Annotated in this window: 111 protein-coding genes and 5 pseudogenes (1 of these 116 cut by a window edge); 52 read left to right on the forward strand and 64 right to left on the reverse strand. The window is 71.4% G+C overall.

Going from position 1 to position 109,984, the window contains the following annotated elements:
* Positions 1-126 precede the first annotated feature (126 nt).
* Entirely contained in the window at positions 127-1,431 is a 1,305-nt protein-coding gene (locus ACGFYY_RS28315; protein WP_393713594.1) for an RICIN domain-containing protein, read from the reverse strand.
* A 642-nt stretch (positions 1,432-2,073) separates the two neighbouring features.
* On the opposite strand from ACGFYY_RS28315, the gene ACGFYY_RS28320 reads away from it, so the two are divergent.
* From ACGFYY_RS28320 to ACGFYY_RS28330, 3 genes are all read left to right on the forward strand, one after another.
* On the forward strand, positions 2,074-2,793 hold the full coding sequence (locus tag ACGFYY_RS28320) for a family 16 glycosylhydrolase (protein WP_393713596.1): 720 nt from the start codon (positions 2,074-2,076) through the stop codon (positions 2,791-2,793).
* Positions 2,794-2,805: 12 nt separating this feature from the next.
* Entirely contained in the window at positions 2,806-3,240 is a 435-nt protein-coding gene (locus ACGFYY_RS28325; RefSeq protein WP_393713598.1) for a hypothetical protein, read from the forward strand.
* 1,426 nt (positions 3,241-4,666) lie between these two features.
* Positions 4,667-6,349, forward strand: coding sequence for an FAD-dependent oxidoreductase (locus tag ACGFYY_RS28330; RefSeq protein WP_393713600.1), 1,683 nt, complete (start codon positions 4,667-4,669; stop codon positions 6,347-6,349).
* Here the strand turns inward: ACGFYY_RS28330 and ACGFYY_RS28335 are convergent.
* Complete coding sequence (locus ACGFYY_RS28335) at positions 6,330-7,415, reverse strand: polyprenyl synthetase family protein (protein WP_393713602.1); 1,086 nt, start codon at positions 7,413-7,415, stop codon at positions 6,330-6,332. The two genes, ACGFYY_RS28330 and ACGFYY_RS28335, sit on opposite strands and share 20 nt — an antisense overlap.
* A gap of 685 nt (positions 7,416-8,100) precedes the next feature.
* On the opposite strand from ACGFYY_RS28335, the gene ACGFYY_RS28340 reads away from it, so the two are divergent.
* From ACGFYY_RS28340 to ACGFYY_RS28355, 4 genes are all read left to right on the forward strand, one after another.
* Positions 8,101-8,670 carry an EF-hand domain-containing protein gene (locus tag ACGFYY_RS28340; protein WP_393713604.1) on the forward strand — a complete coding sequence of 190 codons (570 nt, stop codon included), beginning with the start codon at positions 8,101-8,103 and terminating at the stop codon, positions 8,668-8,670.
* A gap of 365 nt (positions 8,671-9,035) precedes the next feature.
* Positions 9,036-9,452 carry a DUF5995 family protein gene (locus ACGFYY_RS28345; RefSeq protein ID WP_393713821.1) on the forward strand — a complete coding sequence of 139 codons (417 nt, stop codon included), beginning with the start codon at positions 9,036-9,038 and terminating at the stop codon, positions 9,450-9,452.
* 875 nt (positions 9,453-10,327) lie between these two features.
* On the forward strand, positions 10,328-11,170 hold the full coding sequence (locus ACGFYY_RS28350) for a hypothetical protein (protein WP_393713606.1): 843 nt from the start codon (positions 10,328-10,330) through the stop codon (positions 11,168-11,170).
* 401 nt (positions 11,171-11,571) lie between these two features.
* On the forward strand, positions 11,572-11,994 hold the full coding sequence (locus ACGFYY_RS28355) for a hypothetical protein (protein WP_393713608.1): 423 nt from the start codon (positions 11,572-11,574) through the stop codon (positions 11,992-11,994).
* A 73-nt stretch (positions 11,995-12,067) separates the two neighbouring features.
* Here ACGFYY_RS28355 and ACGFYY_RS28360 read toward each other — a convergent pair whose 3' ends face one another.
* From ACGFYY_RS28360 to ACGFYY_RS28370, 3 genes are read right to left on the reverse strand one after another with little or no spacing between them, the layout of a single operon-like run.
* Positions 12,068-12,478, reverse strand: coding sequence for an STAS domain-containing protein (locus tag ACGFYY_RS28360; RefSeq protein WP_393713610.1), 411 nt, complete (start codon positions 12,476-12,478; stop codon positions 12,068-12,070).
* Positions 12,475-13,566 (reverse strand): B12-binding domain-containing protein, encoded by a 1,092-nt coding sequence (locus ACGFYY_RS28365; protein WP_393713612.1) that lies wholly within the window; start codon positions 13,564-13,566, stop codon positions 12,475-12,477. Before ACGFYY_RS28365 ends, ACGFYY_RS28360 begins: the two co-directional genes overlap by 4 nt.
* Positions 13,563-15,212, reverse strand: coding sequence for a PP2C family protein-serine/threonine phosphatase (locus ACGFYY_RS28370; RefSeq protein ID WP_365274546.1), 1,650 nt, complete (start codon positions 15,210-15,212; stop codon positions 13,563-13,565). The genes ACGFYY_RS28365 and ACGFYY_RS28370 overlap by 4 nt, the downstream gene beginning before the upstream one ends.
* 236 nt (positions 15,213-15,448) lie before the next feature.
* On the opposite strand from ACGFYY_RS28370, the gene ACGFYY_RS28375 reads away from it, so the two are divergent.
* Together ACGFYY_RS28375 and ACGFYY_RS28380 are read left to right on the forward strand one after the other, a co-directional pair.
* Complete coding sequence (locus tag ACGFYY_RS28375) at positions 15,449-15,796, forward strand: STAS domain-containing protein (protein WP_365274549.1); 348 nt, start codon at positions 15,449-15,451, stop codon at positions 15,794-15,796.
* The gene (locus tag ACGFYY_RS28380) at positions 15,793-16,221 is read left to right on the forward strand and encodes an ATP-binding protein (RefSeq protein WP_393713615.1); all 429 of its coding nucleotides are present in this window, start codon (positions 15,793-15,795) and stop codon (positions 16,219-16,221) included. The genes ACGFYY_RS28375 and ACGFYY_RS28380 overlap by 4 nt, the downstream gene beginning before the upstream one ends.
* A gap of 12 nt (positions 16,222-16,233) precedes the next feature.
* On the opposite strand, the gene ACGFYY_RS28385 is transcribed toward ACGFYY_RS28380, so the two are convergent.
* The 7 genes from ACGFYY_RS28385 to ACGFYY_RS28415 all read right to left on the reverse strand — a co-directional run bounded on the left by ACGFYY_RS28385 (position 16,234) and on the right by ACGFYY_RS28415 (position 23,603).
* A complete protein-coding gene (locus ACGFYY_RS28385; RefSeq protein ID WP_393713617.1) occupies positions 16,234-17,559 on the reverse strand; it encodes a phosphatidylserine/phosphatidylglycerophosphate/cardiolipin synthase family protein in 1,326 nt (441 codons plus the stop codon).
* 153 nt (positions 17,560-17,712) lie between these two features.
* The gene (locus ACGFYY_RS28390; protein WP_393713619.1) at positions 17,713-18,081 is read right to left on the reverse strand and encodes an STAS domain-containing protein; all 369 of its coding nucleotides are present in this window, start codon (positions 18,079-18,081) and stop codon (positions 17,713-17,715) included.
* 58 nt (positions 18,082-18,139) lie between these two features.
* Entirely contained in the window at positions 18,140-18,598 is a 459-nt protein-coding gene (locus ACGFYY_RS28395) for a response regulator (RefSeq protein ID WP_393713621.1), read from the reverse strand.
* Entirely contained in the window at positions 18,598-20,178 is a 1,581-nt protein-coding gene (locus ACGFYY_RS28400; RefSeq protein ID WP_393713823.1) for an ATP-binding protein, read from the reverse strand. Before ACGFYY_RS28400 ends, ACGFYY_RS28395 begins: the two co-directional genes overlap by 1 nt.
* Positions 20,179-20,282: 104 nt before the next feature.
* The gene (locus ACGFYY_RS28405; RefSeq protein ID WP_393713623.1) at positions 20,283-21,578 is read right to left on the reverse strand and encodes a SpoIIE family protein phosphatase; all 1,296 of its coding nucleotides are present in this window, start codon (positions 21,576-21,578) and stop codon (positions 20,283-20,285) included.
* Between the two features lie 168 nt (positions 21,579-21,746).
* Positions 21,747-22,376: a MarR family winged helix-turn-helix transcriptional regulator gene (locus ACGFYY_RS28410; RefSeq protein ID WP_393713625.1), complete on the reverse strand. Its 630-nt coding sequence runs from the start codon at positions 22,374-22,376 to the stop codon at positions 21,747-21,749.
* A gap of 45 nt (positions 22,377-22,421) precedes the next feature.
* Positions 22,422-23,603, reverse strand: a complete 1,182-nt coding sequence (locus tag ACGFYY_RS28415; protein WP_393713627.1) for a PP2C family protein-serine/threonine phosphatase — start codon at positions 23,601-23,603, stop codon at positions 22,422-22,424.
* A 101-nt stretch (positions 23,604-23,704) separates the two neighbouring features.
* Between ACGFYY_RS28415 and ACGFYY_RS28420 the strand changes: the two genes are divergently transcribed.
* A complete protein-coding gene (locus ACGFYY_RS28420; protein ID WP_393713629.1) occupies positions 23,705-24,205 on the forward strand; it encodes a MarR family winged helix-turn-helix transcriptional regulator in 501 nt (166 codons plus the stop codon).
* A gap of 132 nt (positions 24,206-24,337) precedes the next feature.
* Positions 24,338-26,779 (forward strand): bifunctional serine/threonine-protein kinase/ABC transporter substrate-binding protein, encoded by a 2,442-nt coding sequence (locus ACGFYY_RS28425; RefSeq protein WP_393713631.1) that lies wholly within the window; start codon positions 24,338-24,340, stop codon positions 26,777-26,779.
* Between the two features lie 30 nt (positions 26,780-26,809).
* On the opposite strand, the gene ACGFYY_RS28430 is transcribed toward ACGFYY_RS28425, so the two are convergent.
* Positions 26,810-27,235, reverse strand: a complete 426-nt coding sequence (locus ACGFYY_RS28430; protein ID WP_393713633.1) for a peptidase inhibitor family I36 protein — start codon at positions 27,233-27,235, stop codon at positions 26,810-26,812.
* A 407-nt stretch (positions 27,236-27,642) separates the two neighbouring features.
* Between ACGFYY_RS28430 and ACGFYY_RS28435 the strand changes: the two genes are divergently transcribed.
* Positions 27,643-28,341 carry a hypothetical protein gene (locus ACGFYY_RS28435; RefSeq protein WP_393713635.1) on the forward strand — a complete coding sequence of 233 codons (699 nt, stop codon included), beginning with the start codon at positions 27,643-27,645 and terminating at the stop codon, positions 28,339-28,341.
* Between the two features lie 48 nt (positions 28,342-28,389).
* Positions 28,390-28,860 (forward strand): VOC family protein, encoded by a 471-nt coding sequence (locus ACGFYY_RS28440; protein WP_393713637.1) that lies wholly within the window; start codon positions 28,390-28,392, stop codon positions 28,858-28,860.
* A gap of 152 nt (positions 28,861-29,012) precedes the next feature.
* On the opposite strand, the gene ACGFYY_RS28445 is transcribed toward ACGFYY_RS28440, so the two are convergent.
* The 3 genes from ACGFYY_RS28445 to ACGFYY_RS28455 form a co-directional block, all read right to left on the reverse strand.
* Positions 29,013-29,210 (reverse strand): CsbD family protein, encoded by a 198-nt coding sequence (locus tag ACGFYY_RS28445; protein ID WP_365274591.1) that lies wholly within the window; start codon positions 29,208-29,210, stop codon positions 29,013-29,015.
* A gap of 261 nt (positions 29,211-29,471) precedes the next feature.
* The gene (locus ACGFYY_RS28450) at positions 29,472-29,933 is read right to left on the reverse strand and encodes a DUF5709 domain-containing protein (RefSeq protein ID WP_393713639.1); all 462 of its coding nucleotides are present in this window, start codon (positions 29,931-29,933) and stop codon (positions 29,472-29,474) included.
* A 169-nt stretch (positions 29,934-30,102) separates the two neighbouring features.
* On the reverse strand, positions 30,103-30,417 hold the full coding sequence (locus ACGFYY_RS28455) for a hypothetical protein (protein ID WP_393713641.1): 315 nt from the start codon (positions 30,415-30,417) through the stop codon (positions 30,103-30,105).
* Positions 30,418-30,604: 187 nt separating this feature from the next.
* Between ACGFYY_RS28455 and ACGFYY_RS28460 the strand changes: the two genes are divergently transcribed.
* Both ACGFYY_RS28460 and ACGFYY_RS28465 read left to right on the forward strand, forming a co-directional pair.
* Positions 30,605-30,802, forward strand: coding sequence for a hypothetical protein (locus ACGFYY_RS28460; RefSeq protein WP_393713834.1), 198 nt, complete (start codon positions 30,605-30,607; stop codon positions 30,800-30,802).
* A 132-nt stretch (positions 30,803-30,934) separates the two neighbouring features.
* Positions 30,935-31,291, forward strand: coding sequence for an STAS domain-containing protein (locus tag ACGFYY_RS28465; RefSeq protein WP_365274602.1), 357 nt, complete (start codon positions 30,935-30,937; stop codon positions 31,289-31,291).
* Positions 31,292-31,497: 206 nt separating this feature from the next.
* On the opposite strand, the pseudogene ACGFYY_RS28470 reads toward ACGFYY_RS28465, so the two are convergent.
* Both ACGFYY_RS28470 and ACGFYY_RS28475 read right to left on the reverse strand, forming a co-directional pair.
* Positions 31,498-31,572 (reverse strand): annotated as a pseudogene (locus ACGFYY_RS28470) (CDGSH iron-sulfur domain-containing protein); the annotation flags it as partial.
* Positions 31,564-32,195 (reverse strand): annotated as a pseudogene (locus ACGFYY_RS28475) (methyltransferase); the annotation flags it as partial. The pseudogenes ACGFYY_RS28470 and ACGFYY_RS28475, both read right to left, overlap by 9 nt.
* 436 nt (positions 32,196-32,631) lie before the next feature.
* Between ACGFYY_RS28475 and rph the strand changes: the two are divergent.
* Together rph and ACGFYY_RS28485 are read left to right on the forward strand one after the other, a co-directional pair.
* Complete coding sequence (rph, locus tag ACGFYY_RS28480; RefSeq protein ID WP_393713824.1) at positions 32,632-35,229, forward strand: rifamycin-inactivating phosphotransferase; 2,598 nt, start codon at positions 32,632-32,634, stop codon at positions 35,227-35,229.
* Between the two features lie 192 nt (positions 35,230-35,421).
* A complete protein-coding gene (locus ACGFYY_RS28485; protein WP_393713643.1) occupies positions 35,422-36,480 on the forward strand; it encodes a hypothetical protein in 1,059 nt (352 codons plus the stop codon).
* On the opposite strand, the gene ACGFYY_RS28490 is transcribed toward ACGFYY_RS28485, so the two are convergent.
* Both ACGFYY_RS28490 and ACGFYY_RS28495 read right to left on the reverse strand, forming a co-directional pair.
* On the reverse strand, positions 36,467-37,186 hold the full coding sequence (locus ACGFYY_RS28490) for a rhomboid-like protein (protein ID WP_393713645.1): 720 nt from the start codon (positions 37,184-37,186) through the stop codon (positions 36,467-36,469). The genes ACGFYY_RS28485 and ACGFYY_RS28490 overlap by 14 nt on opposite strands.
* A gap of 68 nt (positions 37,187-37,254) precedes the next feature.
* Positions 37,255-37,779 (reverse strand): MarR family winged helix-turn-helix transcriptional regulator, encoded by a 525-nt coding sequence (locus ACGFYY_RS28495; protein ID WP_393713647.1) that lies wholly within the window; start codon positions 37,777-37,779, stop codon positions 37,255-37,257.
* A gap of 19 nt (positions 37,780-37,798) precedes the next feature.
* On the opposite strand from ACGFYY_RS28495, the gene ACGFYY_RS28500 reads away from it, so the two are divergent.
* Positions 37,799-38,779, forward strand: coding sequence for a DMT family transporter (locus tag ACGFYY_RS28500; RefSeq protein ID WP_393713649.1), 981 nt, complete (start codon positions 37,799-37,801; stop codon positions 38,777-38,779).
* A gap of 2 nt (positions 38,780-38,781) precedes the next feature.
* On the forward strand, positions 38,782-39,987 hold the full coding sequence (locus ACGFYY_RS28505; protein WP_393713651.1) for an FAD-dependent oxidoreductase: 1,206 nt from the start codon (positions 38,782-38,784) through the stop codon (positions 39,985-39,987).
* Positions 39,988-40,022: 35 nt separating this feature from the next.
* On the opposite strand, the gene ACGFYY_RS28510 is transcribed toward ACGFYY_RS28505, so the two are convergent.
* The 3 genes from ACGFYY_RS28510 to ACGFYY_RS28520 form a co-directional block, all read right to left on the reverse strand.
* Positions 40,023-40,952, reverse strand: a complete 930-nt coding sequence (locus ACGFYY_RS28510) for a polysaccharide deacetylase family protein (RefSeq protein WP_393713653.1) — start codon at positions 40,950-40,952, stop codon at positions 40,023-40,025.
* 253 nt (positions 40,953-41,205) lie between these two features.
* A complete protein-coding gene (locus ACGFYY_RS28515; protein ID WP_393713655.1) occupies positions 41,206-42,192 on the reverse strand; it encodes an MsnO8 family LLM class oxidoreductase in 987 nt (328 codons plus the stop codon).
* A 111-nt stretch (positions 42,193-42,303) separates the two neighbouring features.
* Entirely contained in the window at positions 42,304-43,503 is a 1,200-nt protein-coding gene (locus ACGFYY_RS28520; protein WP_393713657.1) for a serine hydrolase domain-containing protein, read from the reverse strand.
* Between the two features lie 646 nt (positions 43,504-44,149).
* On the opposite strand from ACGFYY_RS28520, the gene ACGFYY_RS28525 reads away from it, so the two are divergent.
* The 3 genes from ACGFYY_RS28525 to ACGFYY_RS28535 all read left to right on the forward strand — a co-directional run bounded on the left by ACGFYY_RS28525 (position 44,150) and on the right by ACGFYY_RS28535 (position 46,153).
* On the forward strand, positions 44,150-44,578 hold the full coding sequence (locus ACGFYY_RS28525; RefSeq protein ID WP_393713659.1) for a hypothetical protein: 429 nt from the start codon (positions 44,150-44,152) through the stop codon (positions 44,576-44,578).
* A 106-nt stretch (positions 44,579-44,684) separates the two neighbouring features.
* Positions 44,685-45,386, forward strand: a complete 702-nt coding sequence (locus tag ACGFYY_RS28530; RefSeq protein WP_393713661.1) for a 2-phosphosulfolactate phosphatase — start codon at positions 44,685-44,687, stop codon at positions 45,384-45,386.
* A gap of 188 nt (positions 45,387-45,574) precedes the next feature.
* On the forward strand, positions 45,575-46,153 hold the full coding sequence (locus ACGFYY_RS28535; protein WP_393713663.1) for a YceI family protein: 579 nt from the start codon (positions 45,575-45,577) through the stop codon (positions 46,151-46,153).
* 46 nt (positions 46,154-46,199) lie between these two features.
* Here ACGFYY_RS28535 and ACGFYY_RS28540 read toward each other — a convergent pair whose 3' ends face one another.
* From ACGFYY_RS28540 to ACGFYY_RS28575, 8 genes are all read right to left on the reverse strand, one after another.
* A complete protein-coding gene (locus tag ACGFYY_RS28540; protein WP_393713826.1) occupies positions 46,200-47,459 on the reverse strand; it encodes an anhydro-N-acetylmuramic acid kinase in 1,260 nt (419 codons plus the stop codon).
* Between the two features lie 5 nt (positions 47,460-47,464).
* Complete coding sequence (locus ACGFYY_RS28545; protein WP_393713665.1) at positions 47,465-48,772, reverse strand: MFS transporter; 1,308 nt, start codon at positions 48,770-48,772, stop codon at positions 47,465-47,467.
* A gap of 77 nt (positions 48,773-48,849) precedes the next feature.
* On the reverse strand, positions 48,850-49,782 hold the full coding sequence (locus ACGFYY_RS28550) for an ABC transporter permease (protein WP_393713667.1): 933 nt from the start codon (positions 49,780-49,782) through the stop codon (positions 48,850-48,852).
* The gene (locus ACGFYY_RS28555; protein WP_393713669.1) at positions 49,779-50,666 is read right to left on the reverse strand and encodes an ABC transporter ATP-binding protein; all 888 of its coding nucleotides are present in this window, start codon (positions 50,664-50,666) and stop codon (positions 49,779-49,781) included. Before ACGFYY_RS28555 ends, ACGFYY_RS28550 begins: the two co-directional genes overlap by 4 nt.
* Positions 50,663-51,052, reverse strand: a complete 390-nt coding sequence (locus ACGFYY_RS28560; RefSeq protein ID WP_393713671.1) for a GntR family transcriptional regulator — start codon at positions 51,050-51,052, stop codon at positions 50,663-50,665. The genes ACGFYY_RS28555 and ACGFYY_RS28560 overlap by 4 nt, the downstream gene beginning before the upstream one ends.
* An 88-nt stretch (positions 51,053-51,140) precedes the next feature.
* The gene (locus tag ACGFYY_RS28565) at positions 51,141-51,863 is read right to left on the reverse strand and encodes a cytochrome b/b6 domain-containing protein (protein WP_393713673.1); all 723 of its coding nucleotides are present in this window, start codon (positions 51,861-51,863) and stop codon (positions 51,141-51,143) included.
* Positions 51,805-52,470: a molybdopterin-dependent oxidoreductase gene (locus tag ACGFYY_RS28570; RefSeq protein ID WP_393713828.1), complete on the reverse strand. Its 666-nt coding sequence runs from the start codon at positions 52,468-52,470 to the stop codon at positions 51,805-51,807. The genes ACGFYY_RS28565 and ACGFYY_RS28570 overlap by 59 nt, the downstream gene beginning before the upstream one ends.
* A 182-nt stretch (positions 52,471-52,652) precedes the next feature.
* The gene (locus tag ACGFYY_RS28575) at positions 52,653-53,123 is read right to left on the reverse strand and encodes a Dps family protein (protein WP_393713675.1); all 471 of its coding nucleotides are present in this window, start codon (positions 53,121-53,123) and stop codon (positions 52,653-52,655) included.
* Positions 53,124-53,356: 233 nt separating this feature from the next.
* On the opposite strand from ACGFYY_RS28575, the gene ACGFYY_RS28580 reads away from it, so the two are divergent.
* Entirely contained in the window at positions 53,357-53,563 is a 207-nt protein-coding gene (locus ACGFYY_RS28580; RefSeq protein WP_393713677.1) for a hypothetical protein, read from the forward strand.
* A gap of 36 nt (positions 53,564-53,599) precedes the next feature.
* Here the strand turns inward: ACGFYY_RS28580 and ACGFYY_RS28585 are convergent, their stop codons facing one another.
* From ACGFYY_RS28585 to ACGFYY_RS28600, 4 genes are all read right to left on the reverse strand, one after another.
* Complete coding sequence (locus tag ACGFYY_RS28585; RefSeq protein ID WP_393713679.1) at positions 53,600-53,896, reverse strand: hypothetical protein; 297 nt, start codon at positions 53,894-53,896, stop codon at positions 53,600-53,602.
* Between the two features lie 125 nt (positions 53,897-54,021).
* Positions 54,022-54,684, reverse strand: a complete 663-nt coding sequence (locus ACGFYY_RS28590) for a methionine ABC transporter permease (protein ID WP_365268615.1) — start codon at positions 54,682-54,684, stop codon at positions 54,022-54,024.
* Positions 54,681-55,697, reverse strand: coding sequence for a methionine ABC transporter ATP-binding protein (locus ACGFYY_RS28595; RefSeq protein WP_393713681.1), 1,017 nt, complete (start codon positions 55,695-55,697; stop codon positions 54,681-54,683). Before ACGFYY_RS28595 ends, ACGFYY_RS28590 begins: the two co-directional genes overlap by 4 nt.
* On the reverse strand, positions 55,694-56,572 hold the full coding sequence (locus ACGFYY_RS28600) for a MetQ/NlpA family ABC transporter substrate-binding protein (protein WP_393713683.1): 879 nt from the start codon (positions 56,570-56,572) through the stop codon (positions 55,694-55,696). Before ACGFYY_RS28600 ends, ACGFYY_RS28595 begins: the two co-directional genes overlap by 4 nt.
* Before the next feature lie 354 nt (positions 56,573-56,926).
* Between ACGFYY_RS28600 and ACGFYY_RS28605 the strand changes: the two genes are divergently transcribed.
* On the forward strand, positions 56,927-57,313 hold the full coding sequence (locus ACGFYY_RS28605) for a hypothetical protein (protein ID WP_393713685.1): 387 nt from the start codon (positions 56,927-56,929) through the stop codon (positions 57,311-57,313).
* A gap of 153 nt (positions 57,314-57,466) precedes the next feature.
* On the opposite strand, the gene gdhA is transcribed toward ACGFYY_RS28605, so the two are convergent.
* Positions 57,467-58,822 carry an NADP-specific glutamate dehydrogenase gene (gdhA, locus tag ACGFYY_RS28610; RefSeq protein WP_365268627.1) on the reverse strand — a complete coding sequence of 452 codons (1,356 nt, stop codon included), beginning with the start codon at positions 58,820-58,822 and terminating at the stop codon, positions 57,467-57,469.
* A 359-nt stretch (positions 58,823-59,181) separates the two neighbouring features.
* Between gdhA and ACGFYY_RS28615 the strand changes: the two genes are divergently transcribed.
* From ACGFYY_RS28615 to ACGFYY_RS28625, 3 genes are all read left to right on the forward strand, one after another.
* Positions 59,182-60,408, forward strand: coding sequence for a cytochrome P450 (locus tag ACGFYY_RS28615; RefSeq protein WP_393713688.1), 1,227 nt, complete (start codon positions 59,182-59,184; stop codon positions 60,406-60,408).
* Between the two features lie 166 nt (positions 60,409-60,574).
* Entirely contained in the window at positions 60,575-60,826 is a 252-nt protein-coding gene (locus ACGFYY_RS28620) for an EF-hand domain-containing protein (protein WP_109783277.1), read from the forward strand.
* 154 nt (positions 60,827-60,980) lie between these two features.
* Positions 60,981-62,870, forward strand: coding sequence for a serine/threonine-protein kinase (locus ACGFYY_RS28625; RefSeq protein WP_393713690.1), 1,890 nt, complete (start codon positions 60,981-60,983; stop codon positions 62,868-62,870).
* A 19-nt stretch (positions 62,871-62,889) separates the two neighbouring features.
* On the opposite strand, the pseudogene ACGFYY_RS28630 reads toward ACGFYY_RS28625, so the two are convergent.
* Together ACGFYY_RS28630 and ACGFYY_RS28635 are read right to left on the reverse strand one after the other, a co-directional pair.
* Positions 62,890-63,576: pseudogene (locus ACGFYY_RS28630) on the reverse strand (helix-turn-helix domain-containing protein); the annotation flags it as partial.
* A 3-nt stretch (positions 63,577-63,579) separates the two neighbouring features.
* The gene (locus tag ACGFYY_RS28635) at positions 63,580-64,269 is read right to left on the reverse strand and encodes a phosphotransferase (RefSeq protein ID WP_393713692.1); all 690 of its coding nucleotides are present in this window, start codon (positions 64,267-64,269) and stop codon (positions 63,580-63,582) included.
* Positions 64,270-64,469: 200 nt separating this feature from the next.
* On the opposite strand from ACGFYY_RS28635, the gene ACGFYY_RS28640 reads away from it, so the two are divergent.
* Entirely contained in the window at positions 64,470-65,369 is a 900-nt protein-coding gene (locus ACGFYY_RS28640; protein WP_393713694.1) for an immunity 49 family protein, read from the forward strand.
* Between the two features lie 61 nt (positions 65,370-65,430).
* Here the strand turns inward: ACGFYY_RS28640 and ACGFYY_RS28645 are convergent, their stop codons facing one another.
* Positions 65,431-66,072: a GNAT family N-acetyltransferase gene (locus ACGFYY_RS28645; RefSeq protein WP_365268639.1), complete on the reverse strand. Its 642-nt coding sequence runs from the start codon at positions 66,070-66,072 to the stop codon at positions 65,431-65,433.
* Between the two features lie 487 nt (positions 66,073-66,559).
* On the opposite strand from ACGFYY_RS28645, the gene ACGFYY_RS28650 reads away from it, so the two are divergent.
* A complete protein-coding gene (locus tag ACGFYY_RS28650; RefSeq protein WP_393713696.1) occupies positions 66,560-67,225 on the forward strand; it encodes a deoxynucleoside kinase in 666 nt (221 codons plus the stop codon).
* Positions 67,226-67,377: 152 nt separating this feature from the next.
* Positions 67,378-68,082, forward strand: a complete 705-nt coding sequence (locus ACGFYY_RS28655) for a class I SAM-dependent methyltransferase (RefSeq protein ID WP_393713698.1) — start codon at positions 67,378-67,380, stop codon at positions 68,080-68,082.
* On the opposite strand, the gene ACGFYY_RS28660 is transcribed toward ACGFYY_RS28655, so the two are convergent.
* Positions 68,029-68,805, reverse strand: coding sequence for a helix-turn-helix domain-containing protein (locus tag ACGFYY_RS28660; RefSeq protein WP_393713700.1), 777 nt, complete (start codon positions 68,803-68,805; stop codon positions 68,029-68,031). The two genes, ACGFYY_RS28655 and ACGFYY_RS28660, sit on opposite strands and share 54 nt — an antisense overlap.
* A gap of 168 nt (positions 68,806-68,973) precedes the next feature.
* Between ACGFYY_RS28660 and ACGFYY_RS28665 the strand changes: the two genes are divergently transcribed.
* Entirely contained in the window at positions 68,974-69,342 is a 369-nt protein-coding gene (locus ACGFYY_RS28665) for a hypothetical protein (protein ID WP_393713702.1), read from the forward strand.
* A 50-nt stretch (positions 69,343-69,392) separates the two neighbouring features.
* Here the strand turns inward: ACGFYY_RS28665 and ACGFYY_RS28670 are convergent, their stop codons facing one another.
* Positions 69,393-71,111: a HEAT repeat domain-containing protein gene (locus ACGFYY_RS28670; RefSeq protein ID WP_393713704.1), complete on the reverse strand. Its 1,719-nt coding sequence runs from the start codon at positions 71,109-71,111 to the stop codon at positions 69,393-69,395.
* Between the two features lie 121 nt (positions 71,112-71,232).
* Entirely contained in the window at positions 71,233-71,490 is a 258-nt protein-coding gene (locus ACGFYY_RS28675; protein WP_393713706.1) for a hypothetical protein, read from the reverse strand.
* A gap of 224 nt (positions 71,491-71,714) precedes the next feature.
* On the opposite strand from ACGFYY_RS28675, the gene ACGFYY_RS28680 reads away from it, so the two are divergent.
* On the forward strand, positions 71,715-72,047 hold the full coding sequence (locus ACGFYY_RS28680; RefSeq protein WP_393713708.1) for a hypothetical protein: 333 nt from the start codon (positions 71,715-71,717) through the stop codon (positions 72,045-72,047).
* Between the two features lie 207 nt (positions 72,048-72,254).
* The gene (locus ACGFYY_RS28685) at positions 72,255-73,028 is read left to right on the forward strand and encodes a hypothetical protein (RefSeq protein WP_393713710.1); all 774 of its coding nucleotides are present in this window, start codon (positions 72,255-72,257) and stop codon (positions 73,026-73,028) included.
* 136 nt (positions 73,029-73,164) lie between these two features.
* On the opposite strand, the gene ACGFYY_RS28690 is transcribed toward ACGFYY_RS28685, so the two are convergent.
* From ACGFYY_RS28690 to ACGFYY_RS28725, 8 genes are all read right to left on the reverse strand, one after another.
* Positions 73,165-74,124, reverse strand: coding sequence for a nucleoside hydrolase (locus tag ACGFYY_RS28690; protein WP_393713712.1), 960 nt, complete (start codon positions 74,122-74,124; stop codon positions 73,165-73,167).
* 587 nt (positions 74,125-74,711) lie between these two features.
* Positions 74,712-75,032 carry a hypothetical protein gene (locus ACGFYY_RS28695; protein WP_393713714.1) on the reverse strand — a complete coding sequence of 107 codons (321 nt, stop codon included), beginning with the start codon at positions 75,030-75,032 and terminating at the stop codon, positions 74,712-74,714.
* A gap of 170 nt (positions 75,033-75,202) precedes the next feature.
* Positions 75,203-75,763 (reverse strand): hypothetical protein, encoded by a 561-nt coding sequence (locus ACGFYY_RS28700; RefSeq protein ID WP_393713716.1) that lies wholly within the window; start codon positions 75,761-75,763, stop codon positions 75,203-75,205.
* Between the two features lie 156 nt (positions 75,764-75,919).
* On the reverse strand, positions 75,920-76,225 hold the full coding sequence (locus tag ACGFYY_RS28705; RefSeq protein ID WP_393713718.1) for a cupin domain-containing protein: 306 nt from the start codon (positions 76,223-76,225) through the stop codon (positions 75,920-75,922).
* Positions 76,226-76,344: 119 nt separating this feature from the next.
* The gene (locus tag ACGFYY_RS28710) at positions 76,345-76,971 is read right to left on the reverse strand and encodes a hypothetical protein (protein WP_393713720.1); all 627 of its coding nucleotides are present in this window, start codon (positions 76,969-76,971) and stop codon (positions 76,345-76,347) included.
* Between the two features lie 301 nt (positions 76,972-77,272).
* The gene (locus tag ACGFYY_RS28715; RefSeq protein WP_393713722.1) at positions 77,273-77,578 is read right to left on the reverse strand and encodes a hypothetical protein; all 306 of its coding nucleotides are present in this window, start codon (positions 77,576-77,578) and stop codon (positions 77,273-77,275) included.
* Positions 77,571-77,861, reverse strand: a complete 291-nt coding sequence (locus ACGFYY_RS28720; RefSeq protein WP_393713724.1) for a hypothetical protein — start codon at positions 77,859-77,861, stop codon at positions 77,571-77,573. The genes ACGFYY_RS28715 and ACGFYY_RS28720 overlap by 8 nt, the downstream gene beginning before the upstream one ends.
* A 155-nt stretch (positions 77,862-78,016) precedes the next feature.
* Complete coding sequence (locus ACGFYY_RS28725) at positions 78,017-79,003, reverse strand: alpha/beta hydrolase family protein (protein ID WP_393713726.1); 987 nt, start codon at positions 79,001-79,003, stop codon at positions 78,017-78,019.
* Positions 79,004-79,186: 183 nt separating this feature from the next.
* Between ACGFYY_RS28725 and ACGFYY_RS28730 the strand changes: the two genes are divergently transcribed.
* Both ACGFYY_RS28730 and ACGFYY_RS28735 read left to right on the forward strand, forming a co-directional pair.
* A complete protein-coding gene (locus tag ACGFYY_RS28730) occupies positions 79,187-79,783 on the forward strand; it encodes a TetR/AcrR family transcriptional regulator (RefSeq protein ID WP_393713728.1) in 597 nt (198 codons plus the stop codon).
* A 229-nt stretch (positions 79,784-80,012) separates the two neighbouring features.
* Positions 80,013-81,146 (forward strand): DUF418 domain-containing protein, encoded by a 1,134-nt coding sequence (locus ACGFYY_RS28735; RefSeq protein WP_393713730.1) that lies wholly within the window; start codon positions 80,013-80,015, stop codon positions 81,144-81,146.
* A gap of 81 nt (positions 81,147-81,227) precedes the next feature.
* Here the strand turns inward: ACGFYY_RS28735 and ACGFYY_RS28740 are convergent, their stop codons facing one another.
* The gene (locus ACGFYY_RS28740; protein ID WP_393713731.1) at positions 81,228-81,794 is read right to left on the reverse strand and encodes a DUF4291 domain-containing protein; all 567 of its coding nucleotides are present in this window, start codon (positions 81,792-81,794) and stop codon (positions 81,228-81,230) included.
* 369 nt (positions 81,795-82,163) lie between these two features.
* On the opposite strand from ACGFYY_RS28740, the gene ACGFYY_RS28745 reads away from it, so the two are divergent.
* Entirely contained in the window at positions 82,164-82,442 is a 279-nt protein-coding gene (locus ACGFYY_RS28745; RefSeq protein ID WP_393713733.1) for a hypothetical protein, read from the forward strand.
* Positions 82,443-82,466: 24 nt separating this feature from the next.
* Here ACGFYY_RS28745 and ACGFYY_RS28750 read toward each other — a convergent pair whose 3' ends face one another.
* Entirely contained in the window at positions 82,467-83,027 is a 561-nt protein-coding gene (locus ACGFYY_RS28750) for a GNAT family N-acetyltransferase (RefSeq protein WP_393713735.1), read from the reverse strand.
* Between the two features lie 190 nt (positions 83,028-83,217).
* Here ACGFYY_RS28750 and ACGFYY_RS28755 point away from each other — a divergent pair, with 190 nt between their 5' ends.
* The gene (locus tag ACGFYY_RS28755) at positions 83,218-84,099 is read left to right on the forward strand and encodes a GNAT family N-acetyltransferase (RefSeq protein ID WP_393713737.1); all 882 of its coding nucleotides are present in this window, start codon (positions 83,218-83,220) and stop codon (positions 84,097-84,099) included.
* Positions 84,100-84,232: 133 nt separating this feature from the next.
* On the opposite strand, the gene ACGFYY_RS28760 is transcribed toward ACGFYY_RS28755, so the two are convergent.
* Positions 84,233-84,892 carry a hypothetical protein gene (locus tag ACGFYY_RS28760; protein WP_393713739.1) on the reverse strand — a complete coding sequence of 220 codons (660 nt, stop codon included), beginning with the start codon at positions 84,890-84,892 and terminating at the stop codon, positions 84,233-84,235.
* Between the two features lie 136 nt (positions 84,893-85,028).
* Between ACGFYY_RS28760 and ACGFYY_RS28765 the strand changes: the two genes are divergently transcribed.
* The 5 genes from ACGFYY_RS28765 to ACGFYY_RS28785 all read left to right on the forward strand — a co-directional run bounded on the left by ACGFYY_RS28765 (position 85,029) and on the right by ACGFYY_RS28785 (position 89,911).
* Positions 85,029-86,018 (forward strand): hypothetical protein, encoded by a 990-nt coding sequence (locus tag ACGFYY_RS28765; protein ID WP_393713741.1) that lies wholly within the window; start codon positions 85,029-85,031, stop codon positions 86,016-86,018.
* A gap of 524 nt (positions 86,019-86,542) precedes the next feature.
* Entirely contained in the window at positions 86,543-87,205 is a 663-nt protein-coding gene (locus ACGFYY_RS28770; RefSeq protein WP_393713743.1) for a DedA family protein, read from the forward strand.
* A 9-nt stretch (positions 87,206-87,214) separates the two neighbouring features.
* Entirely contained in the window at positions 87,215-88,423 is a 1,209-nt protein-coding gene (locus ACGFYY_RS28775; RefSeq protein WP_393713745.1) for a sensor histidine kinase, read from the forward strand.
* Positions 88,414-89,058, forward strand: coding sequence for a response regulator transcription factor (locus ACGFYY_RS28780; RefSeq protein ID WP_365268720.1), 645 nt, complete (start codon positions 88,414-88,416; stop codon positions 89,056-89,058). The genes ACGFYY_RS28775 and ACGFYY_RS28780 overlap by 10 nt, the downstream gene beginning before the upstream one ends.
* A gap of 202 nt (positions 89,059-89,260) precedes the next feature.
* Positions 89,261-89,911: a hypothetical protein gene (locus tag ACGFYY_RS28785; RefSeq protein WP_393713748.1), complete on the forward strand. Its 651-nt coding sequence runs from the start codon at positions 89,261-89,263 to the stop codon at positions 89,909-89,911.
* A 93-nt stretch (positions 89,912-90,004) separates the two neighbouring features.
* Here the strand turns inward: ACGFYY_RS28785 and ACGFYY_RS28790 are convergent, their stop codons facing one another.
* The 3 genes from ACGFYY_RS28790 to ACGFYY_RS28800 form a co-directional block, all read right to left on the reverse strand.
* Positions 90,005-90,586: a suppressor of fused domain protein gene (locus ACGFYY_RS28790; protein ID WP_393713750.1), complete on the reverse strand. Its 582-nt coding sequence runs from the start codon at positions 90,584-90,586 to the stop codon at positions 90,005-90,007.
* Positions 90,553-90,984, reverse strand: a complete 432-nt coding sequence (locus tag ACGFYY_RS28795; RefSeq protein WP_393713752.1) for a hypothetical protein — start codon at positions 90,982-90,984, stop codon at positions 90,553-90,555. Before ACGFYY_RS28795 ends, ACGFYY_RS28790 begins: the two co-directional genes overlap by 34 nt.
* 229 nt (positions 90,985-91,213) lie before the next feature.
* Complete coding sequence (locus ACGFYY_RS28800) at positions 91,214-91,627, reverse strand: hypothetical protein (protein WP_393713754.1); 414 nt, start codon at positions 91,625-91,627, stop codon at positions 91,214-91,216.
* A gap of 771 nt (positions 91,628-92,398) precedes the next feature.
* Here ACGFYY_RS28800 and ACGFYY_RS28805 point away from each other — a divergent pair.
* The 4 genes and pseudogenes from ACGFYY_RS28805 to ACGFYY_RS28820 all read left to right on the forward strand — a co-directional run bounded on the left by ACGFYY_RS28805 (position 92,399) and on the right by ACGFYY_RS28820 (position 96,701).
* Positions 92,399-92,851, forward strand: coding sequence for an ATP-binding protein (locus tag ACGFYY_RS28805; protein WP_393713830.1), 453 nt, complete (start codon positions 92,399-92,401; stop codon positions 92,849-92,851).
* A 109-nt stretch (positions 92,852-92,960) separates the two neighbouring features.
* Positions 92,961-94,118: a hypothetical protein gene (locus ACGFYY_RS28810; protein WP_393713756.1), complete on the forward strand. Its 1,158-nt coding sequence runs from the start codon at positions 92,961-92,963 to the stop codon at positions 94,116-94,118.
* A gap of 54 nt (positions 94,119-94,172) precedes the next feature.
* On the forward strand, positions 94,173-95,474 hold the full coding sequence (locus ACGFYY_RS28815; RefSeq protein ID WP_393713758.1) for a phosphotransferase family protein: 1,302 nt from the start codon (positions 94,173-94,175) through the stop codon (positions 95,472-95,474).
* Positions 95,475-95,721: 247 nt separating this feature from the next.
* Positions 95,722-96,701: pseudogene (locus ACGFYY_RS28820) on the forward strand (IS5 family transposase).
* Positions 96,702-96,720: 19 nt separating this feature from the next.
* Here the strand turns inward: ACGFYY_RS28820 and ACGFYY_RS28825 are convergent.
* The 4 genes from ACGFYY_RS28825 to ACGFYY_RS28840 form a co-directional block, all read right to left on the reverse strand.
* The gene (locus ACGFYY_RS28825; protein WP_393713760.1) at positions 96,721-97,281 is read right to left on the reverse strand and encodes a hypothetical protein; all 561 of its coding nucleotides are present in this window, start codon (positions 97,279-97,281) and stop codon (positions 96,721-96,723) included.
* Positions 97,282-97,399: 118 nt separating this feature from the next.
* A complete protein-coding gene (locus tag ACGFYY_RS28830) occupies positions 97,400-97,750 on the reverse strand; it encodes a hypothetical protein (protein WP_393713762.1) in 351 nt (116 codons plus the stop codon).
* Positions 97,751-97,783: 33 nt separating this feature from the next.
* Positions 97,784-98,140, reverse strand: a complete 357-nt coding sequence (locus tag ACGFYY_RS28835) for a hypothetical protein (protein ID WP_393713764.1) — start codon at positions 98,138-98,140, stop codon at positions 97,784-97,786.
* A 133-nt stretch (positions 98,141-98,273) separates the two neighbouring features.
* Entirely contained in the window at positions 98,274-98,747 is a 474-nt protein-coding gene (locus ACGFYY_RS28840; RefSeq protein ID WP_393713766.1) for a lamin tail domain-containing protein, read from the reverse strand.
* Positions 98,748-99,294: 547 nt separating this feature from the next.
* Here ACGFYY_RS28840 and ACGFYY_RS28845 point away from each other — a divergent pair.
* The 3 genes from ACGFYY_RS28845 (at position 99,295) to ACGFYY_RS28855 (ending at position 102,226) form a co-directional block, all read left to right on the forward strand.
* Complete coding sequence (locus ACGFYY_RS28845) at positions 99,295-100,554, forward strand: DUF2716 domain-containing protein (protein WP_393713768.1); 1,260 nt, start codon at positions 99,295-99,297, stop codon at positions 100,552-100,554.
* 158 nt (positions 100,555-100,712) lie between these two features.
* Positions 100,713-101,063, forward strand: coding sequence for a hypothetical protein (locus ACGFYY_RS28850; protein WP_393713770.1), 351 nt, complete (start codon positions 100,713-100,715; stop codon positions 101,061-101,063).
* 557 nt (positions 101,064-101,620) lie between these two features.
* Positions 101,621-102,226, forward strand: coding sequence for a hypothetical protein (locus tag ACGFYY_RS28855; RefSeq protein ID WP_365268755.1), 606 nt, complete (start codon positions 101,621-101,623; stop codon positions 102,224-102,226).
* A 21-nt stretch (positions 102,227-102,247) separates the two neighbouring features.
* On the opposite strand, the gene ACGFYY_RS28860 is transcribed toward ACGFYY_RS28855, so the two are convergent.
* Positions 102,248-102,871 (reverse strand): ABC transporter permease, encoded by a 624-nt coding sequence (locus tag ACGFYY_RS28860; RefSeq protein WP_393713772.1) that lies wholly within the window; start codon positions 102,869-102,871, stop codon positions 102,248-102,250.
* 1,621 nt (positions 102,872-104,492) lie between these two features.
* A pseudogene (locus ACGFYY_RS28865) lies at positions 104,493-104,753 on the reverse strand (hypothetical protein); the annotation flags it as partial.
* A 740-nt stretch (positions 104,754-105,493) separates the two neighbouring features.
* On the opposite strand from ACGFYY_RS28865, the gene ACGFYY_RS28870 reads away from it, so the two are divergent.
* Entirely contained in the window at positions 105,494-106,744 is a 1,251-nt protein-coding gene (locus ACGFYY_RS28870; protein WP_393713774.1) for an esterase/lipase family protein, read from the forward strand.
* 145 nt (positions 106,745-106,889) lie between these two features.
* Here the strand turns inward: ACGFYY_RS28870 and ACGFYY_RS28875 are convergent, their stop codons facing one another.
* Positions 106,890-107,480: a hypothetical protein gene (locus tag ACGFYY_RS28875; RefSeq protein ID WP_393713776.1), complete on the reverse strand. Its 591-nt coding sequence runs from the start codon at positions 107,478-107,480 to the stop codon at positions 106,890-106,892.
* Positions 107,477-107,776, reverse strand: a complete 300-nt coding sequence (locus ACGFYY_RS28880) for a hypothetical protein (protein ID WP_393713778.1) — start codon at positions 107,774-107,776, stop codon at positions 107,477-107,479. The genes ACGFYY_RS28875 and ACGFYY_RS28880 overlap by 4 nt, the downstream gene beginning before the upstream one ends.
* 555 nt (positions 107,777-108,331) lie before the next feature.
* On the opposite strand from ACGFYY_RS28880, the gene ACGFYY_RS28885 reads away from it, so the two are divergent.
* On the forward strand, positions 108,332-109,795 hold the full coding sequence (locus ACGFYY_RS28885) for a xanthine dehydrogenase small subunit (RefSeq protein WP_393713780.1): 1,464 nt from the start codon (positions 108,332-108,334) through the stop codon (positions 109,793-109,795).
* Positions 109,792-109,984: the beginning of a xanthine dehydrogenase molybdopterin binding subunit gene (xdhB, locus tag ACGFYY_RS28890; protein ID WP_393713782.1), read on the forward strand. Its footprint extends 2,216 nt past the window's final position; 193 of the gene's 2,409 nt are visible here — the first part of the coding sequence; its start codon is at positions 109,792-109,794; its stop codon lies off the right edge, out of view. Before ACGFYY_RS28885 ends, xdhB begins: the two co-directional genes overlap by 4 nt.

The raw sequence follows: 109,984 nt of genomic DNA on the forward strand, positions 1-109,984 counted from the left end.
AGGTAGCGGCCCGTCAGCAGGCCCTGCGCGAGCGGCGAATAGGCGACCAGGCCCGTGCCGATGGCGGCGGCCGCCTCCAGCAGGCCGCCCTCGGGTCCGCGGTCGAGGATCGAGTAGCGGGACGCGTCACGGTGAGGGCCGGGCCGATGCCATACGGAAGACAGCGGCGGTTCCACCGGTCGCCGTTTGAATGGGCAGACCGGCTTTGGAGGCGTTGCCGGGTACCTGCACCCGCTGTCCGGTGCTGCGATTGAGTAGTTGGTACTCGTACGGCGCGGAGTCCGAGGACCTCATCGCCCATTGCTGACGCGGAGCCCTGGCGCAGGCTTCGAGCCGTACGGTGGTCTGGGTGGCCTGCAGGCTCTTGGCCGGCGCGGCCAGGCACTTCCCACTGGCGGCATGCTGAAGTGTCAGGAACCCTTCGTCGTCGATGGCACGCCTCCAAACCGATGCGCTGTCATCGCATTTCTGATGGACGGCCGTCTGGTCTGTGCTCATGCCCAGGCACTCGCCCGTGCGCGTGCCGATCAAGTGGATGTCTACTGCGGGTGCCGGGTTGTCGGTGATCAGGTAGGGGCTGTTGGCCACGTTCTCGTTCGGGCGCTGTGCGAGGGCACTGCCGGGTTTGGGGCGGGGGGAGAAATAGGTGAACTCGTCCTTGGTGCAGTCGAGGACGGCGATGGCCAGGATGTCGTCGCAGCGCGGGGTCGTGTCCTGGGTGCGGCACATGGGATCGCGGCCTTGATCCAGCCGTTTGTCACAGTGACTGACCCCGAACAGGTGGGTCATCTCGTGTGACATGGCCAACTCGCCGGCGCAGGGCCAGTTGACCGCGGCGGTCCCCGTGTGCAGGTCTGCCCTGGAGGCCGGCTTGGGTTCCGAGGCGACACCGCAGAGTCTGACGTCCGTGTCGAAGAAGTACAGGATTCGGGTCCTGTCGAAGCGATCTCGTTCCGGTCCCTCCAGCTCTGCACCCTTCTGCGCGATGACGGCGTCGGCGGCCTTGTGGCTCTCCGCGAAGTTGGGCGCCGATGCCGGCAGGCCGGGCAGGCTCAGCGTCATGACCTCGGCCTGGCAGGAGGCGTCCTGTAGGAAACGAGGGCGTCGGCTGTCCTTCTGACCGAAGCGCCGCGCGCTCGCTTCGAATATCTGGTCGATGTTCCACAGGACCTGTCGGATGTGCCGTACGGCTTCCGGCCGGGCCGGCCTCTCGGCCTTGTGGACGTAGACGGCCTGGTACCACCCCTTGTCCGGGCTGTCCTGGCTGTCGCAGGCGACGGGCAGGACGAGCGGCTGTTCCTGTGCCGCGCGGGTACTGGTCTCCTCGGCCGCCCATCCGGGCAAGCCGGCAGCGGACCAGCTCACCGCGGCAGCGGCGGCAAGCGCCAGAGCGATGAGTCGTTTCTTACGTGCGTGAGGACGGTGCGTCATGGCCTGCGCTCCTTGATTCTGGAGCGGCGAGACAGCAGCACACCGGGCCGTCGTGGAGGTCAAGTCGCATACTCTACGCGGCGGACGGCGGCGAGAAGTCAATCCTGTAGGGCAAGAATTATCATTTTGTGAGCAGGTTTGAGGCGAGGGTGGTCTAAACCTGTTTTCCTGGTCGGCATTCACCGAACGCGGAACCGAGTCGGGTAGCGCCAGGCCGTTGTGGAGATCGACCCAGGCCGGCAATCACTCGTTCCTCCCTCACCGCCAAGGGTCGCCACCGGCCATCAGTGCCGACCGGCAGCCCGAGTCGGCGAACGCTCACCCGGACCGCCGGCCCGACCCACCGCGCCTGACCCGTGCGGTGGCGCAGGCATCTGCACCGCTGCGACCTCATTCAGATGGACAACCTTGGCGGCGCGCATGCAGCGAGGACATCTCCCCTCCCGGAAATACCGGCCACCACCCTGACCGGCCGGCCTCGACAACAACAAGCCGCCCTTGAGGCGGAACCGGACGACCCCCGTTTCCCGTCGGGGTTGACAAGCCGTTCTTCGAACGACCGCACCAAGAGGGGAGCTGTCACGCCGCGGACGACAACCGCGCCTGACGCTTCCCCACTCCCCAGAACCATGGAGACCGCTCATGAGTTCTCATGCACGCAAGCGGCGAGTCAAACGACTCGTCGCACCGCTGGCAGCGCTCGCCGTACTGCCGACCCTCCACGCCACGGCCCAGGCCGGGCAGAAGCCCCCCAACCCGCCGACCGGCGATCAGACAACGTTGTCACCGCCTTCCGCCGTAAGCGCATCGACCCCGACGACGGCTCGGCCGCGAGGCGTCACAGATCCGGGCAAGCTGGTCTTCAGTGACGAGTTCGACGGCAAGCTGCTCAACGAAGCCAAGTGGAACGCCAGGGATCAGGAACGCACCCAAACCAAACGCAAAGACGGCCTTCGCTGGTGGTACAAGCCGGAAAACGTCTCCGTCGCTGACGGAAAGCTGGCCCTGGGCATCAGCTGGCTGGGAGACAACGAATACGCCGGTGCCCGCGTCGACAGCTGGAGGAAGTTCGAGTTCACCTACGGAACCGTGGAGTTCCGCATGCACATACCCCCGACGGAGGGGCACCTGGCCGCCGCTTGGATGCAGAGCGGGGCCAAGGAATCCCGGACCGGGACCGGCGCCGATGGCACCGAGATCGACCTCATCGAAACGCCCTACCAGACGGACCGGTTCGCCACCTCCATCCACTACGACGGCTACGGCGCCGACCACAAGACGGCCTCCACCCGAACCACCAGAACCGGCCTGCGCGTCGGGTACCAAACCCTTGCCCTTCCCCTTGGCGCGCCAACCCACTGACAGGACCACTTCATGGTGCACAGCCCTTCCCGCGTACCCATCGTCGTCACGGCCGCGCTCCTCACGGCGGCAGCTCTCACCGCGGCGCTCGTTCACGGCGCCACTGCGCGACACGAAACCCGCGATGTCCACTACGCAACCTACGCAGACGCGGTCCGTGCAGGTGAACAGACCCGCGGCTGGCTACCTGCCTGGGTACCGCAGGATGCCACCGACTTGCGTCTGTTCTACCGCGTCGACTCCGGTTTCACAGCCGTGGGCTTCACGCTCGCCGTCGACGCGATTCCACCAGGGTGCGTCCGCACCACCGAGCCGGCCGCAGGCCCTCAGCACAGGTTGCCCCAGTGGTGGCAGACAGGCCGAAGCGACGCCGACTGGTACAGCTGCCTCGGAATGTTCCTGTCCGTCAGAGACCAGGTGGCCCAGTCCTGGCAGGAAGGAGCCTGACGAAGCCCACTGGTGTGCCAGTTCAGGCGGCCCAGGTGCACTTCCCCAGGCCTCGACATCCGACTCGGCCACTCGGCGGCTGCCGCCGGCGGAGCGACCCCTGCGAGCGAGCAGCGGAGCGCAGTTCAACTCGCCTCCAGAGAGCCGGTTCTGAATGCGCGTCGAATGTGCCGGACCGCGTTCGATACACCGGACGGCGATCTCACCAATCGCCCATGGCTCACCCCGGAAGAACCACACTCCAGGTGAAAGGAGGCGAGAAGAGATCCCTTTCGAAATCAATCAGCCCGGGAGTCCATCCCCGGAAACTTCGGCGGCCCGCCTTTGCCACCAATGGTTCGACTGGAGGTGATTTCGTGTTCTCAGCTCGGCGATCGGGGCACCGTGAAGCGCGTGGACGGTCGGTTCGCACCGTTCGCTGGCGGCGGAGACGCGATCTTCTCCTCGGCAACGGCTGGTCCCTCCAGCAAGGCGGTGAAGCGATCGGCAGGATCACTCAGCAAGGAAGAGCCGACCAGGACTTCGCGCTGGTGATGTACGACGATCCCAGGACACAAGCCCCGAGCGTGGTGAACCTGGACCGCTACCAGACGCAGCAGATCACCGGTGCCGCCGAAGCGGTGGTCGGCATGGCCGTCAAGCGCATGGGCGCAACACGGCAGTGCGGCCGGCCGGGCGGCGCCTGCTCGGGACCAGACCGGCCGGGCACTGCCCGTCAGCCGGGCGGGGCGCTGGAGAGTGGGGCGTGGGTCAAGGGCCACACCGGCGGGGGCCGCGGAGCTCAGGCGCGATTCCGGACCCGGTGATGGTGGTTCGCCGTGCCGACCCGAATGGAGGTGTGGGTGCCGGAAGGGGCCGACGCGGCCCGGGGGGGGGGGGGGGGGGGGGGGGGGGGGGGGGGGCGGGGGGGGGCGGCGGCGGGGGGGCCCGCGCCCCCCCCCCCCCGCGGCGGCGGCCGCCGCCCCGCCCCCCCCCCCCCCCCCCCCCCCCCCCCCCCCCCCCCCCCGCCACTGCCCCGGCCGGGGCCCGGAGCCCTGCCGCGGCCGGGGCCCGGCCCGCCGACCACGCCCACACCCTCCGCGCCGGCCTGCAGTGCGAGGTCTGGACGTCGGCGACGGCGTCCACGTCGCCGCCCTCATCCACACTCGCCCTGCCCCGACTCGGCGCTCGGTCGCGTCCAGGGAGGCAGCAGCCTCCGCACCAGCACCTCGTCCTCCTCGTGCCCCGCCCAGGCAGACCCGGCACGTCTGGCCGATCGGACGTGTGTGATCTTGTAGCTGGTGTGGCAACGCGGCGTGCCGCGATGTTTTGAGGGGCCGGAGGGAGCGGCGGGATGCGGGTGCTGGACGGGGAGGGACACTGTGTCTGGGGCCCCGGGGCGGGTGGAGGGGCCACGCCGGGAGTCGTCCGGACGGGTGGGCGTCGGGTGCTGGTCATCGGCGGCGGTCCGGCGGGCCTGACCGCGGCCATGGAGCTGGCCGAGCGGGGTTTCGCGGTGACGGTGGTCGAGGCCCGAGCCCTGGAAGGGAAGGCCCGCAGCATCCCCGTCCTCGGCACCGGTCAGGACGGGCGGTCGGACCTTCCCGGTGAGCACGGCTTCCGCTTCTTCCCGGGGTTCTACCGGAACGTCACCGAGACGATGGCCCGGATTCCGGCCCCCGCCAGGGGGGCGTGCCGCACCGGCAGCGTGGCGGACCGCCTGGTGGCGACGACGGAAGTCCTGTTCGCCCGGGACCAGGGGCGCGACGGGGTCGTCGTCGACATCGCGGGCGGCCCGGCACACCGGGACCCGGAGGCCGCCCTGCGGGCCGTGGGCGGGCTGCTCGCCCGGACCCCGGGGCTTTCCGCCGCCGAGAGCGTGTACTTCGCGGGCCGATTGCTCGTCTTCGCGACGTCCGGCCGGGCCCGGCACGACGGGGAGTGGGAGAACACCTCGTGGTGGGACTTCACCGCGGGCGCCGGGGCCTCCGAGGAGTACCGGCGGATGTGCGTGATCGGCCCGACGCGGACCCTGGTGGCGGCGAAGGCGGAACGCGCGGGAGTGCCGTCGATCGGCCGTACGCAAGTCGAGTTCTGGTCGGGGCTGCTCGGCGCGAGTGGGTACGCGGAGGCGGACCGGGTCCTGGACGCGCCCACGACCGAGGCCTGGATCGGGCCGTGGGCGAGCCACCTCGTCCGGCTCGGGGTCCGTTTCCTGATCGGCCACCTTGTCATCAGGTTGCGGACGGCGGGCGGCAGGGTCCGGGCCGCCGTGCGGCTCCCCTCCGGGGCGGTGCACGAGATCGAATCCGACTGGTTCGTCTGCGCGGTCCCTGCCGAGGCCGCCGTGCGGACCCTCGGCCCCGAAGTGTGCGACCTCGACGAGAGCCTGACGGACATCGACCGGCTGGAAACGGACTGGATGACGGGCATCCAGTTCTTCCTGCGCGAGCCGACGCCGCTCGCGCACGGCCACGTCGTCCATGTCGACTCCCCGTGGGCGCTCACCTCCATCGCCCAGGCGCAGTTCTGGTCGCGGACCGACCTGCCCCGCCGCTACGGTGACGGAACGGTGCGGGACTGCCTGTCGGTGGACGTGTCGGCCTGGGACGTGCCCGGTCCCCTGACGGGGCGGCCGGCACGTGCCTGCACGCGCGCCGAGTTCATCGAGGAGGTGTGGCACCAGCTGGACTCGTCCCTGCGGCGTGGCGGGCACAGGCTGCTCTCGCGCGACCTGGTCCACTCGTGCTACACCGATCCGGCGATCCGGTGGCCAACCGAACCCGGCGGCCTCGCCCACAACCGGGAGCCGCTCCTGATCAGCACACCCGGCTCGCGGCAGTGGCGACCCCGGCCGGCCGGCCAGGTCCCCAATCTGTTCCAGGCCGGCGACCACGTGGACGTGGACCTCAACCTGGCGACGATGGAAGCCGCCGACCAGAGTGCCAAGGCGGCTGTCAACGCCCTCCTGGAGGCCACCGGTTCACGAGCCGGCAGGTGCCTGGTCCGCGGTTGGGCCCCCGCGTCCGAACTGGACCGGCTCCGGGTCCTGGACGACGAGTTGTACGCGGCGGGGCTGCCGAACGTCTTCGACCGGCCCGCGCCCTGGATCAGCGGGCCCGCGCGGTGACGAACCCGGCGAGGGCCCGCAGCTCCGCCCGCCCCCGGGTTTCCCGCTCGGACGGGGGTGGGCCGAGCCCGTCGAGGGCGGCCAGCGCGGCACGACCGTGCTCGTCCGCCGCCGCCCGGGAGCGATCGCGGGCACCACTGCGGTCCATCAGGTGCCGGGCAGCGCGCGTCCGCTGCGGCGTCCACGGCCCGGGGCGAGCGAACAGCGCGTGCAAAGAGGCGGACACCGCTTCATCGGCCCCCTCGCGACCGCCGGCCAGCGCCACCACGACCGGATGGGACTTCTTGCGGGCCGCCAGATCGGATCCGGCTGGTTTGCCCGTGACGGCGGGATCCCCCCAGACGCCGAGGAGGTCGTCGACGATCTGGAAGGAAACGCCGAGGTGCTCGCCGAACAGGGCGAGGCGGTCGGCCTCGGCAGGCGCGGCCCCCACCGCGCAGGCACACGAGAACAGCGAACCGGTCTTGTCGGCGTGCACTCGGAGCGTCGCCGAGACCTCGGGGCGCGGTTCCCTCTCCAGGGCCAGGTCCAGGGCCTGCCCCTGGGAAAGGCGCACCACGGCGTGACCCAACAGGCCCGCCACGCGAGCCGGGGCCCGCAACGCCTCGGCGCTCCGGGGTCGGACACCGCGGGACGGTACGGTGTCGAAGACCAGGGCCAGAGCGCGAGGGGTGAAGGCGCGCACGGCCCTCTCCACGGCCTCGGCCCCGAACACCCGCCATGCCGCCGGCCGACCCCGCCTCATCGCGTCGCCGTCCATCACGTCGTCATGGAGCAGGGAGAGTACGTGGAGGAGTTCCACCGCGCAGGCGGCGGCGGTCACGAGACGATCGCCGTCCGTCCGGCCGGTGGCCCTGGCGGAGGCGATGGCGAGGGCGGCCCGGATCGACTTGCCCCGGCCAGGAGCGTCACGCGGCGCCGGCCGGCCGTCGTGGTCCCATAGCCCCCACTGGTAGCCGACCACCCGCGCCGCCTCCCCGCCGACCCGAACCAGGAGGTCCTCCACCACTCGATCCGTACGCCGCGCGGCCTCCTGCAACAGTCCGCCCACCACAATCCCCGTCAAACACCCACCGCCAACGTCGCCTTCGTCCGGACGTACCACGGTGGGAGCCTACGGGCCATCGCTGGGGCGTGAGTCGACGAGCAGCGAAGTCGCGCCGCCGTGCGGTCCCCGCGTGGGGGCAACTGTTCACGATCGGGAGGCGGTGGCCCTGAGGAGGCCGTCATCGCTCCTTCGGTCGCTTCGTCCCTGGCCAGCCGTCGGCTCGGACGACCCGGCCCGTGGGGCGTCCATACAACGGGGCGGTCGGTCAGGTCCGGATAGCCGGAACGTGTATGCGCGGGGCGGCACTGTGTGCCTGGGCCGTCGCCCTCCTGGCCGCGCCATCACCGGGCCGCCCACCGGCCGACGCACCCCCTGCGCCCGGTCGGCGCCGCACAAGGGCCCTCGCCCGAGCACGATCCGCAGAACCCGTGCGTCGTACTGCGCGTACGCCTCCAGACCTCTTCCTTCCGCTTTCGTGGCGAACCCGGCGGGGCGCCAGACCACAGCCGAGCGGCCGCGACGGTTCGGTGCGCGTGCAGCCCGTCCACCGAACGGCATCGGCTCCGTGCCCCTCTCGTGGCAGCCGGCCGCTCCTCGGGCCGGGTGACCGGAAATGGCGGTGTCCGCCCTCTCAGGTCCCTCGTTGTGCCGGTGACGGTTCTCGACCGGGATCCGTACGCTCCCACCCCTCCGGAGGAAGCACATGTCCCACGACCTGCTGCTCGCGAAGATCGCCTACGGTTTCGACCAACTCGACGCCGACGGGGACGGCCGGCTCACCGAGGAGGACCACCTCCTCATGGGGCGTGCGTCGGCACGGGCCCTGGGTCACGCGGAGGATTCGCCCGAGGAAGAACGGCTCATCGCCGCGTACGTCGCGATCTGGCGGGACCTGCACCTGCCCGCGCTCCCTGCAGGGACGTCGGCCATCAGCCGCGCCGACTTCATCACCTCCACCGCGGCCCTGGCCGATGATCCGGCCGCGGCCCGGGCCACGGTCGGAGCTCTCGCCGAGGCGTTCCTGGCCCTCGCGGACACCGACGGCGACGGGCGCGTCGACCCCGACGAGTTCTTCACCTTCCAGCGCGGACACTTCCCCGGCCTCGACCGCGCGGCGTCCGACCTGGCCTTCGGCCACCTCGACCGGGACGGCGACGGTGTGCTATCCGCCGAAGAGTTCATCACGGCGACGATCGAGTACTGGAGCAGCCGCGACCCCGGGGCGCCCGGAAACTGGTGGGCGGGCAACCCCGCCCTGACCGAACCGGTCTGACGTGCGGATCAAGGTCGAGGACATCGACTGTCAGCCTCGTACGGCGCCGGGGGCACCGGCTGCACTCGAACTGCTCAGCAGTCGGCTGCGCGCCGTCGATGACCACCGTGCAGTCTTCATCGACGTCTACGCGATCATCACCCGCAGGTCGTCCACGCCATGCGCGCCGAGGACCGCACAGGTTTCCTGGACCCGCAGTGGCTCTCCGAACTGACCGGCCTGTTCACCGAAGAAGCACTGATCGCCACCCGTAGCTCACTTCTCGCCGAACCGGTGACCAGCTCCTCCTGGCGCCTCGCCACCCATCACGCGGCGAACAGGCTGACCGGCCATGGCAGAGCGCGATCCTGGCCATCAACGCACACATCAACTACGACCTGGGCCTGGTCGTTCACAACTACCTGGAGGCACACCGCGAGCGGATCGACGCCGCCCAGCTGCGCCGGTACCACTACGACTACCTCCGAGTGAACCGGATCCTGAAGCATTCGATGCTGGAGTGTGCGGACGTCCTGATCGACCGCTACCGATGCCCGGCCACCATCACCGCCCGATACCTGCCGCTGGGCCGCCGGATCGGCACGCAGGCAGTCATGCTCATGCCGGTGTCCTGGCGCCACCAGGTCTGGCGGGACGTCCTCACGCTGTGGAACGCCCCCGATGAGCGCACCCGTGTCCACACCCTGCGGCGCATGGACAGGCGGGCCGAACGGATCGCGCAGACCTTCGCCACGGGCCCCTCGCTCGTCCAGTCCCTCCGCAGGGTCGGGACAACCCTCTGACGCGTCATCGACTGACACCCCCGGAGAGGTCACCGGCACGACCACTGCCAGCCGATGATCAATTTCCCGACACGCCTTTGGTTCACCTGCGAGGCATACGACCTGGCCGTCATTGAAGGGGATCCCGAAACCCCCTTCAGCATCGGCGGTCGTATGCACGTCATGCTGGGCACGCCGACACCATGGGCACCTGCACGCTGCCCGACAATGCCTCAGCCCCCGCAGCAGCAGCCCATGACATGGCGCTCTCATGGCGGCCCGCACTCCGGCGGGTTCCAGGACCTCTGGACGTGGCCGACCCATTCCTCGCCGAGGCTGCGCGGCTGCAGCGTCCGGTCAGTGATCCAGTGCAAACCGTCATGAACAGGGCTCCGACTCCAGCGGCGGGGGGTGACACAACCATGACGCAATCCATGACTCCGCGTGACGGCCGCCAGTCGCGGGAAGCGTCACCTCCGATGCACGGGTACACGGGGTTCCGGGGTCCACGACCAGCACTCGCCGTTCCGGTGCTGGTTCGGTGCTGACTGCCCGCACTCATGAGAACGGAAAGCACAGGTCATAGCGCAGATCAGGTGAGTGGTCGTACCACTCGACGGTGGTCCCGACGAGACTGGCGGCGACGACGCGCTTGATGGAGCCGGGACTGGGGGACGGTGCGGCGGAGGCGACCATGGGTACCACTTCCGGACGGGGGCAGGGACGTTCCGTGTCGCCACACCATAGGAACACCCAGGTCAGCCGTGTATGTGGCGAGCCACCACAGTTGGCCGGGCCGATATGCCCGCAACGACCACACCGCCCCGGGCCGCCCCGCACCAGGCCACGCTGCCCGCCCCCTTACCCGTTCCGCCGCCGGTGCCTATATTCGTCCCATGGCCACTCGTGACCCGGACCCGCCGGCGGGAGTTGTGTCGCGGACAGCAGCTGGTGCGCGGCTGGTGTTCGTACCAAGTCGCCTGCGCGAGTTGGGTGTCGCGGTGGGCTCGAGCGTCCTGGTCCCCTTGTGGATCGCGGCCCCCCTCCTCCTGGCGTTCCTGGTCGTGGCCCTGCTCACGGAGTCCGCGGTCGCCTGGGCCCTCTTATGGATCGTCCTCGGGCTGACGGTCCTGGCCGTGGTCGGGCTCATGGTGGGCTTGATGTGGGTGGTGCCGACCACGATGGTCCGGTGGATCGAGTTCCGCCCGTACGAGAACGCGACGCACCTCGTGATCGCGCGTTTCCTGCGGTCGTCGACCGTCGCCGCGGCCGATCTGGAGCGCATCGTCGTCGTCGAGCGGTTCAGACTGGGGCAACGCAAATCGATCAAAGTCCTGCTTCACACGGGACGCGGAGGGGAGATCGCCTGCGAGCCGGCGTTCCGCGCACCGGTGTGCCTGGCCGGCACAGAGGACCTGCTCGCCTGGCTGACCGGCCGACTCGGCTCGGCACGGACGGCGGTCGAGTACAAGAAGGAGATCGACCAGAACTTCTCCTGCCCGGAGGAGTGGTGGACACCGTCGGCGCTTGCCGCCCTGTGGCAGGTGCCCGTCAGCGCGGTGGACGAGCTGGCCGACCGCCACGGCATCCGCACCCACCGGTACACGCCACGGGGTGCCGCGAGGGACACGGTGACGGTCTACCACCCGGGACGGGCGCACGAAGTCGCCGAGCAGCTCCGCGGGGAGCGCGCCGTCCGCCCGGAGGCCGGCGGCACGGACGCCGCTCCCGGCGCGTGAGCAGGCGTAGTGCTCACGTGATGTCGGTAAGTGGCCAGAGGTTCGGCCCCGCGCGCCGGACCGCCGCCCGTAGGTGAACCATGGCCAGGGCGGCGCTCATGTAGGTCTTGGCCGCGGTGTGGTGGACGTGGTCCTTTCCGTTCCTTCCGTTCCTTCCGCCCAGGCCGGCTCCCGGACCGATCTCGGCCAATCCGTGTCCGTCCGTCGGTGTGCCCCGCAGGGGACAGCGACCGGGGCCACGGCCCTTTGCCCCCGTGGTCGGCGTGGAGCGCCCACCACTTCTACGGAGCGACCGAAACGAGACGCCTCCCCTTTCGCCGCGGAACAGAACCGGCATGTGGACCGATATGTTCTCGCCCGCCACGTCTCCACGGACCGACGAACAAGGAATGAGAGCACGGATGAAGACGACGATCCAGTCGGCGCTGGGCACCACACTGCTGCTCCTGGTCGCCATGACGGCCACCACCGGCTCTGCCGCAGCCCAAGCGGCGGAGGCCGGCGCACCGGCCGCGGAGCGGACTCCGGTGACAGGGCGGTGGACCGAGTCCGTCGACAGGAACCGTCCGGGAATCACCTTCTACACCGAGAAGCTGACCTTCACCGCGGACGGCCGTTTCGAGCAGATCAGCAACGTGATCTGCAACCTGGACGACTGCCCCGCGTTCAAGATCGGCGTCAACACGGGCACCTACCGTACGACGGGGCGGACCATCCACCTCGACGGCAACCTCTCGGACCTCCACGGCACCGTCCGGAGCAGCAACACCCTCGTCCTCGACCAGCACGTTCTCCACCGCACGGCCGCCGACACCGTGGAATAGCCGCAACCCGGCCGCCGGGCGGCGGACCTCGACGGCGGTCGCGCACACCGCCGGCCCCCACGAACGGGCGGCGTCAGGCGCTGGGGTCCGGGGACGCGGAGTGGGTGCGCGTGGGGTCCTCGCCGGGGGCGGTCCGGGGGGTGCGGGATCCGGGGTGGGCCGTGAAGTGGGCGAGCGTGCCGGTCTGTTCCAGCAGCCTTTCCAGCTGCGGGGGGCGCCCGTCGAGGTGCAGGACCGCGCCGGCCTCGTCGGTGCGGCGGCGGACCATCAGCAGGGCCGACAGGCCGCTCGGGTCGACGGTGGTCAGGCCGGCGCAGTCCAACCGCACCGTGCGCGGCCGACGGTGTCCGGTCAGGGCGCGGCCGACGGTCTCGACGAAGAGGTCGGCGTGCCGGTGGTCGAGATCGCCCCGCAGTTCCACGAGGAGGGTGTCGTCGGCGTGCCGGGACGACAGGCGGAGCGGGGCGGCGGGAGAGTTCGTCATTCGGCGGTCCGAGCGGTGTTCTGGCGGGCGAGGCGGGCGGCGCCGGCGCTGAGCACGGCGCCGGCTCTGGGAAAGTCCCCGAGCCGGCGGCGCAGCAGCGTCAGGGCGGGCAGCAGGGAGGCGGCCGGGACGCGGCGGGCGTTCAGGACGTCCGCGGTCCAGAGCAGGAAACCGCAGAACAGTTCCTCGTCGCCGGTGTACAGGGCGGCGGCGAGGAACTCCACGATATGGGAGAGGTCTTCGGCGGTGCGTTCACGCTGTACGTCCGTGTAGTCGCGCAGGGCCGGGTAGGCGTCCTCCAGCTCGGCGAGGACCTCGCGGACCAGGCGGGGCCGGCTACGGGCGACGAGGGTGTACTCCTGGTCCTTCAGGTGCGGGAGGTCGTCGATCATCTGGTGGCCGGGTCGGGGCTGCGGCAGGGGCCCACGGGCCAGGTCGTCCGCGGCGGTGCGGGCGTCGGGCGCCCACGCGTCCGCGCCCAGCAGACGCGCGTAGCGGCCGCCGGGGCCGAACGCGGCCCCGCCGACGATGACGGGGGTTCCGACGGCCTGGCAGGCGGTGATCGTGGCGTGGGCGGTGGGCAGGCGGGTGGGGAGGGAGCCGGAGAGGGCCACCGCGTCGGGCCCGGTGCGGTGCAGGTGGGTCAGCAGGTGCGGGGTGGGCACCTGGGCGCCGAGGTAGTCGACGCGCCACCCGCGCATCCGCAGCACCTCGGCGAGCAGCCGCGCGGGCAGGGCGTGCCATTCGCCGTCCACGCAGGCCACCGTGATGCGGCCCCCGTGGGACTCCGCCCGTGCCGCGGGGTGCAGGGCCAGCGCCGCCACGGCCCGGTCGTTGATGGCGGTCGCGGCGTGTTCCTGGGCGACGGTGATGCGGTTCGCCGCCCATTCCTCGCCCACCCGCCCCTGTACGGGACCGATCACGTCCAGCAGCAGCGCCTCGGGGTCCAGGCCGTCGTCGAGCGCTTCGAGGACGGCCCGGACCGCGGCGGGTTCGTCGAGGGCCATGACGGCGTCCCATACCCGCTCGGCCAGGGCCTCCGCGCGGGTGGTGGGGGTGGTGGGGGCCGTGGCGTGCTGTGGAGTCATGCGGTGAACCTGCCCCGGGTGTGCCCGTCCACCGCGCTGAGGTGGTTGGTCCGCGGTGCGGAGATCACCACGATCGCCATGTCGTCGTGCCGACCGCCGCCCACCCACTGGGCGGCGATCATCTGTACGTGTTCCACCACGGCCTCGGCCGGTATGGCGGCGCACTCCGACAGGGCCCGGTGCAACCGGTCCTCGCCGAACATCACGTCGCCCAGCGGTCCGCCGCGCGCCTCGCTGATCCCGTCGGTGTAGAGGACGCAGGCGTCGCCGGGTGCCAGGGTCATGGACACCGTCTCGGTGGAGATGTCCGGCAGCACGCCCACCAGGGTGCCCTTCGTGGGGGCCGGCTCGATCCGTCCGTCGGAGCGCAGGACGAGGGGGGCGGGGTGGCCGGCGCTGGTCAGCCGCAGCCGTACGTTGTTGCCGTCGCGTGCCGCGGAGGCCAGCACCATCGTCGCGAACCGGGTGCTCTCGGAGTTCAGCAGTGCGGAGTTCAGCAGGCTGAGCATCCGCTGGTGGTCGTCCGCCATGGGCAGCAGCGCGTGCAGGGTGTTGCGGATCTTCCCGGTCATGACGGCGGCCTCGAGCCCTTTGCCGCAGACGTCGCCGAACACCACCAGCGACGCATCGCCCTCGGCGGTGGCGGGGTGGACGTCGTAGAAGTCGCCGCCGACCCGTTCGTGGTCCTTCGCCGGGCGGTAGCCGCCCGCGTACTCCACTCCGGCGACCTGGTGCAGGACGGGCGGCAGCAGCTCCCGCATCAGGGTGTCGGTGATCGAGGCCTGGTCGGCGTAGAGGCGGGCCGCCGACATGGCCGCACCCGCGCGGGCGGCGAACAGCCGGGCGAAGACCTCCTCGTTCTCGGTGAACGCGGGGGCGCCGGTGCCGCGCAGGAGCACCAAGGCGCCGGCGGGCACCCCGTGGCCGGGCAGCGGTGTCACGACGATCGACCCCACACCGTCCAGCTCGTCCGGAACCAGCCAGGCCGGCGCGGCGCCGGGGTCGATCCACCGGGACGGGACGGGCGGGAACCCCTGGAGTGCCTCCGCCAGCCCCGGTACCGCGCCGGGGTCGACGCCCAGGAACGCCACCGCCGGTGCGCCGCCGCGGACGCAGGTCACCACCGGCAGCTCGGAGCCGCGTGCGGGGGCGATCACCAAGGCCGCGTCCGCGAGGTGCTCCGCGGCCAGCTGCGCCGTGACGTCCATGCAGCGGTCGAGGTTCAGCGAGGACAGCAGCAGGTTGGACGAGCGGACCAGGAACGCCGTGCGCTCCCGCTCCGTCCGCAGCGCCTCGCGGGCGAGTTGGTGGCCGGTGTCGTCGACCAGCCACCACACGACCGTGCCGTCGTCGCGGGCCGTGGAGTGTGCCGCGAAGGACCCCTCACCCACCGGTCCCCGCACGGCCCGGTCCGCCCCGTCGGCCGAGCCCCGCGCCGTGGGCACGGTGTCGGCCACCTGCCGTGCGTGGGCCGATGCCAACCACCCGGGCACCGCGTCGGCCAGGTTCGCACCCGGTCGGGCCTGGGGGAAGACCAGGAGGGCCGCCTCGTTGACGAACACCAGCCGTGCCTGGGGATCGGCCGCGAGCACGGGGTAGGGGGCCTCGCTCCACCGGAGGTCCGCTGCCGGTGAACCGGATGTCATCTGCGGGGAAGGAACCACACATCGAAGGCCCGCTGTGCGAACCCCTCACCTCTTCGTCAAGACGGAAAAAACATCATTGCCCTGCGGCAACCATCCTCCATGCACCGCGTCCGCCGCAACCGGGCCCTCGTGCGACAGGGTGACGAGCCGTCACCCACGCGGGTGGCGGGGGAGGTCCCGTACGCTCGGGAGGTACTCCGTGGCCGCCGCGGCCCCGGGTGTAGGAGGATGTCGGGGTGATCGGAGAAGAAGCGGTCGTCACGACGACCATCGACCGAGGCATAGCACTCGTCAGCCTGCGCGGTGAGATCGACGAGGACCACGCGCCCACCCTGGCCCGGGCGCTCGCGGCGACGGCGGCGAGCGGCCTCGGGCGCACGGTGGTGGACCTCTCCCGCATGCGATTCGCGGACTCCTCCGTCCTGCACGCCCTGTTCGACGCCCAGCGGGCCCACCGTGCCGCGGGAGTGGCCCTGGTTCTCGCCGGGCCCCTGCAGGCGGCGGTGCGGCGGCTGTTCGAGGTCACCGGGGCCGCCCCCGCCTTCCGTATGGCGGACTGTCTGGAGACAGCGATGACGTCATGAGTACCTCATCCTCATCCTCATCCTCATCCGCCTCCGACGGCTTCCGGAGCCCGGGCGAGCAGCGGCCGGGCCGCCCGCCCGCGTCAGCGGCCGCGGCTCGCGCGCGGGTCTGCGAGGTGTTGCGGCTGGCCGGCGTGGGTCTCGACAGCGTCATCGCGGCGGACGCCCTGTTGGTCACCTCGGAACTCGTCACCAACGCGATCCGCCACGGCGGCGGCGTCACCGCCTTCCGGGCCGACGTCACCGATGACGTCCTGCTGCTGTCCATCGGCGACGCGGACCCCCGGCTGCCCGCCCCGCGGACGGGTACGGTCGAGCGCCCGGGCGGTTACGGCTGGCCGCTCGTCCAGCGCCTCGCCGAGCGTGTGGACTGCCGTACGCATCCCGACGGCAAGACGATCAGTACCGTTCTGCGCCTGGCCTGAGGCCCTGGCCCCTCACAGGAAGCGACGCAGCGGGCGCACCGACAGCTCTTGGGCGCGGTGCAGGAGGGAGCGCCGCTTCCAGCGCTGCGTGGCGATCCGCGTGCAGGCTTCCAGGTCCTGGTCGTAGTGCTCGTCCAGGGTCCGTGTGACGTCGGGGTCCATCACCGCGAGCATGACCTCCTCGTCGTGGTCGAGGGAGCGGCGGTTGAAGTTCGACGAGCCGATGAGGGACACCACCCCGTCCATGGTGATGATCTTGGCGTGCATCATCGTCGGCTGGTACTCGTGGATCCGCACGCCGGCGGCGGTGAGCGCCTCGTAGTGGTGCCGGCCCGCGAGTTGGCACACCCGCTTGTCGGTGTGCGGACCGGGCAGCAGGATCTCGACCGTGACTCCCCTGCGGGCCGTGGCGCTGAGCAGGTCGACGAAGAACTCGTCGGGAGCGAAGTAGGCGGTGGCCAGGCGCACGCGCTCCTCGGCCGATTCGAGGATCACCCGCATCAGCGTCTGCATGTCCTGCCAGCCGAAGGCGGCCGAACCCCGCACCACCTGGACGATGGCGGAGCCGGCGGGCTCGTGGGGCACGAAGCGGTCGCGTGCGTCGAAGAGTTCGGGATGGCACTCGGCCCAGTTCTGGGCGAAGGCCGCGGCGATCCCGTCGACGGCGGGCCCGCGGACCTCGGCGTGCGTGTCGCGCCATTCGCGCGGTCCGCGGGCGTCGCCGCACCATTCCTCCGCGATGCCCACACCGCCGGTGAAGGCGGTGTGCTCGTCGACGACGAGGACCTTGCGGTGGCAGCGGTGGTTCTGCTTCAGCGGGGAGAGGAAGACGGGTCTGCGGAACCAGGCGACGTCGACGCCGGCCTCGTCCATCCGGTCCAGCAGGTCCTGTTCGATCAGGCGGCTGCCGAAGCCGTCGAGAAGCAGCCGCACCCGTACGCCGTCCCGTGCGCGCTCGGCCAGGGCCTCGGCGAACCGGCGGGCGATGGCGCCCTTCCAGTAGACGAAGGTCATCATGTCGATGGTGTGGCGGGCGGAGGCGATGGCGTCGAGCATCGCGGTGAAGATCTCGTCGCCGTTGCGCAGCGGGCGTACGGAGTTCCCCTCGGTCGCGGCGATGCCGATGAGCCGTTCCAGTCGGCGGCGGATGCGGTGGATGCGCTCGTCGGCCGGAACGGTGGCGGGGGTGGTGTGGGCGGGCCCGGGCCGGAGGGACAGCGTGGTGCGATCGACTTCGGCCGGGGTGGTGCGTATCGCGGCACCTTCGGTGTCGGTGACTTCGGTGTCCGTGACTTCGGTGTCCGTGACTTCGGTGTCCGTGACTTCGGTGTGCGTCATGGAGGGCTCCTCGGGCCGGGCTTCGCGCGCCGTGGTTGCGGCCCGCTCGGGTGGGACCCGTGGCGGAACCGATGGTTGTCGGATGCCCTTCTGGCCGGGATCGCGGGTCTCAAACACCGTCGGGGGCCCTTCGCCCGCTCGCCGTGGCGTCGATCAGCCGCTGCGGGGTGGGACGATCATGGTCATCGCCTCCGTCACGCCGGGCGCGGTCGCGAACGCCAGGTCGGCCCCGGTGATCTCCAGGATCCGAGCCAGGCGCGGCGGTACGGTTCCCGCCAGGATCACCGGCCGCTCCAGCGTCGGTTGCAGCAGGACGCTGAGGGCCGTCGAGTCGATGAAGGTCACCCCGGCGACGTCCAGGACGAACCGGGCGACACCCGGTGCCCAGGGGTCCATCGCGATCCGCAGCTCGGCCACGGTGTCCATGTCGAACTCACCCGCCATCACAACGATGCGCACGTCCCCTTCGGATCGCGTCTCGACGTGACTGCTCGCTGCGGCTTCGTACGTGTCCCGGCTCATGGCCGTCTCCCCCACATTCCTTGGTGTGCTTGCGGCTCGTCGCCCGTGTGTCCGGTCCTCACCGGGTGCGGGGCAGCTTGACGACGGTGATGAAGAAGTCGTCGATCTGCTGGATCGCCCGGACGAACTGGTCGAGGTCCACCGGCTTCGTCACGTAGGCGTTCGCGTGGAGCTTGTAGCTGCGGAGGATGTCCTCCTCGGCGGCCGAGGTGGTGAGGACGACCACGGGGATGTGACTCAGCTCCGGGTCCGTCTTGATCTGTTCGAGCACCTGTCGGCCGTCGTACTTGGGCAGGTTCAGGTCGAGCAGGATCAGATCGGGGCGGGGCGCGTTCGTGTGGTCACCGCGGCGGTAGAGGAAGTCCAGCGCCTCCAGACCGTCGCGCACCACGTGCAGCACGTTCCCGATCTTGTTGTCCTCGAAGGCCTCGCGGGTCATCAGCTCGTCGCCCGCGTCGTCCTCGACCAGCAGGACTTCGGCGGGGGCGGCCTGGGGCCGGTCGGTGGGGAAGCTCATCAGCGGTTTCCTTCGGTGGGTACGGGGAGCGGCTCGGCGTCGGCGGTGCCCGCGTTGTCCGCGGCGTTCCCGGCGTTCGCAGCGTTCGCGGCGTCGGCGTTGTCCGCGGCGCCGGGCAGGGTGAAGACGATCCGGGTGCCCCCGGTGTGGGCGGTGTCGATCCGGATGTGGCCACCCGCGTGCTCGACGATCTTCTTGCAGAGCGAGAGGCCGATCCCCGTACCGCCGTACGTCTCCCGGGCGTGCAGCCGTTGGAAGATGACGAAGACCTTCTCGGCGAACTCGGCCGGAACTCCGATGCCGTTGTCCGTGACGGCGAAGGTCCGGAAGCCCGGTTCCGTGTCGGGATCGTCGACCTCCGCGACCTCGACGCGCGGAACGCGGTCGGGCGAGCGGAACTTGACGGCGTTGCCGATCAGGTTCTGCCAGAGCATCGTCAGGAGCGTGGGGTCGCCCACCACGTCCGGGAGCCGCTCGGGCCGAACGATCTCGGCGCCGCTCTCCTCCACGGCTGTGGCCAGGTTGCGCACCGCCCGGTCCAGGGCACCGTCCAGCGCGACCGTCTCGCGCGCGTCCTGGACCCGCCCCACCCGGGAGAAGGTCAGCAGGTCGTTGATGAGCACCTGCATGCGCTTGGCGCCGTCCACGGCGAAGTCGATGTACTGGGTACCGCGGGCGTCGAGCTGGTCCCCGTAGCGCTTCTCCAGCAGCTGGCAGAAGGAGGCCACCTTGCGCAGCGGTTCCTGGAGGTCGTGCGAGGCCACGTACGCGAACTGCTCCAGCTCGGCGTTGGAGCGGCGCAGCTCCGCCGCCTGCGCGTCGAGTGCGGCGGCGGTCCGGTCGAGTCGCTCGGCGTTGCGGCGGGACGCGTTCAGCTCGGCGACGGTGCGGTGGCGCATGGCTTCCACCGCGCGCGCCAGGGCCCGCAGGTCGGAGGGGCCCCGTAGGGGGATCTCCTCCTCGAAGGCTCCGTCCGCGACGCGCTGCGAGGTGGTCCGCACCAGGGCCAGCGGCCTCAGCACCCCCACGTGGAGCAGGACCGCGAGACAGCCTCCGGCCAGCAGGAAGGCGAAGATGATCGCCAGGAGGATGCGGTCGCGCTGCGTGCGGGCTTCCCCGAAGGTGGTGCGCGCTTCGGACTGTATGCGGTCCAGGCGTGCCTGCTGGGCGGTGATCCGGCGCCGGACCTCGTCGAAGCGGTCCTTGCCGGTCTGGAGCGAGGGTGGAGGGGTGCCGCTGTCCACGGACGTGATGGCGGGGATCGCGAACTCGTCGCGCCAGACCCGCGCGGCCTCCTCCACGGCCGCCAGGTCCCCGCGTACCCCGGCCTCGCCGTCGAGGACCGTGGCCAGGCGCGCGGCGGCCGTGCGCTCGTTGACCAGGCCGCGTTCGTACGGCTCCAGCAGCGCGCGTTCGTCGGCCAGCAGGTAGCCGCGGACGCCCGTCTCCTGGTCCAGCAGGGCCGTCTCCAGGCGGAGCGCGTCCCGCTGGGCGGGCAGGATCCCGTCGACGAGGCGGTTGCCGGCCGTGGTCGTGTGCGAGAGGAGGGTGGCTCCTAGGGCGCCCGTGCCGACGACCATGAGGGCCAGCACCGCCAGCACGGTGGTCAGCCAGCCTTGCAGGCTGGGCACGCGGCGGTCCGGGGCCCGCACTCGGGACTTCGCTGTCGGCTGTGCGGGGGAGGTCACGTGGGGGTGTTCCATTCGAGGTGGAGTACGGCGACGTCGTCGGCCAGGCCGCCCCAGTCCGCGGCGAGGCCCTGCGCCGCCTGGATGAGGGAGTCGACGAAGGGTTCGGCGGGCAGGCCGGTGTGGCGACGGGCGATCTCCAGGAGACCGGCTTCGTCGAGGCGGTCGGAGCCGGGTCCGACGCGCCCTTCGATCAGGCCGTCGGTGAACAACATCACGGCGACGCCGGCTTCCACCGGGACCTCGGTGACGGGCCAGCCCACGCCCCAACCGGGCATGATCCCCAGCGCGGGCCCGCCGGGCACCGTACGCAGCTCCACCCCGGTCGGGGAGCGGAGCAGGAAGCCGGGATGGCCGGCGCGCCGCACGGAGACGGCGCGGCTGCCGGGAGCGCGGGTGAGGGAGACCAGGGTGGCGAAGATCTCCGGGCCGGATCGCTCCGCCAGCAGGATCTGCTCCAGCAGCCCGAGCAGTTCGGCGTCGCGCGCCCCGGCCATCACGAAGGCCCGCCAGGCCACGCGTAGGCAGACGCCGAGCGCCGCCTCGCTCGGCCCGTGTCCGGATACGTCGCCCACGACGGCGTGCGTGGCCCCGTCGGCGGTCTGGACGACGTCGTAGAAGTCCCCGCCCAGCAGGGTCTGGGCGCGTCCAGGGTGGTAGCGGGCGCAGACGGTGACGGCGTCGGCCGGATCGTCGAGCAGCAGCGGCGTCGGCAGCAGACCGCGTTCGAGGCGCGCGTTCTCCTCGGCCCGGAGTCTGCCGGCCTCCAGGGCGACCGCCGCCAGTTCGGTCCGCTTTCGCTGGATCGCGTACCGGATGGCCCGCATGAAGACGTCGGGCTCCAGACGCCCCTTGACCAGGTAGTCCTGCGCCCCGGCCGCGACGGCCCCCAGGCCCGCCTGTTCCTCCGACAGCCCGGTCAGCACGACCACGGCGGCCTCGGCGGAAGCGGCCAGGACCCTCTTCAGCCCGTCCAGGCCTTGGGCGTCCGGCAGGTGCAGGTCGAGGAGGACACACTCGGGCGCTTCGGCCGCGAGCAGGTCCAGGGCGTCGGCGAGGGAGGCGGCGCGGCCGAGGCGGACGTCGATCCCGCTGTCGTCCACGAGCTCCTCGACGAGCACGGCGTCGCCCTCGTCGTCCTCGATGAGCAGGACGTACGGCGGAACGCCGTTCCACAGGGCCAGGGAGTCGTCCGGTTCCCCGGAGGTGGCCGGCCGGGGTGGGTTCGCCGCCTGCCGAGATGGCGTGCGGGGCGCCGGAGGTCGTGCCCCTAGCCCGAGAGTGCTCGCCATGGCGTCGCGTCTGTCCCTTCTTCACCGCTGGAGGCGGACGCCCGACGGACGCCTGGTTGCGCTGGGCAAGCGTAGAGTGATCATTTGCCGTAAGGCAATGTTTAACGAACTCAATGATTGTGCCGTACCGGCGTACGGGATCCGGACCCGCCCCTGGAACGGCTCACCTCAGGCGGTGTCCACGATCCGCGCGGGCGTCCGCGCCGGGCCGACGCCTTCGGGCGAACCGGCACCCCCGGGGGAACCGGCACCTCTGGGCGGACCGCCGCCCTGAGGCGCGCCGGCGTCCTCGCCCGGGCCGTCGGCCGTGTCCGGGCCGTCGGCCGTGTCCGCAGGGGGACCGGCCGACAACACTCCGTCGGCGGCCTCGCGGAATGACGCCAGACCCGTCACCAGCGCGTCCACGGCTTCCGGTGCCATCCGGGCGAGGACCGCCGAGAACGCCCGGGCGCTGGTCTCCCGCCGTTCCGCCAACAACGTCCGCCCCCGTGGGGTGAGGCGCAGTTCCACCTCGCGCCGACTGCTCGGGTGCGGCGAGCGGGTCAGCAGTCCCAGGGCCTCCATCCGGTCGCAGAGCCGGGTGACCGACGGCGGGCGGGAGCCGAGCACGGTGCCCAGGGCCCGCAGGTTGATGCCCTCGGCCCCCTCGACGGCGATCAGCGCCCGCATCTGCGACGGGGAGACGGCCGGAACCGCGCCGTCCTGGCCGTGGGCGTGCAGCACCGCGAGGAGTTCCGCCGCGGCTCCGACGGCCGCGGCCGGGTCCTCGTGCGCACCGGGCCGGCCGGGACTGGGCATACCACCACTGTGCCACCGTCCCCTCCGGCCGGCTCCAGGACACCCCTACGCCGGGCCCGGCTCCGTTCCGGGTCGGCCGTGCCAGTCGAGACAGACGACCATGGCGTCGTCCGCGGCTTCGATTCCGCCCCGGTGGCCGGCCAGCTCCTCCAGGAACGCCCGGGGCACCTGGGAGGGCGGCAGCAGTCGGGTGTTCATGACGGCCCGGGCCAGCGCGTGCAGGCTGTAGGGGTCGCCGGCCGGGGACAGGACGTCGTAGACGCCGTCGCTCAGGAAGAACAGCCGGTCCCCCGGCAGGACGCGGAAGCGCTGGACGGTGTAGACGGTGTCCTCGAACATGCCGAGCGGCAGCTGGGCTTCGAGTGCGACCTGCTCCACCGCTCCCCCGCGCAGACGCCACAGGCGGGGGGAACCGGCGTCGATGACCTCGACCTCGCCGGTGTCCAGGTCGAAGCGCAGCAGCAGCATCGCCAGGTGCAGCCGGCCCTGGTACTGGCCGTACAGGGCCTGGTCCGCCAGGGAGGCCTGATCGGCGAGGTCGAGGCCGGCCCGCCGGGCGTTGCGCAGGGCGCTGACGGCGAGGCTGGTCAGCAGGGCCGCGTCGATGCCCTCGCCCATGCCGTTGTTGACGGTGAGCGTCAGGTGGTCGGCGGAGGCGGACCAGTCGAAGCTGTCGCCGAAGATGGCGTACGCGGGCTCCAGCTGGGCGCCGAGGTCGTACTCGGGCCGGGAGCAGGAGCGTCCCGGCAGCAACTGCCACTGCATCTCGGCCGCCAGGGTGAGCCGTCTCGCACGCCGGGCCATGAGGAAGACGTCGGTGTCGCGGTCGGCCACGAGGATCTCGTGGCCCAAGGCGTCCGCCACGTCCCGCAACGGGCCGAGGAGCCCGGGGCCGTACGCGCCCGCCGCATAGCTGACGCTCAGGATTCCCAGGCGGTCACCGCGCACGCTCACCGGGAGGTGGACGGTGACTCCGTCCCCCTGGGCCACCACGTACGGCTCCTGCGAACCGAAGGCCCGGCCCTCGGGACCGTTGTACGCCGACACGGACTCCACGGTGAAGGGCCGCGCCGTGACGGGCTGGAGCCGGGCCGAGGCGTAGTCCGCCATCAGCAGCTCGGCGCTCCGTGCCCCGTGCTCGCGGGACAGGACCTCGCGGACGGTCTCGAACAGTCCGTGCGGGGCCGCGTCCCGCAGCGCGCGCTCCACCGCGTTGCCTTCACTCACCGGTCCGGTACCTGCCTCTTTCGTCGACTGCCAAAATGGGGGCCCAGAAGCCGCCGGTTCGCCGGGGAAGGGCAGCCCGTGGGCCCGGTAGGGAGTGTCACATGAGCGAGCGGGACATCGGCTCCAGGCGGCCCGTACGGTCGGCGGTGGCGGAAATGAGTGAGCTGATAGAGCTGTTGGAAGTGGTCTGGGAGCGGGGCCGAGACACGGTCAGCGCCCCTCCCGTCTCCTCCGCCCAGGCCCGGGTGCTGTTCCTGGTCGACGGGAACGGGGGGATGAACCTGCGGGAACTCGGCAGGCTGCTGGAGGCCGCCCCGCCGTCGGTCACCCGACTGTGCGACCGTCTGCAGGCTGTCGGCTTCCTCGAACGGCACCCCGGGTCCGACGACCGACGCGAGGTGCTGCTCCAGCTGACGCCCGCCGGGCGGATGTACCTCGAACGGCTGCGCGCGCGGAGGCAGGAGGCTCTGGCCACGGCGATGGCCGCGATGCAGCCGGCCTCCCGTGCCGCGCTGGCGGCGGGGCTGGCCGACTTCTGCTCGGCCGTCGCCGCCCCGCTCAGGCTCCCGGCCCAGCAGCCCGCCGCTCCCCGGACCGCCTGACGCCGGGCGGAACCGACGGCGCGCGGCGAGTACTGCGGGGCACCGCGGGGCACCGCGCGCTCCCGTCACCACAAGCGTGATCAAGCCATGATTCCGTCACCCGACCGGCTCATCAGGACCTAGAGTGTGCGCGTGACCGAGCAGAATCCCGAACTCATCGCCGGCCGCTACCAGCTGGTCGAACGCATCGGCCAAGGCGGCATGGGCCGGGTCTGGCGCGGCCTTGACCAGCAACTCTTCGGGCGCGAGGTCGCAGTCAAGGAAATCCTCTTCCCGCCGGGCACCGAAGACGGCGACCGCGCCGCGCTGCTCCGGCGGTTCACCGGCGAGGCCCGCGCGGCGGTCACTCTCAGCCACCCGGGAATCATCACCATCCATGATGTCGTGGAGCACCACGGAGCCCCCGTCATCGTCATGGAGTTGGTCCGCGGGGAGTCGCTGGCCGCCGCCATCCGCAACCGGGGCCGACTGCCGGTGCAGCGGGTGGCCGAGATCGGCGCGGCCATGCTCGACGCGCTGGCCGAGGCACACGCGGCGCGGATCATCCATCGTGACATCAAGCCGGACAACGTGCTCCTGACGAAGGACCGCGTCGTCATCACCGACTTCGGCATCGCGCACCTCCAGGACGCCACGACCAAGCTGAGCCACAGCGGGATCGTCATCGGCACGCCGCAGTACATGCCGCCGGAGCAGCTCGAAGGCAAGCGGCCGACGCCCGCCAACGACCTGTGGGCGCTCGGCGCCACCCTCTACCACGCCGTCGAGGGACACCCACCGTTCGATGTGGAGGGCCTCCACGCCCTCGCCGTGGCCGTCTTCACCCGCCCGCACCTGCCGCCGGTCCACGCGGGACCGCTGGCGCCGGTGCTGGACGCGCTGCTCACGAAGGATCCGGCGCAGCGCCTGGGCGCGGCGGAAGCGGCCCGGATGCTGGCTTCGGTGCTGCGCGCCTCGACGCCCCCGGCAGACGCACCCACCGGGCACGGATCCGGACACGAAGCCACGCCGACTCCCACGCCGGATCCGCGGACGACCCCGGTACCGGCCCCGACTCCGACAGCGGACGCACCGGCGGAGCAGGCGCCCGAGCAAGCACCCCCGGCGACGCCGACTCCCCCCATCCCCACGGTCATGGACTCGACCCCGGACTCCGCCGCCGTGACCCTGCGGCGGCCCGTGCCGGACCGGCCGACGGACCCGCCGGTACCCGTCCCCGTACCCGTGCCCGTCCCCCCGACCGATGAGCCCGGCACTCTCCGAGCGCCTGCCACGACGGAGCACGGCGAGCCGAAGTCCACCCGGCCGCGCACCCTTCCCCGGCGAGCCGTGGTCCTGAGCGCGGCACTGGCCGTACTGGTCACGGGCTCCGTGCTGACCTGGAGCCTCACCGGCGACCATGACGCGCCCCGCGGTGGCGGGACGGCCGGCAACGGCGCGGCGGGGTCCTCCCTCACGGTGGTGATCGGCGTGGACGCACCCCTCAGCGGCGGGTTGTCCTCGATGGGCGTCGGTGTCAAGAACTCCGCCGACCTGGCGGCGAGGACCGCCAACGAAACCCGACACGTCCCCGGCGTGCGCTTCGAGATCAAGGCCCTGGACGACGAAGCCGATCCCGCCAAGGGCGAGGCCAACGCCGCCCGGTTCGTGTCCGACGAGAAGGTGCTGGGGGTCGTCGGCCCGCTCAACTCCGGTGTCGCCAAGACCTTGGTGGCCCCCCTCGCGCGGGCGAACATGGCCGTCGTGTCCCCGAGCAACACCGACCCCGTCCTGACGTTGGGCCCGAACTGGACCGCGGGTAACGGGTCCCGCCCCTACTCCACCTACTTCCGCACCGTCGCCACGGACGTCGTGCAGGGGCCGTTCGCCGCCCGGTACCTCCACGGCAGCGCGAAGAAGACCAAGGTCTACGTGGTGGACGACGCGAGCGCCCACGGCACCGCCCTCACCTCCGGCTTCACGCCCGAGTTCGCGAAACTCGGCGGGACCGTCGTCGGTACCGAGCAGGTCGATCCCGCGGAACGCGCCTTCGCGGGCCTCGCCACGAGGGTGCGGTCCTCGGGAGCCGAAGCCGTCTACTTCGGCGGCTACTACGACACCGCGGCCACCCTCTCCCAGCAGCTGAAGCAGGCCGGGGTCGACGTCCCCCTGATGGGCGGCGACGGCATCTTCGACCAGCAGTACCTGACGACGAACCCGAAGGCACAGGGCGACCTCGCGACCAACATCGGCGTCGCCGCCGAGGAGTCGACGGCCGGCCAGGACTTCCTCACCCGGTACCAGAAGGCGGGCTACCCGGACGCCGCCGGCTGGTACGGCCCCTACGCCTACGACGCGACCTGGACCCTGATCGAGGCCGTGAAGGCCGTCGTGACGGCCAACGGCGGCACCCTTCCCGCCGCCTCCGACATCCGGGCGAAGCTCCCGCAGGCCATCTCACGACTCGCCTTCGACGGTGTCACGGGCCGCGTCGCGTTCGACGCGAACGGCGACACGGTCAACCGCCGGCTCACGGTGTACACGGTGAAGGACGGCAGGTGGACCATGGTGACGAGCGGCCCTGCCACCCCCTGACGCGACACGCCACCGTGTCCGGGGCGGCCGTCAGGAAAGCCGGCACGCGTGGAACCGGCCGGAATGGATGTTCCCGAACGACGCGGGGAGCCGGGCGATGCCCTGGCCTGGGAGGACGGTTCGGCTCTGCCCCCGGTACTCGGTGCTGTTGTACACGGTGACGCACCGGCCCCATACCTGGCCGTTCCGGCGCCACTTCAGGGCACCGTTCCGGACCGACTCACCGCCGTTGAATCCGACGTACGCGGTCGTTTCCGGGTAGCGCGGCATGTCCTGTGCGGCGAAACTCGCCACGCCCGTGTAGTCGGGGCCCGTCCAGCCGCACACCCAGCCCGACGGGCAGATCTCGGCGGGGACGGCGAGGGCCGCTCGCGCCGGCGTGGCGGCAGGAGGGAGCGCGAGGTCGACACAAGCCGCACTGCCCACGACCGCGGCGGCCAACGCGTGAAGGGTCACGGGGCTCACCAGCTCTCTCGGGAGGCCGCAGGCCACACCACGGCCTGCGGGGGCTGTTCCATCGCACCCCCGTTCCGCCTTGATCGCACCATCGGAGGCCCTGCCCTACGCGGGCCGTAGGCGACGGTGACCGACGGTAGACACCTGACGAAGCCCTACTGGCGGCTACCCGGCGCCGGGAACGACAGCCTCTACCCCTGCGACCGCACCTCGCCGAGCTGTTGCTCGACGCCGGGCACGGTGACGCGGCGATCGTCGAGGCGCCGGCGGTTTCGACCGGACGGTCGCCGAACAGGAGGTCGGGGACCTGATGCCGCCCCGGTTCGTCGCCGGACCCGACGCGAGGGAGGCTCCGCGGGCCGCCGACGGCGGTGGTGCCGCGCCGGCCCGAGGCGTTGGAAGCGGCGGTGACCTCGGTGCGGCTGGGCCCCGACTCGGTCGGTGCGCACTACGCGCTGTGGGAGGCCGGGGCGATGAACGGCCGCTCGGACGTGACGCGGCAGGCGGTGCGCGAAACCCTGCGCATCGATCCGCAGCACGCCTGGGCGCTCGGACCGCGAGCCGAACACGCCGGGGTGGATGCCGCCGGGCCACCGCTGACCGGTGCCGGCGCCGAGCTGCCGGCCTCGGCCGACGCGCACGCCACCGCGCTCGCCGCCGACCCTCAGGCCCACAGGCTGCGCAAAGGCCTGGACGGGGCACTGTTCCGAATACTGCGCGGCACGCGATGGCTCGCACTGCTTTGTCTGGTGATCGCGGTCCTCGCCGCACGGATCTTCCCGACCGACGACGATCCCGTGGAACTGCCGGGGCCGTTCGGCACCCGGCTCTACGCACTCGCGGTGATGGCCGCGGTCCGGGGCTTCGGTGCCTGGCGCCGCTATCGACGGATGCGTACCGGCCTCCGACCGAGCCTGCGGTCGCTGGTCCGGAGGCTCGGCCGGGCGGAACTGATCGTCGGGCAGGCGGTGTGGTGCACGCCGATCGCCGTGGTCATCGTGACCGCGCCGTGGTCCGAACGGATCGTCCCGCAGGTGCTGTTCTGGGTGGCTCTGGTGCCGACCCTGCTCACGGTCTGGTTCGATCGGGCGTCGATCCGCGCCTGACCGATCGAAGGCGGCACCCGATCGGCCCGGCTCGCTAGCATGCGACGCATGGCCATCAGACTTGAGAACGTCGGCATCGCCGTTCGCGACCTCGACGCAGCGGTCTCTTTCTTCACCGACCTCGGCCTCACGGTCATCGGCCGTGACACGGTCAGTGGCGAGTGGACCGACACCGCCGTCGGCCTCGACGGCAATCACGCCAACATCGCGATGCTCCAGACGCCGGACGGCAACGGTCGCCTCGAACTCTTCGAGTACATCCACCCCGAAGCGATCGAGACGCGGCCGACCCTCCCCCACGAGATCGGTATGCATCGCGTCGCCTTCTCGGTCGACGACATCGACAAGGCCCTGGAGACGGCCGCACAGCACGGATGCCATCCGCTGCGCGGTGTGGCGACCTATGAGGACGTCTACAAGCTGACGTACCTCCGCGGTCCCAGCGGCATCCTTGTGATGCTCGCCCAGGAGCTGAAGAAGGACGCCCCCGAGCGCCGCACTTCTGCCGGCGACGACTGAACGATTGCGCCGGGCGGATCGGCGCCGGCCGGCCCGGTGGTCGGTCGACCTCCGCCGCGCCGGCCCCGAACAGGGGCGGCCCCACGACGCCGAGGCACCGGGGGCCGTTCCTGCTTCACCGGTGAGCCACCAGGTGGCCCACCGGAGCGGCGTCAGGTCCTGTCGCGCTTGTCGCGCAGGGAGTCCTGGATTCCGCGTGCGCGCTCCTCGGCATCGCTGAGGGCTTCCTTCGTCTTGCCCTTGGCCTGGTCCATCTTGCCCTCGGTCTTCATCCGGTCATTGCCGGTGACCTTGCCGACGGCCTCCTTGGCCTTGCCCTTGGCCTGATCCATCTTGCCCTTGTCTGCCATGGTGAACTCCTTGGTGTAGGAAATCCCGACGGCCCCAAACTAGGCTGAAACAGACAAACGTGCGCGGCGAGCCGGCGGTTGCCCCATGTCGTCGAGCCTCGAACTCTGGGCCGTACGCGTGAACGTCGGTGGGCCACCGTCACAGCGGTGCCCGGGCTACGGATCGGGCCGTTCGGCGCGGTCCGCAACAACCTCGGTTCCCTCAGGCGTCTGCCCCGTCGACCGTCTCCCATGCACCGGAGTCGGTTCACCTCGCTACCGCTAGAACTGCCTCTCCTCGGGGTCCTCGATGAGATGCATGGCGGCTTCCTCGGCCGAGGCCGCCCCCGCGTCGATGCCCACGTCACGCGCGAGGACGGAGTTCTGGTGAGGTGAGGCGGTGGCCGCGGCCAACCGGCCGGCGCGCGGGCCGCCCGCCTGCGCGTCCATGGGCTCGCCCTCGCCGTCCACGAGGTCCCCGATGCCGTCACCCGCCGTGGGTTCCCGATCGGGCTCTTCCCTGGCGAGCCGCTCGTCGAGGCTCTCCCCCCGCCGTTGCGCTTCGGCCGTGGTGTCGTCCCGTTGCCTCGTATAGGGCCGCTCGGGCGGCGAGTATCCCTGGTCGAGCAGGGCGTCCATGCCGAGCTCATCGAGGCTGTCGTCCATGTCGGGCTGCAGTTCGGAGGGCTCGTCCTCCGGCTGAGGCTGGTAGACGTCGTCGCCGCGGGCACCGGTCTCGCTCATGATCCGTCCTCCTTCTCGTCCCTCTCGTCGCGGTAGCCGTGGGGAAGCACCGCCTGCTTTCCTCCCCTCTCCTACCCCTCCCCAAAGTACGACGATCACCCGGATCTGCGGGACTGCGCCCCCGAGCACCGAGCACCCCCGTCGCCCCGCCGCGGCTCGGTCCGCCGGCTCAGTCGGATTCGCTCGCGAGCCGCAGGGCGAGGTCCTGCAGGATCTCCTGTGCCGACGTCTCCGACCCTGTTTCGTCGAACGCGTCCGCTACCGCCTCGAAGGCCGACACGAAGCCGCTGATCAGGGCGCTGAGCGGGCCGGACAGCTGATCCAGCACGGCGGACCCGACCTCCGCCGCGCCGGCTTCCGCGGGCACGAGGAACTCCGCCGGCGTCACCTCGCCGAGCAGCGAGGAGACGTAGTCCGCGCCGATCCCGCTCCGCACACCCGTGAGTGCCGCGATGGCCTTCAGCTTGATCTCGTTGTCGGTCATCCGGCGAGCGTACGGCGGAGCTCACCGCGGGAGACCCCGGCGGACCGCGCACCCGAGGACCGACCCGAGCCGAGCCGGGCCACGCCGGGCCGGTCACGGGGGCGCTGCGCGCGTGTCTCGACCGTCCACGGCCGGGTAGGCGTGCGGGAGGGGGGCGAAGGCGAACGGGCACGGAGGAGGTACGCAGATGAGCGCCACGGACGGGAACGGCGACAGGCCGCAGGCACGGCGCCCTCGGATGCAGCACGAAGGCGGCACCGCGGACGAACACGGGCGACGGCCCGGAGTCCCGAGCCGTACGGGCACCGGGGCGCAGCCGGCGGCGGACGCCGAGCGGGTGGCCAGGGCCGAGCGGCGCGACGAGGAGGCCGAGCGGCCCCGGTAGTCGACGGCGTTCCGCGGTCCGACCGGGCGGGTGTCTTTGCACCCGGTCGACCGTTCGGGCGCATGCAACCGCACGGGCAGGGCACGTGGCCGGTACACAAACAGTTGCGGCTTGCGTAGCGAAGGAGTGTCCGTGCTGCCCATCAAGGTGACCGACAACGGGGTGCTGATCGTCCGACTGCAAGCCGACCTCGACATAGGTCGGAGGGCCGCGACGACGTCGACGATCGACGGCCTCCTGACCGCCCACCGGTCCACGCCCGTCGTGCTCGAACTGTCCGACGCCGTGCTGAGTCCCGCGGCCGTCAGCATCGTCGTCAGGGCGGACCGCATGTGCCGCGAGGCGGGGACGGCGGCCGCGGTGGTCACTTCCAGCGCGGAAGCACGTCGGGCCCTCGGAACGGATGCCGGAAGCCAGGCGCCCGACGTCCACGCCACCGTCCCGCTGGCCGTCGCCGCCCTCACCGCCGCGGTGGGCTCGGTCGCGTAGCAGGCGGCTCCGGGGTCCGCGGCGGCGACCGCGTACGCACGCGGGCCGGTGGGGCCCTCACGCGTCCCCGTCGTCGGACGGAGCGGGGGACGGGGCCGGCGAGGACGGTGAGCCGGCTCGCTCGCGTCGGCGGTGGCTCGTGTCGCACCAAGGTACGTACGGCTGCGGCGGCAGGTGCACACGGCCACCCTGAAACGGTCCGAGCGGGCGACCGTGCCGTCGGCCAGGACGATCTCGACCGGGCCCTCGACCAGCACCGGACCCTGTGGGTCCACGCACACGCGGCGGGCCCGCTCCTCGGCCTCGGCCGCCAGGCCCTGCCGCTCCAGCCGGCTCCGCCTCGAACGCACTACGGGCCCCCACGGCACGGACGCCCTCGCCGTCACCTCCGCCGCCAGGCCCTCCGCGGCCGGCCGGCGGACGCTCTCCCCGGCCCCGCACATGCCGGAGTGCACCATGAGCAGGACTCCCCCGGGCCGCAGCAGGAGGGGGCTCCCCCGCAGATCCGGTCGATGACGGTGCGCCCGTCGAGGCCGGCGTCCCACGCCCGCCGTGGCCCTCACGACGGCGGTCGAGCGCTCGGGGCGGGGACGTACGGCGGATTCGATACGACCAGGTCGTAGCGGTGATCGGCGGTACGCCCCGCGAAGTCGCCGTGCACGACGCCCAGTGGGATCCGACGGCGCAGCGCGTTCAGGCGGGCGGTGACCACGGCGAGCCAGGAGACGTCGACCGCCGTGACACGCGCGCCGGTGTCCGCGGCCTGCGGGGCCAGGCCACCCGTGCCCGTGCCGATCTCCAGCCCGTCGGAGCCTGGGCCGATGTCCTCCTGGGCGAGTGCTCGCGCCAGTAGTTCCGTATCCGCCTGCGGCCGGTCCCGTGGCCCGTACCCATCCACGATCACGGCGCCGGGCGCATCGCCCCGCCGCCGGTCGTACGCGGGGGTGCCAGGCTGCGGGCAGGCAGCGGGCAACAGCTCGCTCCCGCGCCCGGCCCGGGGCCAACAGCGGGTGCGCGTCGGCGCGGTGAGCGCTTCCTGCCGCGGCTGAACATCAGAGCTGCCTGCGGCACGGGGGAATACCTCCCGCCACTCTCAACCTATAGCGCACCAGGGGGCTTGCCACAAGACCCGGGGCACGGCGGAGAATCCTCGACCGAGGCCACAACCTGCGGAAATGGGGCTACGACGTGCGTGTGTTGCTGTCGACGCGTGAGGTACGCGGCGATGTGGAACCAAGGATGGATACGTGCTCGACAAGAGGCTCGGCGGAGCGGGAGGGGCCGGTGTGGCGATCGGCCGGTACAGGACGACGGAACGCGGGCGCCTCGGAGGTATCGCAGTGATCGAGCAGTACGTACGGGACCTGAGCCAGGTCGACCAGGCGCAGGTCGCGGTCGTCGGCGGCAAGGGCGCGCACCTCGGCGGACTGTCGCGGATCGAAGGCGTGCGCGTACCGGACGGCTTCTGCGTGACCACGGACGCGTTCCGTCGGATCCTGGCGCAGGCACCGTCGATCGACGATCAGCTCGACGCGTTGTCGCGTGTGGACCCCGACGACCTCCACGCGGTCCGAACGCTCAGCGCGCGGATCCGCCGGACCATCGAGGAGGTCGCCATCCCGGACGATCTCGCCGCGGCGATCACCGACGCGCTCGCCCGGTTCGGTGAGCGGGCCGCCTACGCCGTCCGGTCCAGCGCGACGGCGGAGGACCTGCCGACGGCATCCTTCGCCGGCCAGCAGGACACGTACCTGAACGTCGTGGGAGCGGAGGCGATCCTCCGGCACATCAGCCGGTGTTGGGCCTCGCTGTTCACCGACCGGGCCGTGACCTACCGTCGACGTGGCGGCATCGACCACCGTACGGTCCTCATGGCCGTGGTCGTGCAGCGGATGGTCCTCCCGCACGCGTCCGGCATCCTGTTCACGGCCGACCCCGTCACGGGCGACCGGAAGGTCGCCACCGTGGACGCGGGCTTCGGCCTCGGCGAGGCCCTGGTCTCCGGCCTGGTGAACCCTGACGTCTTCAGGGTGCGCGACGGCGAGGTCGTCGCCAAGGCGATCGCCGCCAAGGAGCGTGCCGTCGAAGCCCTACCGGGCGGCGGTACGCGGGAAGTGACGGTCGACGCCCATCGACAGGAGCAGCCGGCGCTGACGGACGCTCAGGCCGTGAGACTCGAACAGCTCGGGCGGCGGATCGAAGCGCACTTCGGCCGCCCGCAGGACATCGAATGGTGCCTGGTCGACGACGGCTTCCGAATCGTTCAGAGCCGGCCGATCACGACACTGTTCCCCGTCCCGGAGGCCGACGACGAGGAGAACCACGTCTACGTCTCCGTCGGCCACGGGCAGATGATGACCGACCCCATGAAGCCCCTGGGATACTCCATGTGGCAGCTGACGGCCATGGTGCCGATGCACGAGGCGGGCGGAAGGCTGTTCGTCGACGTCACGCGGCGCCTGGCCTCGCCGGCGAGCCGCGCCGGTCTCCTCGACGCCCTGGGGAAGGGCGATCCGTTGGTCAGGGATGCGCTGGAGACCGTGCTCGAGCGGGACGGCTTCGTGCCTTCGCTCCCGGACGCGGATCCGGGCGGGCCGCGGGCCGGCGGCGCGCCCACCCCGCTGCCCAACGATCCGGCCGTCGTCACCGAACTGATCGAGCGCAGCCGGTTGTCCACCGCCGCACTGGAGCGCGACATCCGGACGAAGACCGGACCGGAGCTGTTCGACTTCCTGTGGGAGGCCTTCGAGGAGCACAAGCGCGTGCTCAGTGATCCGTTGAGCATTCGGGCGATCATGGCGGGGATGGAGGCCACGTGGTGGCTCAACGACAAGTTGCAGGAGTGGCTGGGCGAGAAGAACGCCGCTGACACGCTGACGCTCTCCGCTCCCGACAACGTCACGTCGGAGATGGGGCTGGCGCTGCTCGACGTCGCGGACGTCATCCGCCCGCTGCCGGAGGTGGTGGCGTTCCTGCGCGAAGTCGAGGACGACGACTTCCTGGACGGGTTGGCGAAGCTCGCCGGCGGTGCCGAGGCGCGCGACGCCGTCGAGGCCTACCTCGACCGGTACGGCATGCGCTGCGTCGGGGAGATCGACATCACGAGGCCGCGATGGCGCGAACGCCCCGCCACGCTGATTCCCGTACTCCTGGACAACGTCAGGAACTTCGGGCCGGGAGCCGCCGAGCAGCGCTTCGAGCAGGGGCGGTCGAAGGCGCAGCGGAAGGAACAGGACGTGCTGGCGCGCTTGCGGGCCCTGCCGGACGGGGACCGGAAGGCGGACGAGACCCAGCGGATGGTCGAGCGGGTCAGAACCTTCATCGGGTACCGGGAGTACCCGAAGTACAACATCATCAGTCGCTACTTCGTCTACAAGCAGGCCTTGTTGCGGGAGGCCGAACGGCTCGTACGAGCGGGTGTGCTGGCCGAGCGGGACGACGCCTTCTACCTGACGTTCCAGGAACTGCACGACGTCGTGCGCGCGAACCGGGTGGACGACCGACTGATCCGGCGACGCGCGGAGGCGTTCCGCTCGTACCACGAGCTCACACCGCCCCGGGTGATCACCTCGGACGGTGAGGCCCTCAACGGGGCGTACCGGCGGGAGGACGCGCCGGTCGGGGCCCTGATCGGCCTGCCGGTCTCCGCCGGGACCGTGGAGGGGAGGGCGCGCGTCGTGCTCGACATCGCGGAGGCCGATCTCGAAGCGGGAGACATCCTGGTCACGACCTTCACGGACCCCAGCTGGTCACCGGTGTTCGTCGGAATCGCCGGCCTGGTGACGGAGGTGGGCGGCCTGATGACCCATGGCGCGGTGATCGCCCGGGAGTACGGCCTGCCGGCTGTCGTGGGCGTGGAGCGGGCCGCCTCGCTCATCCGCGACGGGCAGCGGATCCGCGTGCACGGAACCGACGGGTACGTCGAGATCCTGCGTTGAGCCGGTAGGTCGCGTCGCCACCGGGTGCCCGCGCGCGGTGTGAGCGCGATCGGCGGGCGTCGGTCGGGCTGTTGGGAAAGGGCGGCGCGCCCGCCCCTCCGCCCGACCGACCGCGCCGTCGGTGCCCTGTGTCATGATCGAACGCGCGCTCAGGGGGTGGGCCGCTGTCGAAGGACGACCAGGGGGACGGGGATGGGACGGGGTACGGAGTCGGACGGTTCGTCCAGGTCCGACGAGGAGTGGGAGCGATTTCTGCGCGAGTCGGTGGCGGGTGCCGCCGACGCTCCCAAGGAGCCCTCGGCACGGGCCCGCGACGTGGCCCGTCGGGTGCGTACGGATCCGCGCGGCGGCTCGGAGGGCTGGCGCGGCTACACGCCCGCGCGGCCGAAGCGGCGCACCGGCCGGTACCTGATCGGGCTGCTGGCCTCGTTGGCGCTGCTGGTGGTGGCGTTCGTGCCGGGGCGGGTGGTGGACCTGTTCGCCGGCGAGGACCACCACGCCCCCGCGGAAGCGGGTCGGCGCCCCACCGTGGACGAGCCGTTCCGCGGCTCTCCGGCGGCGGACTGGGCGAGCGGGGCGGAGGGGATCAGCATGCCGCCGGCCGGGGCGGTCGGCTGGATGAACGCGGCCCAGGTCGAGCAGGCCCTCGCCCGCAGCCGGGACTTCGTCGTCACGTCCGGCCTGGACCGCGGGGTGCTGCGGGGCGAGCGCCCCGAGCAGGCCATCGCACTGATCAACCCGCACCAGAAGGACGTCCAGGACCTCCTGAAGACCGCTTTCCAGACCCCGACCGAGAAGAACGACCCTCTTCTCCTCTTCAGCCGCTTCCAGCCCTCCAGCACCCGGTTGGTCGGCGACGTCGTGAAGACCAAGGGCGGGCTCACCTACCGGGAGGGCGAGCGCGGCGCGCTCCAGGTGACCGCCGACGTCACCTTCGTCTACCCGGTCACCCGCGCGGACGCGGACGGTGACGACGAGGTCGTCCGCACGATCGTCCGGCGCGAGCTGGTCCTGAGTTGGGACGACCCCGACAAGGTGACCACGGAGCCGGGCACGTTCTCGATCGTCTCGTACAAGTACGACATGACCAACGGCGGTTGTGGCGCCCCCACGGGCTATCTCGCGCCGCCGTTCGGCAAGGAGCGAGGGGCGGACGAGTCGGGCGAGCAGGTCGACCCGTACGACCGCAGCGCACCGGTCGCGCGGGGCGGCTCCGCCGAGGACGAGTGCGGGAGGGCTATCCGGTCCTGACGGTCAACGGCTCGGCGGCGCGGACCCTTTGCCGCCTGAAGGCCGGGACGGCCAGCAGTCCGAAGCCGAGGACCGCCGCCAGGACATGGCCGATGGTGGTGAAGTCCGGCAGCGGCGCGGACCAGTCGGCGCCGCCGAGCGGCCAGGCGAGGACGAAGACGGCCCAGGGGAGGCGACCACGGCGCGGTAGGGCGAGCGTGCCGATCGCCAGCACGGTCTGGGCTCCGTAACTGACCCCGTAGTCCAAGGACTGTCGTACGGCCGTCGGATACCCACCGTGCCGCAGCGCGACGACGATGACGACAGCGGTGAGCAGGGTGGCCACGACATGGCCGCCCAGGAACACGGCTATGGCGCGCCACTTGCCCCATCGGTGCTCCACCCAGGCCAGGGAGCAACAGACCCCGAGGCCCAGGGTGATGAAGGTACCCACGAAGTCGGTCGACGTGACGTCCGTGAGCGTGCCGTCGAAGAACAGCACGCTGCCGAGCAGCGCGCGCAGCGGATGGTCCCGCAAGTTGTCCAGGTTGGTGCTGAGGTAGCCGAGCAGGGCGTCCGCGCGATCGGCGGACAGCCCCTGGCCCAGCCAGACATGACCGGCCAGGAGCAGGCAGACGTAGGCGAGGGTCAACGGCGCGCGGCGCGGGTACGCCCGCACGGCGCGGAGGGTTCCGGCCGACGGACCCGACGGTGGCTGAGCGTTCATACCGTGGCATTCTCCAGGTCGGGTCGAGGGTGGAGATCGGCGGGTACGGACACCGTCCCGACCGCGCCTCAGTCCTCCAGCCGGGAGAGCCAGGTGGTGAGCAGCCCTTCGAGTGCCGCGGCCTCCTCGGGTGTCACGAGGTCCAGCAGGCGGCGTTCGTTGCGCATGTGGTCGCTGAACGCCCGGTCGACGAGGTCCCGCCCGGCCGAGGTGAGGGCGACGATCCGGGCGCGCTGGTCGTCACCGGAGCGCCGGCGGGTGACGAGCCCGGACCGTTCCAGGCGGTCGATCCGCTTCGTCATCGCACCGGTGGTGACCATGGTGTGCGCGGCGAGTTCGCCCGGTGCCCGCTCGAAGGGCTCACCGGCGCGGCGCAGTGCGCACAGGACGTCGAATTCGCCTTCGCCGAGGCCGTAGCGGTCGTAGACGAGGCGCAGTTCGGCGCCGAGCCGGTCGGCGAGGCGGTGCAGTCGACCGATCACGCCCTGGGGGGCGACATCGAGGTCGGGCCGTTCGCGGCGCCAGTCGGCCTGGATCCGGGCCACCCGGTCCAGCGGTGGCCCGTGCTCCTCCGGAGATACATTCGCTTCCATGGAAGCTATAATACCTTCCATGGAAGCAAACACCCGCTGGGTGGCACTGACCGCCGTGGCGCCGATCGCCTGGGGGGCCAACTACTTCGTCACCCACGAGTTCCTACCGGCGGACCACCCGCTGTACGGGGCCGCCCTACGAGCACTGCCGGCCGGCCTGGTCCTGCTGGCGTTGTGCCGCCGGCGGCCGCGCGGCCTGTGGTGGGGGCGGTCGGCCGTCCTCGGGCTGCTCAACGTGAGCGTGTTCTTCGTCCTCGTCTTCGTCGCCTCCCAACTGCTGCCGACGAGCGTGGCCTCGACCGTCATGGCCGTCTCCCCCTTGGTCATGATGCTTGCCGCCTGGCCCCTGGTCGCCGAGCGCCCCAGCCTCGCCCACCTGGCGGGCGCCGTGATCGGACTGGGCGGGGTCTGCCTCATGCTGCTCGGGGGCGCGGGCGGGATCAGCGTGCCGGGCGTTCTGGCCTCGGCCGCGGCGGTACTGGTGTCGTCCTTCGGCCACATCCTGGCCAAGCGGTGGAACACCCGTACCGCCGATGTCGGTGTGCTCGCCTCGACCGCGTGGCAGCTCACCGCCGGGGGCCTGCTCCTGCTGCCGGTCGCGATGGCCGTCGAGGGCGCGCCGCCGCCGATGTCCCCGTCGGCCCTCCTCGCGTTCTGCTACGTCGGGCTGGTCGCCACCGCGCTGGCCTTCGCCGCCTGGTTCGCCGGGCTTCGCCGCCTGCCCGCCGGAACGGTCGGCCTGATCGGGCTGCTGAACCCGGTCACGGGCGTACTGCTCGGGACGGCGGTCGCCGGGGAGGTGCTGACGGGCCGCCAGCTGTGCGGCCTGGCGCTGGCGCTGAGCGGAGTCGCCCTGGGGCGCCCCTCGGGCCGGGTCCGCCCCCGGGCGACGGCCGCACCGACCCGGACGCGGCCGGACGGCCTGGACCGTGGGGCACGGGCGGGTGCTCGCGCCTTGACCCGACCGTTCTATGGTGGGGACCCCGAACGGAGAGGGTGACCATGACGAACCGTCACGCGGTGGTGGTCGGAGCCGGGATCGGCGGCCTCACGGTCGCGGTCGCGCTGCACCGCCGGGGGTGGGACGTCACCGTCTGCGAACGCGCCCCCGAACCGCCCGTCACCGGCGCCGGGATCGGGCTCGCCCCCAACGCCCTGCGCGCGCTCGGCGCCGTCGGCGTCGACGTCTCCCGCACGATCGGCGGCGCCGTACCCGCGGCCATGGGGGTACGCCGCCCCGACGGCCGGTGGCTCACCCGGGCGGCCACCGCGCAGATGACGGCCCGCTACGGGACGGCGCCCCTGGCCGTTCCGCGCCCGGCCCTCACCGGCACCCTCTCCGCCGCTCTGCCCCCATCGGCCCTCCGTTACGGCACCGAGGTGACCGGCGTCGACGACGCCGAGGGCCGCCGCCCCATCGTTCGCACGGCGGCTGGTCCGGCTCTGCCCGCCGATCTCGTCGTCGCCGCCGACGGCATCCACAGTCCGTTGCGCCGCGCGCACTTTCCCGCGCACCCCGGACTGCACTACATCGGTGAGACGGCCTGGCGGACCATCGTGGAGGCGCCGGACCTGCGCATAGGGGCCATGAGCGAGACATGGGGCCGGGGGAAGCGGTTCGGGGTGACCCCGCTCGTGGACGGCCGCTCCTACCTCTACGCCACCGCGGTCGTCCCGCCGGACACCCGCTTCGCCGACCCCCGCGCCGAGCTGCGGCAGCGCTTCGGCAGGTGGCACGCGCCCATTCCGGCCCTGCTGGAGCGCGTCGGGCGTCTCGACCCCGCCGATGTCCTGCGCAACGATCTCTACGACCTGGCCGGCCCGCTCCCCCGCCTGCACCACGGCCGGATCGCCTGGCTGGGCGACGCGGCCCACGCCATGGCGCCCAACCTGGGCCAGGGCGGTTGCCAGGCCATCGAGGACGCGGTGGTCCTCGCCCACCTGCTGCCCGCCGGCGAGCGCGGGGACGGGGCGGACGGGCGGGACGCCGCGGACGCGGCCGTTCCGGCCGCCCTCGCCGCGTACACCGCCGCTCGCCACGCCCGCACCGACGCCGTGCGCCTGCGGGCCCGCCGCGTCGGACGTCTGGGCGTCCTGCGCAACCCGATCGTGGTGGCCGTCCGTGATCTCGCGGTCGGTGCCACCCCGGCCCGCCTGGCCCTGCGCGGCATGGACGACCTCTTCAACGGATTCAGCCTCCCCACCTAGCAGGGCGGGGAGGCTGCCCGAGACCGGGTCCTCGACTACGGGGTGGTGCGGGCCGGGAAGGAGAAGCTGTAGCCCTGCTCGGCGAGCCAGGGCAGGTACTCCTTCAGCGCGGCGACGGTTTCGCTGCGGTCGCCGCCCCCGTCATGGAAGAGAACCGTCGGCTGCTGCGGAAGTTTGCCCTGCACGGTGGAGAGGATGGCCTTCAGGCCGGGCCGGCTCCAGTCCTTGGGATCGACGCTCCAGCCCAGGGGCCGCATGCCGCTCGCGGCGGCGATCGCCCGGCTGTCGGGGGTGAAGGCGCCGCCCGGCGCGCGGTAGTACGTGACGGGGACCCCGGGAACGGCCTTCTCGATCATGGCCTTGCCGTCGAGGATCTGCTGTCGCTGGTAGGCGACGGGCTTGTGGTCCATCGTGACGTCGTGATCGACGGAGTGGTCGCACAGCTGGTGCCCGTCGGCGGCGACCGCGCGCACCAGCTCCGGGTACTTCTGCGCCTTGGTGCCGATCATGCAGAAGGTGGCCTTGACGTGGTTCTTCCGCAGCGTCTCCAGCACCTGGGGCGTCCAGCGGGGGTCCGGGCCGTCGTCGATCGTGATCGCGACATCCCGGCCCGCGCCCTGCGCCAGCCGGGATATCCCCAGCGGGACCCCGGTGCTGCCGTGGAGGGCGCCCGGGGCGGCTTCCTTCGCGGCCCCCTGAGCGGTTTCCTTGGCGGCGCTCCGAGCGGCTCCCTCGGCGGCGCTCCGAGCGGCTTCCTTCGTGGCTCCCTCGGCGGCTCCCTGAGCGGCGCCTGCCGTTCCGGCCGGTGCGGAGTGGCCACCGGGGGGAGCGTCCGGGGCGCGGTCCACCGAGCCGTCCGTGGCGGCGTACGCGGGTGTGCCGGCTGCCGCCAGGAGGCCGAGAAGGGCGGCCGCGGCCCCGTACCCCGCCCGTCGACGACGTGCGGAACTGGTGGTGATGCGCATGGACGTGCTCTTCCTTTGCCCTCAGCCCCCGGACACGTTGGTCGGTCCAGGCTAGGTCATCCGTTCGGAGCCCCTCCTCGGCCGAATGGCCCCTTTTGTGTGGTTCAGTGCACACGGGCTTCCGCTCGGAGGCGGGACAGCCCCGGAACGCCAACGGCTGTGGCCGCCTCCCCGGTGCCGCGCCGCCTGTGAGCAGTGTCACGACCCGCGCGGCGGGGCCGGACGCGGTGGCGGTGACGCCGGCGGGCCCGGCCTACCCGGCCGTCGCGGCTCCCCAGTGCTTTCCGACGAGCGCGTACGAGGCGAGGCGGTCGCCGAGGTCGTAGACGGGCGTGGCCAGCATCAGCTCGTCGGCCCCGGTCTCGCGGGCCAGGTGTGCGAGCCGCTTCACGACGGTCTCCGGCGTGCCGACGGCCTGCTGGGCCCGGAAACCGGTCAGGGCGTGCCGTTCCTGTTCCGTGAAGGGATGGGTGGCCGCCTGCTCGGGCGTGGGGAAGGGCAGCCGGCTCTCCCCCTTGAGCAGGCCGGCCTTCACGACGTTCATCGGCCCCGCCCGTCGTACGGCTTCCTCCTCCGTCTCCGCGCACACCGCCTCCACGCACAGCAGTACACGGGGCCGCTCGCACCAGCGGGAGGGGGAGAAGGCCGACCGGTAGCGCTCCAGGACCGCAGGGGTGTTGTCCGGCCGAATGTGGTGGGCGACCGCGACCGGCAGGCCGAGTTCCGCGGCGAGCGCGGCCCCCGCGGGGCTGGAGGCCAGCAGCCACGGCTCCGGCAGCGGGCCCAGGGCCACCTCGTCGACCAGGAGCGACAGGATCGCGGCCACGTCGTCGCGGTACTCGGCATCCGTCGCCGGGCCGGCGCCGCGACGCAGCGCCCGCGCGGTCGCCTCGTCGAACGTGCCGGGACCGCGACCGATGCCCAGGTCGATCCGGTCCTCGTGCAGGGCGGCCAGCGTGCCGAACTGCTCCGCCAGTGCGAGGGGGGCGTGGTTGGGGGCCAGCACGCCACCCGAACCGAGCCGGATGGCGGAGGTCGAGGCGGCCGCGTGCGCCGTCAGGACGACCGGGGGGAACGCGCCGATGGCGGGCGAGTGGTGATGCTCCGCGTACCAGAGGCGGTGGTAACCGAGGTTCTCCAGTTCTCGGGCGAAGGCCGTGGTGTCCCGCAGGGTGTCCACGGCGCGGGTGCCCGTTTGCACCATCGCGACTTCCAGCGCTGAAAGAGGTATGTCGAGCATGGCGTCAGCATAGGGATCGCGGGTGGCGGCGCCGGCGAGCGTGATCGTTTTCGCGCCACACCCGCCGCGCCGCCGCACCGTCACGCCGTCACGCCGTCAGCTCGGCACGTTTCAGTGCTTCTTGAGCAGGGCGCAGACGAAATTCTCCTGCACGGTGCGCAGTCGAGCCAGCAGTGCGGGCTTGTTGCTCTTACTGGTCTGAGTGTTGATCGAGAAGGTCAGCGACCGGGTGCCGTCGGGGGTGGTGGCGGCGAGCTGGGTGTACCCGGGGAAGTTCCCGGTGTGGCCGTAGAGCACCCCGCAGCGGGTGGTGTACTGGAAGATCGCCAACCCGGCGGCGTTGGTACCGGGTCCGGCCGGCTCCGAGGAGTCGCCGGGACGGAAGGTCAGCTGCTCCTTGCGGGTCTGCGCCGACAGCATCGAGGGACCGCCGTAGGCACGGATGAAGGTGCCCAGTTCCTTCGGGGTGGAGACGATGCCACCGGAGGCCCAGACACCGGACGCGCCCAGGGCCTCGCTGATGTCCTCCGGTTCGGCCGGCGGCTGGACGTCGTAGCCGTGCAGGTACGGACGCGGGAGTCGGTACCCCAGGGGCAGGCTCGTGCGGCGCAGCCCCAGCGGGCGGTACACGAGTTCCTTGAGGAGGTCCTCGTAGCGGCGGCCGGTGACGGCCTCGGCCATGAGCGCGACGGCGATGTTGTCCGAGTTGGAGTACTCGTAAAGGGAGCCGGGGACGAAGAGCAGCGGCTTGTCCTCCACGAAGTCGAGGAGGGTGCGCGGGTCGAACACGTGGCGCGGGTCGGCGGTGAGGATCTCGAGGAACCGGGGGGCGGTCGAGAAGTCCGGCAGGCCGCTCGTGTGCTGGAGGAGCTGGCGCAGCGTCACCGCGTGCCAGGCCTCGGGCTGGTCGGGCAGCCGCTCGCCGATGGTGTCGTCGAGGGAGAGCAGGCCCTGGTCGACGAGCTGGAGCGCGACCGCCCCGCTGAACGCCTTGGCGATGCTGGCGATGCGCATGTGGTCGTCGGGGTGCGGTGGGCGACCGGTCGCGATGTCGCCGACTCCGGCCGTGTACACCTCCGTACGGTCGCCCCGGGTGAGCAGGGCGATCACCCCGGGTGGGCCGTCCTCCTGGGCGACCAGCCCGTCGAGTTGCCGCTGAAGGCCCTTGTCGTGGCGCCCGGGCCCGTCCGGGTCAGGGGCGCCGGCCGCCTGCGCGGGCTGCAGCAGCCCGCCGAGCGCGGCGGCGGTCAGGACGGTGGCGGACAGTCCGCTGCGGAGGCGGCTCCGGCGGCCACGGGCGCGGGTCGGCATGTGCGGGGCTCCTGGTGTGCGCGGGATGGGCCGGGGCGGGCGGCGCCCGGCCCAGCACAGCAGTAGCAGCCCGCGCGACGCTCCGGGTCGCGGCGCGCGCCGCGACCCCCCGGTCGGCGGCGAAAGTCGCCCGCCCCGACCCTCCCGACCGTCCCGAGGTCGGGCAGCCTTCCGACCTCAGGACGGCCCGAAGTCGCTGATGAGGCGTGTCCTCCTCCGAATTGGCCGGAGCCGGTGCGTACATTCCGGGGACGGCGCACCGCCCCGGCCCGGGGTGGGGCCGTCCCGACCCGAAGGAACCCGTGAACCGCAAGCTGATACCCGCCGCCGTCGTCGCCACCTGCGCGGCCGCCGTCCTCGCCTTATTCGCCGGGCCCGTGAACGCCGACGACGCCCCGGCCCCCTGCCCAGCGCCCCGCCCACCAGGGCGCCCTCCGTCTCGCCGACCGCCCACGCGTCGGTCCTGCCGTCGGTCCTGCCGTCGGGAACGCCCGTGCCCGGCACGCCCACGCCCGGCGTCCCCACCACGGGCCCCACCGGAGCACCCGGAACACCCGGAACACCCGGAACCGGAGATGCCACCCCGACTCCCCGACCCAGCGGCGGCGGGCCCTCCCCCACCCCCGCGCCCGGTTGTGCGCGCCCCGTGCCGCAGCTCGCCACCCCCGAGAGCGTCCCCGGGTACGGCACCGTCACCCTCGACATGTGCGCCACCGACCCCCGCACCGGCCGCGGCAAGCTCGTCTTCACCGCCGGGCACGACACCGGCGGTCCCACGACCTACCGCGTCAGCCTGCGGTGGACGTACGAGGGCAAGCCCGAGGCCGGATGCGAGTGGTGCTGGTCCTCGGCCCGGTACGCGTTCACCGAGGACGTCTACGTCAACGACGCCGTCCAGGCCCGACCTCTCACCGTCCCGTTCGTGCTGCAGCACCGCGGTGAACTGATCGGCGAGCAGCGCCCCGGTACCGGTGTGACCGTGGTCGACATCCAGCCCCTGGAACCCACCTGGCAGGACAATCCGGCCTTCGTCGCCCCGGTACCCGGCGCCACCCCGCCGCCCGAGTCCCCCTGAACGCGGGACGGCGCGGCCTCCCGTCCCCGCCCTGGGGGCCGTGCCGCAGGGGCAGTTCACGGCCGTGGGGCCGACACGTCCGGTCGGCATGCACGACCATGATCGTATGAACGCTCGTTTCCTTGGCATAGGCGAACTGGTCGACACCCCGCCCGTGGCGGTCGTGGTCGACGTCATGCGCGCTTTCACGGTGGCTGCCTGGGCCTTCGCCCAGGGGGCGGAAAAGATCGTGCTCGCGGAGTCGTTGGACGAGGCCCTGGCGCTCAAGGCCCGCCATCCGGAGTGGGTGGCGCTCAAGGACGGTCCGCCCGCGCCCGGGTTCGACACCGTCAACTCGCCGGGCATGCTGCGGTCCATGGACCTCGGTGGACGGACCGTCGTGCAGAAGACGACGGCCGGGACGGTCGGCGCCCTGGCGGTCAAGGAGGCCGCGCTGGTGCTGTGCGCCGGCTTCGTGGTGGCGGAGGCGACGGCTCGGGTCCTGCGAGCACGCGCGTGTGACGAGGTCACGTTCGTGGTCACCGGCGAGGACGGACGGGCCGAGGAGGACCTGGCGTGCGCTCAGTACATCGCTCGGCGGGCCACCGAGGCCGCGACGGACGCGGCCGAGTTCCTCCGTCGCGCCGGCGCGTCGCGCGCCGCCTCCGAGCTGGTGGAACGTGTGCGTCGAGGAGTTCATCCCGATGACGTCACGCTCTGTCTCGAGCTCGACCGATTCCCCTTCGCCATGGTGGCGACTTCGGAGGACTCGCTCATGGTCCTCCGTCCGTACCCCCTGCCCCCGCTGACCGACGAAACGTCGATCTGATCGGCGCCGGCGAGGCGCCGCGGCGGTCGGCTGCTGCTCTCCACGGGTGAGGCCGGCCGTCGCCGGAGTGCACTCCGGCGACGCTCCGTGCGTCCGAGCGGCCCGGGGCCGCCTCGCGCCCTAGCGTGGGTCGGGAAGAATCCGGGCGTACCGCCGCCGGGATCCCGCCCTACGGAGGAACGTCACCCATGACCGCCACCATCCAGGAGCTCACCGGGGACTACGTCCTCGACCCCGCCCACACCCGGATCGGCTTCGTCGCCCGCCACGCCATGGTGACCAAGGTCCGCGGCGCGTTCCACCAGTTCGAGGGCACGGCCCATCTGGACGGCGGCGATCCGGCCCGTTCCACCGCCCAGGTGGTGGTCAAGACCGAGAGCATCGACACCGGCGTCGACCAGCGGGACCAGCACCTGCGCACCAACGACTTCCTGGACGCTCCCACCTTCCCTGACATCACCTTCCGGACCACCTCGGTCGAGCCGCTCTCCGACTCGGAGTACCGCGTCACCGGCGACCTGACCGTCAAGGACACCACCCGCCCCGTCACCATCGACTTCGAGTACACCGGCAACGCCGTCGACCCCTACGGCAACCTGCGGGTCGGCCTGGAGGGGTCGGTCACCATCTCCCGCAAGGAGTTCGGCGTGACGTGGAACGCGGCCCTGGAAGGCGGCGGTGTGCTGGTCGGCGACAAGATCGTCCTGGAGTTCGACATCTCCGCGATCAAGCAGGGACAGCAGGGACAGCAGGGACAGCAGGGGTAGCGGGGACAGCAGGACCGGCGGAGCCGGCGCCGGCGGCCCGGCCGCATCACCGTCGGCGGTCCGGCCGGGCCGCGCGGGGCCCGTTGGCGACCGTCAGCCGGACCGGCGCCGTCGCCGGCGGCCGCGGCAGGCGCAGGCCCGGACCTCCGGGCGTGATCGAGCCGAGCACGCTCGCGTGCCGGGCGCCGGTGCACGAGGGAACGGTGCCCGGCAGGCCGTGCGCGGTGAGCCAGCCCAGTACGGCGAAGGCGTACGCCTCCTTCGCTCCTGCGGGCAGCCCGAGTTCGTCCGAGGACCGCAGCACGCACGCGCCGACCCTCCCCTCGGCCCCGGCGCCGCCCAGCTCCTCCCGCAGTCGGTCCATCAACACCGGGTTGCGGGTCCCGCCTCCCGACGCGATCACCTCGGTCGCCCCGAAGGGCCGGATCGCGTCGGCGACGGTCCGGGCCGTGAGCCGGGTCAGCGTGGCGACGACGTCCTCGACGGAAAGCGGCTCGCACGAGTCCAGCGCCGCGCGCAGGTAAGGCAGGTGGAAGAGTTCCTTGCCCGTCGTCTTCGGTGCGGGGCGGGCGTAGTACGGGTCGGCCAGCAGCCTGCGCAGCAGCGGTGGGTGGACCGTGCCCCGTGCGGCGAGGGCTCCGTCCGCGTCCATCGTGTGCGCCTCGCCCGAGGCGTCGCGGCCCGCCAGCGCGGTCACCGCCGCGTCGATCAGCGCGTTGGCGGGGCCGGTGTCGAAGGCCAGCGGTACGCCCCCGGTCCCTGCCACTCCGCCCGGCACGACCGTGACGTTCCCGATCCCGCCCAGGTTGAGTGCCACCGGTACCCCGGGCCGTCCCCGCAGCCACATCACGTCGACGATGCTGACCAGCGGCGCGCCCTGTCCCCCGGCCGCCACGTCGCGGGTACGGAAGCCGGAGACCACGGGCCGGCCGGTCGCCTCGGCGATCCAGGCCGCCTCGCCGATCTGGAGGGTCCCGCGCACCCGGCCGTCCTCGGCCCAGTGGAAGACGGTCTGCCCGTGCGAGGCCACCAGGTCGGTCCGCCCGCCGCACAGTTCCGCGTCCGCCCGCACCGCCGCCGCCGCGAAGGCCTGTCCGATGCGGGTGTCGAGCCGGCACACCGTGGCCAGGTCCGCCCCGGCGGGCGGCAGGGCCCCGGCGAGGTCCGCCCGCAGGTCGTCGTCGTACGCCGTACTGATCATCCCCAGGGGCGTGAGCACCAGCGTGTCGCCGTCCAGGGTGAGGTCGGCGGCCGCCGCGTCGATCGCGTCGTACGAGGTGCCGGACATCAGCCCGACCACGCGCAGGGCGCTCACCGCAGCGCCCGCTCGTGGTCGTCGCCGCGCAGGGTGAGCAGCGCGACGGCGCTCACCGCGCAGGTCGTCGCGGCGTAGTACCCGGGGACGTCGACGTTCCCGGTCCGCTCGACCACCTCCGTGATGATCAGTCCCGCGCAGCCCGAGAACACGGCGTTGGACAGCGCGTACGCCAGCCCGAGCCCGGTGCAGCGCACCCTGGCCGGGAACATCTCGGCCAGCATCGCGGGACCCGGACCCGCCATCAGGCCGACGCCGGCCCCCGCGGCGAGGAGCGCCGCCCCCTTCAGGTACGCCGGCCCGCCGGGGTCCTGCAGCAGGTGCAGCAGCGGAAGCGCGAGCGCGGCCACCAGCAGGGCCCCGGCCGCCATCACCGCGCGCCGCCCGATCCGGTCGCTCAGCTTCCCGGCGGGCAGGATCGACGCCGCGAACCCGAGGTTCGCCAGGACGGTGCCGAGCAGTGCCCGCTGGAAGCTGGTGCCGAGGGTGCTCTGCAGGTAGGAGGGCAGGACCACCAGGAAGGTGTAGCCGGCCGCCGACCAGCCCATCACCCGCCCGACGCCCAGCACGACCGCCCGCGCCGTCTCCCCCGGACGCCGCCGGGTCCGCCCGGGCCGTACGCGGGCGGCCGGTTCCTCGGCGGGCAGCCGCAACCGCAGCCGCAGCGCGAGGAGCCCCAGCGGCAAGGTCAGCAGGAACGGCACCCGCCAGCCCCAACCGTGCAGCTGTGACGGGGTCAGTACGCTCGCCAGGACCACAGCCACCGCGGCGCCCGCGAGCAGACCGAGCGCGACGGTGAACGACTGCCAGGCCCCGTACAGTCCCCGGCGGCCCGGTGGCGCGGATTCGGTCATGATCGAGACCGCCCCGCCGAACTCCCCGCCCGCCGACAGTCCTTGCAGAATCCGCAGCAGGGTCAGGAGCCACGGCGCGGCCGCGCCGATCGACGCGTACGTCGGGAGCAGGCCGATCGACGCCGTGGCACCGGTCATCAGGCAGACGACCAGGACGAGCGCGGGCCGCCGGCCCACCCGGTCGCCGAACCGTCCGAACACCGCGGCCCCGACCGGCCGGAAGAAGAACGCCAGGGCGAACGACGCGTACGCCTTGACGAGCCCCTCCACCTCGCTGCCGCCGGCCGGGGTGAAGAACCGCGCGGCGATGACGGTGGCGAAGTAGCCGTAGATCCCGAACTCGTACCACTCGACGAAGTTGCCGACGGACCCCGCCACCAGCGCCCGGCGGGCGTCGTCCGGTCGGACCGTCGCGGGAGGCCGCACCGGACCGGGGACAGGTGTGCTCATGGATCAAGCGTGCTGACCTCGGGACAGCACCACAAGCGCCGTCCGCCATCTGCCCTACACCGCGTACGGGCCGCGGCTCAGGCGCGCCGGGCGCCCACGAGGCGGAAGGCGGCGAACAGGGCGACGCCGGCCAGGACCAGGATCAGCGAGCTCTCGATGAGCTGCGTCGGCCAGTAGTGCGAGACCGGGTGGAACTCCGCGTACCAGCCGGTGACGTCCATGTCCGCCGGGCAGACCCCCATGTCGTGGGTCCGCTCGAAGCAGGCGTACTCGGGCAGGCGCTCTCCCGTGGAGGTGAGCAACCCCGTGTCCATCATCAGGGCGGAGGACGGGATCACCTGCGAGGCCTGCCCCGGGAACGGGACCGTGCCCGTCTGCACGGGGAGGATCGACCACCGCAGCGCGCCGAGGCCCAGCATCACCAGGCCGGTGAGGGCGCCGGTGAGGGCCATGGCGGCCAGGGTCCGCCGGACCAGCTGGCCGACGAGCACGCCGAGTGCCACGCCGAGCAGGCAGTAGGCCACGAGCACCGGGCCGGAGGTTTCGTAGGTCCCGCGATCCGCCCAATGGAACCGGTAGGTGCCGGTGACCCGTGCCCAGCCGAGGCGGTAGACGCCGGTGAGTGCGACCGCGCCGAGCAGCGACACGGTCGCCGCGACCGCGACCTTCGAGCCGAGCCAGGCCTTCGGGGTGGTCGACTGGGTGAGGGCGAGCCGCCAGGTGCCGCTCTCCAGCTCACGGGCCGTCATCGGGCCGGCCACGAACGCTCCCACCAGCAACGGCAGGAACAGCAGGCCTTTGCCGGCGTACTGCATGCACAGCCGCAGCAACGAGTAGCCGTCGTTCGGCCACGCCACGCCGAACTCGCCCGGGTCCACACTGCCGGCCCAGGCGCGCAGGGCGACCACGCCGGCGAGAGCGGCGGCCACGACGGCGGGCACCGTCCACAGTGCGCGCCGGTGTTGGCGGACGGCGACCCAGTACGGGCCCTTCAGCGCCAGGTCGCTCATGCCCGTACCCCCGTCGTGGTGAGGGAGTCCTCCGTGGTGAAGGACGGGGCCTCGGGGGAACGCAGATGGGCGAGCAGGAGCTCCTCCAGGGTCGGCTGTTCCGACTGCCAGACCTGGTGGTCGACGGGCCCCCGCGGCCGCACGAGGGCGGTGAGCCGGCGGCCGGTGGTACGGGACTCGACGACGGTGTGGGCGGCGAGTTGGGCGGAGGCGGCGGCGGGGCCGGTGAGCAGCCGGTGGGCCGCGGCGATCCCGTCGATCGGGCCGCTGAGGCGGATCCGGCCGCGGTCGGCGAGCAGGAGGTGGTCGCAGGCGCCCTCCAGCTCGGTGAGGATGTGTGAGGACATCACCACGGACGTGCCGTTGTCGGCGACGTCGGCCATCAGGGTGCCCATGAGCTCGCGCCGGGCGAGCGGGTCGAGGTCGGCCATCGGCTCGTCCAGGAGGAGCAGGCCGGGGCGCTTGCCGAGGGCCATGGCCAGGGCGAGGCGGGTGCGCTGACCGCCGGAGAGCGTACGGACCCTGGTACGCGGGTCGAGCTCCCCGGCCTCGACGATCCGCTCCGCGGTCGCCGCGTCCCAGCGTCCCGGGTTGAGCTCGCGGCCCATCCGCAGGGTCTCGCCGACGGTGAACTGCGGGTAGAGGGGCTTGTCCTGCCCGACGTACGCGAGCGTCTCGCGCGGGACGGTGCGCAGGGTGCCTTCCGTGGGGAGGGTGAGGCCTGCGGCGAGGCTCAGCAGGGACGACTTACCGGCGCCGTTGGGCCCGACGAGCGCGCACACCCGGCCTTCGGGAAGGCGGAAGGAACAGTCGCGCAGTGCCCAGCCTCCCCGGCGTCCGTAGCGCAGCCCGAGGCCCTGTGCCTCGATCACGGTTTCCGTCATGCTTCGCCGTCCCCCTCGAAGTGCTGTTCCAGTACGGATGTGAAGAGCGCGGCGACGTCGTCGCGCTCCAGGCCGGCGTCCCGGGCCCGCCGGGCCCAGTCGGCGAGTTCGTCGTGCAGCGGAGAGTCGGCCGGGGCGCTGCCCAGGGACCTCCGGATGAAGGTGCCCAGCCCCCGCTTCGCCTCGACGAGGCCTTCGCGTTCCAGTTCGCGGTAGGCCTTGAGGACGGTGTTCGGGTTGATGGCGGTGGCCTCCACGACCTCGCGCGCCGCCGGCAGTTTGTCGCCCGGCCGCAGCAGGCCCAGCCGCAGGGCGTGCTTGGTCTGCTGGACGATCTGCAGGTAGGTGGCGATGCCGCTGCGCCGGTCGATGCGGTATTCCAGCACTCAACACCACCCTTTCACTAGGTAAGTAGTGAAAGGGTGGTGCACGGGTAGGACTTCTGTCAACTCACACCGAGGTCACCGCATCGACTCATTCGGCCGCCGCGTCGCTCTCCGGCCGTTGCGCGCGTTCCCCCTTCGGTTCGTCCTCGTCCTCGCCCGCGAGCCACAGCGGGTGCTCCCGCTCCACCCAGGGGCGTTCGACGGACCCGGTACGCATTCCCCTGCGCGCCTCCGGGTCGGCAAGCGCCATCCGGATGTGCCCGATCAGCACCACGCCGATGGCCAGGGCCAGCCAGTCGTGCACGAAGGTGGCACTGGTGCGCCACACCAGGGGTGTCAGATGGGTGAACCACATCAGCAGACCGGTCGCCAGCATCACCAGGACGGCGCCCGCGATCCACGAGGCGTAGATCTTCTGGCCCGCGTTGAACTTCCCCGCGGGCCGGGATGCGCGCCGACGGTCGCGTCGCCGCACCGCGCGCAGCCACTTCCTGTCGTGCGGACCGAAGCGGTTCAACCTGCGCAGGTCGGCCCGGAAGGCGGGTGAGGCCAGTCCGAGCAGAAACGGCGCGGGCAGCAGGATCCCGGCCCATTCGTGGACCGTCACCACCAGATACCGGCGGCCGACCAGTTCGGCGAGCTGCGGTACGTACAGCGCGGCCGCGGTCGCCACGCACAGCAGTGCCAGCGCGGCGGTCGCGCGGTGGACCCAGCGCTCGGCCCGGGTGAACCGGGCGATGCGCCGGGCCGGTTCAGACGGTGGGGGTGTCACCGCGTCCGTTGGACCCGCCGACCCAGGCGTCGACGTCATAGCCCCGCTCCTCCCAGTAGCCGGGGCGCACCTCGGAGGTGACGGTGATCCCGGAGAGCCATTTCGCCGACTTGTAGAAGTACATCGGGGCGACGTAGAGCCGGACCGGGCCGCCGTGCGCATGGCTGACCGGCTGATCCTGCATCCGCAGACAGACCAGTACGTCGTCGCGTCGGGCCTGTGGGAGCGTGAGGCTCTCGCTGTACACACCGTCGAAGCAGGTGAAGCGGATCGCCTTGGCCTCGGGATCGACACCGGCGGCGTCCAACAACAGGGACAGTCGGACGCCCTCGAAGGCGGTCTCAGGGACCCGCCAGCCGGTGACGCACTGCACGTCCCGTACGACACGGGTCTGCGGCAGCGCGCGCAGGGCGTCGAGGGTGTAGGTCGTGGGGCGCTCGACCAGGCCGTCGACGGTGAGCCGATAGTTCTGCTCGTTCTTCCGCGGTACGGAGGTGGCGACGGAGTAGTAGCGGAAGCCGCCCCCGTTGGGCAGGAGCCCGGTGAGCCCGGTCGGGTCCTTGTCCGAGGCGGCCCCGAGGAAGGCTTCGATCCCGCGCTGTACGTACGGTGCGGCGACGAGGCCCCCGGCGCCGAGCCCGAGCATGCCGAGCACGAGGCGGCGACCGACGGGGGTTCCCTCGAAGTCGGGGTGGTCTGTCGTCACCCCTCGATTCCAACACCCTGGGGCGTGGGACACCAGAAGGACCGGCCCGACGTCAGACTTCCGTCACAGTTCGGGCCGGCGACGTGCGCCCCTGCCCGCCGGGCGGGCAGGGGCGTGGCCGCTCAGGCGCTCTCGGCGGCGAACATCCAGTGGTGCTTCTCGAGGTCGCCGGTCAGGGCGATCAGGAGGTCCTGGGTGACCGGGTCGGGGTCGTCCGTGGCCCGGATGCGCTCGCGCATGCGGGTGATCACCGTACTGAGGGCGTCGACGAGGATACGGACGGCGTCGACGTCCTTGATCCAGCCCTCCGGCACGCCGGTGATCGCGGTGGCGGAGGCCACCGTCGAAGCCCGACCGTCCGGGGTGATCCCGAGGGCGGAGGCGCGCTCGGCGACCACGTCCGAATGGGTGCGCGCCGTGGTGACGACCTCGTCCAGTTGGAGGTGCACGGACCGGAATCGGGGTCCCACCACGTTCCAGTGCACCTGCTTGGACACGAGCGAGAGGTCCACCAGGTCCACCAGAGCGCCCTGCAGCGCTTCACCGACGACCTTCAGGTCCGCTTCCGGGAGGGCGTTCTTGACGACGGACACAACGGCTCCATTCCTATCGGGGGTATCGACAAAACCTCGGCTACCCGCTACGAGCAGCACAAAACGGCTCCGCCTTCCCGGCTGGTCCGTTCGGTCGTAGCACCGGAGCCCGCTACTCCGCTGAGGACGCCGCAGGAGGACACGCCCGCCGTCGGCGCTCCGACCTTGACTCGCGTCCCTCGCCGCCAGCAGACTCGACGCACTTACTGATCTTCACCGGGGGGCTGAGGAACTTGATCCTTTTCTATACGTGCGCGGGACTACCCATCGCCGTGTTGGTCGCGTACCTGCTCTGGACCGACCGGGCCACCCGGACCAAGAACCTCGACGGGCTGCAGACGGAGGAGAAGGTTCGTCAGCAGCTGCGCTTCGACAAACTGTCGCCCGCGCGCAGGTTCTACATCCCGCCGAACGAACTCGACCGTCGCAACCGCCGCTGAGGGCGACCGGATCGGGGTGACCCGATCAGCCGGAGTTCACTCCTCGTGGACGTCGCAGTCGGTGTAGACGGTGGGCCTCGTCATCAGGGCCGACAGCCGCGCGGCGAGTTCGCCGGTTTCGGGCGCGTTGCTGTTGGCCATGGCCTCCTCGTACGACGCGAACTCGACGACGGCGAGATAGCGGCGGGGGTTGACCCGGTCGTGGAGCAGGGTGCGGGTGGTCGGGGCACCGGCGCGGGCCTGCGCGCGGGCCTGCTCCTCGTAGGCGCGGAGCAGGTCGCGCACCTCGTCGATGCGCTCCGTCTCGAAGTCGATGATCTGGGCGAACTTCATTCTTCGGTTCCTCCTGGCGTACGACGGTCCCCGCGGACGCGGTTCTTCCCTCCCCCCTCGCCCAAGCAAACACCGTGGGAGTGCCGCGGGCCCGGTTCACACGCCCGTCGCGCGTCGCTCTCCTGTCAGCGGCGGAGCACCTTGCGGGACACCAGGTTGCCGAGCAGTTGCGCCGACTGCACCAGGGCGATCAGGACGAGCACCGTCACCACCATCACCGAGGTGTCGAATCGCAGGTAGCCATAGGTCATCGCCAGGTTGCCGACACCTCCGCCGCCGACCGTGCCGGCCACCGCCGAGAAGTCGATCAAAGCGACGAGCATGAACGTCAGGCCGAGGACCAAAGGCCCCAGGGCCTCCGGAACCAGTACCGTGAGCAGGATCCGCAGCGGGCTCGCGCCCATGGAACGGGCGGCCTCGATCACGCCGGGTTCGACGGAGAGCAGGTTCGACTCGACGATGCGGGCGACCCCGAACGTCGCGACGACCGTCATCGGGAAGATCGCCGCGTTCGTGCCGATCATCGTGCCGACCACCTCGCGCGTGACCGGTGCCAGCGCGACGATCGCGATGATGAACGGGACGGGCCTGATGACGTTGATGAGCGAGCCCAGGACCGTGTGGACGACCCGGTTCGGCAGGACGCCGCCCTTGCGGGTGGCGTACAGGGCGAGACCCACCGCCAGGCCACCGACCGTCGACAGCGCCAAGGTGACGAGCACCATGTAGACGGTCTCGCCGGTGGCGTCGAGGACCTTCGGCCAGAACGTGCTCCAGTCCGCCTTCATCGGGTCCCCTCCGCCACGCGGTCGGCGCCGGCGAGTCCGGCGACCACGGCGTCGACGGCGTGGGGTGCGCCGCGCAGCTCCAGGGTCACGCTGCCCAGGGGGCGGCCCCGTACCTCGCCCACGCCTCCGTGGACGAGGGTGAAGTCGACTCCGTGGGCGTGCAGGAGCTTCGAAAGGCCGTCCAGGCCGGGGCGGCCGTCCGCGACGGGCAGAGTGATCAAGCGGCCCGGGTGGCGGGCGCGCAGTCGCTCCAGGAGCGCCGCGTCCGGCTCGCTGTGCCGCGCGGAGCGCACGAAGGCGGCGGCGGTCGCGTGACGGGGCCGGGCGAAGACCTCGTAGACCTCGCCGCTCTCGACCACCTTGCCGTTCTCCATCACCGCGACTCGGTCGCACAGGGTCCGGACGACGTCCATCTCGTGCGTGATGAGCAGGATCGTGACGCCCAGCTCGTGGTTGACGCGACGCAGCAGGGCGAGCACCTCGCCGGTGGTCCGCGGGTCGAGGGCGGAGGTCGCCTCGTCGCACAGGAGGACCTTGGGGCGGGTGGCGAGCGCGCGGGCGATGCCGACGCGCTGGCGCTGGCCGCCCGACAGTTGCTCGGGGTAGCGCTTGCCGTGGCCGGCGAGGCCTACGAAGTCCAGCGTCTCCTCGGCTCGGGCGCGGGCGGTCGCGCGGTCCGTGCCGGCGAGGCGCAGCGGGTAGAGCACGTTGCCCAGGACGGTGCGGGAGCGGAAGAGGTTGAACTGCTGGAAGACCATGCCGATCTCCCGCCGGATGGGGCGCAGGTGACGTTCACCGAGGGAGGAGAGGTCCTGGCCGTCCAGCAGGACGCTGCCCGAGGTCGGCTCCTCCAGGCCGTTGACCAGGCGCAGGAGGGTGGATTTGCCCGCACCGCTGTGGCCTACCACCCCGAAGACGGTCCCTGACTCGACGGAGAGGCTGACGCCGTCGACGGCGCGCGATCCACCCGGGAACTCCTTGGCGACGTCGCGCAGTTCCACGGCGGCGGTCATCGTCCCAGCTGCTTCTGGATGCGGACGACCTCGGCCTGGAGGTCGGCGGCGGGCAGCTCGATGTGGTGCGCGGTGCCGTTGCTGGTGCGGCGGACCTCGTCCTGCACGGCCTGGGAGGCGTACAGCTCTACGATCTTCCGGTGGTCGGCGTCGTCCTTCCGGTCCGCGCGGGCGGCGATGACGTTGAGGTAGGGGACGGACTGCGGGGCGGCGGGGTCGTCCTTGAACAGCGCGGTGTCGGCCTTGACGCCGGCGAGCTCGGCGACGCCGTCGTTGATGATCGCGGCGTCCACGTCCTGGAGGGTACGGGGGGTCTGCTGGGCGTTGACCGGGGTGAGTTCGAGGTGTTTGGGGTCGGCGGTGATGTCGTCGGGGGTGGCGAAGAGACCGGCCTCCGCGCGGAGCTCGATCAGCTTCGCCTGTTCCAGGACGCGCAGCGCGCGGCCCTGGTTGGCGGGGTCGTTGGGGAGGGTGATCTCGGCCCCGTCCGGGAGGTCCGCGAGTTTCTCGTGCTTGCGGGAGTAGAGGCCGAGCGGGACCACGGTGGTCGCCGCGATGGGCACGATGTCGGTCTTGTTCTCGGTGTTCGACTGCGCCAGGAAGACGAGGTGCTGGAAGGCGTTGAGCTCGATGTCGCCGGCGCTGAGGGCCTTGTTGGGGAGCGAGTAGTCGTCGAAGACGACCGGCTCGACGGTCAGGCCCTGCTTCTTGGCCTCCTTGGCGAGGACGTCCCATTCCGGGGAGTCGCCGGAGACGCCGACCCTGATGCGGTGGGCGTCGGTGCCTCCGACGCCGCAGCCGGACCCGAGCAGCGCGAGGACGGCGGCGGTGGATGCGGCGAGCAGGGTACGTCGACGCGACAGTGCAGAAATCATTGTGTGATCCATGTGCAGAGGAAGATCGAACCAAAGGGATGAACGAACCGTAGATCGAATTCGCCATTGGACCTTGGAAAGAAAGGTTCTCTTCATGAATCTGAAACGAATGAAAGAATCCCCGACATTGCGGCCCGGTCTCCGCGACCGCCGCCGGGGAGGCCGGGGAGGCCGGGCCGCGGGAACGGCACGATGCCCTCCTACGGCCGAACCGTCCGGGCCACCCGGGTGACCTTCGGCACCGGTTGGCCCACGCCGGACCGGCGTGGCGACCGCGCGGTGGCGCGCGCCGGTCGAATGTGGGCGGATCGTCCGCAACTCGCTGTAGGACGCCTGCGCCGGGAGTAGTCAGTCATGCATCGTTTCGTCCCCGTACTGCCAGCCGTCGTCGCCCTGACCGGGGCTCTCGTCGCCCCCGCGGCCGCCGCCCCCACGGCCGACCCGCGGCCGATCACCTCCCCCTACGTCCAGGCCGCCGCGGACGTCGCGGCTTCCGGCGCGCTCCTGCGGTCGAAGAACATCGACTGGGTACGCCACGTCAACACCGGCCGGTACTGCGTGAATGTCAGCTCGGAGGTCAACCTGGCGTTCAGCGTCGTCTCCGTCGAGCTGCCCAATTCCAACCGGCGCAGCTTCAGCACCACCCCCAACCGCGTCTGCGGCCCGGACGCCGTCACCGTCAACACCTACGACCTCCGCGGCAACTACGCGGACAACCCGTTCACGGTCGTCGTGTTCTGACCGGCTTCGCGCCGCCCCGGAAGCGCCCGCGGTGACGGGTCGCGGACCGGCCCCCCGACCGGTCCGCGACCCGCCCGACCCGGCCCGCCGCCCCCGACCCGGCCGACCGGATCCGGCCGACCGGGTCCGGGGGCTCGCGCCGCGATCGTCGGATCAGATGACGCCCTGCGCCAGCATCGCGTCCGCGACCCGCTCGAAGCCGGCGATGTTCGCTCCGGTGACGTAGTCACCAGGGGCCCCGTACCGCTCGGCGGTCTCGTACGCGACCGCGTGGATCGAGCGCATGATGCCCGCCAGCTCGTCCTCGACCCGCTGCGCGCTCCAGGCCGCCCGGCCGGCGTTCTGGCTCATCTCGAGGGCGCTGACCGCCACCCCGCCCGCGTTGGCGGCCTTGCCGGGTCCGAAGGCGACCCCGGCCTCCCGCAGGATCCGTACGGCCTCGGGGGTGGTCGGCATGTTGGCGCCCTCGGAGACCGCCTTGACCCCGCTCGCGACGAGCGTACGGGCGTCCTGCGCGTCCAGTTCGTTCTGGGTGGCGGAGGGGAAGGCGACATCCGCCGGCACCTCCCAGACGCGCCCACCGGGCACGAACCGCGCCGAGGAACCGCGCCGCGCCACGTAGTCGCTCACGCGGCCCCGCTCGACCTCCTTGACCTGCTTGAGCAGCGCGAGGTCGATGCCCTTGTCGTCGACGACGTAGCCCTGGGAGTCCGAGCAGGTCAGCGGGTTCGCGCCGAGCTGCTGGAGCTTCTCGATCGTGTACAGCGCGACGTTGCCGGAGCCGGAGACCACCGCGGTCAGCCCGTCCAGCGACTCCCCGCGGACCGCCAGCATCTCGGCGGCGAACAGCACACTGCCGTAGCCGGTCGCCTGCGGCCGGATCGCGGAGCCGCCCCAGCCCTGCCCCTTCCCGGTCAGGACGCCGGCCTCCCAGCGGTTGGTGATGCGCCGGTACTGGCCGAAGAGGTAGCCGATCTCACGGCCGCCGACACCGATGTCCCCGGCGGGCACGTCGGTGTGCTCTCCGATGTGCCGGTGCAGTTCGGTCATGAAGGACTGGCAGAAGCGCATGACCTCGGCGTCCGACCTGCCGTGCGGGTCGAAGTCGCTGCCGCCCTTGCCACCGCCGATCCCGAGGCCGGTCAGGGCGTTCTTGAAGATCTGCTCGAAGCCGAGGAACTTCACCACACCGATGTCCACCGACGGGTGGAAGCGCAGGCCCCCCTTGTACGGGCCGAGCGCGCTGTTGAACTCGACGCGGTAGCCGCGGTTGACGTGGACCCGGCCCCGGTCGTCCTGCCACGGGACACGGAAGAGGATCTGCCGCTCGGGCTCGGTGAGCCGCTCCACGAGGGCCACGGCCGGGTCGGCGTACTCGGGCCGGGCGGTGAAGACGGGGGCCAGGGTCTCGAGGACCTCCCGTACCGCCTGGTGGAACTCGGGCTGCGCGGGGTTGCGGCGCTCGATCTCGGCCCGTAGTGCTTCCAGCCTGTCCTTCGAGTCCTTCACGTGTGTCCCTCCAGGGAGTGCGCGGTGCGCAGACGACGGCAGGTCCATGGTGTCCCCGGGGCCGTGCGTACCGGTCGATTCCGCGCGTGACGCGCTCCGAACGCACGCTTTCGGAAAAGTTTTTCCGGAGCCCGACCCCTCTGTGGAGGCTACCGCGCACCGCGCTGATCTGGGCAAGGCTTCTGCCCTGCGGACAAAAAAGCGTGCGACGCGCCGGAGTGTGTCCGCTTTCGCCCCGCCGTCCTCCTCCCGGCAGGCGCTCTACCGGGCCGGGCGCGATTCGGGCAGGATGTCCGCGCACCGGAGGTCACCCGCGGCGGTGAGCCCCGCCCGGTCCCGACCGTGATCCGGAGGTCCCAGTGACGTGGCACGACGACCAGGCGCGGCGTGACGAGCTGTACCGCGACCCCTATCCGCTCTACGCCCGCGCGCGGCGGGCCGAGGGGCTGACGTACGTACCCGAGTTCGACGCGTGGCTGGTGGCGCGCGACCGGGACGTACGGGAGGTGCTGCTGCGCGCGGAGGACTTCTCCTCGGCCAACGCCCTGTTACCGGACGTCCCGCTCTCGGAGGCGGCGCTCGGCGTCCTGCCCCGGGGGTTCGGGCCCCGGCCCACCGTCGTCTCCAGCGACGGCTCGGCCCACCGGCGACACCGGGCCCCACTGAACCGGGGGCTGTCCGCCGGCCGGGTGGCGGCACTGGTGCCGTACGCCCGCACGTGCGCGAGCGAGTTGGTGGACGGCTTCGCGGCGGACGGGTCGGCGGATCTGGTGGCGGCGTACGCCCGGCAGCTGCCCGGGATGGTGATCGGTCGGCTGATCGGGCTGGACCCCGCCGACGTGCCCGCGGCCGTGCACGGCGGCTACCGCGCCGAGGAACTGCTGTTCCGCCCACTGTCACCGGAGGACCAGGTGGCGGCCGCCGAGGACGTGGTCGCGCTCCAGCACCTGCTGGACGGGTACGTCCGCGACCGGCGCGCCCACCCGCGGAACGACATGTGCTCGGTCATGGTGGCCGCCCTGGCCCCCGGTGACGACGAACTCACCCTCGAACAGCGCCACGAACTGGTGACCAGCCTGCAGAACCTGCTGATCGCCGGATTCCTCACCACGAGCGCGCTCATCGGCACCATGCTGCTGCACCTGCTCGACGACCGGCGGCAGTGGCGGATGCTCCGCGCCGATCCGTCCCTGGTACCGGCGGCGGTGGAGGAGGCCGTGCGCCACGACACCGCCATCCAGGCCTTCCGGCGGATCACCACCCGGCCGGTGACGCTCGCCGGGACGAAACTGCCCGCGGGGGCCGCCGTGCTGGTGGCGTACGGCTCGGGCAACCGCGACGAGGAACGGTACGAGCGCTCCGGGGAGTTCGACATCACCCGGCCCGGGAACCGGCAACACCTCGCCTTCGGGTACGGGACCCACGGCTGCCCCGGCTCCCAACTGGCCCGCGAGCAGCTCCGGCTGACGCTCGACCTGTTCCTCCGGCGCCTGCCGGGGCTCCGGCCGGACCCCGACCGTCCGCGGCCGCGGATGCGGCCCACGCTGATCCACCGCTCACCGCGGGATTTGTACGTCACCTGGTGACCCGGGGGCTGTTTCACTCGTTCGGGCCACGGGATGGTGCGGGAGTCCGCCCGGCCCCCGCGAATCCGACGCCAGGCGGGGGCAACCCCGCCGGGCCGTACGACGTCCTCCCGTGCAGGACGCGCCGCCCGGGAGGCGGTGCGTGTACCGCTGAGAGGACCACGTGATGAGTGAGAAGGCCCGGCGCCTGTTCGACGCCCTCGACCTCGACCAGGACGGCACCCTGACCCGCGCCGAGGTCATCGGCGCCCTACGCTCCAAGGGTCCGACCCTCGCGGCTCAGGGAGCGATCCCCTTCTGGGGCGTCGGGGGTACCGACGACTCCTCGGCCCTCTTCGACGCGGCCGACCAGAACGGCGACCGCGTGCTGACGTTCGAGGAGTTCGCGGCCGTGGTCGACCGCCGCTTCGGCTGGTAGCGGCCGAGCCGCCAACTCCCGGGGAACGGCCGGTGGTCCGGCGGTCCGGAGTGGGGACCGCCCGGGGTGGGGCCCGTCCGGGCATTGGGTACGCTCTCGGTTGACTTCGGGGCGCCGGCAGGTGCTGGATCGCCGCAATCAGAGATGGGTCCCCATGGGTAGTGCACCTTCCGCCGACTTCTTCCAGCCGCTCAAGGCGGACGACCCGGCCGTCGTGGGCGGCTACCGCCTGGCGGCCGTGCTGGGCGCGGGCGGCATGGGCAAGGTCTACCTCTCCTACACCCCGGGCGGCCGGCCCATCGCCATCAAGGTGATCCGGCCCGAGTTCAGCGAGGACCCCGAGTTCCGGCGGCGCTTCCAGCAGGAGGTGCGGTCGGCGGAGCGGGTCCAGGGGCTGTACACCGCACCCGTCATCGACTCGGACACCGAAGGCGCCCAGCCCTGGCTGGCCACCGCCTACGTACCCGGGCCCTCGCTCGCCCACGCCGTGGCCCGCCACGGGGCGTTGCCGGTGCGCAGCGTCCTGCTGCTGACCGTCGGGGTCGCCGAGGCCCTGCACGTCATCCACGGCGCGGGCATCGTCCACCGGGACCTGAAGCCCGCCAACGTACTGCTCGCGTCCGACGGCCCGCGCGTCATCGACTTCGGCATCGCCCGGGCCGCCGACACCACCGCCCTGACCAGTACCGGGGTCAGCGTCGGCACCCCGGCGTTCATGGCGCCCGAACAGGCCTCGGCCGGCACGGTCACACCGGCGACCGACGTCTTCGCCCTCGGTCAGATCGCGGCCTTCACCGCGATCGGGGCGTCCGTCTTCGGCGACGGGCCCTCGCACGCGGTGCTCTACCGGATCGTGCACGAGGACCCCGACCTCAGCGCCCTGCCCGAGGAACTGCGGCCGGTGGTGACCCGATGTCTCAGCCGGGACCCGGCCGACCGGCCGACCCTGACCGAGGTCATCGAACTGTGCAACGCGGCCTCCGACACCCCGCTGCGCCAGGGCGAGGACTGGCTGCCGCAGGCGGTCGCCGGTTCCATCACCGAACGGCTGCGGCTGCCCGCGCCGGCGCCCACCCCGCCACCGCAGCCGCCCACGGCCACCTCGGCACCTGCTCCGACTCCGACTCCGACTCCGACCGAGGTCTCGCCGCAGCCCCCGACTCCCGGTGCGCCCGCGGTACCCGCCGCTCCCGGATACACGCCGACCGGCCTGGCCGCCGCCGCGCCGACGCAGACGGCTCCGGCGCAGACGGCTCCGGCGCAGACGGCTCCGGGGGCCGTGCCGCCGGGTCACCCGACGCCGCCCCCGTACGCGCAGCCCTCGTACCCGCAACCGCGGCACAACCAGCCGCAGTACAGCCACCCCCAGTACACCCAGCCCTCGTACGCCCCCGGCCACGGCACACCGCCACCCTTCCACACCCAGGGATTCGCTCCGGGCCCGCCCGCTCCGCCGCGCCCCAAGCGGACGGCGCTGATCGTCGTCGGGGCGGTGGTGGCGGCGGTCATCGGGCTCGCGGTCATCGGATCCCTGCTGCCGGACGGCTCCGACAAGGGCGGCGGCGACAAGGCGTCGAACGGCGGCAGCGCCTCGTCCGGCGCCGCGCAGAAGCGGCCCGACCCGCAGCCGGTCGCCTACCAGGGCATCGAAGTGCCCCAGAACCACCAGCTGATGCTCGCCGACAACCCGCCACGGCCGGCCGAGGAGCCGACCGGCGCCGGGGTGCTCTACGGGCACGCGGACCTCTTCTACTACCGGGACACCCTCTTCGGCGACGAGAAGTTCGGGACCACGAACGGCAAGATCGTCCTGCTGAACAACTCCGAGAAGGGCTCCCTGGAGACCTGTCGCGCCGTGACCCGCTTCACCGAGAAGATCGGCCTCGACCAACTCACGGACGGGTCCCAGGTCTGCGTACTGAGCAAGGCCGGCCACATCGCGCTGGCGACCTTCCACGGCAGTTCGGGCGGCAAGGACGAGACCCACTTCATCACCGTCGACGTGACGGTCTGGCGCAACGCGGAGGACCCGGCGAAAGGCTAGTGCCGCGTCAGGCAACGTTCGCCCGCCGCCTGCGGCGGGGGTCGCGGTCGGGGTTCTTATGCTTCCCGCCGTGCTCGGCCCATTGCCGGCCGGGGTGGGGCATCAGGTTGAGCTGGCCGAACTCGTCCATGCAGAAGACGACTTCGGGCTCGCCCTTGTCGGGTACGACCTCGCCGTCGGCGATCGCGTAGAGGTGCTCGACCCGGGCCTTCTTGGCCTCGTAGTCCGGATCGCGGGAGGTCTTCCAGGTCTTCAGACGTTGAAAGGAGACGCCTTCCTCGCGGAGCAGGATGCGCAGTCTCTCGTGGCTGATGTCGTCGACCACCCCCTCGGCCACCAGGAAGTCCGCCGGCTTGGTCAGGCTCCAGGTCGAGAACGGCAGGTCGTGCTCGGTCGGCTTCGACTTCACGATCTTCTTGATCTCGCGCCGCTCGGGCAGCGTGAACGTCTTCGGACGGCCGCCCTTGTACTTCGGATACAGCGACTCGAAGCCGTCGACGTTGAAGTTGTGGATCACATCCCGGACCTGGTCCGCACTGGTGAACGACACCTCGGCGATCTTCACCACCTGCATGCCCTGCGCCGACAGCAGGACCATCTGGGCCCGCCGCCAGGTCACCACCGACCCGGTGCCCCGGCGGATGATCCGCAGCAGCCGTCTGCCCTCGTCATCATCGATCTCGCGTACCCGCACCCGATCCGCCACAGCTCAGCAGCCTGACCGATCCGTCCAGCCCACACCAGGTCCATCGCCGACACCGGCATGCCGCCGCAACCACGCCGCCTCCTTGGGCGTCAGATTCGGGTCATCCAGCTTCACCCGGACCACCTCCTGCATCCGCCCGGCCGGGTCGGTCCGGCAACCGCTGCGGACACCGCGCAGCAACAGCCCCCGCCCGAGGCGGGCGGCGAATCCCGGCACGTCCGCACTGCCCACGGTCACCATGGTCATCGCCACATCGGCAGCCGGATCACCAGCACCCGCATTGCACCAGTCGATCACTACCGGTCCCCGCCGGGTCAGAATGACGTTGCCCGGATGCAGGTCCAGATGCAGCACCCGGTCACCATCCGCCATGCCGAACCGCTTGGGCAGCCACTCCGGTGCCGGCAGCGCATGCAGCCGATCGTGCAGGCGGCCCAGCTCCCGGCCGAGAGAACCCACCCGCCACGGACGCCGGGCCAGGACATCCAGCATCGTCGGCCCGGCGAGCCGCTCAAGAACCATGTCCGTGTCGGTGATCTCGTACACCCGCGGCACCGGATACCCACAGGCCGCAAGGTGCGTCATCAAGCGTGACTCCAGACCGGTGGGCCCCCCGCTCCGGTACCGCCGCAGCACCTTGGACTCATCCAGGGCATACACATCAGCATCCCGGCCCTGCGCGATCAACTCCATGCGGTGCAGTCTGCATTGACGGCTCAGCCCTCGCCAACAGGGCGAACGTTGCCTGACGCGGCAAGCCCCCGTCCGGGCCCTCCCTGCGGGAAGGGTCTTGTCGGTGGGATCGGAGAGGATGGCTCCCTGAAGATCGGCGACGAGGTCGACGGGATCGTTCCCGGCCTCGTCCTACGGGGAGGACGACAACCGTGCGGGAAGTGACGCGTCACGAGGTCGGCGAGGACCGGACGAATCGAGCCCTGGAGGACATCAGGGGGCGGACCTTCGGTCGCTGGCACGGACTGCGCTACAACAGCCTGTCCCTCAAGGGAATTCAGGAGACGGGCGACGAACTCCTGGACCACGTCGGCGCCCTCACCCTCCGGGATCCGCAGCTGGCGGGCGCGCCGGGCCGGCTGGCCCTGCGGACGGCGGCGGAGTGCTCGCTCGGTGTTCTGACGCTCGGCACGTGCCCCGACGGGGACTTCGAGGTGTTCTTTCCCCTCGTCGACGAGGAACTCAGCAGCGAGGACCTCTCCTTCGGCGACGCGGTCGACCAGGCGCCCACGGCACGGGTCTGGGTGGACGCCTTCGCCCTGAGCGTGATCACCGGGCTGCTGTGGGAGCAGGACCGGGTGATCGGCCCGCTGCTGAGGAAGGACTACGCTCCCATGTTCCACACGGGCCTGCCGCACTCGTCCCTGAGCTCGGTGTCCGATCCGGCCGAGCTCGCCGAGATGGACGCGCTGTGCGGCTACCTCCACCTGGTGGAGACACCCCGTTCGCCGTGGGTCGCGTCCGGGGTGCCGCCCCTGCGCACGCCGGCGGAGCAGGAGCGCACCGCGGCCGCCGCGCGGCTCGACGCGGCGGGCCCGCTCACCCCCGACCAGCGCCTGCTCCGCGTACTCCTCGACGACGACCGGTCCGCGTTCGAGCGGGCCTTGGCCGACCGTCTCCTGGAACACCGCGACCGTGCCGGTCAGGATGCCGAACCGAGAACGCTGCTGCCGGTCACCGTCGTGGCCCTGGCGGCCCTCGCCGTACACGCCCACGGCTGGGAACTGGACGTGCGCTCCGGATACCTGCCGACGAGCCTGCTGCGCGCCCCTGGCCGGTAGGGACGCGCGGCGGCGCCTCCAGGGCCTGCCCTTCGGATCCGGCCTGATCCGGAGGACAGGCCTAGGCGGGCTGGACGACCGCCACCGCGGCCGGAAGTACGGCCGGGCGGTCGAGGAACGCGAGCACGGCCCGCTTCTCCGGCAGGTACACCTCGGGCAGGTCGATCTCCGGGAGGGTGATCTCGCCCTGGCGGACGAAGCCGAGCCGGTTCAGCAGGGCGAGCGCCTTGGCGTTGGAGGCGTCGGGCTCGGCCACCGCGCGCAGGACGGCCGGGTCGCGGAAGGTGAACCGCATGAGCGACCCGATCAGGGTCCTGCTGAATCCGGGCCGGGGCCGGCCGGTCGCCGGGGCGAGCATCAGATGGACGCCGATGTCGCCCTCCCGCACCGTGTAGCACTCGCTGACCCGGTCCTCGGTGGGCTCGTACGTCTGGTAGAGCGCCACGGGCTCGTCGTCCAGCCGGACCATGTACGCGTGGTGCGTGTCGCGGCGGTCCACGTCCTCGTAGATCTCCTGGACCAGTTCCCGACCGGCGCCGTTCATGCCCCAGAACTGCGCGCGCTCCTCGACGACCCAGGAGTGCAACACGGCGGAGTCCGCAACCGGGTCGACCGGGGTGAAACGGACGGTGCCGAAGCCTTCGACGGTCTCGGTCAGGACATCCGCGCGCGGGGACGGGAGGGAAGAGGACTCGGGTCTCATACAGGTTCCGTTTCTGCTCGTTCGGCAAGGACCGGCGGAGCGGCGAGCACGCGCGACACCTTGCTTAGGGTGACCTAACTATAGGCATGCCTAGACGGAGCTACCGAGGGGGTCCCCGAGCGTGCGGGCGCATACGGGTGGGCATGTCCGACAGAGACGGGCCGAGTCGGTGGCGACACCCCACGCGGACCACCTCGACGCCCACGACGGCGTCCCCGCCCGGGACAGCGGGAGGCCGATCATCACTTAAGATTCAAGGTGGCCGCTGGGCTGCGGCTCGTCGCTGTGTGCGGCGACTGCGGAACGGTCGGGCCGACCGGTCGAGGAGCGCAGCCTGAGTCAGGCAGCGCCTTGGTCCGGACGGCGACCAGATGACGCTGATCATGAAGATCCCGGGGAATCGCGAGACCGCCGGCGTGCGTCTCAGTGGTGTGGGGCCCACAGCCCACCCGCCCACGGACAGAAGACCCCCAGGGAGAAGTGAGGTATGGCAGTGATCTGCGTCGGAGGCATGATCGGCATCGGCAAGACGAGTGTGGCCGAGCTGCTCGCCAAGGAGCTGGGCAGCGAAGTCTTCTACGAGAGCGTGGACGACAATCCGATCCTTCCGCTCTTCTACACGGCGAGCCCCGAAGAGATCCAGGCCAAGCGCTACCCGTTCCTGCTGCAGCTCTACTTCCTGCAGACCCGGTTCGCCTCGATCAAGGAGGCGTACAAGCAGGGGGACAACGTCCTCGACCGGTCCATCTACGAGGACTGGTACTTCGCCAAGGTCAATCACGATCTGGGCCGGATCAGCACCCTCGAGATGCAGGTGTACGAGGGGCTGCTCAACGAGATGATGCGCGAGATCGACGGCCTGCCGTACCGCAAGGCTCCCGATCTCATGGTCTACCTCAAGGCGGACTTCGAGACGGTGCTGCACCGGATCGGGCTGCGGGGCCGCGGTTTCGAGCAGGACGAGAGCCTCGTCGAGTACTACCGGACACTGTGGTCCGGCTACGACGACTGGGTGCACAAGCACTACTCGGCCAGCGAGGTCCTCGTCATCGACATGAACCACACGGATGTGGTGAACAACCCCGAGGACGCGGCCCGCGTGGTGCAGGAGGTCAAGGACACCCTGGCGGCGGTCGCGCACCGACGGATCTGAGCCCGCCGAACGCGGGGCTCGCGCTGTGCGCGCCCCGCGTCGGCCTCGGCCGACCTCACGGACCGGGCCCTCAGGGCCTCCGCTCCGGCAGCGGCTCCGGGGCGAGCGGTTCGTACAAGACCGGTGCCGCTCGGGCGCCGGACACTGCCGCCATGACCCCGACCAGCGAAACACCCGGCACTCGCCTTCAACCCCCACGTACTGCCCGCGCGTTCACACCCGCGGCGGGCCGGTTCGCCCCCACCAGCCTCTACGACCCCGTGGCCGCCCTGATCCGCGAGCGGCTCTGGCGCGGCCTGCTGGCCATGCACGTGGCACCCCGGCCGGCAGAGGTGATCGTCGACGTCGGCTGCGGAACCGGCTCACAGGCCCTGCTGCTGCAGCGCATCGAACCCGCGGCCCGCGTCGTCGGCATCGACCCGGATCCCCGCATCCTGACCGTCGCCCGACGCAAGGCCCGGGTCGCGGGCGCGTCCGTCGACTGGCTCCAGGGCATGGGTGACGACCTGGTGGACGTGCTCGGGGCGGGCAGCGCCGACACCGCCGTCTCCAGCCTCGTACTCCACCAGTGCCCCCTCCCGATGAAACGGGCGATCCTGGCCGGCCTGCACACCGTGCTGCGGCCCGGCGGCCGACTGGTCCTGGCCGACTACGGGCTCCAGCGCACCCGCCTGATGCGCACCGCGTTCCGCGTCGTCCAGCTCGCCGACGGCCGGGCCGACACCCAGCCCAACGCCGACGGCATCCTGCCCTCGCTCATCGCCGAGGCCGGATTCGACCAGGTCCGCGAGGCCGAGGTCGTCTCAACCGTCACCGGATCGATCTCGGTGTACGTCGCCCGGCGCGCCGGCGGCTGACCCCGCCGGCGCCCGCAGCGCCCGCACCACGGCCGCCGGTGTCATCCCGATCATCTCCCGCATCCGGTGGGTGAGGTGGGCCTGATCGGCGAAACCTCCGGCGGCCGCCGCCTCGGCCGGGCTCTGCCCCTCCCCCAGGGCTTCCGCGCTCCGGCGCAGCTTCAGCCAGATCCGCCGACGCGCCAGCGGCATGCCCAGCTGCTGCCGGGCCAACGCCCGTAGCCGCTGCGGCGACAGACCCACCCGGGCCGCGACCACCTCCATCGAAACCGACTCCTCCAGCCCCTCCAGCAGGGCCGCCGCGGCGAGCAGTCGCGGGTCGAGCCCGGCCGACGGCAGCGCGGCCGCCCTACCGAGCTCGGCCTCGTCGAGGCGACCCAGCTCGGGCACCGCCACGATCCCCGAACCGGATCCACAGCGCCCGCGCAGCCGGTCCGCCAAGACCGAATGCGGCTCCACGAAGACGGTGAGCAGATCCCCCGCCGACAGCATCCGGTGCGCGGTCATGGGCGGGACGAGCAACGCCGCTCCCCGCACGACCGTGCCGTCCGCGCCGGCGAGCGCCGCCTCGCCCCGGCGTGCCAGGACCAGCTGGAAGGCGGCGTGCCGATGGACGGACCCTCCGTGCGACTCCCCCCGGTACCACGCGTACCCCTCCTCCACCCCGAACCGCGAGCCCAACTCCCGCCCCACGCCCCGCACCTGACCGCCACCCGTCCCCATGCGCCCAGCCTGCCAGAGCCCGAGCCGCCGCCCCCGGAAAGTGCGGGGGCGGGCGCCCGCCGCCGCCAAGTGCTTGCCGGGACGGTCGAACTCGTCGACGATGCTCCCTAGCCACGGCCTTCCGGATCCCATCGGGCCCGGCCGGGGCAGGGGAGAACAGGGGAAACAGTGACAACGAACAGCAATCCGAAGAAGCGCTCGACGGTCGCGGCGGCACTCATCCCGCTCTTCGTGGTGGCCGGGCTGCTCCTGGGGCCCGCGGCAGGCGCCTCGACGGCCGCTCCGGCCGCCCGGCAGGCACCCGCCGCCGCGGCTCTCCCGCAGAGCGGTGCTCTCGCCGGTGCCGGCGTGGCGACCGCCCTCCAAGCGCCGATGTCCTCGCCGGTCCGGGCGACCACCGGGACCAAGAAGGGCAAGAAGAGCAAGAAGAAGAAGGGCGGGCTGTTCAAGACGCTCCTGATCGTCCTGATCGTCGCCGTCGTGCTGTTCGTCGCCCTGTACCTGGTCCGCCGGGCTCTGCGCCGCAGGTCCGCCTGAGCCGTCTCTTCCGGATCCTTCCGGGCCCGGCAAGATCCGGAATGGGCGGCTCAGGAGGCGCCGAGGGGGTCGTGGGCGGCGTACGGGAGCGCGAGCGCCCGGTCGATCCGGGCGCGGATCCGCTCGTCCTGGAGGACCGCCCGGTAGTCGCCGTACTCCGAGAACCGGCGGTCCGCGGCGCGCAGTGCCGTGAGGGCCTCCCGGACCGGCGGGGTGAGGTGTCCGTGGCGGGTGAGCGCGTCGAGGGCGGCGGCGAACGTCCCGTGCCACTCCCCCTCGGCGGCATAGGTCAGCACCTCCGCCGCCGCCTGCGCCGGTTCCGGCAACGGTGGTCCCGCCGGCGGCCGGTACGGTGTGAGCTCGCCGGGCAGCAGCGGGTTCTCGCCCCACGCGTGAAGCACGTCCCGAAGGTCCCGGACCAGCCATCCCGCGCGGGAGACCTCGTCCCGAAGTGCCTCTCGTACCGCGGGCAGTAGGACTTCGGCGTGCGCGCGCAGCGGCCGCAGGACGTCGGCGACGTCCGGCTGCCGGGGGTCGCTCAGGGCATAGCCCCGACCCTGCATGTCCCGGTAGGGCGCCACCAGCCGCTCGACCAGATCGGGTAGGGCGCGGGGGTCCCCGATCCGCGTCAGGGCCCACCGCGCGTGGTCACCGACGGTGCCGTCGAAGAACCGTGACTCCCCGGGGTCGTCGAGGAGGGCGGCCAGCCGGTCGGCGTGCGGGGCCGCCGCGCGGCCGAGCATCGCCAGCAGATGTGCGGCCTTGTAGCGCACGTCGTCGTCCGGGTCGGTCAGCAGTCCGGCCGCGAGCGGCAGCACGGCCGCTGCCGCGGAGGGCCGGGTCACCAGGAGTCGCCATGCCTGGTCCACCACGCATCGGCGCAGCTCCGCGTCGCCGATGCGACTGCCGATGTCGACCAGCGCGGCCAGGAACGAGGTCGCCGCCGTCATGTCCGGGTCCAGCAGTTCCACGACCCAGGCCGCGACGTCGTCGCGCTCGTACGGGAGCTCGCAGTCCACGGTGTACCAGACCTCCCCGAACCTCGGGGCGAGTACCGGATCGGTGAGGAGTTCCAGCAGCATGGGGCGGGCGCGCGACACCGCCTGCGGGTCGAGCGGTGCGGAGGCGACCACGGCCGCCACCCGCAGCACCGGATCCTCGCCGTGGAGGAGCCCGTCCAGCACGGCGCGTACCTCCGCGTCCGTCTCCTTCGTGAGGTCCTCGTCGGCCGCGGCCCGGCCCAGCGCCAGCAACAGGGGCACCTGGACCGACGGTGCCGTCTCCTGATGCCACCGTTCGAGCAGGGGCCCGGTCCGGTCGCTGATCAACCCGAGCGCGGCCCGCCGTACCACCGGGTCCCCGTCGTCGAGCAACTTCAGCATGCGGGGCCACTGTTGCCACCACACCGCCGACCGTTCGGAGTCGGCCTGTCCGGCCGCACCGTCCCGGGTCGCATCGTCCCCGGCCGTACCGTCTCCGGTCAGGTAGGTCAGCAGGTCGACCAGGTCCGGCCGGAGGACCGTGACCGTTTTCGGGTCGAGCGCCAGATCGACCACGAACGGCAGCGCGGCCGTGCCCACCGCCGCGCTCCCCAGAAGGAGGTCCTGCAGTTCCCCGTACGCGCGCCGCACGGCCTCCGGGCGGGTGGTGGAGCTCGCCCGGGCGATCCGGCGCAGCACCTTCGGCACGTCGGTGGCCGGACGGTCCGGGCTCACCGCCCCCAACGCCCGCCAGTCCACCGCGTCCAGAGCGTGCAGAGCGTCCCCCATGTCCCCCGCCTCACTGCCGAGCGTCCGACCCCTGTCCGGGCATCCTGCCAGTGCGGGAGCGGGCACGGCGCGGCAATTTTACCGGGCGGCCGCGGCGCGGGTGCGGGGGGCCGAGCTCGTGTCAGTCGTCGACAGGGTCGGGCAGCCGCCTGAGTTCGAGCAGAGCCACCGAGATCTTCACCGCGGTGGAAATCGTCAGGGCTTGGAGGAACGGCATACCCATCAGCCACAGGGCCACCATCATGACCGTGAGCACCAAGAACGCCGGGATCAGATGGGTTCGCCTGATCGCGGTCCGCAGGTGACCGGCTCGGCTCCGATGCGGATCGTCCGTAGCGATCGGGCGCGTGGCGACGCCCTCCTCGTTGGTATGCGGCATGGGCGGCTGACCTTTCCTCGTGGGCTCGTCTGCGGAAACGAGCCTCGGGTCCCCCGGGGCGGACTGCCACTGCTGCCACCCGCCCCGCCGCCATCCGACGTACAGGTTCACCTCACCGGCCCAGGTGCGCGACGGCCCGCCCTCCGAGGTCCCGACGGCACCGGATGCGGACGCGCTCCCCCGAGGGGGCGGCTGCGGGTACGGGCCGAGTAGCCTTCCGGGTCATGATCATGAATCAGTGCCGTGCGGCGACGAAGAAGGGCGAACGGTGCCAGGTCGACGCGCGACCGTCGGGCTTGTGCCACGTACATGATCCGGTGGTGCGATGCCGGGTCCCGAACGCCAAGGGCAAGCCATGCGTGATCTCGACGGGCGGCGGTCCGTGCGACCGGCACGAGGGGCAACAACAGGCTTCCGTCGAGGCGGCCATGGACCTGGTCCGGCTCTACGATCCGACCAAAACCGGATCCCTCTTCCCGGCCGAGGAACCCCTCGGAGAGCCGGAGCAAACACCGTTGTCGCAGGCGTTCGTGGCCCGCACGATCAATCTCGGCTGAGCGGCCGACCAGTGCACGGGCGACCGCATCACGGGGCGCGGGGCAACTCCCGCGCTCACCCGCGATGTTGGCCGATGGCGACGAGGAGGGCCGCGGTCGGCCCGCCGAACCGAGGGCGAAATGCTCGACGTACGGGGTGCTGCCGTCGAACAGGGTTCGGGCGGGGGGAAGTGGGTCGATCGATCCACAGCGAAGGGGGACACGGACATGGCGGTACAACAGGCGATGGCCTTGGGGCGAGCCCGCGACGAGCGGCTGCGCGCCGTGGCCTGGGCGATGCTGGGCCTGGTGCTGCTGGTGCTCTCCGCTGGGGCGGGCAGCCTGATCAGCGGTGCGATAGCCGACGAGGAGGCGTTCCTGGCGGCCAGGCCGTGCGTCGAGACGGAGGCCTCGGCCTCCCGGGGGACGGAGGACTGCCTGCGGACGATCCGTGCCACCGTCCTCTCCGCCCAGAACGCGAAGAGCGGCCCCAAGGCCGTGGACGTCTTCCAGGTACGGCTGCGGGCCCCCGTTCCCGCGCCCGCCGATCAGCCGTTCAACCTTGATTCGAACGGCGATCTGGCGTACCTCGTCGAGCCCGGTGAAGAGGTGGAGGTCACCACGTGGCGAGACGTCCAGGTGTCCGTGCGCCAGGACGGGGTCGCCGAGACGCTCCCCGGACTGCCCGACGAGTCCACCATGTACGTCGGGCTCACGCTCGTCATCGTCTGGACGGCGGCCTTGGCCTTCATCGCCGCGTTCGGCAGTGCCCGCCGGGCCCGCTGCCACGCGTTGGGCCGCCCCGTCACTCCGCGGGTCGGCTTCGGCCGGCCGAAGGCGGTGGCGGGGGCGGGGGCGGTGGTCGTCGTCCCGCTCGCCGTGTCGTTCCTTTCCCTCACACTGTGGGACGCCTGGGCGGCGGCGGCCATGGCGGTGGTCATCTCGGCACTGGTCGCGGTCCCCACCACGTACGCCGCGCTGCGATGGGACCGCGACGAGTGAACCACCTTTCGGGCGCCGCCCGTCAAGCCGCGTGGCGGCCTCGGCGGCGGCCCGGGGCACGGTCGCCGGGCGGTGGACGGTCCGTCGCCGGCAGGAAGGCCGATCCCGGTACCGGCCCCGGTGACGGCGGCGGTCGTCAGGGGGATGTCGGTCCGTGGGTGCGCGCGCCGAGTGCCTCGACGGCGGCGACCATGCGGTCCCAGAACGCGTCGGTCTCCAAGGTCACGGCCACGCGCGCGTTGACCGGGCGGCCCGTGGAACGGTGCAGGTCCACCACGGTGGCGCCGCGCGTGTACCGGCCGTGCAACTCCACCGCCACCTCGGCGTCCACGCAGTGCACCAGCCCGGGATCGATGACCCGGGCCACCGCCACGGGGTCGTGCAGCGGCGGGCTGGGGAACCCCCACAACTCGCGGTACGTGGACCCGAAGTAGGTCAGCAGGTCCGCGCAGGTCTGCCCGAGGGGTGTGCCCAGGGCCACGAAGCGGGCCACCACCTCGGGTGTGGCCAGCGCCTGGTGGGTGACGTTGAGCCCGCACATGGTGACCGGCACACCCGAGCGGAAGACGATGTCGGCGGCCTCCGGATCGGTGAGGATGTTGAACTCGGCCGCCGGGGTCCGGTTTCCCCGCTCCGTCGAACCACCCATCAGGACGATCTCGTGGATGCGGGAGACGTCCTCCGGATACCGCCTCAGAAGCAGGGCGATGTTGGTCAGCGGCGCGGTGGGAACGAGGGTGACCGGCTGGGGGTGTTCGGCCAGCAGCCGGTGGATGAGGTCCACCGCGTGCTCCGGGACGACGTCCACCGTGGGGGCCGGGAACATCGGCCCGTCCAGTCCGCTGACCCCGTGCACGTCGGCGGCCACGCCGAGCGGCTGGACGAGCGGCCGGTCGCAACCTGCCGCGACGGGTACGTCCGTGATCCCCGCGACCGTGCAGACCCGGCGGGCGTTGAGCGTGGTCTTGTCGAGGGTCTGGTTTCCCGCGACCGTGGTGATGGCGAGCAGGTCCACCGCCGGGTCGGCGGCGGCCAGCATGATGGCGAGGGCGTCGTCATGTCCGGGATCGCAGTCGATGATGATCGGGACGGGCACGTCACTCCTGGCGCTGCGGGGCGTGGAGTTCCAGTGTGCCGCCGGGCCGGTGCCCTGACCACACCGCCTCGCCAGGACCGGGCGAGCACTTCGGCGGCGGGACGGTCAGGTCCCTGTCGGATACCGGTCGGCCCTCGGAGGCGGCGCCCTCCCGTGCCGCGGTGGGGCACGCCAGGGGTGGCCGAGGTGTCGCCACCCGGGTGGACGGTGTGGTCCCGCTGCGGCGGAACCACGCAAGGGCACCCGCCAGCAGTACGAAACCTCCCAGCAGCCAAGGCACCGGGCCTGGCCGGAGCACGCCGACGACCAGGCCGGTGAGGGCCCCCACCGACTGCGCGACGAGCGACTGGACGGACAGCGCGGTGGCCCGGCCCGTACGGGAGACACGGCGGTGGAGGATGTCGTTACTCCGACGCCCCGGTGACGGCCGCGGCGCGCCCCGGCGTGAGCAGTTCGATCGTGACCAGCGCGCTACCGGCCGCACCTGCTCCGAGGAACACCCGGCGGACCGACACGTCCCGACCGCCGAGGGGCCGCCACCTCGCCCGGAGGTGGCGGCCCTCACATTCTCGTCCACCCAGCGGGAGTTACTTGCTCTTGATGCTGCCGGTCCACTGTCCGGCGGCGCGCATCAGGGCGTCGTTGCTCATGACCTGGGTGCCGGGCATGGCCGCCATACCGATGTCGCCGGCCGGCGCCGCGCCGTTGTTCGAGCCGACGGTGTTGTCGCGGCCGGCGTTGAAGACGTCGTCACCGGCCACCTGGCTCAGGTCACCGAAGACGATGGAGTACGTGTTGCTGACCGGTGCGTAGATGGTGAAGGCGTCGTCGGCGGAGGCGGCGGACGCACCCGCCAGGAGGATGCCACCAGCGGCGAGAGCGGTCAGGGCGCAACGGATCGATCGCACGGGTACTGCCTTTCGTGGAGGGATGGTCGAGCAGTGCGAACGTAGGCCGCAGCGTCCTAAGGGTCCCCGAACCCGGCGCCGGACGGACCGAGTCCATCCGTACGGCGCAGCCGACCGGATGGACTCGGCCGTCCGGCCGACGCGTGCGGCTCCGCGTCAGGAGTGGGCGCTCAGCCGTGCAGGCCCCAGCTGTCGAGGCCGGAGTAGATGACGGCGGTCCGATAGTCAGGTCGGGAAAAGAACTCGGCCTGGCCGGTGTAGACCGCGATCAGCGAGTCCGTGCCTCGCCACCATCGATCGGCCAGCCCTTCCACTTCCGGAACCGGCTCGTAGGACCCGAGCTCCAGGGCGTCGACGTCATCCCCGGTCACCTTGGTGATCTGCTCGGCCCACATGGTCGCGTGATGGGCGAGCGCGACCGACTCGACCCATCCGTCGACGCTCGCGTGCAGGGGCACCCATCGCCATGTGCCGAGACCGAACTCGCCACGGGGGCCGATCATGAAGGAGTACGGGACCGCGGCCCGCTGATCTCCCGCCCAGAACCACCATCCGTCCGATGGCGCCGCCTCCGGAGTGTCGGGGCGGAACAGGGTCGGACCGCCGTTGTACGTCGGAGCCGGCGGCAGGACCACGCCACCCCAACGCTCCTCGAACGCCATGACCCTGTCGACGACGGTGTCAGGGATCCCGCGCTCCGACCAGCCCTCCCGGTACTGTGCGGCCCCCAAGCCTTCGAGCCGCAGCCCGTGGACCCTGACGAAATACTCGGCCCGCCGAGAGAGCCCGTCAGGCGCATGAGCGGGGTAGTTGTCCACCGGGTGGACACTACACAGCCAGGGCGGACGCGCGCTGAGCCATCGACTGCCGATCGAGGTGGAACGCGGTCACGCCCCGGGCTGCTCCACGATCACCAACGTGCCGTGGCTACCGGGACCGACAGCATGTCGGGCGCCCGCCGGCACGCGGTACATCTCGCCTGTCTCCACGGCGACCTCGATGCCCTCGACCAGCAGTTCCATCCGCCCGTCGAGCACCAACAGCACCTCGTCGGCCCCGTGTGCCTCTTCCTGGACCGGGCTGCCGTCCATGCGCAGGACTTTCACGCGGGCCGCCCCGACCTCACCCAAGGAGTAGGAGCTCCATGCGGCCGGCAGTGCGGCGGCCGTCTCCAGGACGTTGATCGAACCCATCTCATGCCTCCCCTCGGGCTGCTCCCGCCATGGCGCAAGCAGCCAGCACACATCACCTTCAACGGATGCCAAGAAGCTATCTGAGCAGGGACGATCGTCGGCCGACCGTTTGGTAAAGATCAGCCGGGCGACGCTTCGCCCGCAGCCGAGCGGCGACCGCCGAGGGAGGCGACCAGGGCGTCCGCCACGATCGACGCATCCGCATCGGCGACGTCCGTCGGGTATTCCGGCAGCAGATCGTCCCAGACCGGCAGCCAAGATCCGTAGAGCTGGGCCTGTCCCACGGGGCGGGCGAAGAACCAGATGTGCAGGTGGGCGCCCCCGTCTCCGATGCGGTAGACGTGGGCCCGCGCGATGTGCGGAAGGGCCTGTACGTGGCGGACGATGTGCGTGGACAGGACCCCCAGTTCGGCTGCCAGGGTGTCGGGGAGGTCAGCCATGTCATGGTGCTCCCGTGGATGCAACATGAGTACCAGCGGCACACCGACTCCCGTGATCCGGGTGAGCCGCCAACTGTCGTTGAGCCAGATCCCTTCGTCCCGGTCACGGCACGACCCGCAGTCCGATGGGTCCTCGCCGTGTCGCGGAGGCTCGGGCAGGACCGGAGGGCGCAGCGGTGCGACGCGCAATCCGTCCTGCTCGAACGGACTGATGTCCCACCCGGTCATGCGCGCGAGCGGGAGCCGACGCTCGTCATCCGCGGCGGCACGGGCGTGGTCGTAGAACTCTTCAGGTCGTAAAGCCATGATCCGAAGGGTAGTTCGACTTCAACTCCCGGCGGCACGCGCACGGATGTGCGGGAGCCGCGGCGAGGTGAGGGCCAGGGCGCGGCTTTCCGTCCCGCCGGCCATACGGTCGAGCCATCGGCGGCCGGTGCGGCGGCCCGTCACGGCGTCGTGCGGTGACGACCGCCAACTCCCTTGAGGAAAGGTTCGATACGGCGGCGGACATGGTGCTGCCGATTCGGTCGCCGTATGGCTAAGAGCGTTAGCCGTCAATCCTGAGGGGCGTGCCGCGCTCACTGGTGCAGCGTGGAACCTGATGCGTTCAGTACAGCAGGACGCGGGTCACGATCACCTGCGGCGGGACGGCGTCCTTGGCGATCACATACTCGACGATGCCCAAGGACCCATCCTCACCGAGCGGCAGAAGCCGGCATTCCGGCCAGTCCTCCACCACGGTGCTTCCGGCGACGAGCCCTCGGGTCTCGCCGATCTCCACCAGCGCGGTCACGACCGGCCCCATCGCCCACGGGGGCAGTGCCGGGTCGGTCATGAAGGCGGTGACGTCCTCCGACAGCACGCACGGCAGGCCGTCGGAGCCGTCGGAGCCGTCGGCGAAGGGCTCACTCAACGGGCAGTCCCGCAGCCCGCCGCCGGTCCAGCATGTCCTGCACGGCGATCGTCGCCATCGTGCCCGCGAGCGCGGACGCGACCCGGCGCTGCCGGCCCGGATCGGATTCGAGCATGGCGCGACCCCACCAGCGCAACAGCACGCCCTTGGCCTCCTCCGGCCGGGCGGCCAGGAGCTCGGCGTAGAACTCCTTCGCGGTCTCCGGCGTCAGCGCGTCGGCGATGCCCCTGGCATTGCGCGGCACTCGCTCCGGCTCGTGTCGGCGAATCGGCTGTGCGGTCATCGCCCGCCCCTTTCCTTCTCCTCAGAGTCTGCCCTGCCGACGCCCTCGCGGTCGACCGCCCGAGCCGGATCGGCACCTTCGACTCCGTCGCTCCAGTGGTCGTGGGGAGGGACCTCGGGCAAACCGGCGCAGTCGGCCGCGGCGCGCCGTGCTGGTCAAGCCGCCTCCTTGGATTCGACCCGGCCGATCGGTTCAGGGCCGCCCGTCAGTGCCTCTCGAGCCGCTTGCCAGGAGGGGTCACCGGGCCAGAGCGCCGTGCGGAGGTAGGCCAGGGTGAGTCGCGCGACGGCGGCGACTCGTTCGGGGTTCTCGTCCGTGGTCTCGGCGACGTCGTAGCCGGAGACCCCGCCGAGCCCGTGCTCCGCCTCGAAGAGGGTGAGCAGGGACTTGGGGCCCGGGGCGAGGGTGTAGGGATCGGTGTGCCAGTCCGGGCCTCGGACGGTCAGGAAGGCGGATTCGTCCTTGTCGCCGGCGACGACGAGGGCGGGCGTCGTCATCGAGGAGAAGTCCGTGGTCAGGAAGAAGGAGTAGTTCTCGACCGTGAACTCGGTGAGGGCGTCGCCGCCTCGGCCCGGCGCGGCCAGCAGCACGCCCGCCTTGATCCGGGGATCGGCCAGGTCCACCGTCGTCCCGTCGTGGGGATCGGTGAGCCGGGCGCCCAGGAGCAGGCTCGCGGTGTGCCCGCCCATCGAGTGCCCGGCCACGGCGACCTTGTTCCGCTCCAGACGTCCGGCGAGCTGCGGGACGGCCGCCTCGACGGCGTCGAGCTGGTCGAGGATACGGGTCATGTCCTCGGCCCGGCTGCGCCAGTGAGGGATCGCCCCGGGGGTGGCGGGGCCCAGGCTCAGCGTCCGGGAGTCCAGGTGGGTGGGCTGGATCACGACGAAGCCGTACGCCGCCCAGAAGTCGGCGAGGGGGGCGTAACCCTTCAGCGAGGAGAGGTTGTTGGAGAAGCCGAGACCGTGGGAGAGGAGAATGACGGGCAGCTCGGTCCCGGACACCGGGGCGGAGATGCGCACCTGAAGGTCCACAACTCGGCCGGGAGCCGGCAGCACGACCGGACTGACGGAGATGACGGGAGTGGGCGAGCCCAGGATGTCGGCCATGTCGGCTATGTCTGCCATGTGAGTCGATGCGGTCATCACACGCGTTTCCCTTCGATGGCCTCGGCGACCGGACTCGTGGAGCCGGGCGCGGGCGAGGCGGGGCAGGAGTGGGCCGCGGCTTCAGCTATCCTGAAAACGGAGCGCGGTTCCGCTTCAACGATACGGAGCAACGTTCCGTTTCGTCAACGGTCGTCGGAAGATGCCGGGAAGGAGAGCGCCGTGCCCACTGCCGGCGAGCCCAGAGGATCGTCAGCGCGCAGCAAGCGGGCCGACGCGGTGCGCAATCAGCAGACGCTGCTCGATGCCGCAGCCGAGGTGTTCGTGACCTCGGGAGTAGACGCACCGATCCGCCAGATCGCCGCCCGCGCGGGCGTCGGGATGGGGACGATCTACCGCCACTTCCCCACCCGGGCGGATCTCGTCGTCGCCGTCTACCGCCACCAGGTGGAGGCGTGCGCCGAGGCCGGCCCGAACCTGCTGGCCGCCGCCGGCTCGCCGATCGAGGCACTCCGCCAGTGGGTGGACCTCTTCGTCGACTTTCTGGTCACCAAGCACGGACTCGCGGGCGCGCTGCAATCGGAAGGCAGCGGCTTCGAGGCACTCCACGCCTACTTCCTCGACCGCCTGGTCCCCGTCTGTGCGCAACTCCTCGAGGCCGCGGTCGACGCCGGCGAGATCCGGGCCGGCACGCACGCCTACGAGCTGATGCGCGGCATCGGCAACCTCTGTATCGGACACGACAGCGATCCCCGCTACGACCCCCGCCGATTGATCGAACTGCTCCTCCAGGGACTACGCCAACCGCAGTCCCCCTGATGCGGGCAGTACGCGACGGCCTCTTCGGAGGAACGCCGCCCGAATTCCGCCCGAGAACCGCTCGACCACGCTGCTCACTCAGAGGGGCCGGGGGAAAGGGGCAGGAGCCCCGTGTCCCCGCACCCATGACCACCCGGGGGAAGAAGTAGTGCCTACAACGGCTGCGCGTACACAAGGAGACCGACCGGCACGAATACCGGAGGTCGACGCCCTGCGTGGCTTCGCACTCATGGGCATTCTCCTGGTCAACGCGCTGATGATGGCCGATCCGTACGGCCTCGGAGCCGTCATCGATCCGGGGGCCACTTCACTTGACCGGACCGTCGAGGGTGTCGTCCTGACCCTCGCGGTCGGCAAGTTCTACCTGATGTTCTCGTTCCTCTTCGGCTACAGCTTCACCCTTCAGCTGGCTTCCGCGGAACGCGTCGGAGCGAGCGCCGTTCCCCGGTTGCTGCGCCGCTCACTCGGACTGTTCGTCCTGGGCGTCGCGCACGCCGTACTCCTGTACACCGGCGACATCCTCATCACGTACGCGGTGCTCGGCCTGATCCTCATCGCGGCACGCAACCGCACGCCCGGCGCGGCACTCCGCGCCGCCCGAATCCTGTACGGATGCTTCAGCGCCTTCCTTCTCCTCGTCGGCCTGGGGACCGTGCTCATGCCGGATGCCGAAGCGGACGCCGAACTCGCGGGAGGCTTGACCGAACTCGTCGCCGCCTACCGCGGCGACGCATCGTCCGTCGTGCGGGCCAACCTCGGCCTGCTGCCCGGCCAACTCCTCGCCGCGCTGCTGATGAGCGGATTCGTGATGACCGCCTTCCTGGTCGGGCTGCACTGCGGCAAGCGGCGTCTGCTCGCCGACACGGGGACCCGCCGTGCACAGATGCGCCGCATCTTCCGCCTCGGTGCGGCCGTCGGCCTGCCCGGCAGCCTTTTCATGGCGATGGCCGTCAGCGGCCCGCTCGGTCCGCGATGGTCGATCTTCGGCACCATGGTGGGAACGGTCACGGCCCCCGCCCTCACCGCCTCATACATCTGCGGAATGCTCCTGCTCATGCAAACCGCCCGGGGCGCGCGGATCGCAGCGGTCTTCGTCCCTGCGGGCCGGATGGCCCTGACGAACTACCTGAGCCAGTCCCTGATCATGGCCCTTGTCTTCACCGGTTACGGGCTGGCCTTGTACGACCGCCTCAGCCCGGCCGTCGTCGTCCTCGGTTCACTCGTGCTCTATGCCGGTCAACTCGCCTTCAGCAGATGGCTGACGGCGCGGTACCGGTACGCCCCGGTCGAATGGCTGCTCCGCACGGTCACCCTCGCGCGACTCCCCCACGAGCGCCGTGACCAGCCGACAGCTTCACGGTGACGCCCCCAGGCCGTCTCTTCCCGCAACAGCGGGCGAGCCTGTCCACCCAGGGCTGCTGCCTCCGATCTCCGGAGGCGGCAGTCACCCCCCTGAGGAGAGGCGGTCCTCCAGTGCGCGGGGCAGCGTATAGGCGCGCTCGGCGGGAAGCAGCCGCTGGGCTTTCGCGGAATGCCCAGCCTGTATCAGGGAAGCAGCCTTGCGGACCTGCGGGGTGAGGTCGGTGAGACTCACGATCCAGTCGTCGGTGAACGTGCGAATCCGATGGCGGCCGATGCCGACCTGGATGCTGTAGTGGTTGAGCGCCGCCCCGCGCGGCGAGCGCTCCGGGTCCCACTGGACATGCACGGCCGCCTCGGCGAGGGTCGCGGGGTCTGCGGTCGTGAGCACCGCCTGGGACAGGGCCTCCTCCCAGCCCTCCCGCGTCATCCGCACGGCGAGAACGCGCTCCTGACCGGGTTTGCGGGCCCAGTTGCTGCGGTGCATCAGCCACATGAACGACGGCTTGATCCACGTCATCCTGTGGAATGAGAACGGCGCAACGAAGCGGCCTGCCCGCAGTGCCGCATCGGCGATGGCAGGTGCGTACGCCTGGTAGACCACGATCGTGCGAGCATCGTAGTCGGCACGAATCTGATACTGGGGCGCCATGCGCCGCACCCTGCCATCCGCCCCATGAGCTCGCGAGCCGTTTTCTCGCACCGGCCGCGCAGCCGGTTGCGAAAGTGCCGGTCACAGCGCCTCGTTGAGGACCGCAACGAGGGCGGTGGTGTCGTAGCGGACGGCGAGTTCTCGTCAAGTGTGGCCGACGGCGAACTGAGGCTGTGCGCGCCCGTCGTCAGTGGCTCGACGGCGGGCGACCAACACACCGGGCAGGATCGGCCACCGGGAAACCCGCCGCGACACGCTCGACCAGGCGCGACTCGCCGCGCTCGTCGATCTCGGCGTCGACCGGGCGGGACAGGTGAGGGAGCTGAAACTCGTGGAGCCCGCGGACGATCTTTTGAGAAGATCCCCACCATGCCGAGTCCCACCGCAGAAGAGCTGCTCTCCTCCATCGGAGGATTGTCCCCCGAGCTGGCGCAGCGGGCCGCCGACCGCATCGATGAATGCAGAGCACTGCTCGAGGCAGACACCGACATGGACGCGGTCCAGCAGCACCTGAAAGACCAGGGTGTCCCCCTCATGATCGCAGTGCTCATCACCACCAGACTGATCGGCGACCACCCCAGCAGACTGAAGGCTGCACGAGAGATCGTCGAATGCAGCCCAGCACGCACCCGGACAACAGCGCACTGAGCAGACCAGCGCTCGTCGAGTTCCTCAGTCGAGTTCGCCCATCGCGTGCAGTCGTGCGAACTCGTCGGCGAGCATGCCCATCAGGACGAGGTCGTGGTGTCGACCGGCGAAGAACACGTGATCACGGAGGCGACCCTCTTCGACGAAACCGAGCCGTCGATGAAGTGCCAACGACGCCTCGTTGTGGGCGAAGATTCGCGCCCCGCACTTGTGATAGCGCCGCTCGGCGAACATGAAGCGCAGCAACATCACCACGGCTTCCGCCGCGTATCCCTTGCGTCGATGGTCGGCCCCCATCGTGACGCCGTACTCGAACCAGCCCGCACGTGGATCAGCGTGGTGCGAGCCGACAGCACCGACCGTCTCCCCCGTGTCGACGGCTTCGATGGCCAACCCGAAGCAGTCGCCGTCGGACTTGGCCGCGGCCTGCTCCTTCGCCCAGTCACGGAAGCTCTCGGCGGAACGTGGTGGGTGCAGCACGTCTCCCAACCGCTCCTCGTCGACGGCGAAGCGCATGAACGCCGTCCAGTCGTCGGGCTCGATACCGCGCAGGCGTACCCGGTCGCCGGTCCAGAACGATGTCATCCCCTATTCGATCACGCCGCAGCGTGTCCTCGTTAACCCTTTGCCGAGGAGCCGATGGGCCGGATAGGTTCTCCCCGCCGCCCGATGCCGTTCGGAGCGGTCGACGAGGAGGTGTGGAGCACATGCGCAGGATTGCCCAGCAGTTGAGTCCGCGTACTGACCTTGGCCACTTCCTCACGACGGAGACACCTTGTCGTCTCGCATCACCCCACTGACCGACCCCGCTCACGGCCCGAACAGCCGGCGTCTTGCATGGCTGGCGTCCGATGCCGATTCCATCCCCATCGGAACAGCCTTCCTGCGCCTGTTCAACAGTCCCGAACAGGAGCACCTGGCCGAGCTGACCCTCGGTGTCCATCCCGCGGAACGACGCAAGCGCGTCGGTTCCCGGCTCCTCGACGCCGCCGTGGCCGCCGCCCGGGCCGATGCCCGACGTTGTGTCATCGCGCAGGCCGAGGCCGACTCTCCAGGCGACCACTTCCTGCCGACGCGCGGTTTCCGGAAGGTCCTCACCCTCAGGTTCTCCCGCTTGCCGCTGGCCGACGTGGACACCACCGCCCTCGCCCGCATCGTCGAGCGTCCGCATGCCGGCTACCGGCTGATGTCATGGCACGGAACCGTGCCCGACGACCTCGCCGAGACGTTCGCCGACTCGCGTCGCGCCATGGACGACATGCCCATGGACGACACCGACTACGGCACGGTGGCTTGGGACGTGGACCGTGTCCGAGCCGCGGCGAAGGCTGTCGAAGAGCGTGGCGACCACCTGCACACCGTCGTCGCCCTCGCCGCCTCCGACGAGTCGATCGTCGGGTTCACCGAGCTGGTCGTCCCCGGCGATGGCAGAGGTGATGGCCAGCACTACGGCACCGGCGTATTGCCCGAGCACCGTGGACACGGCCTCGGTCGGTGGATGAAGGCCGAGTCGATCCGACACGCCCATGAGCGCTATCCGGAGCTCGGCGGCCTCCTGACCGACACCGCCGCCGGCAACACGCACATGAGACAGATCAACGACAGTCTCGGCTACACCCCCACTCACACGACACACCAGTACCAACTCGACCTTTAGCGGCGGGCGGACGGTCGGGACCTGGACGTCACTGGGTCCAGGTCCCGACCGTCCATGCTCTGGATACGAGACGTGAAGGGGAAGCACCTTGGCGCGTTCGGGCCGCGCCCTGGCCCGGACGGGCCCGCCACGCTCACCGAGGCTGCTGGTCCGGTGCGGCTGGACGCGGGCCGCCGGATGAGTTCGCGGGGCTGCGGCCGGCGAGCCAGACGGCGATCCGCTCCCGCAACTCCTCGTTGCGGGGGTGGTCCCACTGCGCGTACCACTCCAGGTCCCGCAGGACGTTCTCCGAGCGATCCGGACGGCTCACCGCGGTCACATCGACACCGATCTCGCCCGTCGAGCAACTGAGGTACACGCTGCTGTCGAGCGCCATCATGCCGAAGCCCGGGTGCCCCGCGTGGACACCGAGAAACGACGCCGCGCCCCGGCCCATGATGTCCCAGCGGTCCAAGAGGCGGACCCGGGTCCAGGCCGTCGGCGGGGGGCGGTGGCTCCAGTGCATGTCGTGCAGCCAGAACGCGCTCGTCATGGTGTCGCGAGGGAGCATGACGAGGAACTCTCGCCGGTGGTCGAGCAGCCCCGTCGAGACCGCCAGGTCGTACCAGTCCTCGTTGAGGCGCTTGACGAGCCGCGGGGTGGTGTACGGGTGCGAGAAACCGCCGACGACGTCCTCGCGGCCGTACCCGAGGACGATCGGCATCGTGCCTGCCGGCACCGCGTCCGGGATCACCTCGAGGCCGGCCCGCCGCAGTGGCCGGTACATCTTGCGTTCGCGCTCCTGGATCCCCACATCACTGTTCTACCAGGGCCCCCGCGCCGAAGTGGCCGTGGCCTCGTCGCCGAGGCGCGGCCGGCAGGGAGCTGAAGGCGTCGGCCCGAGCGACCCGACACCCGGGAGAAGCGGTGGCGTGTGCTGGGATACGAGCATGAGGGGACTTCTGTATGCCGAGATCGATGTGGAGTGGCCCGAGCCGGCCGTCTATCAGGAGGTTACGCGCGCGTGGCTGGACGGCGGGTTCACCGCCTTGGCGGGCGGGCACCGACGGGCGCTGGAGACCGAACCGAAACTGCCCCCGGAGGCGATGCGCAGCAACATCCCCTGCGGGCCGCCCCACGCCGCCTGGGGGTTCGTCTCGATAGCCCGGCACGACGGTCGGCAGCTGCGCAGGTCGGCCCGGGTCATCTCCCCCCGGAGCATGTCGTGGTTCCTGAACCAACTGGCCGATCCCCCGCGTACCGCCACGATCGACCTCTCCGTGCTGGATGAACGCGGCTACCCGGGCACCAACGTGCTGCGGCTCAAGGTCGACCGGCCGGAGGCCCAGGACTGGCCCGAGGCCATCGATTGGGCGGTGTTGTCGTGCGAGATTCCCGAGAGGGATCTGGTGGACCCTGCGCGGCAGGAGGTCGTGATGAGCTTCCTCCGCAACGTCGGTGAAGGTCTGGACCCCTCGTTCGCCCACATCACCTACCACGACGGGCTGGGAAAGACGGGCCTCGAGCGGACCCTCGGTCCGCCGTGGAAGTTCCCCAGGGAGACGATCCCGACCAGCCGTCAGGCACTGCGCGGATACGAGTGGTGGACGATCTGCCCGAAGGAACTGGTCGACGCCGTCGGCGGTGCCGACGCCCTGCGCGCCGGCGGCGCCTTCCACGAAGTGGTCCAGCTGCCGTCGGGCGCCTTGTGGCTCCAGGCGACGGAACACTACCGAGACTACGGCCCCGATGCCTACACGGCCGTGTTCCACGCGCTGGCCCCAGCGCTCCCACCAGGGACACCGAAACATTTCGACAGGGGCGAGAGCGAACCGGCGGAGCGGGTCGTCCACCTCGATGCGGACTCCGTCCGCCGCTCGCCGATGCCGGACCGCACCGAACCCGAGACCCTCCGAGGGATCGGTACACCGTCGAACTGACCCCCTCCCGCCGGTAGAGGCCGGGCCGCCTTCCCACTGCGCAACGCGGCGGTGGTGGTGGTCCGATCCGACCGGCCTCGCCGAAAGGGCGCAGGGCGCCCCCCTCAGGCGAGAGGCAGAGGCCTACTGGGGCCGCTACCGCCGTACGGGAACTGCTGCTCGGGCCACGGCAGTTGGAGGCCGCAGCGAGCCCGGATCCCGCGGATCCTGCGCTCAGCCGCAGGAACCGATCATGGTCGGTAGGGCTCCGGACCGCATCGGCGGAGTCGGAGGGCTGCCTGGGCTCCGGTCGCTCCAGCAGCCGCCCGGCACCCGGGGCCCCCGCCGGCAGGCCGATGGTCGCCGCGCCCCGCCGCTCCTCACCGCTCCTCACCGCTCCTCACCGCTCCTCACCGCGCCCCTGCGGTTTTCCGCAGGGGCGCCGGGCGGGAACGCGCATACCGGCCGCGAGCTGCGGTTCCTAGGTTGGGGAGGGTCGTCCGGCGGGTCCGCCGGGGGACCTTCCCCTGAGACCTGGAGGGCTCATGACCCCGTTCTCGACCACTCTCGCCCAGGAGCCCGCCGGCGGCATCGCCGGTTGGGCGGCCGACCTCGTCGACACGCTCGGCGGGCCGGGCGCGGGCCTCGCCATCGCCCTGGAGAATCTGTTCCCGCCGCTGCCGAGCGAGGTGATCCTGCCGTTGACCGGCTTCGCCGCCGGGCAGGGCGTGCTGAGCCTCGCCTCCGCCCTGTTCTGGACGACGCTGGGTTCGGTCGTGGGCGCGCTGGCGCTGTACGGGATCGGGGCGCTCTTCGGTCGGGAGCGGATGCACGCGCTGTGGGCGCGGCTGCCGCTGGTGAAGGTCTCGGACCTGGAGCGGACCGAGGCGTGGTTCGGGCGGCACGGCACGAAGGCGGTGCTCCTGGGCCGGATGGTGCCGATCTTCCGCAGCCTGATCTCGGTGCCGGCCGGGGTGGAGCGGATGCCGGTCCCTCTCTTCCTCCTGCTCACCACCGTGGGCAGCCTGGCCTGGAACAGCGTCCTGGTCCTCGCCGGCTACGCCCTCGGAGACCGCTGGGAGTTGGTCGAGTCGTACGTGGGCCTGGCCTCCAAGGCCGTCGTCGTCCTGGTCCTCGCGGCCGGCGCGACCTGGCTGACGGTACGGCTCCGGTCCCGCGGGGCGGCCGCCCGTCACCGGCGCGCATAGGGTGGGGTCGTGAGCGGGGGCGAACGGGGCGAACGGGTCGGCGCGGGAACGCGGTCGGCGGTCCGGCGGACGGTGGGGGTGCTCGCCGGATGCCTGACGGCGCCGACCGGCCTGCTGTACCTGCTGCTCGCCGGGGTGCCGCTCGGCGCCTTCCTCCTGTGGCCGCGCACGCGACCGTACGCCCTCAGGGTCTTCGGCTCCGGCGCCCGGCGGCTCGTCGAGGTGGAGCGCAGGCGGCGGACCTTTTTCTTCGGCGACCGGTTCCCAGAGACGTACGGGATGTGCGGGACGTACGAGACGTACGAGACGTACGGGGGCGAGGGCGTGGTCCGGTATCTGGCGGTCCGGTCCTGGTCGGGGCTCATGTGCGGGGTGGTCCTGGCGCTGCTCGGCTTCGGCCTGGCGCTGGCGGGGCTGCTGGCCGGCGGGGTGGTGCGCGGGACCATCGGGGCCGCGGAGCTGCTGACGCAGCTGGTCCTCGGGGGCGTCCTGCTGTTCCTCGGTCTTCAGGGGCTGTTCGCGCTGACCGCGCTCGACGCCCGGCTGGCCCGGGAGTACTTCGGGCCGTCGGAGCGGGAGCTGCTGCGGCGCCGGATCGACGAACTCTCGGTCAGCCGCGCCGCCGTCGTGCGGGCGGTGGACGTGGAGCGGCGGCGGATCGAACGGGACCTCCACGACGGGGTGCAGCAGCGGCTCGTGGCGCTCGCGATGCTCATCGGACGGGCGCGCCGGGGCGGCGGGCGGGATCCGGAGCGGGCGGCGGAGCTGCTGGGGCAGGCGCACCGCGAGGCCCAGGAGGTGCTGGCCGAACTGCGGGAGGTGGCCTGGCGGGTGTACCCGTCGGCGCTGGACAGCCTCGGCCTGGAAGAGGCGCTCGGCGGGGTGGCGCAGCGGTGCGGGCTGCCGCTGCGGATCGCGTACGAGGTGGCGGGCCCGCTCCCCCGCCCGGTGGTGACGGCCGCGTACTTCGTCGTCTCCGAGGCCGTCACGAACGCGGCCAAGCACTCCGCCGCCTCGGCCGTCTCGGTGCGGGTCGCGGGGCCGCCCGGCGGCCCGCTCACCGTGCGGATCGAGGACGACGGCCGGGGCGGCGCGGATCCGGCGGGCAGCGGCCTGACCGGGCTGCGCGGACGGGTCGCCGCGCTCGACGGCGCCCTGCGCATCGACAGCCCCCTCGGGGGACCCACCACCATCGTCGCGGAGCTGCCGTGCGTGTGATCCTGGCCGAGGACTCGACCCTGCTGCGGGAGGGCCTGGCCCGACTCCTCGTGGAAGAGGGGCACGAGGTCGTCGGGGCGTACGGCGACGCGGTGACGCTGGTCGCCGAGACGGAGACGCTCCGCCCCGACGTGGCCGTCGTGGACATCCGGATGCCGCCGACCCACACCGACGAGGGGCTGCGGGCGGCCGTCGAGATCCGCGAACGGCTGCCGGGGACCGGCGTCCTGGTCCTCTCCCAGCACGTCGAACGGAGCTACGCGGCCCGGCTGCTCGCGGCCGGCGCGGAGCGGGTCGGCTACCTGCTGAAGGACCGGGTGGCACAGGTCGAGGAGTTCCTCGACGCGCTGGAGCGGATCCACGCGGGCGGCGCGGCGATCGACCCGGAGGTCGTCCGGCAGCTGGTGATGCGCAGCGCGCACGCCGACCCGTTGGCCCGGCTGACCCCACGCGAGCGGGAGGTGCTCCAGGTGCTCGCGGAGGGGTGCACGAACACGGCCATCGCGCGGCGGCTGCACCTCTCGCTGAGCGCGGTGGAGAAGCACCTCAACTCGGTTTTCGACAAGCTGGAGTTGCGCGGGACCGAGGGCCACAGCCCCCGGATCCTCGCGGTGCTGCGGTATCTGGAGGCCTGAGGGCGTCCCGTATCGGTCCGGGGCGGCGTCAGGTCTTCGCTCGGTGATCGGGCACGACCCAGGTCCAGCGCGTCGTCACGGCCCGCCGGATACGCGGTCTTCCGGTGCATGGCCCGGCCGTGTGTCTTCCGATCGTCGGCACACCCCCTAGGCTGTGCGCCGATCGGCCCCACCGCGCGGGGCCCAGGGGGCGGGGAACAGGATGTCCGTAGAACGTCACATAGCGGGGATGCTCCAGCAGATCGCCCGTCAGCAGGACATCGTCGAGATCGCCCCCCAGGGCACCGCGCCGAAGGCGGCCGCCCTGGCATACGTGGCGGAACAGTACGGCTACACGTACGGGATGGCGTACAGGACCGGGTTCAAGAACTCCCTCGTCCAGGTCCGGATGTACCGGGACCCGCGGCCCGACGCGCGCGTCCGCGAGGCGGCCACCCTCACCGCCCATCCGCAGGCGGGCAACGGCGGGACGGTGCCCGGGTTGGGGCACAATTCGCTGACGCCGCTCCCCGATGCGGTCGGTGCCGTGGCTGTGCTGAAGGACCTCATCACCTTCGACGTCATGGCTCTGTACGTGGCCGATCGGAGCCAGAAGGTCGTGGTCTATCTCGCCTGCGCGGTGCTGACCGCACTCCTGCTCATCGACAAATCGCCGGTCGAAGCGCTCACCTCCGGCGGGGCGGCTGCCGTGCTCTCCACCGTGGCGTTCAACGTGGGCGCCTACCGCCGCAGGAAGATCGCACAACGGCTGACCGCGGCCGGATTCTTCGCGGTGCGCGACGAACGAGGGGACCAGCGGTTCCTGCGCCCCGGGCAGCAGTTGCCCGGCCACGCCAACCCGTTCGCCGCCTGAGGCCGCCCGGGCGACGAAGTAGCCCCAGAAATCGCCCAGGTGCTCACGCCCGTGGACGAAGGTACCTCCAGAGGCGCGCTGATGACATCGCCCTCAGGCGACGGATGCGCGCAGCGGATCGGTCGGGATGATCGCCTGCTCGTCGAAGAGCTGCTCAAGGGCTTCGTGGCCGTGCTCCCGGCGGTACGCCATCTCGGCGGCGGTAACCGGCAGAAGCCAGAGGATGCGGGCATGGCCGTCCGGCAGCGGGCACTGTTCCAGGTCCGGGCCGTGCAGGTAGGGGAGGCTGATCATGAGGTGGTCACATGGTGACCCGGGCAGCCACGGCTCGCCTATGGGCAAACTGTGGCCGATGTCGAGGTGATGGCTCGCGTGGTAATACGAGGTCATGGCCAGGAGATCGGCCAACCGCTCGTCACGGACGGGTCCGGAGAGGACGAATTCGAGGCCATGGCCGTTGGCCGCGGACGCGGACCAGCAGCCGGCGGTGACGTAGGTCCAACTGTCGGCGCGGGGCCCTGGACCGACCGTGAGGATCCGCAGATCTGGGACTGCTCCCCTGCGGCCGACGCCGAGGTCGTAGTCATCGACGGTGACCACGTGGCCGGCGAAAAAGCCGCGGACGTGGGTCTCGACGTCGGCTATCGCCTGCTCTCTGCGCCGGCTCGTGAACATGGTGGAGAGGATCTCACAGCGGGCACGGAGCTTTGCCGCAGGCGGGGGTGGACGCGGTGGGGGTGGCGGGTGTCGGCGGCGATCCGGATCAGGAACGGCACGGCAAGTGCGGCGGCGGCCCGCATGTCGTCCGCGCACATCCCGCCCACCACGCCCGCTCCGCTGCGACCGGCCGAGTCACCGGTACGCAGCAGGTGAACGGCCTCCCTGACCCGACCCCCTTGCGGGAAGCTCTGCCAAGGGACCTCGTCCAGCAGGAACCCGTTCTTCGCCTCGATCCGGAGCCCGCCCACCACTGCCCGCACGTCGAACGGCCCGCCCGCGAACGAGGAGAGATCCGCCCCGTCCGCCGGCGCCCGGCACATCGCGAACGTCGGATCGGTCCGCCGATCGCTCACTTCACACCACCCCCACGTCACGTCCGGTCGACGCCGGCCAGGCCCGCGCGGACCGGGGAAGCCGCAGGTCGATCCACGGGATGAGCACGACGGTCTCGATCGACCTGGCACCGAGTTCCAGCGCCCGATGGAGCCCACGCGCATAGAGCCCTTCCCCGAGGCCCGGTCCGCGGTCACCGACCCTACCCCGAGGCCGCCTGATGATCCCCGGCCCGGGGCGCTGACGGAGTCAGCCCTGCGGGGCGGGCGGGTGAACGGTGCCGGCCGTCCGTCTGCGCAGGGCGCCCTCGAACAGGGTCCAGCCGTCGATCTCCATGCCCGACGGCCCGTCGGGACGCCACCCGCGGGCTCGGGCCTCCTCCATCAGGGCCCGTACGGTGCCGGGTTCGTGCAGGTACAGGGACTCGCCAGTGGTGAAGGACACCTCTCCCGAGACCATCGGATACCCGGTCGGGACCAACCTGCCGGTCCCTTCCCGGAAGACGATGCGCAGGTGCCCCCGTGCCCCGGCCAGGTGGACGGTCAACGACTCGCAGCAGTCCCCGGCGCCGCCGCCCGGCCTGCTGTGGGAGTGGCGCACCGACCGCGTGTAGGTGCCCCCGTCCACGACGAGGCGCCGGGCCTTTCTCGGGTTGCGAGGCATTCACGGTCCTCCAGAAACGTCGGGGGTCGTTGCGGGGAGCAGCATACGAAGTCCCGTGCGCCGGACGCATCCGTGAATCCGGGGCGGCGCGGGCGATGTGTGGCGGCCCGCCGGTCCTTCCGCGGTCACCGCATCGGACACCGGGCATCGGACACCGGGCATCGGACACCGGAAAGCCCGCCGCGACAGGCTCGGGGCCGTCCGGCTCGCAGCCCTCGCCCGGGCCGACGTCGACTGCGGCCGATAGGCCGGGGGGCAGGGCGCCGCCACCGCGAAGCACCTTCCGAGAAGTCCACGAAGCGTCTATCTTGAACACGTTCAGATTTTTCACGCCAAGGGGTGTCCATGTTTTCGGTTGTCGACCTGGCCGCGGTTCTCCTCTTCCTCTTCGTGCTGGTTCCCATGGGTGTCGCCCTGGTGGTCGCAAACTGCCGGGCATGCAGGAATCGCAGAAGCTCCTAGGGTTCCCATGGCTCTCTCGCTTCCGGTTCCACCGCCGGCGCCCGCAGAGCCGCGGGGGCGGGGCCGCGCACATCGGGGGTTTCGGGGGCTTCATAGCGGCTACACGCGCAGGAGGAACGGACGTACAAGGGAAGGAGCCCCTCGTGACGACGATGGTCCTGCTGATCGCGCCGATGGCGTTGGCCCTGCTGCTCGTCCACCGCAAGGGCGGGCACCGCGCCCGGCACCGGGCGGGCCGGTTCTGACAAGCGTTCCGGCCCGTCCGGTCCGGCGTCACACGAGAGCGCAAGCGAGGTGAACGCGGTGTCCATGCGTGCCAAGGGTTGGGCCACGTCCTTTCCCGTACACCGAGGGGTGCGCGAGGCCCGCCGGTGGACGGCGGAACGTCTGGACTCCCTGCAGTGGACGACGGAGGCCCCCGACACGGCGCACTCCGTCCTGCTGACTGTTTCGGAGCTCGTCACCAACGCACACGTCCACGCACACAGCGACGCCGGGCTGGTGCTCACCTGGGACGGTCGGTGCCTGCACGTCAGCGTCGCCGACGGCGACCCGTACCTACCGGCCCCGCGCGACCCCTCACGTGAGGCGACCTCCGGACGGGGGCTCGCCATCATCGATGCCCTCGCCGACGAGTGGGACGCTCATTCCTTCCACGGCGGCAAGACGATCACCGCCTGTTTCCATCCAGGGGCCGCATCCCCTCCGCACACCGCGAAGAGCCGGTCGAGGCCCCACGCCGGCGAATCCGCCGACGCGTGAGGCCCGGTCGGTCCGTCCATGGGCCGGCAGTGGTGCGTCATCCCTGCCGAAGCAGGGGTTGGCCGCTGGTCGGAAGGGCTGCGGTCGTACCGGTCACTATGCTTCCGGGATGACCGCCCAGTCGCCCCCTCCGCTGACCCTGGAAGCTGCCAGGGAACTTCAGACCATGCTCCGGGCCGAGATCGGACCGGGCCTCACCGAGCGGGAGCTCGACGCGGTCGAAGCAAGGTTCGGCTTCACCTTCTCGGCGGACCACAGGGTCTTCCTCGCCGCCGGGCTCCCCCACGGGTCACGAAGATGGCCGGACTGGCGCAACGGCGACCCCGAAGACCTGGCCGAGCGGCTCTCCCACCCGGTCGAGGGTGTGCTGTTCGACGTCGAGCACAACGACTTCTGGCACCCCGCCTGGCGCCCGAGGCCCACCGGGATGCCCGACGCGCTGCAGATCGCACGGTCCGAGTTGGCGACCGTACCGCAGTTGGTGCCCGTCTACAGCCACCGTTACCTGCCTGGCACAGCAGGCGAATGCGGGCACCCCGTGCTGTCCGTCCACCAGACCGACGTCATCATCTACGGGAACGACCTCTCCGACTACGTGCGGCACGAGTTCACCGGCCGGGCGAGCCGCGTCCCGGCCCACTCGACGGTCGGTTTCTGGTCGTACTTCGTCAACGGCGGTCCCGGCATCGACGTCACCGCGCCCACGCCGCACACTCCTTATGCCGTCAGCGCGCAGGAGGCGATCGAGTACCTGCGGATGCTGGCCCTGGAGCGCCTGATCGGCCGACGGCACCACCCCCATCAATTGATCGAAGCAGGGCTGACGGCATTGGTCCTCGGCGTCGAGACGGAGTCGCTTCCGCTGCTCGCCGGCCTGTGGCACACCGAGCACGAGAGCGCCGATGCGCTCTACGACCAGGTGGTGGCCGAACTCGGTCTGTCCGAGGGTCTCCCCGGAGATGACACCGATATCCCCTGGGAGACGGCACGCTGGGAGCTCGTTCGCTGGTGGCTCCGACTGATCGTGAACGGGAGTCTGGCCCCCGGAGCCGGCGGTGACCTGATCACATATGAGGGCTGGGGCGCGTTGGCCCGGCCCCGGTCCCTCAAGCCGCTTGTCGACAAGGCCGATGTGTACGGTGGAGGGGACGCGATCCGGCGTAGAACGCGTGAGCAAGCGATCGTGGCGGAGGCCGAGCGACTGCTCGCCGGTTCCTGGCCGCCGTCGGACCGACCTCCTGGGCAGCAGGGTTTCCGACACTCCTGAGTCCCGCAAAAAAATGGGTCGCGCGGGCGGGGCGGGATGCGAGACCTTGCCCGGGTGCAAGAGGCGAGCGGTCGTACGGTCAGCGTCCACGTCACCCACGGGGGCGAATACTTCGGGCTGTTGGGCCCTTACGCGGTGGACGGGGGCTGGTGGTCCTCCGCCCCGCCGGTCGTCGAGCGGGTGTCGCAGGAGCTGGGGGTGCCGGTGGTGGTACTCCGGCTCGCCTACGCGCCGAACGACGGCAGCAGCGGGCACGGCGGGCATGTGGTGTACCACGTGGAGGCGTGGGAACGACCGGGCGGGACGACACCGTGTCAGGTGTCCGCGGACGTGGCCACGCTGCTCGGACCGGCCGAGCGCCGCGCCGGTTGGGCCACCACCGGTGGGCTACGTGAGGCACTCGGCTGGGCCGAGGAGCAGCTGGCGCGAGCGGGCAGGCCGGCTGTCGGGAGGCCCGAACAGGTCCGGACGTGGAACCTTTCCGGTCTCTTCCGCTACCGGACCGCCGACGGCGGCGAAGCCTGGTTGAAGGCGATCAACCCTGCCTTCAACGCCCGCGAGGGGCAGGTGATCGCGCTGCTCGGCTCCGTCGACGCCACACTGGTACCGACCCTCCTCGGCTCCGACGCGGAGCGTGGCCGGCTGCTGCTCGACCGGGTGGCCGGGGAGGACCTCTGGGCCCCGTCGGCCGAGGACGTCGTCGCCGTGGTGCCCCGGTTGGTCGCCGCCCAGGCGGCCTTGGCCGCCGACGGGCGGGCCGCCACGGCCGGGCTCCGGGACCGCACCCTCCCCACCCTGGTCGTCCACGTGGACGCGCTGCTCGACCGGCTCGAGGAGGAGTGGGCGGTTTCACCTGCGGCCGACGGGCCTGAAGAACAGCTCGAGGGGCGGCTGACGGCGGCGGAGCTGGCGGCCGCCCGGGCGCTCGCCGGGCGCCTGCCCGCACTGGTCGCGGAGCTGACGGCCTGCGGGCTGCCGGACACCCTGGTCCACGGCGACTTCCACCCCGGCAACTGGCGCTCCGACGGCACCCGGGCCGTGGTCGTGGACTACGCCGACTCCGCGTTCGGCCACCCGGCCCTGGACGGGCTGCGCCCTCGCCAGTTCGTGACCGAGGAGCGGTGGACGCAGATCGCCGAGGTGTGGGCTCTGGCATGGCGGGAGCACGCGCCCGGATCGGCACCGGAACGCGCGCTGGAGCTGGTCGCGCCGCTGTTCCACCTCGCGTACGCGGTGCGGTATCAGGAGTTTCTGGACCACATCGAGACCAGCGAGCGGCCGTACCACGAGACCGACCCGGTCAGTGAGATCCGCAGGGCACTCACGTCGGCGCCGGCGGCGGAGCGGCAGGGTTGACCTACGTGCCTAGTGCCGTGACCGGAAAGGTTTGCCGGGTCGCGTTGTCCGGTGCGGTGCATCGCAAGGCGGAGGGCCACGGCTCGTACCGGACGTACCGCCGTGGTCCGACAACGCGGCGAGGTGCCGTGCCGGGCAGCGCGACCCGGTGAACCTTTCCGGTCACGGCACTAGGGCCTGTGTGATGTCGTGATCAACTCTTGGGTTCTGCCCTCTTCGTGAGGCGGAGTCCTGTAGGACTTTGGTCGTGACGCGCAGGCAACTGACCAATGCCCAGTGGAAGTTCATCGAGCCGTACCTGCCGATTGGCAGGTACGGGCCGTATCCGGAGCGGTTGCGGGAGCAGTTCGAGGGTGTGATCTGGCGGTTTAGGTCCAGCGGTCAGTGGCGGGAGATGCCTGCCGAGTTCGGTCCGTGGGCCACCGTCTACGGACGCTTCCGCGTCTGGCGGGACGCCGGCGTCTTCACCGCGCTGCTGGAAGGCCTGATCGCCGAGGCAGCCCGCACGGGCAGAACGGACTTGTCACTGGTCAGCGTGGATTCCGCCACGGTCCGTGCCCACCACGACGCTGCGGGGATGCGCGTCAGCAAGCACCTCATGAAGGCGCTGGAAGAAGCCGCGCAGGAGCAGGAAGCAGCCCGGCAAAAGGGGGCGGACCGCAGGAACAGAACGGACAGGACGAGCGCCGGGGCATCCGGCGCAGACGCAGGCTCCGCCTGAAGGAAGCCCTCCTCGGCAGGTCCCGGGGAGGCCTGACCAGCAAGATTCACCTCGCCGCGGACCGCAGGTGCCGTCCGCTCGCAATGGTGCTGACCGCCGGGCAGGCCGGGGACAGCCCGCAGTTCATCCCCGTGCTCGCGAGAGTGAAAGTCCGCCTGCCCGTCGGCCGTCCCCGCACGAGGCCCGGTGCGGTCGCCGCGGACAAGGCCTACTCGTCCCGCGGCAACCGCGCCTACCTGCGCAAACGCGGAATCAAGGCCGTCATCCCTGAGAAGAAGGACCAGGCCGCCAACCGCAGGAAGGAGGGCGCACGAGGCGGCCGGCCCATCCGCCACGACGCCGACCTCTACAAGGAACGGAACACGGTCGAACGCCTGATCAACAAGCTGAAAGCCTGGCGCGGCATCGCCACCCGATACGACAAAACCCCGGAAAGCTACCTCGCCGGCCTCCACCTCCGCGCCGCAATGATCTGGATCGACGACCTGATCAAGACCGCCCAATGATCACGACATCACACAGGCCCTAGCGTGGCAGGCGGGGCAAGCGGCCCACCACCGCACGGAACCTCTCCCGCCCTGCCGTGACGCTCGCATCCCACAGGCCTGCGGCGTCACCGCTCAGCGAGAGGGACTGGAGCCGTTGTTCCTCGGCAAGGAAGCCGGCACCCGGCACGTTCTGGTCCAGCATGCCCATCGCGGTGAGCGCCACATGACCGCAGGACACCGCGTCGTCAACGCTTCCCGAGCCGTGGGCCGGCAGGGCGTAGCGCAGACAGAGGGCGGCGAAGAAGGCGTAGGTGTCGGCAACGCCCGTGATCCCCTCCTCGGTCGGCCGGAGCTCCGGGAACCGCTCCAGCAGACGCACGCGCTCGGCGGCGTCGGCGAGCGGCCGGTCGGCGTACCAGAGGTCGCGTACGGACTCCACGTAGAGGTCCAGGTCGCTTTCACGCCCCGGCACGCCCGCCCGCAGTCCCACGAACAGCGGCGCCACGCGTTCGGTGCAGGCGGCGACGAACAGGCGGATCTCTTCGCCGCTCCCGCCGCGCAGCGCCTCCACGACGGCTTCCTCCACGAGCGTATCCACACCCGACCCCCATCCCGTTCGAACCGTTCGAACCGTTCGAACCGTTCGCAGGCTACACATCGCGGCGAGGGCCGCAGCTCGACGCGTGAGGACCGGCGGACCCCCGGAGCTGGGCTCGTCACTCAGCTTCGTGGTCGAAGTCGTAGGGCGGGATGGTCCCTCGCATCACCCTCTCTCCCGCCTCGTCGGCGTCGAGTGTGACCGGATAGGCCTGGCCGTGGGCCCGATCACCGCCGCGCCGGCCTATCGAGACCATGAGGCCCGTGCCATGGAGTCGGTCCCGCCAGGCGGTGAGCTCGGCGGCGCGGGCGGTCGCCTCGGCGAGCGGGAGGTCGAGCCAGTGTGGTCCGTCGACACCGCACCGCGCGATCCGCTCCCCGCCGAACTTCGCGTAGGCGTCGTCCGCGTAGCGACCCCGTAGGTGACGTCGGCGAGCCCGTCGGCCGGCTCGTCGTCCGTTCCCGTCCACGCGTCCAACCCTGAGGCGGGGAGAGCGAGGTGCTCAGCGGTTGGTGGTGATCCACCGCACGACGGCTGCGTGGGTGGTGTCGTCGAGCGACGAGAGGATGTTGATGGATTCCAGGTCGCCGGGAAGTGGAGGGACGCCGATGGCGGTCAGTGCCGCCTGCAGGTCCAGCCTGCGCCGGTCCATGTGGGTCAAGGGCCAGGCGAGGCGTGGGTCGGAAGCCGGACCCGGTGCCGTCGGATGCGCTTCGCCGAGAGGAGGCACGTACCGATCCGTGTCGCCCGGGTGGTCCTGCGGCCAGGCGTCGTGAGCCGATGCGCCGGGGAAACGGTAGGGGTCCAGATCCAGCTGCGGGACCGAGACCTCGGACGGGGCGTGCTGCCAGAACTCCACGGAGAACTTCCCTGCTTCGGATGCGTCGCTGCTGCTTTCGGGGTGTCGCGTGCCGCGGCGGCAGGCCGCGGCACGCCGTTGTCGTCGGTGGCCGGCAGTTCACGGTTCCTGATGGTGTGGCTGCCGGGCCTGATCAGCGTGATCCGTGGCGGCCCCAGGTCTCGGTGTCGATGACGTTGCCGCGGTTGTCGCGCAGGGTGGCGGTGTCGCGCTCGTCCCAGATCTGGTGGCGGCGGTCCTGGTAGACGTCGTGGCGGGTGTCGCGGCCCTGGCCGGTGTGGACCTTGACGCTGGAGCGGCCGTCCAGGCGGAAGTCGGCGAAGCGGTAGCGGTTGCCCTGCCGGTCGGTGAGGGTGAAGCCGCGCAGGTTGACGCTCTTGCGCCCGGTGTTCTTGACCTCGACCCACTCCCGGTTCAGCGCACGGGCGGAGCGGTCGCGGCCGGCGGTCCCGTACTGGACGTCACTGATGACGACCGAGTGGGAGCCTCGGTGATCGCGCCGGTCGTCATCGTGGGCGGCGGCCGCCGGCAGGGCGGCCGCGCCGATCAGTGCGCCGGCGGCCAGGACCGTGGTGACGGCGCGGCGGGTGGCGAGAGAAGCAGACATGCCGAAGGCTCCTTCGAAGTCGGCCGGCCCGGTCTCGTGCGAGCCGGACGGGCCCTGTGCGGTTCCCGGCGTCCTGCCGGGGACCCACACTGTGGCCCGCGACCGCCGTCAACCACCACAACTCACGACGCACGTTGCTCAATGCGGACATGTCCGTAACTCTCCCTTGCAAGTTGCAAGCGTCAAGACCCCGTTGACCGGATCGGAACGGGCAGCGGGGAAAGCCCCGCCGGTTCCGGAACGAGCGGGTTTCGGCCAGATAAGAAGCTCATTCACGCCTGCCCTGGACTCTGCGCCGAACGGGTACCGAGTTCTGTAACAGGTGCTTCCGCCTTTTCCTCGAACCACTTACGTGCCATCGCCCTGACGTTCGGGCGTTGACGGCCGGCGCCATCCCCGCATCGGCTCCACACTCCAGGCCGGTTCGGCCGGTTCGGCCAGGTAGGACCGGCGCTCGACGCAGGGGCGGTGAAGGTCCTCCGGCACGGGACGGCTTGCTTCGGGGCCCGGCACCTGGCCGTCCGTCGACCCACCTAAGCTCCCGATCATGGGTGTCGATGAACAGTGGGCGCAGTGGAACGGGCTGCGGGGGCGTATGCCGGCATGGCATCCCGTGGGAGTGGTGGTCGAGGTCGACGGGCCGGTCGTGCGCCGGCACCACGGGAACCGCGGGAGCGTCGAGCACGCTCCCCTCGCACCGGGCACCGACCTCGGCGTGCTGGTGCGTCGGCAGCAGGAGGCCTTCGCGAAGCGCGGTGAGCCGGTGGAATGGAAGGTCTACGCACACGATTCCCCGGATCTGGGTCCCGCACTGATGGCGGCGGGTTTCACCGCCGGCTGGGAGCGCTCCGTGCTGATCGCCGCCACGTTGTCAGGAGCGGAGCGCGAAGACGTGCTGGAACCTCGGGACGGTGTGCACGATCTGTACCGGGTACGGGGGCAGGCGGCTCGAGCGTGGGCGGTGGCCGTCGGATCCCCTGGCCCGCACGCGATGCCGTACGCCGAGATGATCGCGAACGGCTCCTCGGACGAGGGGGACGTCTTGATCGAGGTTCTCCTCGAAGACGGCGTGGTCACCGCGGTCGGCTGGGCACACGGCGACGCGCAGCCCTTCACCGTCGTCGGCGGTCTGACCGGTCACGACGAGGACTTCGTCCGGACCTGCACCGACGGGTGGCGCCACAGCAGCTGGCTCGGCTGCCCGCTGCTCGCCGAGGCCCATGGCCCCCTGCGCGAGCAGCTCCTGGAGGCCGGTTTCAGCGAGGCCACCACCGTGCGCTCCTACCACTGGAGCCCGCCCGCGACCCCGGAGCCGAGCCGGCCCGCGCAGTTCCTCGACTGGCTCCACGACGACGGGCCGCTCTGGGACCGCTTCTACGCGGACTTCGACTTCGCACCGAGCATGAGGCACCGGCCTGCGATCACCGAACCGTCCCCCTCCGCCGTCTGGGACCTGCACTCCCACCACCGGCTCGTCCCGGACCTCCCCGCGGAGCTCGACGCGATCGTCCGGCGCGGACTGCTCACCGCCACCGAGCCCGGGGAGTTCGTGTACTGGCTGGACTGGCAGCACGACGGCTACCGCTACGACCCCCGCCGCGTCGGCATCCCCGGCCGGCCCCCGGTCCCGGGCCTGGGCACCTACCCCGACGGCGACTACTACCTCCACCTCACCGATGACATGCGCCTGGGCACCTTCGGGCATCCCTGGGAGGGGACTCTGACCGTCTGGGGTGCGCCGCTGCTCTCCGCCGTGGAGGCGGATCTGACCGACCTCCTCGGGGACCCGGTCAGGCGCCGGCAGTGACTCCACGAGCCAGAGGTCGAGGGTGTACTGCTCCGTCGTGGGGTGCTGTCTCCAGTCTGCTCCGATCTGTTCCGCGTCCGTTGCTCGCCGACAGAGCTGGATGCGCGATCCCGGCACCTGCCGGTGCCGGCGGAACCGCTGCCTGCGACGATGCGGTGGTGAGCTACGACCTTGCTGTGTGGGATGGCTACCGCCCACTCGACGACGACCGCGCGGGCTCCACTTATGACGAGCTCTACGAGCACTACCTGGAGTCGGACGATGTCGTCGTGCCTCCGGCACCGCGCATCACGGCGTACGTGGAAGCCCTCGTCGCGAGGTATCCGGACGATGTCGACCGCAGCGTGGTGTGGGCGTCGCCACCGGTCATCGAGGAGGCGTCGGGCCCGATCGTGTACCTACTCATGTCCTACGGTCAGGCCGAGGAAGTGTCCGAGTACGCGGCTCACCTGGCCCGCGAGCACGGACTCGTCTGCTTCGATCCACAGGGGGAATGCCTCCGGCCGTGAGACGGCGGTTCCGCCAACGGGCCGAAGAGCTGTCCATGATCGAGCAGCGCGTTTGCCACCGCCGGTCCAGGTCCATGGGGCGGCTGGATGGAGAGCCGGCACGGGCCCTGGCCGGCGCCGGTACGGTTGCCGGGCAGGGCCTCGATTCGAGATCTTGGTCGACAGTCTCGTGAGCTGGGGCCCCGTCTGCGGGCCTCGGCGCCGTTCCGAATCACAGGTGACAACGGCTCGGTCCGCGCCCACCGCTCGTCAGTCGAGGGCACGGCGGGACCAACGGGCAGGAGATCCGGGCGGCACGGCCTCGGCCGTCTCCTGCGGACCTTGTCGGCCGAGCCCGCGTCGTCCGGTCCCCATGCCGGGCCCGGGATGGCCGGCCCGGACGGAGCCTCAGTTCCGCTTCCCCTGGCTCCCGGTGCGCCGACCAGGCGTCGTGGCGCGGACGTTCGTCCACAGAACCCGGTGCGGAAGGGAAGTCCGGCGTACGGTCGAACGACCGGCCGAGCCTCACCCGGCGGGGCCGGTCCTCCTCGACGTCTGACCCGAACGGGAGCCCGCCGATGCGCCTCTACGCACAGACTCCAGCACGTCGGAACCGCCAGATCCTCGCGGACCTGATCGCCGTGGGCCTGATCGCCGCCGCCGTGTGGTTCGCCCTGACCGTCCACGATGCCATCATGCTGTTGGCCGAGCCTGGGCGCAGGGTCGAAAGCTCGGGCGACAGCCTCGCCACCGAGCTCGGCAAAGCCGGCGACGCGGCCTCGAACGTGCCGTTCGTCGGCGATCTCCTGCAGAAACCGCTGCAGTCCGCCGCCGACGCCGGTACCGGGATCGCCGACGCCGGACAGTCGCTCCAAGATGCCGTCAGCCAGGTGGCCACCCTGACCACACTGGCGCTGATCGTCGTCCCGGTGGCGGTCGTACTGCTGTTGTGGCTCCCTGCCCGCCTGCGCTGGATCCGGCGCAGCATGACCATGCGGCGTCTTCTCGACGCGCCCGGAGGTGCCGACCTGCTCGCCCTGCGCGCCCTCACCGGCCGGCTGGGCGACCTCGCCGCGCTTCCCGCGCCCGAAGGCGGTCTCGCTGACGCCTGGCGGCGCGGGGACCCACAGGTCATCGCCGATCTCTCCGCGATCGCCCTCAGGCGGGCCGGCCTGCGCCCCTGACGGGCGGAACAGGTGTCGCCGTCACAGCCGGGGGCGTCCCGTGAAGGAGTGGAGGCGGCGGCGTTCGAGAACCGCGGCGAGGAAGTAGGCGCCGCCACCCGCGACGGCGAGGACCCAGTAGAGGCCGGGGGTGGGGAGCCAGAGGGCGGCGGTGGAGGTCAGGGCGAGCCAGATGCCGAGGCCGTAGTGCAACAGGTTGCGGCGTACGGTGCCTTCGGCGAGGTAGAGCAGGCCGACGATCAGACCGGAGCCGGCGGGCCAGAGGACGGACTGGAGCTCCGGCTGTTCGAGGACGGACGTGAGCCCGGTGATGGCGAGGAACAGGGCGGTGAAGGCGGCGATCCAGGCGGCGCCGAGCAGTCGGCCGGACAGGATCTCCGCCGGCGCGGCCCCGAGCTGGGCGCGCTGGGCGGCCAGGGTGGTCAGCACGATGCCGACCACGAGCCCGCCGCCGAGGAGCGTCATGGGCAGCCACCCGGGCAGGTCGAGCACGGGGCGGGTGCCCTGGGACACCGCGGCGGCGCCGTGGCCGAGTACGTAGGCGAGTCCGAAGCTGAGATAGGCCGCTCGGTTGTCGACCTCACGCGGGCGACCGGTGGGGTGGGCATGGACGACGGGCGGCGAAACGGTGGCGGAGCTGGACATGGTGGGGTCCTCCCTCTGTGACGGCAGGGCGTCGCGGAAGTGGGGCGGTCGAGGCGGGGGGTGACGGGGCAGGACGCGGGCGCGCGGGCGCACGGGCAGCCCCGCGGTCAGGGTCGCGTCGCGGGTCCGACGCGGCGCGTGATGCGGGGGGCCACGATCGCGCACAGCAAGTTGGCCGCCATGCGCGGGAGTCGAGCGGCCCCTGGGGACGGTGGGCTCATGTCGACGACCTGTTGCCGGTGGGGCGGCAGGACCAGGACGAGCACGACCCGTACCGGCCCCGGCAGCGCCATCAGCAGATGGCCCGCGGCGGCCCGGCCGGTTCTGAACAGCCCGGCCGGTGGCGGGAGCGTTGGTCAGTGCCCGGACCCGGCCGGTCTGGTCCATGGTGATGGTCGCGGTGCCCAGCGGATCGAGCCGCCCGGATCCGCGGCGTAGTACGCCGCCCGCTCCCCCGGCGCCGGGGGCGGTGCCCCGCACGGCGCGGGCGGCGACCAGCAGGGCCGGCGAGCCGGCCGACCAGGCCGCAGGCGAGGGCCCCACGAGCACCGCGAGGCCGTGTGGGGTGACCACCCGGGTGGTGCCGCCGTCCGACTGGACAGCAGCAACTCCGGAACGGACCCGCGGCTGCGCCCCGTTCACGATCGCGGGGGCCGGACTCAGGGTGAACTGCGCGACGGCCAGGGCCGCGAGTGCGGGCCCTTGGCGAGGTGGGCCCGCGGGCCCGCGCTTCGTGCGTCCGAGGTTCATGGCGCACAGACTCGACGCGGACGGTGTCCACTTTCCAGGGCCGGCGGCGGCGATGACGGTCCAGTCCTGTCCGTCCCTGTCCACTCGGCCACACAGCACGGCCGACCGCGGAGGGAGTCGGCGGGGCCGGTGCTACGGCGGGGACGGCATGCCCCGTGGCCCGCCGTAGCTCGGTGGCTCAGCCGACGCGTTCGATGCGCGCCCGCCGGATCAGGTTCTTGCCCGGCTCCCGTACGGTCTCGAAGGCGGCGTTGTTCAGCAGGACACAACTACCCGACGGACCGTTGACCGTCACGGTCGTCGCCTGACCGTTGTCGAGGTTCGTCACCTTCAACTTCGTCCCCACCGGGAACGTCCCGCTCGACGCCGCCGGCGCACCCGCCTCACCCGACAACGTCACCGTCGACCCCTGACACACCACCTCACCGGTCGCCGGGGGCACCTGCGCAGCCGCCCCACCGGACGCACCCGCGCCACCCGCCGCAGGAGCCGCAGGCGCCGCCGGGGCTGCCGCCTCGCCGCCACCACCCACCCGCTCGATACGCGCCCGCCGGATCAAGTTCTTCCCCGGCTCCCGCACCTTCTCGAACGCCGCATTGTTCAGCAACACGCAACTTCCCGACGGACCGTTGACCGTCACGGTCGTCGCCTGACCGTTGTCGAGGTTCGTCACCTTCAACTTCGTCCCCACCGGGAACGTCCCGCTCGACGCCGCCGGCGCACCCGCCTCACCCGACAACGTCACCGTCGACCCCTGACACACCACCTCACCGGTCGCCGGGGGCACCTGCGCAGCCGCCCCACCGGACGCACCCGCACCACCCGCCACAGGAGCCGCCGGGGCTGCCGGGGCTGCCGCCTCGCCGCCACCACCCACCCGCTCGATACGCGCCCGCCGGATCAAGTTCTTCCCCGGCTCCCGCACCTTCTCGAACGCCGCATTGTTCAACAGCACACAACTACCCGACGGACCGTTGACCGTCACGGTCGTCGCCTGACCGTTGTCGAGGTTCGTCACCTTCAACTTCGTCCCCACCGGGAACGTCCCGCTCGACGCCGCCGGCGCACCCGCCTCACCCGACAACGTCACCGTCGACCCCTGGCACACGACGTCGGGTTCTGCGGCGTTGCCGATCGCCACCGTGGCGGCGACCCCGCCGATCACCAGGGCTCCCGCGACGGCAGAGAACACGAGCTTCTTCTTGAGACTCATGGTCCGTTTTCTGGACACTTGGCACTCCTCGATCCGATGGACGTTGACGTTGCCCCCCTGACGTCCTGCATACGGCCGACCTCGCAAGGGAGTTCAGTCCTGTTGCCTTTTTACGAATCCGGCCGGGAGGAGGTTTGGATCGCCGCGTCGCGAGCCATCGCGAGGCTCGCAACTCTCGGAAGTACGTCCGAAGAAGCAGGTCACAGCCCCGAGGCTCAGGGTGGTCGACGGGTGCGCGGCACGCGTACCGATGGTCTTGATCGCCGCGGAGCAGGGAGACCACAGGCACGTTTAAGGTCCAGTTGATCTGCCCTTAACCCTCGCGAGGTGCTCACCACAAGGCCGCGCGGAGGGGACGACCACCGTCTGCGCGGGCGGCGGCCGCGTGTCGGGCCCGCAACATCGTTTCTTCCCTTGCAGGCCTGTGACCTGCGACAAAACCATATTCCACGTACGGGTGACATGGTCAGGATTCGGTGGTTTTGGGCCACTCGCTTCGGGATCATGGTTCCGGTTCCGCACATGACACCGGCACAAGGCCGTTGGCATGTGCAATCCGTCCCCGCGCGTATTCCGCGCCGTGACCGGGACGGCATCCGCCGCGCCCCCCGCCCCGGGGGCGGGCTGAACCGCACCACGAGACAGAGGAGCCGGACTACATGTCCATGCCTGTTGTGAGCATCTGGGACAACACCTTCCCGGGCGCCCAGCCCCACCACCCGAGGGCATCCGCGTGGGACACCGAGTGGCCTCTCGAAGGGGGCACGGCGTGGGTGTTCTACAGCAGCCCGGGCCAGACCCGCGTCAGGAAGCCGGTGATCCTCGCCGACGGATTCTCCTCCGGCAAGAGCGATCCCGACGCCCTGTGGAACGGCCTGGAGAACGGCGAGTACCCCTTCATCTCCAAGCTGCGGGAGGCGGGCTTCGACCTGGTGCTCCTGGGCTTCGACGAGCGGTCGGCATCCATCACCGACAACGCCGACGTGGCGATCCGTTGCATCGAGAAGGTGATCGAGGACCGCGAAGGGTCCGCCAGGCTGACGGTCGGCGGCTTCAGCATGGGAGGGCTGGTCACCCGCTACGCCCTGGCCAAGATGCACCACGACGGCGGCGACCACCAGACCGCGACCTTCCTCTCCTACGACACCCCGCACAGCGGAGCCTGGCTGCCCATCTCGGTCCAGGCCTTCGCGCACTTCGTGAAGGACAACTGGGGCGCCCTCCCCGGATTCGGCGAACTCCTCAGCAGCTTCTCGCGGATGATCAACAGCCCGGCCGCCCGACAGCTGCTGCGCTGGCACATCGAGAGCGTCACCGCGGAGGCCCGGCAGGACCAGGCCCGCACCGACTTCCTCGCGGAACTGGAGCGGGTGGGCAGCTGGCCCCCCGGCGTGCGACGGCTCGGGGTCGCCAACGGCACGGGCACCGGTGCCGGGAACAACATCCCGGCCGGCGTGACGGCGATGCGCACCACCGGTGCGGAGCTGACGGGCACCCGGCTGGACACCCAGGACACGGGCGAGCAGATCGTCGCCATCCTGAAGAAGACCGGATCCCCCGAGATCCCGATCAGCGTCAGCGGCCTGCCCGACATGGACGGCGCTCCCGGTGGACTGTTCCCCGAGGCCCTGAACCTGCCGGGCCGCCCCGCCAACTTCGGCACCGCCGCGATGCTGGCCGGGCTCCTCGAAGGCGCGCCGGCGGAACTCACGTACAACGCGACCACGTTCGTGCCGAGCGTCAGCGCGGTGGCGGCCGGCGCGATCGACGACCGCGACGCGCTCTACAGCAAGATCGACCCCGCCGACAGCGAGCTCGACCACTTCATGTGCGCGAGCGACAACCAGGGGCACACGGTCATCACCGTGGAACTCGGCCGGTGGATCCTGGACAAGCTCCAGACTCCCTGACCGGCGCCCTCCGCCGCATAGCCCCGCGGCCCCTGGCCCCTGGCTTCTGGCTTCCGGCTTCCGGCTTCCGGCCCGATGCCGTGACGGTGACCGTCCCGTATCCGCCTGACCGGCGGGCCGGGACGGTCACCGGCCCGTGCTGTCGTCAGTGTTCCTTGGCGGGACCGAGCGGCCGCTTGTAGTAGCGCCAAGGGAACCAGCCCGCACCGACGGGGATCCAGCCCTCCGCCTCCATCCGCCGGTGGCGACCGCCGGCGGAGAGCGTCACGCGGCAGTGCTCCCATGGGTACGCGGAGGCCTCCACCTCATGGAAGAAGGCTCCGTAGCCGACCAGGTGCCATCCGTCGCGTCCGGCCTCCTCCAGGGCGGCCATCTCGTTGAACGCGGTCAGCGGACTGAGGATGCGGCGCTCCGCGGCGCCCGGAACGCCGCCGGTCGGCACTTCGGGTGCGGAGCCGCCGGCGAACCTCTGCTGGGCGGCCTGCCGGCTCACTCCGAGGACCCGGCCCACCGTTTCCCAGCTGTGTCCGGCGGCCCTGGCACCCTGTACGGCCTCGCGCAGGAGCCGGCTCGCCTCCTCGGCCCCGACGCGCGAGGCGTCCACCAGGCGCAGGTAGCCGTCCGCGTCGTGTTCGAGTGCGTCGGCGAGGCCCTCGGGGGTACCGATGACGGCCGCCGCGATGCCCTCGCGGATCCGGGCGGCCTCCTGGGGGCCGAGCAGGGGTACGTCGCTCATCGCCGTGCGCCGGCGAGAGGCTCCGGCGCGTCGAGCACGTCCGCGGCGCGGCGGGCGCGGACCGCGGCGACATCGACCCGTGCCGCGCTACGGGCCACCAGAGCCCCCGCGGCTGCGACGAGGACGAGGGACGCGACGACCAGGGCGACCGAGGCGGCGGCCCCGAGCCGGTCGTGGAACACGGTGGTCACGGCGGGCAGGATCACCGTGATCGGCAGCAGGCCGGCCATGTTGGGGGCCGTGGTGGAGCGCGGGACGTCCTCCTCGGAGGGCGCCGTCAGCTTCAAGATCGACATGCGTCAAGAGAACCTTGACGCGACTCCCCCTGTCAAGTCTTCCTTGACACGAGCGCGGCGGCAGCCCCACGCCGCTCGGCCCCACTCCGCTCACCCCCTCGACCGGCCCATACGTCGAATTCCGGTCAACATCTCCATCTGCCGGATCCGGCCTTGCGCGGCCACGCTCCGTCGGCTCTTTTCTCCGCGGATCCACATGCTCTCCGCACGGTTACTTGACCGATGGACCTGCGACGACGTAACTTCGAGCCGACCGGCCCGTGAACTGATGGAGGAGGCGAAGTCGGATGTCGATCATCTCCGACCTGCACCGCCCCGCGCATCAGATCGCCTGGACCCCGGGTCTCGTAGCACACGGCTGCTGACCAGCCCTCTTCTCCGGTGTGCCCTTTTCGTGGCCCCGGCATCTTTCGATTTCTCACACCGCCTGCGGCACGTCGTCGCGTGCCGAGTCGCGCTCCGGGTTCCTTCCCGGGCTGCGCCAGCGAAATAGAAAGCCCCTGAAATGGCTACTAGCATAATCAGCTCGACCATGCGCGGAAATGAGGATGTGCCATGGTAGCGGCGCGGATCACCGTCAACGGGAAAGAGACACCGCTTTCCCCTGCTGCACCCCACACCACTGTGCTGGATCTCCTTCGCGAGCGTGGCCTCACCGGTACCAAGGAGGGCTGCGCCGAGGGTGAGTGCGGCGCCTGTTCGGTCCTGGTGGCCCGTCCCGGCGTGAACAAGCCCACCGACTGGGTGGCCGTCAACGCATGTCTGGTGCCGGCCGCGGCACTGGACGGCCAGGAGATCATCACCTCCGAGGGTCTCGCCACGGTCGGCGAACCCGGTACGCGACCCACTCTCCACCCGGTCCAGGAGGAGATGGCGGTCCGCGGCGGTTCCCAATGCGGTTACTGCACCCCCGGGTTCATCTGCAGCATGGCCTCCGAGTACTACCGGCCCGACCGCTGCGCGCACGACGAGCCTGCCGACGGCGGCGACGCCGAGCACGGTCCGAACGGCTTCGACCTGCACTCGCTGAGCGGCAACCTGTGCCGCTGCACCGGCTACCGCCCGATCCGCGATGCCGCCTTCGCGGTCGGCGAGCCCACCGAGGACGACCCGCTGGCTCAGCGGCGCGAGCAGGACCCGCCCGCGCCGGTCGCCACCGAATACACCCAGGACGGCGCCACGTTCCTGCGGAAGGACACCCTGGCCGAAACGCTGCGGCTGCTGCGCGAGCGGCCCGACGCGGTCGTGGTCGCCGGCTCCACCGACTACGGCGTCGAGGTGAACATCCGCTCCCGCCGGGCCGAGTGCGTGGTCGCCATCGACCGGCTGCCCGAACTCCGGGAACTGCGGGTCGAGTCCGACCACATCGAGATCGGCGCGGCGGTGACGCTCACCGAGATCGAGCGTCGCCTCGACGGCGACGTCCCGCTGCTGGCCGAGCTGTTCCCGCAGTTCGCCTCCCGACTCATCCGCAACAGCGGCACCCTCGGCGGCAATCTGGGTACCGGCTCCCCCATCGGTGACAGCCCGCCGGTACTGCTCGCCCTGGAGGCCTCGCTGGTGCTCGCCGACGCCGACGGTGAGCGCGTGGTCCCGCTGGCGGAGTACTTCACCGGCTACCGGCAGAGCGTGCGCCGCCCCGACGAGCTGATCCGCGCGGTGCGCATCCCGCTGCCGTTGTCCCCGGTCACGGCCTTCCACAAGATCGCCAAGCGCCGCTTCGACGACATCTCCAGCGTGGCGATCGGATTCGCGCTCGACATCGAGGGCGGAATCGTCCGCAAGGCGCGCATCGGTCTGGGCGGCGTGGCCGCCACCCCGATCCGTGCGCTCGCCACCGAGGCGGCCCTGGAGGGCAAGCCGTGGTCGGCGGAGACCGTCGAGGCCGCGGCCCGGGTCCTGCGGGGCGAGGGCACGCCGATGAGCGATCACCGTGCCAGCTCCATCTACCGTTCCGCGATGCTCGGCCAGAGCCTGTTGAAGCTGCACGCGCAAACCACCGAGGCGGTGTCTTCATGAGCCATTTGTCCGAGCGTCCCGAGAAGCCGGTCGTCGGCATCTCCATGCCGCACGAGAGCGCCGTACTGCACGTCACCGGCACCGCGCTCTACACCGATGACCTGGTGTACCGCACCAAGGAAACCCTGCACGCGTACCCCGTCCAGGTCATGAAGACCCGGGGCCGGATCACCGCGCTGCGCACCGAGC

This window comes from Streptomyces sp. NPDC048331, from assembly GCF_043201215.1.
Classification (GTDB): domain Bacteria; phylum Actinomycetota; class Actinomycetes; order Streptomycetales; family Streptomycetaceae; genus Streptomyces.

Excerpts from the sequence above, each read along its gene's own strand:
- ACGFYY_RS28385 (WP_393713617.1), bottom strand. The coding sequence starts at position 17,559 with ATGACGCACACCGAAGTCACGGACACCGAAGTCACGGACACCGAAGTC.
- ACGFYY_RS28420 (WP_393713629.1), top strand. The coding sequence starts at position 23,705 with ATGAGCGAGCGGGACATCGGCTCCAGGCGGCCCGTACGGTCGGCGGTG.
- ACGFYY_RS28870 (WP_393713774.1), top strand. The coding sequence starts at position 105,494 with ATGTCCATGCCTGTTGTGAGCATCTGGGACAACACCTTCCCGGGCGCC.
- ACGFYY_RS28365 (WP_393713612.1), bottom strand. The coding sequence starts at position 13,566 with ATGACTCCACAGCACGCCACGGCCCCCACCACCCCCACCACCCGCGCG.
- ACGFYY_RS28845 (WP_393713768.1), top strand. The coding sequence starts at position 99,295 with ATGGGTGTCGATGAACAGTGGGCGCAGTGGAACGGGCTGCGGGGGCGT.
- ACGFYY_RS28675 (WP_393713706.1), bottom strand. The coding sequence starts at position 71,490 with ATGCCGCATACCAACGAGGAGGGCGTCGCCACGCGCCCGATCGCTACG.
- ACGFYY_RS28390 (WP_393713619.1), bottom strand. The coding sequence starts at position 18,081 with ATGAGCCGGGACACGTACGAAGCCGCAGCGAGCAGTCACGTCGAGACG.
- ACGFYY_RS28620 (WP_109783277.1), top strand. The coding sequence starts at position 60,575 with ATGAGTGAGAAGGCCCGGCGCCTGTTCGACGCCCTCGACCTCGACCAG.
- ACGFYY_RS28770 (WP_393713743.1), top strand. The coding sequence starts at position 86,543 with ATGACCCCGTTCTCGACCACTCTCGCCCAGGAGCCCGCCGGCGGCATC.
- ACGFYY_RS28750 (WP_393713735.1), bottom strand. The coding sequence starts at position 83,027 with ATGACATCGTTCTGGACCGGCGACCGGGTACGCCTGCGCGGTATCGAG.
- ACGFYY_RS28350 (WP_393713606.1), top strand. The coding sequence starts at position 10,328 with ATGGCCACTCGTGACCCGGACCCGCCGGCGGGAGTTGTGTCGCGGACA.
- ACGFYY_RS28550 (WP_393713667.1), bottom strand. The coding sequence starts at position 49,782 with ATGAGCGACCTGGCGCTGAAGGGCCCGTACTGGGTCGCCGTCCGCCAA.
- ACGFYY_RS28705 (WP_393713718.1), bottom strand. The coding sequence starts at position 76,225 with ATGGGTTCGATCAACGTCCTGGAGACGGCCGCCGCACTGCCGGCCGCA.
- ACGFYY_RS28625 (WP_393713690.1), top strand. The coding sequence starts at position 60,981 with ATGGGTAGTGCACCTTCCGCCGACTTCTTCCAGCCGCTCAAGGCGGAC.
- ACGFYY_RS28515 (WP_393713655.1), bottom strand. The coding sequence starts at position 42,192 with ATGCTCGACATACCTCTTTCAGCGCTGGAAGTCGCGATGGTGCAAACG.
- ACGFYY_RS28875 (WP_393713776.1), bottom strand. The coding sequence starts at position 107,480 with ATGAGCGACGTACCCCTGCTCGGCCCCCAGGAGGCCGCCCGGATCCGC.
- ACGFYY_RS28450 (WP_393713639.1), bottom strand. The coding sequence starts at position 29,933 with ATGAGCGAGACCGGTGCCCGCGGCGACGACGTCTACCAGCCTCAGCCG.
- ACGFYY_RS28460 (WP_393713834.1), top strand. The coding sequence starts at position 30,605 with ATGAGCGCCACGGACGGGAACGGCGACAGGCCGCAGGCACGGCGCCCT.
- ACGFYY_RS28670 (WP_393713704.1), bottom strand. The coding sequence starts at position 71,111 with ATGGGGGACGCTCTGCACGCTCTGGACGCGGTGGACTGGCGGGCGTTG.
- ACGFYY_RS28680 (WP_393713708.1), top strand. The coding sequence starts at position 71,715 with ATGATCATGAATCAGTGCCGTGCGGCGACGAAGAAGGGCGAACGGTGC.
- ACGFYY_RS28320 (WP_393713596.1), top strand. The coding sequence starts at position 2,074 with ATGAGTTCTCATGCACGCAAGCGGCGAGTCAAACGACTCGTCGCACCG.
- ACGFYY_RS28745 (WP_393713733.1), top strand. The coding sequence starts at position 82,164 with ATGCCGAGTCCCACCGCAGAAGAGCTGCTCTCCTCCATCGGAGGATTG.
- ACGFYY_RS28735 (WP_393713730.1), top strand. The coding sequence starts at position 80,013 with ATGGGCATTCTCCTGGTCAACGCGCTGATGATGGCCGATCCGTACGGC.
- ACGFYY_RS28635 (WP_393713692.1), bottom strand. The coding sequence starts at position 64,269 with ATGGAGTTGATCGCGCAGGGCCGGGATGCTGATGTGTATGCCCTGGAT.
- ACGFYY_RS28380 (WP_393713615.1), top strand. The coding sequence starts at position 15,793 with ATGAGTACCTCATCCTCATCCTCATCCTCATCCGCCTCCGACGGCTTC.
- ACGFYY_RS28650 (WP_393713696.1), top strand. The coding sequence starts at position 66,560 with ATGGCAGTGATCTGCGTCGGAGGCATGATCGGCATCGGCAAGACGAGT.
- ACGFYY_RS28360 (WP_393713610.1), bottom strand. The coding sequence starts at position 12,478 with ATGACGAACTCTCCCGCCGCCCCGCTCCGCCTGTCGTCCCGGCACGCC.
- ACGFYY_RS28765 (WP_393713741.1), top strand. The coding sequence starts at position 85,029 with ATGAGGGGACTTCTGTATGCCGAGATCGATGTGGAGTGGCCCGAGCCG.
- ACGFYY_RS28315 (WP_393713594.1), bottom strand. The coding sequence starts at position 1,431 with ATGACGCACCGTCCTCACGCACGTAAGAAACGACTCATCGCTCTGGCG.
- ACGFYY_RS28740 (WP_393713731.1), bottom strand. The coding sequence starts at position 81,794 with ATGGCGCCCCAGTATCAGATTCGTGCCGACTACGATGCTCGCACGATC.
- ACGFYY_RS28395 (WP_393713621.1), bottom strand. The coding sequence starts at position 18,598 with ATGAGCTTCCCCACCGACCGGCCCCAGGCCGCCCCCGCCGAAGTCCTG.
- ACGFYY_RS28585 (WP_393713679.1), bottom strand. The coding sequence starts at position 53,896 with ATGAAGTTCGCCCAGATCATCGACTTCGAGACGGAGCGCATCGACGAG.
- ACGFYY_RS28785 (WP_393713748.1), top strand. The coding sequence starts at position 89,261 with ATGTCCGTAGAACGTCACATAGCGGGGATGCTCCAGCAGATCGCCCGT.
- ACGFYY_RS28565 (WP_393713673.1), bottom strand. The coding sequence starts at position 51,863 with ATGACGTCGACGCCTGGGTCGGCGGGTCCAACGGACGCGGTGACACCC.
- ACGFYY_RS28655 (WP_393713698.1), top strand. The coding sequence starts at position 67,378 with ATGACCCCGACCAGCGAAACACCCGGCACTCGCCTTCAACCCCCACGT.
- ACGFYY_RS28570 (WP_393713828.1), bottom strand. The coding sequence starts at position 52,470 with ATGCTCGGGCTCGGCGCCGGGGGCCTCGTCGCCGCACCGTACGTACAG.
- ACGFYY_RS28485 (WP_393713643.1), top strand. The coding sequence starts at position 35,422 with ATGGGACGGGGTACGGAGTCGGACGGTTCGTCCAGGTCCGACGAGGAG.
- ACGFYY_RS28590 (WP_365268615.1), bottom strand. The coding sequence starts at position 54,684 with ATGAAGGCGGACTGGAGCACGTTCTGGCCGAAGGTCCTCGACGCCACC.
- ACGFYY_RS28595 (WP_393713681.1), bottom strand. The coding sequence starts at position 55,697 with ATGACCGCCGCCGTGGAACTGCGCGACGTCGCCAAGGAGTTCCCGGGT.
- ACGFYY_RS28600 (WP_393713683.1), bottom strand. The coding sequence starts at position 56,572 with ATGATTTCTGCACTGTCGCGTCGACGTACCCTGCTCGCCGCATCCACC.
- ACGFYY_RS28490 (WP_393713645.1), bottom strand. The coding sequence starts at position 37,186 with ATGAACGCTCAGCCACCGTCGGGTCCGTCGGCCGGAACCCTCCGCGCC.
- ACGFYY_RS28410 (WP_393713625.1), bottom strand. The coding sequence starts at position 22,376 with ATGCCCAGTCCCGGCCGGCCCGGTGCGCACGAGGACCCGGCCGCGGCC.
- ACGFYY_RS28445 (WP_365274591.1), bottom strand. The coding sequence starts at position 29,210 with ATGGCAGACAAGGGCAAGATGGATCAGGCCAAGGGCAAGGCCAAGGAG.
- ACGFYY_RS28720 (WP_393713724.1), bottom strand. The coding sequence starts at position 77,861 with ATGACCGCACAGCCGATTCGCCGACACGAGCCGGAGCGAGTGCCGCGC.
- ACGFYY_RS28645 (WP_365268639.1), bottom strand. The coding sequence starts at position 66,072 with ATGAGACCCGAGTCCTCTTCCCTCCCGTCCCCGCGCGCGGATGTCCTG.
- ACGFYY_RS28400 (WP_393713823.1), bottom strand. The coding sequence starts at position 20,178 with ATGGTCGTCGGCACGGGCGCCCTAGGAGCCACCCTCCTCTCGCACACG.
- ACGFYY_RS28800 (WP_393713754.1), bottom strand. The coding sequence starts at position 91,627 with ATGCCTCGCAACCCGAGAAAGGCCCGGCGCCTCGTCGTGGACGGGGGC.
- ACGFYY_RS28840 (WP_393713766.1), bottom strand. The coding sequence starts at position 98,747 with ATGTCTGCTTCTCTCGCCACCCGCCGCGCCGTCACCACGGTCCTGGCC.
- ACGFYY_RS28520 (WP_393713657.1), bottom strand. The coding sequence starts at position 43,503 with ATGCCGACCCGCGCCCGTGGCCGCCGGAGCCGCCTCCGCAGCGGACTG.
- ACGFYY_RS28455 (WP_393713641.1), bottom strand. The coding sequence starts at position 30,417 with ATGACCGACAACGAGATCAAGCTGAAGGCCATCGCGGCACTCACGGGT.
- ACGFYY_RS28555 (WP_393713669.1), bottom strand. The coding sequence starts at position 50,666 with ATGACGGAAACCGTGATCGAGGCACAGGGCCTCGGGCTGCGCTACGGA.
- ACGFYY_RS28340 (WP_393713604.1), top strand. The coding sequence starts at position 8,101 with ATGTCCCACGACCTGCTGCTCGCGAAGATCGCCTACGGTTTCGACCAA.
- ACGFYY_RS28725 (WP_393713726.1), bottom strand. The coding sequence starts at position 79,003 with ATGACCGCATCGACTCACATGGCAGACATAGCCGACATGGCCGACATC.
- ACGFYY_RS28440 (WP_393713637.1), top strand. The coding sequence starts at position 28,390 with ATGGCCATCAGACTTGAGAACGTCGGCATCGCCGTTCGCGACCTCGAC.
- ACGFYY_RS28880 (WP_393713778.1), bottom strand. The coding sequence starts at position 107,776 with ATGTCGATCTTGAAGCTGACGGCGCCCTCCGAGGAGGACGTCCCGCGC.
- ACGFYY_RS28810 (WP_393713756.1), top strand. The coding sequence starts at position 92,961 with ATGACCGCCCAGTCGCCCCCTCCGCTGACCCTGGAAGCTGCCAGGGAA.
- ACGFYY_RS28530 (WP_393713661.1), top strand. The coding sequence starts at position 44,685 with ATGAACGCTCGTTTCCTTGGCATAGGCGAACTGGTCGACACCCCGCCC.
- ACGFYY_RS28805 (WP_393713830.1), top strand. The coding sequence starts at position 92,399 with ATGCGTGCCAAGGGTTGGGCCACGTCCTTTCCCGTACACCGAGGGGTG.
- ACGFYY_RS28355 (WP_393713608.1), top strand. The coding sequence starts at position 11,572 with ATGAAGACGACGATCCAGTCGGCGCTGGGCACCACACTGCTGCTCCTG.
- ACGFYY_RS28500 (WP_393713649.1), top strand. The coding sequence starts at position 37,799 with ATGGAAGCAAACACCCGCTGGGTGGCACTGACCGCCGTGGCGCCGATC.
- ACGFYY_RS28860 (WP_393713772.1), bottom strand. The coding sequence starts at position 102,871 with ATGTCCAGCTCCGCCACCGTTTCGCCGCCCGTCGTCCATGCCCACCCC.
- ACGFYY_RS28855 (WP_365268755.1), top strand. The coding sequence starts at position 101,621 with ATGCGCCTCTACGCACAGACTCCAGCACGTCGGAACCGCCAGATCCTC.
- ACGFYY_RS28405 (WP_393713623.1), bottom strand. The coding sequence starts at position 21,578 with ATGGCGAGCACTCTCGGGCTAGGGGCACGACCTCCGGCGCCCCGCACG.
- ACGFYY_RS28535 (WP_393713663.1), top strand. The coding sequence starts at position 45,575 with ATGACCGCCACCATCCAGGAGCTCACCGGGGACTACGTCCTCGACCCC.
- ACGFYY_RS28495 (WP_393713647.1), bottom strand. The coding sequence starts at position 37,779 with ATGGAAGCGAATGTATCTCCGGAGGAGCACGGGCCACCGCTGGACCGG.
- ACGFYY_RS28325 (WP_393713598.1), top strand. The coding sequence starts at position 2,806 with ATGGTGCACAGCCCTTCCCGCGTACCCATCGTCGTCACGGCCGCGCTC.
- ACGFYY_RS28605 (WP_393713685.1), top strand. The coding sequence starts at position 56,927 with ATGCATCGTTTCGTCCCCGTACTGCCAGCCGTCGTCGCCCTGACCGGG.
- ACGFYY_RS28885 (WP_393713780.1), top strand. The coding sequence starts at position 108,332 with ATGGTAGCGGCGCGGATCACCGTCAACGGGAAAGAGACACCGCTTTCC.
- ACGFYY_RS28660 (WP_393713700.1), bottom strand. The coding sequence starts at position 68,805 with ATGGGGACGGGTGGCGGTCAGGTGCGGGGCGTGGGGCGGGAGTTGGGC.
- ACGFYY_RS28545 (WP_393713665.1), bottom strand. The coding sequence starts at position 48,772 with ATGAGCACACCTGTCCCCGGTCCGGTGCGGCCTCCCGCGACGGTCCGA.
- ACGFYY_RS28710 (WP_393713720.1), bottom strand. The coding sequence starts at position 76,971 with ATGGCTTTACGACCTGAAGAGTTCTACGACCACGCCCGTGCCGCCGCG.
- ACGFYY_RS28510 (WP_393713653.1), bottom strand. The coding sequence starts at position 40,952 with ATGCGCATCACCACCAGTTCCGCACGTCGTCGACGGGCGGGGTACGGG.
- ACGFYY_RS28790 (WP_393713750.1), bottom strand. The coding sequence starts at position 90,586 with ATGTTCACGAGCCGGCGCAGAGAGCAGGCGATAGCCGACGTCGAGACC.
- ACGFYY_RS28370 (WP_365274546.1), bottom strand. The coding sequence starts at position 15,212 with ATGACATCCGGTTCACCGGCAGCGGACCTCCGGTGGAGCGAGGCCCCC.
- ACGFYY_RS28505 (WP_393713651.1), top strand. The coding sequence starts at position 38,782 with ATGACGAACCGTCACGCGGTGGTGGTCGGAGCCGGGATCGGCGGCCTC.
- ACGFYY_RS28685 (WP_393713710.1), top strand. The coding sequence starts at position 72,255 with ATGGCGGTACAACAGGCGATGGCCTTGGGGCGAGCCCGCGACGAGCGG.